This is a genomic window from Cellulosimicrobium sp. SH8, assembly GCF_025818875.1.
Classification (GTDB): Bacteria; Actinomycetota; Actinomycetes; order Actinomycetales; family Cellulomonadaceae; genus Cellulosimicrobium; species Cellulosimicrobium cellulans_D.
The window spans coordinates 170570-285912 of sequence record NZ_JAMXMH010000006.1; the positions used below are offsets into that span (position 1 = coordinate 170570).

The 115343-nt window shown below is 73.9% G+C and carries 100 protein-coding genes and 2 tRNA genes (2 of these 102 running past the window's edge); 39 read left to right on the top strand and 63 right to left on the bottom strand.

The genetic code is table 11. The annotated features are described in order from the left end of the window. Positions 1-802, bottom strand: partial view of a D-alanine--D-alanine ligase family protein gene (locus NF338_RS10315; RefSeq protein ID WP_264030682.1) — the 5' portion only. It extends 368 nt beyond the left edge of the window; 802 of the gene's 1170 nt are visible here — the first part of the coding sequence; the start codon lies at positions 800-802; the stop codon falls past the left edge of the window. 220 nt (positions 803-1022) lie between these two features. Between NF338_RS10315 and NF338_RS10320 the strand changes: the two genes are divergently transcribed. The 4 genes from NF338_RS10320 (at position 1023) to NF338_RS10335 (ending at position 5998) form a co-directional block, all read left to right on the top strand. Beyond that, positions 1023-2453: a hemolysin family protein gene (locus NF338_RS10320; protein WP_264030683.1), complete on the top strand. Its 1431-nt coding sequence runs from the start codon at positions 1023-1025 to the stop codon at positions 2451-2453. Further along, entirely contained in the window at positions 2450-3481 is a 1032-nt protein-coding gene (locus tag NF338_RS10325; RefSeq protein ID WP_264030684.1) for a hemolysin family protein, read from the top strand. Before NF338_RS10320 ends, NF338_RS10325 begins: the two co-directional genes overlap by 4 nt. Before the next feature lie 81 nt (positions 3482-3562). After that, positions 3563-4768, top strand: a complete 1206-nt coding sequence (locus NF338_RS10330) for an acyl-CoA dehydrogenase family protein (RefSeq protein WP_264030685.1) — start codon at positions 3563-3565, stop codon at positions 4766-4768. Between the two features lie 78 nt (positions 4769-4846). Then, positions 4847-5998, top strand: a complete 1152-nt coding sequence (locus NF338_RS10335; RefSeq protein ID WP_264030687.1) for a trans-sulfuration enzyme family protein — start codon at positions 4847-4849, stop codon at positions 5996-5998. 16 nt (positions 5999-6014) lie between these two features. Here NF338_RS10335 and NF338_RS10340 read toward each other — a convergent pair whose 3' ends face one another. Then, on the bottom strand, positions 6015-6356 hold the full coding sequence (locus NF338_RS10340; RefSeq protein ID WP_264030688.1) for a DUF6191 domain-containing protein: 342 nt from the start codon (positions 6354-6356) through the stop codon (positions 6015-6017). A 233-nt stretch (positions 6357-6589) separates the two neighbouring features. Here NF338_RS10340 and NF338_RS10345 point away from each other — a divergent pair, with 233 nt between their 5' ends. Further along, positions 6590-7252, top strand: coding sequence for a hypothetical protein (locus NF338_RS10345; RefSeq protein ID WP_264030689.1), 663 nt, complete (start codon positions 6590-6592; stop codon positions 7250-7252). A gap of 35 nt (positions 7253-7287) precedes the next feature. On the opposite strand, the gene NF338_RS10350 is transcribed toward NF338_RS10345, so the two are convergent. The 6 genes from NF338_RS10350 to NF338_RS10375 all read right to left on the bottom strand — a co-directional run bounded on the left by NF338_RS10350 (position 7288) and on the right by NF338_RS10375 (position 13725). Then, positions 7288-8346, bottom strand: coding sequence for an NAD(P)H-dependent glycerol-3-phosphate dehydrogenase (locus tag NF338_RS10350; protein ID WP_264030785.1), 1059 nt, complete (start codon positions 8344-8346; stop codon positions 7288-7290). A gap of 20 nt (positions 8347-8366) precedes the next feature. After that, on the bottom strand, positions 8367-9092 hold the full coding sequence (locus tag NF338_RS10355) for a lysophospholipid acyltransferase family protein (protein ID WP_264030690.1): 726 nt from the start codon (positions 9090-9092) through the stop codon (positions 8367-8369). A gap of 32 nt (positions 9093-9124) precedes the next feature. Further along, complete coding sequence (locus NF338_RS10360) at positions 9125-9730, bottom strand: DNA-binding response regulator (RefSeq protein ID WP_264030691.1); 606 nt, start codon at positions 9728-9730, stop codon at positions 9125-9127. Then, complete coding sequence (locus NF338_RS10365; RefSeq protein ID WP_264030692.1) at positions 9727-11031, bottom strand: sensor histidine kinase; 1305 nt, start codon at positions 11029-11031, stop codon at positions 9727-9729. The genes NF338_RS10360 and NF338_RS10365 overlap by 4 nt, the downstream gene beginning before the upstream one ends. Positions 11032-11106: 75 nt before the next feature. Then, positions 11107-12423, bottom strand: a complete 1317-nt coding sequence (murA, locus tag NF338_RS10370) for a UDP-N-acetylglucosamine 1-carboxyvinyltransferase (RefSeq protein ID WP_264030693.1) — start codon at positions 12421-12423, stop codon at positions 11107-11109. A gap of 261 nt (positions 12424-12684) precedes the next feature. Continuing rightward, a complete protein-coding gene (locus NF338_RS10375) occupies positions 12685-13725 on the bottom strand; it encodes an adenosine deaminase (RefSeq protein ID WP_264030694.1) in 1041 nt (346 codons plus the stop codon). 193 nt (positions 13726-13918) lie between these two features. Between NF338_RS10375 and NF338_RS10380 the strand changes: the two genes are divergently transcribed. Continuing rightward, positions 13919-15280 (top strand): lytic polysaccharide monooxygenase, encoded by a 1362-nt coding sequence (locus NF338_RS10380; protein WP_264030695.1) that lies wholly within the window; start codon positions 13919-13921, stop codon positions 15278-15280. Between the two features lie 51 nt (positions 15281-15331). Here the strand turns inward: NF338_RS10380 and NF338_RS10385 are convergent, their stop codons facing one another. The 5 genes from NF338_RS10385 to NF338_RS10405 form a co-directional block, all read right to left on the bottom strand. After that, a complete protein-coding gene (locus NF338_RS10385; protein ID WP_264030696.1) occupies positions 15332-16036 on the bottom strand; it encodes a response regulator in 705 nt (234 codons plus the stop codon). Continuing rightward, positions 16033-17307, bottom strand: a complete 1275-nt coding sequence (locus NF338_RS10390) for a sensor histidine kinase (RefSeq protein WP_264030697.1) — start codon at positions 17305-17307, stop codon at positions 16033-16035. The genes NF338_RS10385 and NF338_RS10390 overlap by 4 nt, the downstream gene beginning before the upstream one ends. Positions 17308-17316: 9 nt before the next feature. Next, complete coding sequence (locus tag NF338_RS10395; RefSeq protein ID WP_264030698.1) at positions 17317-18186, bottom strand: CPBP family intramembrane glutamic endopeptidase; 870 nt, start codon at positions 18184-18186, stop codon at positions 17317-17319. 207 nt (positions 18187-18393) lie between these two features. Continuing rightward, a complete protein-coding gene (locus NF338_RS10400) occupies positions 18394-19206 on the bottom strand; it encodes a GIY-YIG nuclease family protein (protein ID WP_264030699.1) in 813 nt (270 codons plus the stop codon). Between the two features lie 100 nt (positions 19207-19306). Then, on the bottom strand, positions 19307-19498 hold the full coding sequence (locus tag NF338_RS10405) for a hypothetical protein (RefSeq protein WP_264030700.1): 192 nt from the start codon (positions 19496-19498) through the stop codon (positions 19307-19309). A gap of 75 nt (positions 19499-19573) precedes the next feature. On the opposite strand from NF338_RS10405, the gene NF338_RS10410 reads away from it, so the two are divergent. After that, positions 19574-20524 carry a serine aminopeptidase domain-containing protein gene (locus tag NF338_RS10410; RefSeq protein ID WP_264030701.1) on the top strand — a complete coding sequence of 317 codons (951 nt, stop codon included), beginning with the start codon at positions 19574-19576 and terminating at the stop codon, positions 20522-20524. Further along, positions 20521-20964 (top strand): MarR family winged helix-turn-helix transcriptional regulator, encoded by a 444-nt coding sequence (locus tag NF338_RS10415; RefSeq protein ID WP_264030702.1) that lies wholly within the window; start codon positions 20521-20523, stop codon positions 20962-20964. Before NF338_RS10410 ends, NF338_RS10415 begins: the two co-directional genes overlap by 4 nt. Before the next feature lie 169 nt (positions 20965-21133). Here the strand turns inward: NF338_RS10415 and lpdA are convergent, their stop codons facing one another. Then, a complete protein-coding gene (gene lpdA, locus NF338_RS10420) occupies positions 21134-22540 on the bottom strand; it encodes a dihydrolipoyl dehydrogenase (protein WP_264030703.1) in 1407 nt (468 codons plus the stop codon). A 187-nt stretch (positions 22541-22727) separates the two neighbouring features. On the opposite strand from lpdA, the gene NF338_RS10425 reads away from it, so the two are divergent. The 4 genes from NF338_RS10425 to NF338_RS10440 all read left to right on the top strand — a co-directional run bounded on the left by NF338_RS10425 (position 22728) and on the right by NF338_RS10440 (position 28868). Then, positions 22728-25322 (top strand): leucine--tRNA ligase, encoded by a 2595-nt coding sequence (locus NF338_RS10425; RefSeq protein WP_412846579.1) that lies wholly within the window; start codon positions 22728-22730, stop codon positions 25320-25322. A 132-nt stretch (positions 25323-25454) separates the two neighbouring features. Then, positions 25455-26573 (top strand): DUF808 domain-containing protein, encoded by a 1119-nt coding sequence (locus tag NF338_RS10430; RefSeq protein ID WP_264030704.1) that lies wholly within the window; start codon positions 25455-25457, stop codon positions 26571-26573. 36 nt (positions 26574-26609) lie between these two features. Next, on the top strand, positions 26610-27917 hold the full coding sequence (locus NF338_RS10435; protein ID WP_264030705.1) for a hemolysin family protein: 1308 nt from the start codon (positions 26610-26612) through the stop codon (positions 27915-27917). Between the two features lie 39 nt (positions 27918-27956). After that, positions 27957-28868, top strand: coding sequence for an LLM class flavin-dependent oxidoreductase (locus tag NF338_RS10440; protein ID WP_264030706.1), 912 nt, complete (start codon positions 27957-27959; stop codon positions 28866-28868). A 195-nt stretch (positions 28869-29063) separates the two neighbouring features. Here NF338_RS10440 and leuD read toward each other — a convergent pair whose 3' ends face one another. After that, positions 29064-29702 carry a 3-isopropylmalate dehydratase small subunit gene (gene leuD, locus NF338_RS10445; RefSeq protein ID WP_141391365.1) on the bottom strand — a complete coding sequence of 213 codons (639 nt, stop codon included), beginning with the start codon at positions 29700-29702 and terminating at the stop codon, positions 29064-29066. A gap of 56 nt (positions 29703-29758) precedes the next feature. Continuing rightward, entirely contained in the window at positions 29759-31240 is a 1482-nt protein-coding gene (leuC, locus tag NF338_RS10450; protein ID WP_264030787.1) for a 3-isopropylmalate dehydratase large subunit, read from the bottom strand. 179 nt (positions 31241-31419) lie between these two features. Here leuC and NF338_RS10455 point away from each other — a divergent pair, with 179 nt between their 5' ends. The 3 genes from NF338_RS10455 (at position 31420) to NF338_RS10465 (ending at position 33465) form a co-directional block, all read left to right on the top strand. Then, a complete protein-coding gene (locus NF338_RS10455; protein WP_024840729.1) occupies positions 31420-32139 on the top strand; it encodes an IclR family transcriptional regulator in 720 nt (239 codons plus the stop codon). Positions 32140-32329: 190 nt separating this feature from the next. After that, positions 32330-32497, top strand: a complete 168-nt coding sequence (locus tag NF338_RS10460) for a hypothetical protein (protein WP_167550992.1) — start codon at positions 32330-32332, stop codon at positions 32495-32497. 2 nt (positions 32498-32499) lie between these two features. Beyond that, on the top strand, positions 32500-33465 hold the full coding sequence (locus NF338_RS10465) for a PH domain-containing protein (RefSeq protein WP_264030707.1): 966 nt from the start codon (positions 32500-32502) through the stop codon (positions 33463-33465). Between the two features lie 180 nt (positions 33466-33645). Here NF338_RS10465 and NF338_RS10470 read toward each other — a convergent pair. Together NF338_RS10470 and NF338_RS10475 are read right to left on the bottom strand one after the other, a co-directional pair. Then, positions 33646-33718 (bottom strand) — tRNA-Glu (locus NF338_RS10470). Between the two features lie 99 nt (positions 33719-33817). Further along, a tRNA-Gln gene (locus NF338_RS10475) sits at positions 33818-33889 on the bottom strand. Positions 33890-34090: 201 nt separating this feature from the next. Here NF338_RS10475 and NF338_RS10480 point away from each other — a divergent pair. Together NF338_RS10480 and NF338_RS10485 are read left to right on the top strand one after the other, a co-directional pair. Beyond that, positions 34091-34870 (top strand): class I SAM-dependent methyltransferase, encoded by a 780-nt coding sequence (locus NF338_RS10480; RefSeq protein ID WP_264030709.1) that lies wholly within the window; start codon positions 34091-34093, stop codon positions 34868-34870. Beyond that, complete coding sequence (locus NF338_RS10485) at positions 34867-35505, top strand: hypothetical protein (RefSeq protein ID WP_264030710.1); 639 nt, start codon at positions 34867-34869, stop codon at positions 35503-35505. Before NF338_RS10480 ends, NF338_RS10485 begins: the two co-directional genes overlap by 4 nt. Positions 35506-35532: 27 nt before the next feature. On the opposite strand, the gene NF338_RS10490 is transcribed toward NF338_RS10485, so the two are convergent. Further along, the gene (locus tag NF338_RS10490) at positions 35533-36459 is read right to left on the bottom strand and encodes a LysR family transcriptional regulator (protein WP_264030711.1); all 927 of its coding nucleotides are present in this window, start codon (positions 36457-36459) and stop codon (positions 35533-35535) included. A 70-nt stretch (positions 36460-36529) separates the two neighbouring features. Here NF338_RS10490 and NF338_RS10495 point away from each other — a divergent pair, with 70 nt between their 5' ends. After that, positions 36530-37705 (top strand): YeiH family protein, encoded by a 1176-nt coding sequence (locus NF338_RS10495; RefSeq protein ID WP_264030712.1) that lies wholly within the window; start codon positions 36530-36532, stop codon positions 37703-37705. Between the two features lie 83 nt (positions 37706-37788). Here NF338_RS10495 and NF338_RS10500 read toward each other — a convergent pair whose 3' ends face one another. From NF338_RS10500 to NF338_RS10515, 4 genes are all read right to left on the bottom strand, one after another. Continuing rightward, the gene (locus tag NF338_RS10500; RefSeq protein ID WP_264030713.1) at positions 37789-38580 is read right to left on the bottom strand and encodes an HAD family hydrolase; all 792 of its coding nucleotides are present in this window, start codon (positions 38578-38580) and stop codon (positions 37789-37791) included. Then, a complete protein-coding gene (gene gltX / locus NF338_RS10505) occupies positions 38577-40079 on the bottom strand; it encodes a glutamate--tRNA ligase (RefSeq protein WP_208863395.1) in 1503 nt (500 codons plus the stop codon). The genes NF338_RS10500 and gltX overlap by 4 nt, the downstream gene beginning before the upstream one ends. Positions 40080-40432: 353 nt before the next feature. Beyond that, the gene (locus tag NF338_RS10510) at positions 40433-41215 is read right to left on the bottom strand and encodes a fumarylacetoacetate hydrolase family protein (RefSeq protein WP_264030714.1); all 783 of its coding nucleotides are present in this window, start codon (positions 41213-41215) and stop codon (positions 40433-40435) included. Between the two features lie 68 nt (positions 41216-41283). Continuing rightward, a complete protein-coding gene (locus tag NF338_RS10515) occupies positions 41284-42174 on the bottom strand; it encodes a methyltransferase domain-containing protein (protein WP_087469394.1) in 891 nt (296 codons plus the stop codon). 139 nt (positions 42175-42313) lie between these two features. Here NF338_RS10515 and NF338_RS10520 point away from each other — a divergent pair, with 139 nt between their 5' ends. The 3 genes from NF338_RS10520 to NF338_RS10530 all read left to right on the top strand — a co-directional run bounded on the left by NF338_RS10520 (position 42314) and on the right by NF338_RS10530 (position 44993). Next, positions 42314-43534 (top strand): DUF1624 domain-containing protein, encoded by a 1221-nt coding sequence (locus NF338_RS10520; RefSeq protein ID WP_264030715.1) that lies wholly within the window; start codon positions 42314-42316, stop codon positions 43532-43534. Positions 43535-43543: 9 nt separating this feature from the next. Then, complete coding sequence (locus tag NF338_RS10525; protein ID WP_264030716.1) at positions 43544-44551, top strand: aldo/keto reductase; 1008 nt, start codon at positions 43544-43546, stop codon at positions 44549-44551. 61 nt (positions 44552-44612) lie between these two features. Then, positions 44613-44993, top strand: a complete 381-nt coding sequence (locus tag NF338_RS10530) for an MmcQ/YjbR family DNA-binding protein (RefSeq protein WP_264030717.1) — start codon at positions 44613-44615, stop codon at positions 44991-44993. An 18-nt stretch (positions 44994-45011) separates the two neighbouring features. Here NF338_RS10530 and NF338_RS10535 read toward each other — a convergent pair whose 3' ends face one another. Together NF338_RS10535 and NF338_RS10540 are read right to left on the bottom strand one after the other, a co-directional pair. After that, the gene (locus NF338_RS10535; RefSeq protein WP_264030718.1) at positions 45012-45932 is read right to left on the bottom strand and encodes a hypothetical protein; all 921 of its coding nucleotides are present in this window, start codon (positions 45930-45932) and stop codon (positions 45012-45014) included. A 40-nt stretch (positions 45933-45972) separates the two neighbouring features. Further along, positions 45973-47046, bottom strand: coding sequence for a DUF4190 domain-containing protein (locus NF338_RS10540; RefSeq protein ID WP_264030719.1), 1074 nt, complete (start codon positions 47044-47046; stop codon positions 45973-45975). A gap of 195 nt (positions 47047-47241) precedes the next feature. On the opposite strand from NF338_RS10540, the gene NF338_RS10545 reads away from it, so the two are divergent. Next, entirely contained in the window at positions 47242-48255 is a 1014-nt protein-coding gene (locus NF338_RS10545) for a 3-methyladenine DNA glycosylase (protein WP_412846589.1), read from the top strand. Here the strand turns inward: NF338_RS10545 and NF338_RS10550 are convergent. Next, on the bottom strand, positions 48233-48703 hold the full coding sequence (locus tag NF338_RS10550; protein WP_264030720.1) for a peptidoglycan-binding domain-containing protein: 471 nt from the start codon (positions 48701-48703) through the stop codon (positions 48233-48235). The two genes, NF338_RS10545 and NF338_RS10550, sit on opposite strands and share 23 nt — an antisense overlap. 128 nt (positions 48704-48831) lie before the next feature. On the opposite strand from NF338_RS10550, the gene NF338_RS10555 reads away from it, so the two are divergent. Continuing rightward, positions 48832-49641, top strand: a complete 810-nt coding sequence (locus NF338_RS10555; RefSeq protein ID WP_264030721.1) for an aminoglycoside 3'-phosphotransferase — start codon at positions 48832-48834, stop codon at positions 49639-49641. A gap of 77 nt (positions 49642-49718) precedes the next feature. Here NF338_RS10555 and NF338_RS10560 read toward each other — a convergent pair whose 3' ends face one another. Continuing rightward, positions 49719-50114 (bottom strand): nuclear transport factor 2 family protein, encoded by a 396-nt coding sequence (locus NF338_RS10560; protein ID WP_264030722.1) that lies wholly within the window; start codon positions 50112-50114, stop codon positions 49719-49721. 144 nt (positions 50115-50258) lie between these two features. Here NF338_RS10560 and NF338_RS10565 point away from each other — a divergent pair, with 144 nt between their 5' ends. From NF338_RS10565 to NF338_RS10575, 3 genes are all read left to right on the top strand, one after another. After that, positions 50259-51068 carry a helix-turn-helix domain-containing protein gene (locus NF338_RS10565; RefSeq protein ID WP_264030723.1) on the top strand — a complete coding sequence of 270 codons (810 nt, stop codon included), beginning with the start codon at positions 50259-50261 and terminating at the stop codon, positions 51066-51068. Positions 51069-51145: 77 nt separating this feature from the next. Continuing rightward, positions 51146-52375 carry a WXG100 family type VII secretion target gene (locus tag NF338_RS10570; RefSeq protein ID WP_264030724.1) on the top strand — a complete coding sequence of 410 codons (1230 nt, stop codon included), beginning with the start codon at positions 51146-51148 and terminating at the stop codon, positions 52373-52375. Beyond that, positions 52372-52878 (top strand): hypothetical protein, encoded by a 507-nt coding sequence (locus NF338_RS10575; RefSeq protein WP_264030725.1) that lies wholly within the window; start codon positions 52372-52374, stop codon positions 52876-52878. Before NF338_RS10570 ends, NF338_RS10575 begins: the two co-directional genes overlap by 4 nt. Before the next feature lie 6 nt (positions 52879-52884). Here the strand turns inward: NF338_RS10575 and NF338_RS10580 are convergent, their stop codons facing one another. The 4 genes from NF338_RS10580 to NF338_RS10595 all read right to left on the bottom strand — a co-directional run bounded on the left by NF338_RS10580 (position 52885) and on the right by NF338_RS10595 (position 63221). Further along, the gene (locus tag NF338_RS10580; RefSeq protein WP_264030726.1) at positions 52885-53478 is read right to left on the bottom strand and encodes a YdeI/OmpD-associated family protein; all 594 of its coding nucleotides are present in this window, start codon (positions 53476-53478) and stop codon (positions 52885-52887) included. Between the two features lie 169 nt (positions 53479-53647). Beyond that, a complete protein-coding gene (locus tag NF338_RS10585) occupies positions 53648-55783 on the bottom strand; it encodes an acid phosphatase (protein WP_264030728.1) in 2136 nt (711 codons plus the stop codon). A 165-nt stretch (positions 55784-55948) separates the two neighbouring features. Beyond that, positions 55949-59434 carry a GH92 family glycosyl hydrolase gene (locus NF338_RS10590; protein WP_264030729.1) on the bottom strand — a complete coding sequence of 1162 codons (3486 nt, stop codon included), beginning with the start codon at positions 59432-59434 and terminating at the stop codon, positions 55949-55951. A 91-nt stretch (positions 59435-59525) separates the two neighbouring features. Beyond that, positions 59526-63221 (bottom strand): GH92 family glycosyl hydrolase, encoded by a 3696-nt coding sequence (locus tag NF338_RS10595; RefSeq protein ID WP_264030730.1) that lies wholly within the window; start codon positions 63219-63221, stop codon positions 59526-59528. A 314-nt stretch (positions 63222-63535) separates the two neighbouring features. Here NF338_RS10595 and NF338_RS10600 point away from each other — a divergent pair, with 314 nt between their 5' ends. Then, entirely contained in the window at positions 63536-66277 is a 2742-nt protein-coding gene (locus tag NF338_RS10600) for a DEAD/DEAH box helicase (RefSeq protein ID WP_264030731.1), read from the top strand. A gap of 77 nt (positions 66278-66354) precedes the next feature. Here the strand turns inward: NF338_RS10600 and NF338_RS10605 are convergent, their stop codons facing one another. The 3 genes from NF338_RS10605 to NF338_RS10615 all read right to left on the bottom strand — a co-directional run bounded on the left by NF338_RS10605 (position 66355) and on the right by NF338_RS10615 (position 68497). After that, complete coding sequence (locus NF338_RS10605) at positions 66355-66780, bottom strand: carboxymuconolactone decarboxylase family protein (protein WP_264030732.1); 426 nt, start codon at positions 66778-66780, stop codon at positions 66355-66357. 70 nt (positions 66781-66850) lie between these two features. Beyond that, a complete protein-coding gene (locus NF338_RS10610; RefSeq protein WP_264030733.1) occupies positions 66851-67780 on the bottom strand; it encodes a GNAT family N-acetyltransferase in 930 nt (309 codons plus the stop codon). A 60-nt stretch (positions 67781-67840) separates the two neighbouring features. Continuing rightward, on the bottom strand, positions 67841-68497 hold the full coding sequence (locus NF338_RS10615) for a GNAT family N-acetyltransferase (RefSeq protein WP_264030734.1): 657 nt from the start codon (positions 68495-68497) through the stop codon (positions 67841-67843). 73 nt (positions 68498-68570) lie between these two features. Here NF338_RS10615 and NF338_RS10620 point away from each other — a divergent pair, with 73 nt between their 5' ends. Then, positions 68571-69296 (top strand): VIT family protein, encoded by a 726-nt coding sequence (locus tag NF338_RS10620; protein WP_264030735.1) that lies wholly within the window; start codon positions 68571-68573, stop codon positions 69294-69296. Between the two features lie 25 nt (positions 69297-69321). After that, complete coding sequence (gene ybaK / locus NF338_RS10625) at positions 69322-69825, top strand: Cys-tRNA(Pro) deacylase (protein ID WP_264030736.1); 504 nt, start codon at positions 69322-69324, stop codon at positions 69823-69825. Positions 69826-69861: 36 nt separating this feature from the next. Here the strand turns inward: ybaK and NF338_RS10630 are convergent, their stop codons facing one another. After that, entirely contained in the window at positions 69862-70260 is a 399-nt protein-coding gene (locus NF338_RS10630; protein WP_047232538.1) for a YccF domain-containing protein, read from the bottom strand. Between the two features lie 110 nt (positions 70261-70370). Here NF338_RS10630 and NF338_RS10635 point away from each other — a divergent pair, with 110 nt between their 5' ends. Then, entirely contained in the window at positions 70371-71117 is a 747-nt protein-coding gene (locus tag NF338_RS10635) for a YggS family pyridoxal phosphate-dependent enzyme (protein ID WP_264030737.1), read from the top strand. 73 nt (positions 71118-71190) lie between these two features. Here NF338_RS10635 and NF338_RS10640 read toward each other — a convergent pair whose 3' ends face one another. Together NF338_RS10640 and cimA are read right to left on the bottom strand one after the other, a co-directional pair. Beyond that, positions 71191-72240 (bottom strand): biotin/lipoate A/B protein ligase family protein, encoded by a 1050-nt coding sequence (locus tag NF338_RS10640; RefSeq protein WP_264030738.1) that lies wholly within the window; start codon positions 72238-72240, stop codon positions 71191-71193. Positions 72241-72308: 68 nt separating this feature from the next. Further along, a complete protein-coding gene (gene cimA / locus NF338_RS10645) occupies positions 72309-73967 on the bottom strand; it encodes a citramalate synthase (RefSeq protein ID WP_264030739.1) in 1659 nt (552 codons plus the stop codon). Between the two features lie 337 nt (positions 73968-74304). Here cimA and NF338_RS10650 point away from each other — a divergent pair, with 337 nt between their 5' ends. Next, on the top strand, positions 74305-74895 hold the full coding sequence (locus NF338_RS10650; RefSeq protein WP_087472440.1) for a hypothetical protein: 591 nt from the start codon (positions 74305-74307) through the stop codon (positions 74893-74895). Between the two features lie 108 nt (positions 74896-75003). Here the strand turns inward: NF338_RS10650 and NF338_RS10655 are convergent, their stop codons facing one another. Together NF338_RS10655 and NF338_RS10660 are read right to left on the bottom strand one after the other, a co-directional pair. Next, entirely contained in the window at positions 75004-76137 is a 1134-nt protein-coding gene (locus NF338_RS10655) for a branched-chain amino acid aminotransferase (RefSeq protein WP_264030740.1), read from the bottom strand. A gap of 208 nt (positions 76138-76345) precedes the next feature. Beyond that, a complete protein-coding gene (locus tag NF338_RS10660) occupies positions 76346-77389 on the bottom strand; it encodes a 3-isopropylmalate dehydrogenase (RefSeq protein WP_264030741.1) in 1044 nt (347 codons plus the stop codon). A 131-nt stretch (positions 77390-77520) separates the two neighbouring features. Here NF338_RS10660 and NF338_RS10665 point away from each other — a divergent pair, with 131 nt between their 5' ends. Further along, the gene (locus NF338_RS10665) at positions 77521-78738 is read left to right on the top strand and encodes an ROK family transcriptional regulator (RefSeq protein ID WP_264030742.1); all 1218 of its coding nucleotides are present in this window, start codon (positions 77521-77523) and stop codon (positions 78736-78738) included. Positions 78739-78807: 69 nt separating this feature from the next. Here the strand turns inward: NF338_RS10665 and NF338_RS10670 are convergent, their stop codons facing one another. The 11 genes from NF338_RS10670 to NF338_RS10720 all read right to left on the bottom strand — a co-directional run bounded on the left by NF338_RS10670 (position 78808) and on the right by NF338_RS10720 (position 92568). Continuing rightward, positions 78808-79347 carry an ASCH domain-containing protein gene (locus NF338_RS10670; RefSeq protein WP_204542509.1) on the bottom strand — a complete coding sequence of 180 codons (540 nt, stop codon included), beginning with the start codon at positions 79345-79347 and terminating at the stop codon, positions 78808-78810. A gap of 273 nt (positions 79348-79620) precedes the next feature. Further along, entirely contained in the window at positions 79621-80646 is a 1026-nt protein-coding gene (ilvC, locus tag NF338_RS10675; RefSeq protein WP_047232531.1) for a ketol-acid reductoisomerase, read from the bottom strand. 122 nt (positions 80647-80768) lie between these two features. After that, positions 80769-81293, bottom strand: coding sequence for an acetolactate synthase small subunit (gene ilvN, locus NF338_RS10680; RefSeq protein ID WP_264030743.1), 525 nt, complete (start codon positions 81291-81293; stop codon positions 80769-80771). Between the two features lie 13 nt (positions 81294-81306). Then, positions 81307-83220 carry an acetolactate synthase large subunit gene (locus NF338_RS10685; RefSeq protein WP_264030744.1) on the bottom strand — a complete coding sequence of 638 codons (1914 nt, stop codon included), beginning with the start codon at positions 83218-83220 and terminating at the stop codon, positions 81307-81309. Positions 83221-83599: 379 nt separating this feature from the next. Then, the gene (locus NF338_RS10690; protein WP_264030745.1) at positions 83600-85468 is read right to left on the bottom strand and encodes an alpha-glucosidase; all 1869 of its coding nucleotides are present in this window, start codon (positions 85466-85468) and stop codon (positions 83600-83602) included. Between the two features lie 19 nt (positions 85469-85487). Further along, positions 85488-86534 carry a DUF4037 domain-containing protein gene (locus tag NF338_RS10695; protein WP_264030746.1) on the bottom strand — a complete coding sequence of 349 codons (1047 nt, stop codon included), beginning with the start codon at positions 86532-86534 and terminating at the stop codon, positions 85488-85490. A gap of 104 nt (positions 86535-86638) precedes the next feature. After that, positions 86639-87622: an NAD-dependent epimerase/dehydratase family protein gene (locus tag NF338_RS10700; protein ID WP_264030747.1), complete on the bottom strand. Its 984-nt coding sequence runs from the start codon at positions 87620-87622 to the stop codon at positions 86639-86641. Continuing rightward, a complete protein-coding gene (locus NF338_RS10705; RefSeq protein ID WP_264030748.1) occupies positions 87619-89397 on the bottom strand; it encodes a class I adenylate-forming enzyme family protein in 1779 nt (592 codons plus the stop codon). Before NF338_RS10705 ends, NF338_RS10700 begins: the two co-directional genes overlap by 4 nt. Then, positions 89394-90692 (bottom strand): cytochrome P450, encoded by a 1299-nt coding sequence (locus NF338_RS10710; RefSeq protein ID WP_264030749.1) that lies wholly within the window; start codon positions 90690-90692, stop codon positions 89394-89396. Before NF338_RS10710 ends, NF338_RS10705 begins: the two co-directional genes overlap by 4 nt. Then, positions 90689-91480, bottom strand: coding sequence for a glycosyltransferase family 2 protein (locus NF338_RS10715; RefSeq protein WP_264030750.1), 792 nt, complete (start codon positions 91478-91480; stop codon positions 90689-90691). The genes NF338_RS10710 and NF338_RS10715 overlap by 4 nt, the downstream gene beginning before the upstream one ends. Next, positions 91477-92568: a 3-oxoacyl-ACP synthase III family protein gene (locus NF338_RS10720; RefSeq protein WP_264030751.1), complete on the bottom strand. Its 1092-nt coding sequence runs from the start codon at positions 92566-92568 to the stop codon at positions 91477-91479. The genes NF338_RS10715 and NF338_RS10720 overlap by 4 nt, the downstream gene beginning before the upstream one ends. Positions 92569-92696: 128 nt before the next feature. Between NF338_RS10720 and NF338_RS10725 the strand changes: the two genes are divergently transcribed. Continuing rightward, complete coding sequence (locus NF338_RS10725) at positions 92697-94016, top strand: cytochrome P450 (RefSeq protein WP_264030752.1); 1320 nt, start codon at positions 92697-92699, stop codon at positions 94014-94016. Positions 94017-94054: 38 nt separating this feature from the next. Here the strand turns inward: NF338_RS10725 and NF338_RS10730 are convergent, their stop codons facing one another. The 3 genes from NF338_RS10730 to ilvD (NF338_RS10740) all read right to left on the bottom strand — a co-directional run bounded on the left by NF338_RS10730 (position 94055) and on the right by ilvD (NF338_RS10740) (position 97418). After that, positions 94055-94876: a hypothetical protein gene (locus tag NF338_RS10730; protein ID WP_264030753.1), complete on the bottom strand. Its 822-nt coding sequence runs from the start codon at positions 94874-94876 to the stop codon at positions 94055-94057. Between the two features lie 66 nt (positions 94877-94942). Continuing rightward, a complete protein-coding gene (locus NF338_RS10735) occupies positions 94943-95617 on the bottom strand; it encodes a VOC family protein (protein WP_264030754.1) in 675 nt (224 codons plus the stop codon). 82 nt (positions 95618-95699) lie between these two features. After that, a complete protein-coding gene (gene ilvD, locus NF338_RS10740; protein ID WP_264030755.1) occupies positions 95700-97418 on the bottom strand; it encodes a dihydroxy-acid dehydratase in 1719 nt (572 codons plus the stop codon). A gap of 91 nt (positions 97419-97509) precedes the next feature. Between ilvD (NF338_RS10740) and NF338_RS10745 the strand changes: the two genes are divergently transcribed. After that, positions 97510-98076, top strand: a complete 567-nt coding sequence (locus tag NF338_RS10745) for a hypothetical protein (protein ID WP_264030756.1) — start codon at positions 97510-97512, stop codon at positions 98074-98076. Positions 98077-98152: 76 nt separating this feature from the next. On the opposite strand, the gene ilvD (NF338_RS10750) is transcribed toward NF338_RS10745, so the two are convergent. Continuing rightward, positions 98153-100018 carry a dihydroxy-acid dehydratase gene (gene ilvD, locus NF338_RS10750; RefSeq protein WP_264030757.1) on the bottom strand — a complete coding sequence of 622 codons (1866 nt, stop codon included), beginning with the start codon at positions 100016-100018 and terminating at the stop codon, positions 98153-98155. A gap of 319 nt (positions 100019-100337) precedes the next feature. Between ilvD (NF338_RS10750) and NF338_RS10755 the strand changes: the two genes are divergently transcribed. Then, positions 100338-100937: a DoxX family protein gene (locus tag NF338_RS10755; RefSeq protein WP_264030758.1), complete on the top strand. Its 600-nt coding sequence runs from the start codon at positions 100338-100340 to the stop codon at positions 100935-100937. 91 nt (positions 100938-101028) lie between these two features. Here NF338_RS10755 and NF338_RS10760 read toward each other — a convergent pair whose 3' ends face one another. Continuing rightward, a complete protein-coding gene (locus NF338_RS10760; protein WP_264030759.1) occupies positions 101029-102660 on the bottom strand; it encodes a peptide MFS transporter in 1632 nt (543 codons plus the stop codon). 51 nt (positions 102661-102711) lie between these two features. Here NF338_RS10760 and NF338_RS10765 point away from each other — a divergent pair, with 51 nt between their 5' ends. The 3 genes from NF338_RS10765 (at position 102712) to NF338_RS10775 (ending at position 105052) form a co-directional block, all read left to right on the top strand. Beyond that, positions 102712-104091, top strand: coding sequence for a cryptochrome/photolyase family protein (locus NF338_RS10765; protein ID WP_264030760.1), 1380 nt, complete (start codon positions 102712-102714; stop codon positions 104089-104091). A 107-nt stretch (positions 104092-104198) separates the two neighbouring features. Beyond that, on the top strand, positions 104199-104567 hold the full coding sequence (locus tag NF338_RS10770) for an ArsR/SmtB family transcription factor (protein ID WP_047232516.1): 369 nt from the start codon (positions 104199-104201) through the stop codon (positions 104565-104567). Then, a complete protein-coding gene (locus NF338_RS10775; protein WP_264030761.1) occupies positions 104564-105052 on the top strand; it encodes an SRPBCC family protein in 489 nt (162 codons plus the stop codon). The genes NF338_RS10770 and NF338_RS10775 overlap by 4 nt, the downstream gene beginning before the upstream one ends. A gap of 115 nt (positions 105053-105167) precedes the next feature. Here NF338_RS10775 and allB read toward each other — a convergent pair whose 3' ends face one another. The 4 genes from allB to NF338_RS10795 form a co-directional block, all read right to left on the bottom strand. Continuing rightward, positions 105168-106532, bottom strand: coding sequence for an allantoinase AllB (gene allB / locus NF338_RS10780; RefSeq protein WP_264030762.1), 1365 nt, complete (start codon positions 106530-106532; stop codon positions 105168-105170). 42 nt (positions 106533-106574) lie between these two features. Further along, positions 106575-108350 carry a glyoxylate carboligase gene (gcl, locus tag NF338_RS10785; RefSeq protein WP_264030763.1) on the bottom strand — a complete coding sequence of 592 codons (1776 nt, stop codon included), beginning with the start codon at positions 108348-108350 and terminating at the stop codon, positions 106575-106577. Positions 108351-108393: 43 nt separating this feature from the next. Further along, entirely contained in the window at positions 108394-109278 is an 885-nt protein-coding gene (locus NF338_RS10790) for a 2-hydroxy-3-oxopropionate reductase (RefSeq protein ID WP_264030764.1), read from the bottom strand. Positions 109279-109363: 85 nt separating this feature from the next. Next, positions 109364-110170 (bottom strand): hydroxypyruvate isomerase family protein, encoded by an 807-nt coding sequence (locus NF338_RS10795; RefSeq protein ID WP_264030765.1) that lies wholly within the window; start codon positions 110168-110170, stop codon positions 109364-109366. Between the two features lie 352 nt (positions 110171-110522). On the opposite strand from NF338_RS10795, the gene NF338_RS10800 reads away from it, so the two are divergent. After that, positions 110523-110771, top strand: a complete 249-nt coding sequence (locus tag NF338_RS10800) for a hypothetical protein (RefSeq protein WP_264030766.1) — start codon at positions 110523-110525, stop codon at positions 110769-110771. Positions 110772-110798: 27 nt separating this feature from the next. Here NF338_RS10800 and NF338_RS10805 read toward each other — a convergent pair whose 3' ends face one another. From NF338_RS10805 to aceB, 4 genes are all read right to left on the bottom strand, one after another. Continuing rightward, the gene (locus tag NF338_RS10805) at positions 110799-111371 is read right to left on the bottom strand and encodes an Ltp family lipoprotein (protein WP_264030767.1); all 573 of its coding nucleotides are present in this window, start codon (positions 111369-111371) and stop codon (positions 110799-110801) included. Positions 111372-111812: 441 nt separating this feature from the next. Continuing rightward, complete coding sequence (locus NF338_RS10810) at positions 111813-112643, bottom strand: bifunctional allantoicase/(S)-ureidoglycine aminohydrolase (RefSeq protein ID WP_264030768.1); 831 nt, start codon at positions 112641-112643, stop codon at positions 111813-111815. A gap of 97 nt (positions 112644-112740) precedes the next feature. Continuing rightward, a complete protein-coding gene (locus NF338_RS10815; RefSeq protein ID WP_264030769.1) occupies positions 112741-114111 on the bottom strand; it encodes an HpcH/HpaI aldolase/citrate lyase family protein in 1371 nt (456 codons plus the stop codon). Beyond that, positions 114111-115343, bottom strand: partial view of a malate synthase A gene (gene aceB, locus NF338_RS10820; protein ID WP_264030770.1) — the 3' portion only. 414 nt of this gene lie beyond the right edge of the window; 1233 of the gene's 1647 nt are visible here — the last part of the coding sequence; the start codon falls outside the window, past its right edge; the stop codon is at positions 114111-114113. Before aceB ends, NF338_RS10815 begins: the two co-directional genes overlap by 1 nt.

Below are 115343 nucleotides of genomic sequence, written 5' to 3' on the forward strand. Positions count from 1 at the left end.
GCGGGCGCGCACCGCCGCGGCCCCCGAGGACGGCGCACTCGATCTCGCGGCCGACGACGCCCGCCTCGACGATCACCTTGGGATCGTGCTCCTGCGCGGCGGCGACGGCGGCGGGCAGGTCCGCGAGGTCGTCGACCTTGGAGATGCCGAGGCTCGACCCGGCGCGCGCGGGCTTGACGAACACGGGCAGGCCGAGGGCCGCCACCGTCTGCGTCCACGCCTCGGGGTCGCGCTCGAACGCGCCCGGGCGGATCACCGTGTACGGGGAGACGGGCAGCCCCTCGCCGGCGAGCACGAGCTTCATGAAGTGCTTGTCCATGCCGACGGCGGAGGCCAGGACGCCCGCGCCGACGTAGCGGACGTCGGCGAGCTCGAGCATCCCCTGGAGCGTGCCGTCCTCGCCGTACGGGCCGTGCAGCAGCGGGAAGACGACGTCCACCTCGCCGAGCACGCGCGGGACGTCGCCCGGGGTGAGGACGCGCAGGTCCCGGCGCCCGGTCGACAGCGGCAGGATGACCTCCTCGCCGGTCGGCTCGACCTGCGGCAGACGCCCCTCCGTGATCTCCCAGCGCGCGGGCTCGTCGGCCGCGAGGACCCACTCCCCCGTCGGCGTGATCCCGACGGGGATCACGTCGTAGCGCGACCGGTCGATCGCGCGCAGGACTCCCGCGGCGGTCGCGGCGGAGATGGCGTGCTCGCCCGAGCGGCCGCCGAACAGCACGAGGACGCGGGGCTTGCGGGGCGCGCCGGTGGGGTGCTCGTCGGTGGACGGCACGGACCGGTCGGGGCTCTGGCTGGACATCGCGGACGACCCTACCGGACGCCTGCTCGCGCGCCCGACGCGCACAGGTCCGTCGACCCGGGAACGATCCGGGGACGTCCTGCGTTGGGGTTGCCGTGGAAGACACGACTCTCGAGGCCCCCGCGGCCGACGACCCCGACCATAGTCCCGGCCGCACCGGCCCCGGCAGCGAGCGGACGCGCGAACGCGTCCCCGACGACCGGAGGGCGGTGCGGGCACGATGACGACCTTCCTCTCCCTCCTGCTCGGTCTCCTCGTGGTTCTCGCGATCACGGCGGCGACGGCCTACTTCGTCGCCCAGGAGTTCGCCTACATGACCGTCGACCGCTCCCGCCTGGGGGCCAAGGCGGAGGCCGGCGACGAGTCGGCCCGGCGCGCGCTCGCCGTCACCCGGCGCACCTCCTTCGTCCTGTCCGGGGCCCAGCTCGGGATCACCGTGACGGGCCTGCTCGTCGGCTACGTGGCCGAGCCCCTGATCGGTGAGTCGCTGGGCACGATGCTCGGCGGCGTCGGCGTCCCCACGGGCGTCGGCGTGGCGGTGGGCACCGTCGTCGCTCTCGTGCTGTCGACGATCATCCAGATGCTCTTCGGCGAGCTGTTCCCCAAGAACCTCGCCATCGCGCGGCCCGAGCCGCTCGCGAAGAGCCTGGCGCGCTCCACGACCGCCTACCTCACGGTGTTCGGCTGGCTCATCGCGGTGTTCGACAAGGCGTCCAACGCCCTGCTGCGCCTGCTGAAGATCGAGCCCGTGCACGACGTCGACAACACCGCGACCGCGCGCGACCTCGAGCACATCGTGGCCGACTCGCGCGAGAGCGGGGACCTGCCCGACGAGCTGTCCGTGCTGCTCGACCGCATCCTCGACTTTCCCCAGCGGGACGTCGAGCACGCGATGATCCCGCGCTCGCGCGTCGGGACGGTCCGCCCCGAGGCGACCGTCGCCGAGGTCCGCGAGCTCATGGCCCGCGCCCACACCCGCTACCCCGTGGTCGACGAGACGGACCAGCCGCTCGGCGTCGTCCAGCTCGCCGACGTCCTGGCGACCGACCTGCCCGACGGCGCGCCCGTCACCGATCTCATGCGTCCGGCCGTCGTGCTGCCGACGACCATGACGCTGCCCGACGCGCTCGGGCAGCTCAACTCCACGCGCAACCAGCTCGCGTGCGTCATCGACGAGTACGGCGGCTTCACCGGCGTGCTCACGGTCGAGGACCTCGCCGAGGAGCTCGTGGGCGAGATCACCGACGAGCACGACCCGGAGCAGCCCGTCACGGTCACGGCCGAGGACGACGGCGTGTGGGTCATGGGCGGCGACGTCCACGTCGACGAGGCGGAGCGCGCCCTCGGGCACGACCTGCCGCGCGGCGACCACGAGACGGTCTCCGGCCTCCTCATCGCGCAGCACGGCGCCCTGCCCCGCGCGGGCGACACGATCGAGGTCCCGCTGCCGGACGACCCGGCCGACCTCGTCCACGACGAGCCCGTGCGCCGCACGCTCGTCGTCGACGTCCTGTCGGTCGAGCGGCACGTGCCGCGCCTCGTGCGCGTCCGGCTCGTCGAGCAGCGGGGCGACGCCCCCGCCGCCGACGAGACGGACGAGAGCGCCCGACCGACCACACGCCCGGCGACCGCTGCGGAGGAGTCCCGATGAGCAACCCCTGGGTCGTCGTCGTGGCGACCGTCGCGATCATCGCGCTCAGCGCGTTCTTCGTCGCCGTGGAGTTCGCGCTCCTCGGCGCCAAGCGGCACCGGCTCGAGGACGCCGCTCCCACGAGCCGAGCGGCGCGCGCCGCGCTGCGCAGCTCGAACGAGCTCACGCTCCTCATGGCGGGTGCGCAGCTCGGCATCACGGCGTGCACGCTCGCACTCGGCGCCATCACCAAGCCGGCCGTGCACCACTGGCTCACGCCCGTCTTCGAGACGTGGGGCGCGCCCTTGTGGGCCGCCGACGTCGCGGGCTTCGTGCTCGCGCTCGTCGTCGTGACGTTCCTGCACCTCGTCATCGGCGAGATGGCGCCCAAGTCGTGGGCGATCGCCCACCCGGAGCGCTCGGCCACCCTGCTGGCGCTGCCGATGCGCGGGTTCATGTGGGCGTTCCGCCCGCTGCTGCGCTGGCTCAACGCGCTCGCGAACCGCTGCGTGCGCGCCGTGGGCGTCGAGCCGGTCGAGAACGTCGAGGGCGGCGGGCAGGACGCCGCGACCCTGCGACACCTCGTCGAGCACTCGGCGAACGTCGGCGCGCTCGAGGCGTCGTACCGCGCGCAGATCTCGGGCGTCATCGAGCTCGAGACCCTCACGGTCGACGCGCTCGTGCCGGCCGAGGGCCGCCCGACGTCGGTCCCCGCGACGGCCACGGCCGCAGACGTGCGTGCGGCGTCCGCCCGGTCGGGGCACCTGCGCATCCTCGTCCAGAACGGGAGCGTCGTGCCGAAGGTCGTGCACGTGCGCGACACGCTCCTGGAGCCCGACGACCGGCCCGCCGGGGAGCTCGCCCGCCCGGGGTTCGTGCTCGCGTCGGGGACGACGGTCCACGCCGCGCTCGCGCGCATGCGCGAGTCGAGCGAGCAGCTCGCGATCGTCATGGACGGCGAGCGGTTCGTCGGCGTCGTGACGCTCGCCGACGTGCTGCGCCGCATCCTGCCGTCGCCGGAGGAGCCGACGCCGGTGCTCGTCGGCTGACCGGCCCGGCGTACGGTGGAGGGGCCCCGGCGACGCGCGTCGCCGGGGCCTCTCGCCGTCCGCCCCGACCGAAGGCAGGCCATGCCCACGCCCGTCGCCCCGTCGTCCTCCCCCTCCTCCTTCGCGCCGCCGTTCCCCGAACCCCGCACCCTCCTCACCGACGACCTGCTCGAGGCCGTCCGCGGCCGCGCGGCGGGCTACGACCGCGACAACGCCTTCTTCGACGAGGACCTGGCCGCCCTGACCGAGGCCGGGTACCTGCGCGCGCTCGTGCCCGTGTCGTTCGGCGGCGCCGGGCTCGGCCTGCGCGAGGTCGCGCACGAGCAGGCGCGGCTCGCGGGCGCGGCGCCCGCGACGGCCCTCGCGGTGAACATGCACCACGTGTGCACCGGGGTCGCGCGATACCTGCACGAGCGCGGGGACGCCTCGCTCGACTGGCTGCTCGAGGAGGCCGGTCGCGGCGAGGTGTTCGGCTTCGGGTACTCCGAGGGCGGCAACGACCTGGTCCTGCTCGGGTCCCGCACCGAGGCGCGACCGGACGGCACGGGCGGCTACACGTTCCACGGCCGCAAGATCTTCACGTCCAACTCGCCCGCGTGGACGCGCCTCGGCGTCCTCGGGCTCGACACGGTGTCCGACGACGCCCCGCGCCTCGTGCACGCGTTCGTCCCCCGGGACTCCGGGGTCGAGGTGCTCGACGACTGGGACACGATGGGCATGCGCGCGTCGCAGTCCCGATCGACGGTGCTGGACGGCGCGCACGCGCCCGCCGACCGCGTCGTGCGGCGGCTCGCGCCCGGGCCCACGCTCGACCCGCTCGTCGTCGGGATCTTCACGACGTTCGAGACCCTCCTCGCGTCCGTCTACACCGGGATCGCGGGGCGCGCGCTCGAACTCGGGGTCGCCGCGGCGCGCCGCCGCACGTCGATGAAGAACGACGGCGCGTCGCTCGCGCAGGACCCGGACATCCGCTGGCGCCTCGCGGACGCCGCGCTCGCGCTCGACGCAGTCTGGCCGCAGATCGACACCGTCGCGGGCGAGCTCGACGCGCTCGTCGACCGCGGCGCCGGCTGGTTCCGCGCGACCGCGGGGCTCAAGGTGCGCGCCACGGAGACGGCGAAGACGGTCGTCGACCAGATGGTGCGCGTCGCGGGCGGGTCCAGCTACTTCGCCGGCAACGAGCTCGGCCGCCTCTACCGCGACGTGCTCGCCGGGATCTTCCACCCGTCCGACGACGAGTCCGCGCACTCGACGGTCGCGCAGTCCCTGCTGGGCCCGCTCGACTGAGCCTCGCGGTTCTCCGCCGACGTGTCGGGAGGTGATCGCCCGGGGCATGCGTCGTGCGACCGGGCGTACGCTGCCGCCATGAACGACCCGCACGGCCCCGCCGCCCTCTCCCCCGCGACCGTCGTCGTCGCCGCGGGGCGCCCCGAGCGGACGCAGGGCGCGCCCGTGAACCCGCCGATCGTGCTCTCGTCGACCTACGTGTCGCAGGGCGTACAGCAGCCCGGTGAGCTCCTGTACACGCGCATGGACACCGAGACGTGGCATCCGTTCGAGGAGGCGCTCGCCGCGCTCGAGGGGGGCGAGCACCCGGGCGTGGCCTTCGGGTCCGGGATGGCGGCGATCGCGGCGGTCCTCTCGCTCGTGCCCGCCGGCGGCAAGGTCGTGCTCCCCCGGCACGCGTACCAGGTGACGCTCGGCTTCGCCGACGACCTCGCGGCGCGCGCGGGGGTCGAGGTCGTCCGGGTCGACGTCGCGGACACCGACCAGGTCGTCGCCGCGCTCGACGGCGCCTCGCTCCTGCTCGTCGAGTCCCCGACGAACCCCATGCTCGAGGTCGCCGACCTCCCCGTCCTGCTCGCGGCCGCTCGTGACCGCGGCGTCCTCAGCGCCGTGGACAACACGTTCGCGACCCCGCTCGGGCAGCAGCCGCTCGCGCACGGCGCGGACGTCGTCGTGCACTCGGTGACGAAGTACCTCGCCGGGCACTCGGACGTCGTCCTCGGCGCCGCCGTCGCGCGCACCGCCGAGCTCACCGCGACGCTGCGCTCCTACCGGACGCTCCACGGGTCGATCCCGGGTCCGTTCGAGGTGTGGCTCGCGCTGCGCGGCCTGCGCACCCTCGCGCTGCGCGTCGAGCGCGCCCAGGCGAACGCCGCCGAGCTGGCGCGGCGCCTCGCCGACCACCCCGACGTCGTCGAGGTGCGCCACCCGGGCCTGCCCACGGACCCCGGGCACGAGCGCGCGTCGCGACTCATGACCGGGTACGGCTCGATCCTCGGCGTCCGACCTCGTGGCGGGGCCGCGGGCGCGGACGCCGTCGTCGGTGCCGTGCGCCTGTGGGTGCCCGCGACCAGCCTCGGCGGCGTGGAGTCGAGCCTGGAGCGTCGCCGCCGGTTCGCGACCGAGTCCCGCACGGTCCCCGAGGACCTGCTGCGTCTCTCCGTGGGGATCGAGGACGTCGAGGACCTCTGGCAGGACCTGGACCGGGCGCTGCGCGCACCCGCCGGCTGAGATCGTCCGAGGTGCGCTACCGCGCGTCGGTGTCCGGACGCTCGGGACCGGCCGTGCCCGCCGGCACGTAGAAGACGCCGTCGTCGAGGTCGACGTCGAACGGGCGCCCCTCCGCGGGGCGCTGCACGATGTCGAGGCGCTGACGCTCCTTCTCCTCCGTCACGTGCGTGCGGCTGGGCTGGAAGATCTCGACGATCTCGCCGAACATGCCCGATGACGCGCTCTCCCCCGCGCCCGCGTCGCGCCGGGCGCGCGCCTCGGCGCCAGAGGTGAAGCGGATGATCCCGACGACGACAAGCACCGCGAGCACGATCGCGACGAGAACTCCCACCGCGTCTGCGCCGATCCCCTGCAGCATCCTTCGAGCCTAGCGTCGCCCACCTCGACGGCCCACGAACGACCAGGAACCCGTCCGCGCGCGATCTGCGAGGCGACGACGACGCCGAGAACGTCTCGAGACGCCGCCGTGACCCGACCGGAACCGGACCGTGCTCTGCCCGCCGCGCGAACGTGACCTGCGGTTTCTACGATCGGGCTATGAAGGCACGAGGATCGAGGCGGACAGTCCGTGGCGGCCGAGGGCGCGCGGCGGTGACGCCACCGCGGGCCGCGGCAGCCGTCGTCGGAGTGCTGGTGCTCTCGCTCGCCGCGTGCACTCCGGGCGGCACGGACGACTCCCCGTCGCCGTCGGGCACCACGACGAGCGACTCGCCCAGCCCCACCGGGTCGCCGTCCGACGGCTCGGGCGAGAGTCCGACCGACGACGTGTCGGCACCGGCCGACGACGCGACCGAGGCCCCGCTGCCGTTCCCCGCGAACACCGACCCGGACACCCAGGACCCGTCCGCGGACGCAGCCCTGACCGTGACGGACATCCGGATCGGTCACCACGACGGGTTCGACCGTGTCGTCTTCGAGCTCGGCGGCACGGGGACGCCCGGGTGGCGCGTCGAGTACGTCGACGAGCCGATCGACGACGGCAGCGGCAACGTCGCGACCGTCGACGGCGACGCCTACCTGCAGGTCATGATCTCCGGCTCGGGGTACCCCACGGACACGGGCGTCGACGAGTACGCGGGCCCCAACCCGGTGCGCGCCGGAGACCAGGGCGAGGTCGAGGAGGTCCTGCTGCGCGGAGTCTTCGAGGGCTACACGCAGGCGTTCGTCGGGGTCGACGACGAGCAGCGTCCGTTCCGGGTGTTCTCGCTCGAGGACCCGGCACGCGTGGTCGTCGACGTCCGCGACGACGACTGACGGGCGGGACCCCGACCCGACAGGCGCCGACGCCCTCAGCGCTCCGCCGAGATCCCCTCGGCCTTCTGCGGCCGGGCGAGCAGGCCGCGCGCCATCTCGTCGACCGGCATGCCCTCGTGCAGCACCGCGACGACCCCCGCCGTGATCGGCATCTCGACGCCCACCTTCTGCGCCAGCTCGAGCACCGACCGGCAGGACTTGACGCCCTCGGCCGTGCCGCCGGTGGCGGCGATCGCGTCCTCGAGGCTCAGCCCCTGGCCGACGTGCTTGCCGAGCGTGTGGTTGCGCGAGAGCGGCGACGAGCACGTCGCGACCAGGTCGCCCATGCCCGCGAGGCCGGGGAACGTCTCGGCGTCCGCGCCGAGCGCGAGGCCCAGGCGCGTGATCTCGACGAGGCCGCGCGTGATGACGGTGGCCGTCGTGTTGTAGCCGAACCCGCGGCCCTGCGCGATGCCCACGGCGAGCGCGATGACGTTCTTCACGGCCCCGCACAGCTCGACCCCGACCACGTCGCGGTTGGTGTACGGGCGGAAGTACGACGACGAGCACGCGCGCGCCACGTACCGCGCCACGTCCTCGTCGACGCACGACACGACGGTCGCCGTCGGCTGGCGGTGCGCGATCTCCCGCGCCAGGTTGGGGCCCGAGACCACGGCGACGCGCTCGGGCGGCAGCCCGAGGGACTCTGCGACGACCTCGCTCATGCGGCGGTCGGTGCTCAGCTCGACGCCCTTCATGAGCGAGACCGCGACGGCGTCGGGCTCCAGGTAGGGGCGCAGCTCGGCGAGCGTCGTGCGGGCGACCTGCGAGGGGATCGCGACGACGACCAGCCCCGCCCCGGCGAGCGCGTCACGCGCGTCGGTCGTGGCCCGGATCCCTGCGGGCAGCTCGATGCCCGGAAGCCGCTTCTCGTTCCGTCGGGAGAAGTTCACCTGCGCGGCGACCTCGGGATCGCGACCCCACAGGCGGACCTCGCAGCCGGCGTCGGCGAGCACGGCGGCGAACGTCGTGCCCCAGCTCCCCGAGCCGAGGACAGCAGCGACGACGCGCTCCGCAGCAGGGGCGTGGTCCGTGCCGAGCGGGAGCGGGCTGATCTCGACGGTCTGGTCCCCGCTCACCGGCGGCGCTCCGAGCCCGGGTGCTGACGCAGGTCGAAGCGTTCCACGGGCGCCTTCGCGCCGCGGATCTCCTCGAGCTGGCGCGTGATCGCCGCCATGATGCGCTCCGTCGCCTCGCGCAGCGTCGCGGTGTCCTGCGGACGGTCGTAGAGGTCGGACAGGTCGACGGGCGGGCCGGCGTGCACGGCCACCCGCTTGGGCGGGATCGGCTTGAACACCTTGCCGTACGGCGCGAGCAGCTGCTCCGCGCCCCACTGCGCGATGGGCACGACGGGGGCGCGGCTCGTCAGCGCGAGTCGCGCGACGCCCGTCTTGCCGACCATGGGCCAGCCGTCGGGGTCGCGCGTCAGCGTCCCCTCGGGGAAGAACACGACGCACTCCCCCTCGTCGAGACGCGCGGTGGAGTCCACGAGGGACTGCGCGGCGCCCGACGTGCCGCGGTGCACCGGGATCATGCCCGTGCGGCGCAGGACGCCACCCAGGACCGGCACCGTGAACAGCGACGCCTTGGCCGTGATCTTGGGGGCGCGTCCCTGGTCGTAGAGGAAGTGCGCGAGCGTCAACGGGTCGAACTCCGTGACGTGGTTCGCCGCGGCGATGAAGCCGGTCGGGGGCAGGTTCTCCGCACCGCGCCAGTCACGGCGGGTGATCGCGAAGAGGATCGGGCGCAGGAAGAACGCGAGGTTCTTGTACGCGCGCGGGGTCTCGGGCAGGCTCGGCACGGTCACCGAGCCTACCGGGCGCGGCACTCCGCTCAGATCCAGCCGTGCCGCCGCGCCACGTGCGCCGCCTCGTGACGGTTCGCCGCCCCGAGCTTGGCGGCGGCCGACGACAGGTAGTTGCGCACCGTCCCCGGGGCCAGGTGGGCGCGCGTCGCGATCTCCTCGACGGGCGCGCCGTCGGCGGCGAGCTCGAGCACGTCCGCCTCACGGGCGGTGAGCGGGCTCGCGCCCGCCGCGATCGCCTCCGCGGCGAGCTCGGGGTCGACGTAGCGGCCGCCGTCGCGCACCTGCCGCACGACGTCCGCGAGCACGCGCGAGGAGACCGTCTTGGGCAGGAACCCGCGCGCACCCGCCTCCAGGGCCCGCTTGAGGTAGCCCGGCCGGCCGTGGCTCGTGACGATCACCACGCCGCACGACGGCAGCTCGTGCGCGAGGCGCTGCGCGACCTCGACCCCGTCGAGCCCGGGCATCTGGAGGTCGAGCACCGCGACGTCGGGCTCGAGCTTGAGTGCGGCGGCGACGGCCTCGGGGCCCGAGGCCGCCTGGGCCACGACCTCCAGGTCGTCCTCGAGGGCCAGGAGCGACGCGACGGCGTCGCGGATGAGGTTCTCGTCGTCGGCGAGCAGGATGCGGATCACGCGCGCGTGGTCCTCTCTGTGGTGGGGGCGGGAACGTCGAGAGCGCTGCCCCGCGCCGGTGCCCCCCGGGCCGCGCCGTCGTCGGGCACGCGCGCGACGAGTCCGTACCGGCCGCCGTCGGACCACGTCTGCAGGCTCCCGCCCGCGCCCTCCAGCCGCTCCCGGAGACCGACCAACCCGGAGCCGCGCCCGTCGCCCGTCCCCGCGGGGGCGCCGTCGTTGACGATCTCGACCACGCTCGACACCCGGTCCCGGTGCACCGTGATCGTGCACGTGCGGGCGGTCGAGTGCCGCACCACGTTGGTGACGCCCTCGCGCACCGCCCAGGCGAGCGCCTCCTGGGCCGCGGTCCCGACGGGCGTCTCGTCACCGTGGACGGTCGTCGTGATCCCCGCCGACCGCAGGACCGAGCGGGCGCCCGCCAGCTCGGCGGCGAGGTCGGCCGTCCGGTAGCCGGCGACGACGGCACGCACCTCGCGCAGGGCGTCCTGCGCGATCCGGCGCACCTCGAGCATCTGCTCCTCCGCGCCGGGGCGACCGCGGGCCGCCAGCTCCGCGGCGAGCTCGCTCTTCACGGCGACGACGGACAGCGTGCGGCCGAAGACGTCGTGCAGGTCCCGGGAGAACCGCAGCCGCTCCTCCGCGACGGCGAGGCGGGCGTGCAGCACGCGCGTGCGTTCCTGCTCCCACACGATGCCGAGCATCCACACCGACACGCGGTAGGACCCGAACACCGCGACCAGCATGATCGCGCCCGACAGACCGAGGCCGAACGCCATGCCCGCGGTCGTCGACGTGACCGGCCCGGTCCCCACCCACACGGAGCACCCCGTGACCGCGCCGAACAGGAGACCGAGGAGGGCGAGGCGGCGGAAGGTCAGCAGCGGCACGACCGCGAGCGTGCCGAACCCGAACCCCAGCAGGAGCGCGTAGTACCTGGCGCTCCCGGCGACGTCCTCCGCAGAGCCGACGGGGAAGGTCCAGAACCCGACCGCCGCGACCGCCGCGGACACGGCGAAGTGGAGCGCGAGCAACCACGTCCGCACCGCCGGGCCACCGAGGAAGTGCACCACGCCCGCGCGCAGCACGGCGATGTTCGTCGCCGTGTGCACGAGGACGAGCAGGAGCCACGCCCCGACGGTCCCCGGCCGGAAGGTCTGGTCGGTGCCGACGAGCGCGAGCGCGAGGAACGGCTCGAACAGCGAGAGCAGGTACAGCGACCAGCGGGTGTAGGCGTCGAACCGCTCGGGCGCGGTCCGACGGCTCCACACGTCGAGGAACGTGCGCGGTCGGGTGATCACGTCGACCAGCGTCCCACGCACGCGCGCCGCGCCGTCGTGACAGGCGTCATGACCTGCGGCGACGGGCGTCGCGGGTCAGTCGCGGCGGACGTCGGCGCCGAGGGCGACCAGCTTCTCCTGGAAGTTCTCGTAGCCGCGGTCGATGAGGCTGATGCCGCGCACGGTCGAGGTCCCCTTCGCCGCGAGCGCGGCGATGAGGTGGGAGAAGCCGCCGCGCAGGTCGGGGACCTCGATGTCGGCCGCGGCCAGCGGCGTCGGGCCGGAGACCACCGCGGAGTGGTGGAAGTTGCGCTGACCGAACCGGCAGTCGCGCCCGCCCAGGCACTCCTTGTAGACCTGGATGGTGGCGCCCATGCCGCGCAGCGCGTCGGTGAAGCCGAACCGGTTCTCGTAGACCGTCTCGTGCACGATCGACAGACCCTTGGCCTGGGTGAGCGCGACGACGAGCGGCTGCTGCCAGTCGGTCATGAAGCCGGGGTGCACGTCGGTCTCGAGCACGATCGGGGAGAGGTCGCCGCCCGGGTGCCAGAACCGGATGCCGTCGTCCTGCACGTCGAACCGGCCGCCGACCTTGCGGAAGGTGTTGAGGAACGTCATCATCTCGGGCTGCGTCGCGCCCTTGACGGTGATGTCGCCGCCCGTCGCGAGCGCGGCCGACGCCCAGGAGGCTGCCTCGATGCGGTCGCCGAGCGCCGTGTGGGTGTACCCGTCGAGGCGGTCCACGCCCTCGATGCGGATCACGCGGTCGGTGTCGACCGAGATGATCGCGCCCATCTTCTGCAGGACCGCGATGAGGTCCATGATCTCGGGCTCGATCGCGGCGTTCGCCAGCTCCGTGATGCCCTCGGCGCGCACGGCCGTGAGCAGGAGCTGCTCGGTCGCACCCACCGACGGGTACGGCAGCGCGATCTTGGTGCCCTGCAGGCGGCGGGGGGCGCGGATGTGGATCCCGTTCTCGCGCTTGTCCACGACCGCGCCGAACTGGCGCAGGATGTCCAGGTGGTAGTTGATCGGCCGGTCGCCGATCCGGCACCCGCCCAGGTCGGGGATGAACGCCTCGCCCAGGCGGTGCAGCAGCGGGCCGCAGAACAGGATCGGGATGCGGCTCGAGCCCGCGTGCGCGTCGATGTCCGCGACGTGCGCCGACTCGACGTTGGAGGGGTCCAGGTCGAGGATCCCCGCGTCCGGGTCGGACTTGACCGCCACGCCGTGCAGCTCCAGCAGCCCCGTCACGACGCCCACGTCGCGGATCTGCGGCACGTTGCGCAGCACGCTCGGCGACTCCCCCAGCAACGACGCCACCATGGCCTTGGACACGAAGTTCTTCGCGCCCCGCACGGTGATCGTCCCGTCCAGCGGGGTCCCGCCGTTGACGTACAGCACATCCTTCATGAGCTCTGGTCGCCCTCTCGCCAAGCCGATGGTCCGTGGTGCCCCTGCGGGCCCGGGGCCCGCGCGTCGGGCCGCGGACGGTTCGTCCGCGGCTGCGGGTCCCGAGTGCGCCAACGTGCGGCACCCGGAGATTATTCACCCCCCGCGGGCATTCTCGCCGCCATCCGGACGGCGGCGGCCGTCCCCGACACGTTACTCCCCGGTACGCCTGCCCGTGCCGCGCGGCTCGTGGGCCGAGACACGGGCAGGCGTCCGGCGCCGTCAGACGGCGCTCGCGTCGAACCCCGCGACGTACCGGTCGATCTCGGCGAGGTAGGCGGCCCGCTGCGAGTCGCCCAGCCACGACGCCTCGAACGAGTTGCGCGCGAGCTGCACGACCTCCTCCGTCGTCAGGTCCGCCGCCTCCGCGAGCGCCACGTAGTTGTCGGCCACGTAGCCGCCGAAGTACGCCGGGTCGTCGGAGTTCACCGTCACCCGCACGCCCGAGCGCAGCAGGTCCGCGATCTCGGTCGCCTTCATGTCGTCCGTGACGAACGAGTTCGAGATCGGGCACGTCGTCAGGCCCAGCCCGCGCTCGCGCACGACGTCGACCAGCGCCGGGTCCTCGACGACGTTCGTCCCGTGGTCCACGCGGTCCACGCCGATCTCGTCGAGCACGGTGCGGATGTTGTCGATGCTGCCGACCTGGTCGATGTCGCAGTGCATCGTCAGCCGGTAGCCGAGCTCGCGCGCGCGTGCGAAGACGTCGGCGAACTTCTGCGGCGGGTTGTCGCGCTCGTCCGAGTCGAGCCCGACGCCCAGGAACTTGTCCCGGAACGGCACCGACGCCTCGAGCGTCTCGGCCGCGCTCTGCGCCGAGTGGTCGCGCAGGAAGCACAGGATGAGGTGCGCGTCGATCCCGTGCTTGGCCGGCGCCTCGGCCGCGGCACGGTGGTAGCCCGTCACGACCGCCTCGAACGGCACCCCGCGCGACGTGTGCGCCTGCGGGTCGAAGAACATCTCGGCGTGCTTGACGCCGTCGGCGGCCGCGCGGGCGAGGTACGCGTCTGCGAGCTCGTAGAAGTCGTCCGCCGTCTGCAGCACCTCCATCGCCGGGTAGTACACGGCGAGGAAGCTCGTCAGGGAGTCGAACGCGTAGGTCGCGCGCACCTCCTCGACCGTCGTCTGACCGATGTCGATCCCGTTCTTCTGCGCGAGCCGCAGCTTGAGGTCGGGCTCGAGCGTGCCCTCCAGGTGCAGGTGCAGCTCCGCCTTGGGCAGGCCGGTGACGAACTCGCGGGTGGGCGTCGTAGGCGCGGGCATGGGTCTCCTTGTCGGGTCGGTGTCCCCCGCCCTCATCCTCCCCCGTGCCCGACGCCGGGGCGCACCGGCCCACCGGACGGCCGCACCGGCGTCGGGCCGGCGCCGGTCCGAATCGATTAGGCGGCTGCCCCCGAGGGTGGGGTGCGAGGCATGGTCGTCGTGTTCGACATCCGAGAGCAAAGGAGCTGGAGAGATGCGACGCATTGCAGCGTGGGCCGCCGCGGTGGTCCTCGGCGCGGCAGGGCTGGTGGCGGCCTCGCCGCCCGCCCCCGCCGCGGCGCACGGGGCGGAGGTGTTCCCGGGGAGCCGTCAGTACCTGTGCTGGGTGGACGGCCAGACGGGCAACGGGCAGGTCGACCCGCAGAACCCGGCGTGCGCGAACGCCTACGCGGTCAGCGGGACCTCGGCGTTCTACAACTGGTTCGGCAACCTGGACTCGAACGGCGCGGGCCGGACCGCGGGCTACATCCCCGACGGCCAGATCTGCGACGGCGGAGGGCGCGGCCCGTACGACTTCAGCGGGTTCAACGCCGTGCGGGACGACTGGCCGCGGACGCACCTGACCGCCGGGGAGACCTACCAGTTCCAGCACAACAACTGGGCCGAGCACCCGGGGCGCTTCGACGTGTACGTCACCGAGGAGGGCTGGGACCCGTCGAGCCCGCTCGCGTGGGACGACCTCGAGCTGATCGACTCCGTGACCAACCCGCCCGACACGGGCGGACCGGGTGCCCTGAACTACTACTACTGGGACGTCACGCTCCCCGCCGACCGCAGCGGCGACCACGTGATCTTCACCCACTGGGTCCGCTCGGACAGCAACGAGAACTTCTACTCGTGCTCCGACGTCGCGTTCGACGGCGGCGACGGCGAGATCACGGGGATCGGCGACGACGGCGGCGAGCCCACCGAGCCCGCGTGCCCCGACGAGGCGCCGGGCGCCCCGGGCGCGGTGATGGCCATGTCCGTCACCGCGACCAGCGCGCACGTCATGTGGGGTGCCGCCGAGTCCGGGTGCGTCACCGGGTACGACCTGCTCGACCCCGGCACCGGACAGGTGATCGCGAGCACCGACGGGTCACCCATGGTCGACCTGACGGAGCTGGAGCCCGACACCGCGTACACCGTGGCGGTCCGGTCCCGGAACGACCACACCGGGGTGGTCTCGGCGACCCGGACCGTCACGTTCACCACCCTGGACGACGGTGGGACGCCCGAGCCCACCGGTGCATGCGCCGTCGACTACTCCGCGGCCGCCTGGGGTGGCACCAGCACCGGGTACACCGCGTCGGTCACGGTGACCAACACGTCCGCGGCGACCGTGGACGACTGGGTCGTCACGTTCGACTACCCCGGGGGCCAGCGGGTCGACGCCCCGGGATGGAGCGCGACCGTCGCCCAGTCCGGCACCACGGTCACGGCGACCCACCCGGCGTGGCAGTCGAGCATCGCGCCGGGGCAGTCGGTCACGTTCGGCTTCAACGGCGCGGCCACGACGGCCGGAGCGCACCCCGACCCCACCGGGTTCACTCTCGACGGGGTCGCCTGCGACTGAGGCGCGCGACGACGGTGGGCCGACGGGGACCGACCCGTCGGCCCACCCGCCTCAGCCTGTCGCCGAGACCAGACCCACCCGGTAGGCGAGCACGACCGCCTGCACCCGGTCGCGCAGGCCGAGCTTGGCCAGGATCCGGGACACGTACGTCTTGACGGTCTCCGGGGTGATGACGAGCACGCTCGCGATCTCCGCGTTGGACAGCCCGGCGGCGAGCTGCTCGAGCACCTCGAGCTCGCGCCGGGTCAGGGCGCGCACGACCTCGTCCCTCGCGGGGCGGGAGGCGTCGGTCGGCCGCACGCGCTCGGCGTAGCGGCCGATGAGGGCGCGGGTGACGGTCGGAGCGAGCAGGGACTCGCCGCGGGCGATCGTCCGGATGCCGTCGACCAGCTCGCCGGGAGGGGCGTCCTTGAGCAGGAAACCGCTCGCCCCGGCGCGCAGCGCCTCGTAGACGTACTCGTCGACGTTGAACGTGGTCACCATGAGCACCTTGGTCGGCGTCTCGACGTCGGGCCCGGCGATCTGCCGCGTCGCCTCGATGCCGTCGAGCACGGGCATCCGGATGTCCATGACCACGACGTCGGGCCGCAGCCGTCGTGCGGCCTCGACGGCTGCCCGGCCGTCCTGCGCTTCGCCGACGACCTCCATGTCGGCCTGCGCGGAGAAGATCGTGACGTAGCCGACCCGCACCAGCTCCTGGTCCTCGCAGACCAGGACGCGGATCGGGGACCGTGGCTCCGGCGGCGGGAGGGTCATGGGCGGCTCCAGGTCGGGGCGGTGGTCGGGGCGGTGGGGATCCGGGCCCGCACGCGGAATCCCCCGTCAGGTGTGGGACCGGTCTCCAGGTCCCCGTCGAGGACGCGGACGCGCTCGCGCAGGCCGGCGAGCCCGCGACCGGCCGGCGGTGCCGAGGGTGACGGTGGTGCCGCGCCCACGGTGGCGGGCCGGTCCGGCGACGGAGGTCCCGGCCTGGTGACCGACGAGTCGGGTCCACCGGTGCTCACCTCGGCCTCGACGTGGTCGGCGCCGTGCCGCACGCGGACCGTGGTCGGGCGCCCGGGGGCGTGCTTGAGCGCGTTGGTCAGGCCCTCCTGCACCACCCGGTAGGCGGCGAGCCCGACGGCGTCGGGCAGGTCGCGCCGTCGACCCTCCTCGGTCCACTCCACCGGTTGACCGGACCGGCGGGCCTGGTCCACGAGGTCGCCCACACGGCCGAGGACCGGCGCCCGCTCCGCCGGGGCTGCCTCGCCCGTGGCCTCGAGCACGCCCAGCAGGTGCCGGAGCTCCGTCAGGGCGCGTCGCCCGGTGCCGCTGATCGCGACGAGCCCCTCGGCGGCGCGGTCGGGTGCCGCGGGCAGGAGGTACTGCGCGGCGTCGGCCTGCACGACCATCGCGGTCACGTGGTGCGTCACGACGTCGTGCAGGTCCCTCGCGATCCGGGCGCGCTCCTGAGCGGTCGCGACGGCGGCCGCGAGACGCCGACGCTCGACCTCCTCGGCCCGCCGACGACGCACGCCGGCGCCGGCCGACCAGACCACCACCAGGACGAGGTAGAACGCGAGGAACACGGGCAGCCGGTTGGGCGAACCGAGGCCGGACAGCGTGGCCGCGAGGACGACGTAGCCACCGGTCACCACGGCGGCGATGATCCGACGAGACCGCGCCAGGTGGGCCCCGGCGGTGTACAGCGCCACGTAGAGGCCGACGCTCGCGAACGTCGGCGGGCAGGCCAGCACCTGCGCCGCGGCGAAGGCGGCACCGACGACGGCGAGGCAGGCCCCGGGTACGCGGCGGCGGAGCGCGAGCGGCAGGCACTGCGCGAGGGCGAGCGTCACCGCCAGCGCGTCCGTCGGCCGCTCGGGCAGGTCGCCGAGCTCGACACCGATCGTCGAGAGCGTCGGGACGAACCCGAGCACCGCGAGGGCGACCGCGAGCGACGTGTCCAGCGCGTCCTGCCGTCCCGGTCGCCACCGCCGACGCGGCTCACCGGGGCGTGACGCCCGGTCGAGGACGGGGTTGTCGGGCACGGCCCGAGCCTAGAGGCGACGACGGCGGGCCGGGACCCACGTCCCTCGCCGGCGCGCGAGCACGAGCATCGGGACGGCGATCAGCGCGCCGAGCACCACGGTCACCACCGATCCCTCGATGCCGAACGCTCCGCCCGTCAGCAGGCTCGGCCCCGAGACGTCGGCGACCAGCAGGCCCGCGGAGGCGTGCCCCGAGACGGGGATGCCGAGCAGCGCGACGGTGGCGTTCCAGGCGAGGTGCAGACCGATGGCGAACCACAGGTTCCGACGCCAGAGGAACGCGGCGCCGAGCAGACCACCGGCCTCGATCGCGATCGCCGCTGCGCTCCACGGGGTCGCGCTGGGGTTGAAGAGGTGCGTCAGGCCGAAGAACAGGGCCGTGACCGCCAGCGCGGCCCAGCTCCCGAGCAGACGCTCAAGCGCCTGGAGGGCGAACCCGCGGAACATGAGCTCCTCGGTGACGGCGGCGCCGACGGTGACCGCGAGGATCGGCGCCACCACCGCGAGGAGGTCACCGTCGGCGACGCGGAACGTGTAGCCGCCGAGAGCCGTCACGACGGCCGCGGACACCGCGACGAACCCGAGCCCGAGCGCGGCACCGAGCAGCACCTCCGGGACCGCGCGGCGCGCGGCGAGCTCGGGCGTGCGGCGCCGGGCGACGCACCGCATGACCACCCGGTACACGACGACCGCGAGCGCCGCGCCCAGCACCGGGAGCAGCAGGAACCGTTCGGCCGACGCCGTCAGACCTCCGACGAGGGCGACGCCGACCACGCCGATCAGCATCCACGTCAGGGGGTGCCGCAGGAAGCGGGACGCCGGTCCGGGGCCGTCGTCCTCCCGGGTCCGGGGGCGAGGTGTCGTGGTCGTCGTGCTCATGCGGGCCTCCGTCGCTGTGCCTGACCGCCCGGCTGGGCGACCACCAGCAACGCTAGGAATCCGGGCGCTCCGGCGAATCACCCCCGGGTGAGCAGTCGGGGTAGCTCTCACGGGGGACCCCCGCCGCAGCGGACCCGCCTCGTGACGCCCCGGGCCGCCGCCCGACGGGCGGCCGTGGCTCCACGATCGCCACGCCACGTCCGGAGCTCAGTTGCGGTTCAGGCCGTGCCTCCGCGAGTCCAGGGCGACCTTGAAGTGGCTCTCGGCCTCGTCGATCACCCGCGTCGGTGTCGACGGGTCGAACACCCGCAGCAGCGAGAAGCGGAAGCCGGTCGGGTCGATCGTGCGCAGCTCGACGTTGCCGCCGTGGCCGTTGGTCGCGTACGCGGTCCAGCGCTGCCGGATGCTCTCCGCGCCGTCAGCCTTGCCCACGTAGTGCCGGCCGTCGCGGGTGTCGGTGATCAGGTACACACCGACGACGGAGGCCAGCGCCGTGCGCCACGCGGCGTAGCGGTGCTCGCGCATCACCGCCTGCAGCTGCGCGTGGTCCAGCACGAGCCGGTCGAACCCGGGGAACGGTACGGGCCGCGCGTCGGCGATCTCCATGACCGGGTATCCCGCCGCGGTCGGGCCGTTGAGCCGCCACGTGCGCGGCGACCGCCAACCGATCACCAACCGGTCCCTCAGGTCCGCGAGCCGCTCGGACCCGACCAGGTCGAACGTGCGGAGGGCCCCGTCGTTCGCGACCTCACCGCGGTTCTCCAGCACCGACCACAGTCGCGCCCGGTCTCCGCCCTCGCGGACGAACACGACCCAGATGCCCGGCGGAGCGGCCGGGAAGATCCGCGGCGACGCCGACTGCCGGCGTGTGTACGCCAGGATCTCGTCATCGGTGGAGTCCGCGTGGATGCCCGGCAGGCCCGTGTCCTCGTGCTCCTTGACGAAGGCGTGCCGGATCACGAGGGCCTCCGCGGGGTCGATGAGCCCGCTGCGCAGGATCGGTTCAAGCGCCAGTGTCATGGACGGTCGGTCTCCCATGTCGTCGTCGTGGCGTTCCGCTCGCCGTCGTCGAGGCCGTCCTGGACGGTCGCAGGCGGGCTCTCGGTCCGAGTGCGGGCCGTCACCAGTCGAAGACGCGCGCCACGACGCTCCCCACGCCCCGGACGAGCCAGACGACGCCGCGCCCGACGTTCACGACGACGCTGACGAGGTCGACGATCTCCAGGACCCTGGCGACGCCGCGCCCGAGGGCGCGGAACGGTCGCCGCACCTGGTACCAGAAGCCCCGTCGCGGCCGGCTCGGCGGATCCACGACGGAAGCGTGCCACACACGACCCGTTCTCGGCCGCTCGACCACGCGCCCGGCGGGCCCGCTAGGGTACTTCGCATGCGAAACGACGACCCGGCGGCGGCCTCCGAGGATCTGCGGATCCAGATCCCGGCGGGCGGCTGGGTCGTCGGCACGGTGCGCAGACCCCGCAGACCCGCCGAGGAGCCGCCCCGCGGCGTCGTCGTGATCCACCCGGCGACGGCGGTCCCCGAGCGCTTGTACACGGGGTTCGCGGAGTTCCTCGCCGCCCACGGGTACGTGGCCGTCACCTACGACTACCGCGGCACCGGCCGGTCCGGCAGCCCGCGCGCCCACCGCGGCCTGCGCATGCGCGACTGGATGGCCGACGACGTCCCCGCGGTCGCCGCGTGGGCCCGCCCGCGGTTCGGCGACGTGCCGCAGCTCGCCGTCGGGCACAGCATCGGCGGGCACGCGCTCGCGCTCGGCAAGGGCTCCCGGGGCCTGGCCGGGTTCGTCACGGTCGCGTCCCACGTCGCCGCGACGTCCACGATCCCCGACCGCGCGGAGCGGGCGCGCGTCCGGCTGATCCTGCGGGTGCTCGGCCCCGCGACGGCCCGGGTGCTCGGCTACGTCCCCGGCCGTCGTCTGAGCCTCGGCGAGGACATGCCCGCCGCCGCGATGCTCGAGTGGAGCCGCTGGACCACCCTGCCGGGCTACTTCTTCGACGACCCGACCATGACCGCCGCCGCGGACGCGGCACGCGTCACCGGCGACATCCTCGCCGTCGGGTTCACGGACGACCCGTGGGCCACCCCCGGGCAGATCGACGCGATCACCGACCGCCTCACGGCCGCTCGCGTCGAGCGACGGACGTGGAGCCCCGCCGACGGCGGCGTGGAGAGGATCGGCCACCTGGGCTTCTTCCGCCGGGGCCTGCGCGACACCCTCTGGCCCGAGCTCCTCGCCTGGCTCGACGACCGCGCGGGGGCCGCCCCGGCGCAGGAGGACGGCAACGTCCGCTTCTCTGCCAGGAAGCCGCGACGATGACGCGCCACCCGCCGCGGCTGGTGTTCCTCACCACCGTGGCGGAGCGTCAGATGCGGCGCTGGATCGCGCGGCGCGGCAGCGCGAACGTCTCCGGGAACGGCGGCCAGGGATTCGGCGCCCCCGCCGCCGGCGTGCTGCTGCACCTCGCCGACCACCCCGGCGCGACGATCGGCGAGGTGACGTCCGCGCTGCAGGCCTCCCCCGCCGGCACCAGCGGCCTGCTCGCCCGCATGGAGCGCGCCGACCTCGTGCGCCGTCGCACCGACCCCGACGACCGGCGCACCGTCCGCCTGGACCTCACGCCCGCCGGCACCGCGGCGCTCGACGACGTGCGCGCCGCGCTCGCCGAGCTCAACGACCGCCTCACCGACGGCTTCACCCCCGACGAACTGGCCACCGTCGCCCGCTGGCTCGAGCACGTGACGCGGACGCTCGCCTAACTGCACCGGCGGCTCGCCTGGCGGACCGTCCGCCTCCCTCCGAGGGCGCGCGAGGGCACGTCGTCCCGGGCGCGTGCACGGGCTCCAGACGGCACGAGGCCCGGACCTGGCAAGCAGGTCCGGGCCTCGGCTCGGGTGGCCGCCCGCACGGGCGACCGCGTCCGACGGGTCAGAAGTTGATCATGTGCCCCGCGAGGCCGTGGATCGACTCCTGGACAGCCTCGGACAGCGTCGGGTGGGTGTGCACGTTGCGCGCGACGTCGTAGACCGTGAGGTCCCACTTCTGCGCGAGCGTGAGCTCGGGCAGCAGCTCGGACGCGTCGGGGCCGATGAGGTGGCCGCCGAGCAGCTCGCCGTAGGTCTCGTCGGAGATGAGCTTGACGAAGCCGGTCGGGTCGCCGAGGCCGTGCGCCTTGCCGTTCGCCATGAACGGGAAGGTCGCGACCTTCACCTTGTAGCCCTCGTCGCGGGCCTGCTGCTCGGTGAGGCCGAAGCTCGCGACCTGCGGCTGGCAGAACGTCGCGCGCGGCATCATGCGGTAGTCGCCGAGCGTGAGGGTCTCGGCGCCGCCGATGGTCTCGGCCGCGACGACGCCCTGGGCCTCGGCGACGTGCGCGAGCATGAGCTTCGCGGTGACGTCACCGATCGCGTAGATGTGGTCCACGTTGGTGCGCATGACGTCGTCGATCGCGATGGCGCCGCGCTCGGTGAGCTGGACGCCGGTGTTCTCGAGGCCGAAGCCCTCGACGTTGGGCGCGAAGCCGACGGCCATGAGCACCTTGTCGACGACGAGCTCGCCCGGCTTGTCGTCCTTGACGCCCTTGTAGGTGACCGTGACGCCGTTCGCGCCGTTGTCGGTGACCGTCTGGACGGCGGTCGACGTGAGGAGGTTGACGCCGAGCTTCTTGTACTGCTTGGCGATCTCCTTCGACACGTCGGCGTCCTCGTTGGGCAGCGCGCGGTCGAGGAACTCGATGATCGTGACGTCCACGCCGTAGTTCTTGAGGACGTAGCCGAACTCCATGCCGATCGCGCCCGCGCCGACGATGGCGATGGAGCGGGGCAGATCGCGCGTGAGGATCTGCTTCTCGTACGTGACGACGTTCTCGGACAGCTCGACGCCCGGGAGCAGGCGCACCTTCGAGCCGGTCGCGATGATGACGTTGTCGAACGTCACCTGGTCGGTCGAGCCGTCGGCGAGCTTCACGTCGAGCGTGTGCGCGTCGCGGAACGTGCCGCGGCCGTCGTACTCGGTGATCTTGTTCTTCTTCATGAGGAAGTGCACGCCCTTGACGCGCCCCTCCGCGACGGTGCGCGAGCGGTCGAACGCCGCGCCGAAGTCGAAGCTGACCTCTCCGGAGATGCCGAAGGTCTTCGCGTCGTGCTGGAAGATGTGCGCGAGCTCGGCGTTGCGCAGGAGCGCCTTGGACGGGATGCAGCCCACGTTGAGGCACACCCCACCCCAGTACTTCTCCTCCACGACCGCGACCGACAGGCCCAGCTGGGCTGCACGGATCGCGGCCACGTAACCACCGGGACCTGCACCGAGGACGACGACGTCGTAGTGGGATGCCATGGCGACCAGCCTACTGGCGCCGGATCGGCCCTGGGGTGCGTGCGCGGGCGACGTCCGCCACACCTGCGGGGCCCGCGAGGGTTGACCGGGCGCCGTCGGGCGGGTCACGATGTCCGGGATGCGACACCTGCGGCTCCTCCTTCGCCGGCCGCGCTGAGCCCGCCGGGCGGGCACGCTCAGCGCGGCGATGCCCGCGCGTCCCCACGGACCGGGCGAGTGCCCGACGACGAAGCCCACCTTCTCGAGGAGCCTCCCCGTGGACGCCGCACACCCACCCCACCCCTCCGTACCCCCGTCTCCCCCGTCGACCCGCGAGATCGAGGACCGCTGGCAGCGGTACTGGGCCGAGCACGGGACGTTCCGCGCGCGCGACGACGGCGCTCGCCCGCGCCGCTACCTGCTGACGATGTTCCCGTACCCCTCGGGCGACCTGCACATGGGTCACGCCGAGGTGTTCGCGCTGGAGGACGTCGTCGCGCGGTACTGGCGCTTGCGCGGGTTCGACGTGCTCAACCCGATCGGCTGGGACTCGTTCGGGCTCCCCGCCGAGAACGCGGCGATCCGCCGCGGCGAGAACCCCGCCGTCTTCACCGAGACCAACATCGCCACGCAGGCCGCGACGGCGCACCGGTACGGGGTGTCGTTCGACTGGTCGCGCCGGCTGGAGACCCACCGTCCGGAGTACTTCCGCTGGACGCAGTGGCTGTTCCTGCGGCTGCTGGAGCGCGACCTCGCCTACCGCGCGACCGCCCCGGTGAACTGGTGCCCGGCCGACCAGACCGTGCTCGCGAACGAGCAGGTCGTGGGCGGGCGGTGCGAGCGGTGCGGGGCGACGGTCGTGCAGCGCGAGCTCACGCAGTGGTTCGTGCGCGTCACCGCGTACGCCGACCGCCTGCTCGACGACATGGACGCGCTCGACGGTGCGTGGCCCGCGCGCGTCCTGACGATGCAGCGGAACTGGGTCGGGCGCAGCACGGGCGCGCGCGTGCGCTTCGCGGTCGTGCCCGACGGCGGTCCGCGCCCGGCCGCGAGCGCGTCGCCCGGCGGGGGCGCGACCCCGGAGCACGTCGAGATGTTCACGACGCGCCCCGACACCCTGCCCGGCGCGACGTTCGTCGCCGTCGCGCCGGACGGGCCGCTCGCGGCGGCGCTGTGCACACCGGAGCACGCGGACGCGCTCGCGCGGCACCGGGAGACCGCGCTGGCCTCCGGGGAGATCGAGCGGACGAACGCGCAGCGCCCGAGCGCCGGGACGTTCCTGGGCACATGGGTGCGCCACCCGGTGACGGGCGAGCGGCTGCCCGTCTGGGCGGCGGACCACGTGCTGCCCGGCTACGGGACGGGCGCGGTCATGGGCGTGCCCGCGCACGACGACCGCGACGCGCGCTTCGCCGCCGCCCACGGCCTGCCCGTCGGGTCGGGCGAGACGTGGCCCGACGTCGAGGAGGCGATCGCCCGGCTGGAGGCCGACGGCGCGGGCGAGCGTGCGACGTCGTACCGGCTGCGCGACTGGCTGGTCTCGCGCCAGCGCTACTGGGGAGCGCCGGTGCCGGTCGTGCACTGCCCGGGCTGCGGCGTCGTGCCCGTCCCCGACGACGAGCTGCCCCAGCGGCTGCCCGACCTGGCCGGCGACGACCTGCTCCCCCGCGGCCGCTCGCCGCTCGCCTCCCCCGCCGCGGACGCGTGGCGGCGCGTGCCGTGCCCGCGCTGCGGCGTGGCGGCCGAGCGCGACCCGGACACGCTCGACACGTTCGTGGACTCGTCCTGGTACTTCCTGCGGTACTGCTCGCTGGGCGCCGACGGCCCGCCCGACGACGTCCCGTTCCGCCCCGAGGACGCGCGGCGGTGGATGCCCGCGGCGCAGTACGTCGGCGGTGTCGAGCACGCGATCCTGCACCTGCTGTACAGCAGGTTCGTCACGAAGTTCCTGCACGACGAGGGATGGGTGGACGTCGTCGAGCCGTTCGCGACGCTGCTCAACCAGGAGCAGGTCCTCAACGGTGGGCGCGCGATGAGCAAGTCGCTCGGCAACGGCGTCGACCTGGGCGAGCAGCTCGACCGGCACGGCGCCGACGCGGTCCGCCTCGCGATGGTGTTCGCCGGGCCGCCGGAGGACGACGTGGACTGGGCGGACGTCGACCCCGGCGCCATGCGGCGGTTCTGCGCGCGCGTGCTGCGGCTCGCGGACGCCGTCGGCCCGGGCTCCGGGTCGCGCGCGTCCGGCCCCGGGGCGTGGGACGCCGTCGTGCCCGGGTCGCGCGCGCACGCGCTGCGCCGTGCCACGCACCGGACCGTGCACGAGTCGGAGGACCTGCTCGACCGGAGCCGGTTCAACGTGGTCGTCGCGCGCGTCATGGAGCTCGTCACCGCCGCGCGCCGCGCGTCCGAGGCCGGCCCGGCACCGGACGAGGACGCCGTGGCGCTCGCCGCCGCCGTGCGCGAGGCCGTCGAGGCGGTCGCGGTGCTGCTCAGCCTGTTCGCGCCGCACACGGCCGAGGAGGCCTGGCACCGGCTGGGGCGTGATCCGTCGGTGGCCGAGGCGGCCTGGCCCGTCGTCGACCCGGGGCTGCTCGCCGCGGACGAGGTCGAGGCGGCCGTCCAGGTCGACGGGAAGGTCCGCGCGCGGGTGCGCGTGCCCGCGGACGTCGGCGAGAGCGCGCTGCACGACCTCGCGCTCGCGACGACCGGCGTCGCCCGGGCGACCGCCGGGCGGCAGGTCGTGCGCGTCGTCGTGCGCGCACCGCACCTCGTGAACGTCGTGACGCGCGCCGCGACGCCCTGAGCACGAGGTTCACGACCGCCGTGGGCGGGTGCGACGCCCCGGGACCGGCACTCGCTACGATGCTGCCGCCGCGTCCACTCGACCAGCGGGCCCGTGCGCGGCGACGCGGGCCGGCGCACGGAGCACCTCCCCATGGCCTTCGGACTCGCTGCACTCCTGGACGACATCGCGGCGTTCGCCAAGCTCGCGGCCGCGTCGATCGACGACGTCGGCGCGGCCGCCGGGCGCGCCAGCGCCAAGGCGACAGGGGTCGTCATCGACGACACCGCCGTCACTCCCCGCTACGTCGAGGGCCTGGCCGCCAAGCGCGAGCTGCCCGTCGTCAAGCGCATCGCGGTCGGGTCGCTGCGCAACAAGCTGCTGTTCATCCTCCCGGCGATCCTGCTGCTGAGCCAGTTCCTGCCCCAGCTGCTCACGCCGCTGCTCATGCTCGGCGGGACGTACCTCGCGTTCGAGGGCGCCGAGAAGGTGTGGGAGCTCGTCTCGGGCTCCCACCACGCCGAGGTCGAGACGAAGGCCGAGAAGAAGGCCGTCGACGAGGACTCGGTGGTGTCGAGCGCGGTGCGCACCGACTTCATCCTCAGCGCGGAGATCATGGTCATCGCGCTCAACGAGGTCGCGTCGGAGGGCTTCTGGTCGCGCCTGGTCATCCTCGCGATCGTCGCGGTGCTCATCACGGTGCTCGTGTACGGCGTCGTGGCGCTCATCGTGAAGATGGACGACATCGGCCTGCACCTCGCGCAGCGCGACACGCCGTGGGTCCAGTCGTTCGGACGCGGGCTCGTCGGCGCGATGCCCAAGGTCATGTCCGTCATCTCGTTCGTCGGCATCATCGCGATGCTCTGGGTCGGCGGCCACATCCTGCTCCAGGGCGCGTACGACCTCGGCTGGCACGGCCCGTACGACGTCGTGCACCACCTCGAGCACGCGGTCACCGGCGTCGCGGGCGTGGGCGGGTTCCTCGGCTGGCTCGTGAACACGGCGTGCTCGGCCGTCGTCGGCATCCTCGTCGGCGGCGTCGTGGTCCTCGTCGCGCACTTCATCCCGCGCCGCAAGCACGCCGAGCGGGCCACCGCCGAGGCGACGACCGACGCGACCGACGCGACGACGGCCGGGACGGTGACCGGCTTCGCCGCACCGGCGACCGATCCGCAGGGCTCCGACCCTGCGGACGTCGACCCGGCCGACGCAGACCCGGCCGAGCCCACCGACCCCGAGCCCACGGACGGCCGGAACCCCACCGACCGCTGATCCCGCGGCGGGCCGAGAGGCCTGCTTGGATGGAGCATGGACTCCGGCACCTGGGCCAACATCGGACTCGTCCTGCTCTTCATCCTCGTCGGCGGCGTGTTCGCGGGCACGGAGATCGCGCTCGTCTCGCTGCGCGAGAGCCAGGTCGCGCGGCTCGAGAAGCAGTCCGCGCGCGGCGCGCGGGTCGCGGCCGTCGCGCGCGACCCCAACCGGTTCCTCGCCGCCGTGCAGATCGGCGTCACGGTCGCGGGGTTCTTCTCCGCCGCGTACGGCGCCTCGACGCTGGCCCCCGACCTCGCGCCGTCGCTCGAGGCCCTCGGGCTGTCGAGCGGGCTCGCGGACACGGTCGCGCTCGTCGGGCTGACGCTCGTCATCGCGTACCTCTCGCTCGTCCTCGGGGAGCTCGTGCCCAAGCGCATCGCGCTCCAGCGCTCGGCCGGGGTGGCGCTCGCCGTCGGGCCACCCCTCGACCGGTTCGCGACGCTCATGCGCCCCGTGATCTGGCTGCTCTCGCGCTCGACGGACGGCGTCGTGCGCCTGCTCGGCGGCGACCCGTCGGCGCGCAGCGAGGAGATGAGCGAGGAGGAGCTGCGCGAGATCGTGCTCGCGCACGAGTCGCTGCCCGAGGACGAGCGCCGCATCCTCGACGACGTGTTCCAGGCGGGCGACCGGTCGCTCGCCGAGGCCATGACGCCGCGCGGCGAGGTCGCGTTCCTGCGCGCCGACACGACGCTCTCCGAGGCCGCGGCGACCGTCGCGGCGGGCCCGTACTCGCGCTACCCCGTGACCGGGGACGACTTCGACGACGTCGTCGGGTTCCTCCACGTGCGCGACCTCCTCGGGCGCGACTGCCCCGACCACCCGGCGACCGACCCGGCGACGGGACGCGCCCTCGCGGTCCGCGACGTCGTCCGCCCGATCCTCGCCCTGCCCGCGACGAACACCGTGCTCCCGGCGATGTCGCAGATGCGCCGCGAGGGCGTGCACATCGCCGTCGTCGTGGACGAGTACGGCGGGACCGACGGGATCGTCACGCTCGAGGACCTCGTCGAGGAGCTCGTGGGCGACATCCGCGACGAGTACGACCCCGACGAGCCGTCGCGGGCGCGCGAGCACGGCACCGCGACGAGCGTCGACGCCGGCCAGACGATCGAGGAGTTCGCGCGGCGCACCGGCGTCGAGCTGCCCGACGGCCCGTACGAGACGGTCGCCGGGTACGTCGTCGCACAGCTCGGTCGGCTGGCGACGGTGGGCGACCACGTCGACGTCGACGACCGCCGCCTCACCGTGACCGACGTCGCCCGCCGCCGCATCGTCCGCCTCGACGTCACCCCGCTCCCCTGAGTGCTGGAGGTGTGGGTGGCGGGGCGTAGCGTCGAGCGGATGAGCGCAGCGACGACGGAGACAGGGTCAGGGATCAAGGTCGGGGTGGTCGGGAGCTTCGGTTCCGCGGCCCAGGTGCTGGACATGGCGGCCGGGGCGGAGGAGTCCGGCTGGGACGGGTTCTTCTCCTGGGACGGGCTGAGCCTGCTGTCGATGCCGGTCGACACGTTCGACCCGTGGGCGGTGCTCGCCGCGGCGGCGGTCCGGACGGAGCGCATCGCGCTCGGAGCGATGGTCTTCGCGCTCCCCCGCCGCCGCCCGTGGGAGGTCGTGCGGCAGGCGCTCACCGTGGACCACCTGTCGGGCGGACGTCTCGTCCTGCCCGTCGGCGTGGGCGTGCTCGACGACGGCGGCTTCTCCGCCGTCCCGGGCCAGCAGCAGTCGCTGCGCGAGCGCGCCGAGTTGCTCGACGACGCGATCGCCTACCTCGACCACGCCTGGTCCGGGGAGAAGTTCGCCTTCGACGGCACGCACGTGCACGCGGGCGAGATGCTGTTCCTCCCGCGACCGGTCGAGCGCCCGGTCGTCGGGCACCACGTGCCGGTGTGGCCGGTGGGCGTCTGGGACGCGGAACGACCCCCGCTGCGCTCCCTCGACCGCGCGTTGCGCGCCGACGGTATCGTGCTCCAGCTCCGCGGCGAGCGCGGCTTCGACGTCCCCACGCCCGACGACGTCTCCGCCCTGGTCGCCTGGCTCACCACGCGCCGCGCGGAGCTGGGCCTCGACGCGGGCCGGCCGTTCGACGTCGTCGTCCAGGGCGAGCTCCCGGTCGACCGGTCCGCCGCGGCGGACCAGCTCGCCGGCCTCGCCGACGCCGGAGCGACCTGGTGGGTCGAGTCCCGCTGGAACCCCGAGACCGCGACCCCGGACTCGCTCCTGGCCGCGATCCACGCGGGCCCGCCCCGCCCCTGAGCCGGGACGAACCGAGGCGACGCACACATGGGCTCGGCCGCGCGACGTGTCGGCGACACGATCACGGGCGGGCTCTGGGGTGGTGACGACGGGTCGTGGCGGGCCTGGCGGGAGCAGGGCGAGGGACGAGCCCTGCGGAGGGTAGACCCGTCGTCACCACCCCAGAGCCCGCCCCCCGCCCCGTGTCACGGACCGTCAGCCGACCGGCCGCGCCGCCTCGATCTCGACCTTGGGCAGCGTCTTCGCCGGCAGCGTCTTCGGGCGCCACGACGCCCGCGTCGCCTCGAACGCGGAGATCTCGTCCTCGTGCTGGAGGGTCAGGCCGATGTCGTCCAGGCCCTCCATGAGGCGCCAGCGCGTGTAGTCGTCGATCTGGAACGGCACGGTGACGTCCTGCGCGGACGCGGTGCGGTTCACCAGGTCCACGGTCACCTCGGTGCCGGGGTTGGTCTCGAGGATCTTCCAGAGCAGCTCGATGTCCTCCTGCGCGACGATCCCGGCGACGAGGCCCTGCTTGCCGGAGTTGCCGCGGAAGATGTCGGCGAAGCGCGACGCGAGGACGACGCGGAAGCCGTAGTCCTTGAGCGCCCACACGGCGTGCTCGCGCGACGAGCCGGTGCCGAAGTCGGGGCCCGCGACGAGGACGGAGCCTGCGCGGTAGGCGTCCTGGTTGAGGACGAACGTGGGGTCGCCGCGCCAGGCGGCGAACAGCGCGTCCTCGAACCCGGTGCGCGTCACGCGCTTGAGGTAGACGGCGGGGATGATCTGGTCGGTGTCGACGTTGCTGCGGCGCAGCGGGACGCCGACACCGGTGTGGGTCGTGAACTTCTCCATGAGTGGTACCTCTTCGAGTCTTCGGGGCGACGAGTGGGGCGGCGCGGTGCGGGTGCTCAGACCTGCACGAGGACGTGCGGGTCGAGCGGCGCGAGCGGCGTGCCGTCGAACGACGTGATGTCGGTGCCCTCGGGCAGGTCGAGGTCGCTCAGCGAGGAGAGCGTCCCGCGGAGCGCGGTCGCGGCGGCGACGAGCGGCGACACGAGGTGCGTGCGCCCGCCCTTGCCCTGGCGGCCCTCGAAGTTGCGGTTCGACGTCGACGCGGCGCGCTCGCCCGGCTGGAGCTGGTCGGGGTTCATGCCGAGGCACATGGAGCAGCCCGCGTTGCGCCACTCGGCGCCGAAGTCGAGGAAGATCTTGTCGAGGCCCTCGGCCTCGGCCTGGAGGCGCACGCGCGCGGACGCCGGGACGACGAGGACGCGGACGCTGTCGGCCTTCCGCTTGCCCTGGACGACCTTGGCGACGGAGCGCAGGTCCTCGATGCGGCCGTTGGTGCACGACCCGATGAACACGGTGTCGACGGGCAGCTCGCGCAGCGGCTGGCCGGGCGTGAGCCCCATGTACTCGATCGCGCGCTCGGCGGCGACGCGCTCGTTCTCGTCCGCGATCTCCTCGGGGACGGGCACGGTCGCGGAGATCGGCAGGCCCTGGCCGGGGTTGGTGCCCCAGGTGACGAACGGCTCGAGGTCGGACGCGCGGAGCGTGACCTCGGTGTCGAAGACGGCGTCGTCGTCGGAGCGCAGCGTGCGCCAGTACTCCACGGCCGCGTCCCAGTCCGCGCCCTCGGGCGCGTGCGGGCGGCCCTTGAGGTACTCGAACGTCGTGTCGTCCGGGGCGATCATGCCGGCGCGCGCGCCCGCCTCGATCGACATGTTGCAGATCGTCATCCGCGCCTCCATGGAGAGGTTGCGGATGGCCTCGCCGCGGTACTCCAGGACGTAGCCCTGGCCACCGCCGGTGCCGATCTTGGCGATGATCGCGAGGATGATGTCCTTGCTCGTCGCGCCCGGGGGCAGCTCGCCGTCGACGTTGATCGCCATCGTCTTGAAGGGCGCGAGCGGGAGCGTCTGGGTCGCCATGACGTGCTCGACCTCGGAGGTGCCGATGCCGAACGCGAGCGCGCCGAACGCGCCGTGGGTCGAGGTGTGCGAGTCGCCGCACACGACCGTCAGCCCCGGCATGGTGAGCCCGAGCTGCGGGCCGACCTGGTGCACGATGCCCTGGTCGGCGTCGCCGAGCGAGTGGATGCGGACGCCGAACTCGCGCGCGTTGGTGCGCAGCGTGTCGATCTGCGTGCGGCTGGTGAGGTCCGCGATCGGCAGGTCGATGTCGAGCGTCGGGGTGTTGTGGTCCTCGGTCGCGATCGTGAGGTCGGGGCGGCGGACCTGGCGGCCCGCGAGCCGCAGCCCCTCGAACGCCTGGGGGCTGGTGACCTCGTGCACGAGGTGGAGGTCGATGTAGAGGAGGTCGGGCGACCCGTCGGTGCCTCGTCGCACCAGGTGCGCGTCCCAGACCTTCTCCGCCAGCGTGCCGGCCATGTAGCTCATCTCCTCGTCGTCTGTCACGGTGCTCCTGGGGGGTATGGAGAACCGCCTGGGTCGATCGTCCGCCGTCCGGCAGCCTGCCGGGGAGAACGTCCAGCGGGTGGAACATCCGTGCCGGACCTGCATCTCAGTTCTGGCTTGCATCTCAGAGCATGAGACGTCAATATCGACCTATGGACAATACTAGCGGAGTCGGAGTGCTGGACAAGGCGGCCTCCGTCCTGGGCGCCCTGGAGTCCGGACCGGCCACCCTCGCCCAGCTCGTCACGGCCACCGGCCTGGCCCGCCCGACGGCGCACCGCCTCGCGGTCGCGCTCGAGCACCACCGCATGGTCGCGCGTGACATGCAGGGCCGTTTCGTCCTCGGCCCGCGGCTCAACGAGCTCGCGACGGCGGCCGGCGAGGACCGCCTGCTCGCTGCCGCGAACCCCGTGCTCACCGCGCTGCGCGACCACACGGGCGAGAGCGCCCAGCTCTACCGCCGCCAGGGCGACCACCGCATCTGCGTCGCGGCCGCCGAGCGTCCGGTGGGCCTGCGCGACTCGATCCCGGTCGGCGCGACGCTCACGATGAACGCCGGCTCCGCGGCGCAGATCCTGCTCGCGTGGGAGGAGCCCGACCGCCTCCACCGCGGCCTGCGCGAGGCCGTCTTCACGGCCACGATCCTCTCGGGCGTCCGACGCCGCGGCTGGGCCCAGTCCGTCTCCGAGCGTGAGCTCGGCGTCGCCTCGGTGTCCGCGCCCGTGCGCGGGCCGTCCGGCCGCGTCGTCGCCGCGGTCTCCATCTCCGGCCCGGTCGAGCGCCTGAGCCGCCAGCCCGGCCGCCTGCACTCCGGGTCCGTCGTCGCCGCGGCGAACCGCCTCACCGAGGTGCTGCGCCGCGCGGGCGAGTAGCCGCCGCGTCGACGGACTCGCGTCGAGGGCGCGGGGTCGGTCCCGGTCGGCGTGCCGCGGGCCGCAAACGGGACGTGCCCTGTCAAAATGTGACCGGCTGCTGCCATGCTGTGCGTGCCCCGGCGCCGGACGGCTCGGTGGCGGCAGGGGGCGAGCCTGACCGTCCGAACCCGAGACATGAGGAGTCCCGATGCATCCGAAGGTGAAGATGACCCTGATCTGGGTCCTCGTGATCTTCGCCGTCTACGCGGTCATCAGGAGCCCCGACCGCGCCGCTGACATCGTCGAGGGCATCTGGGACGTCATCCTCGGCGCCTTCAGCTCCATCGGCCAGTTCTTCAACTCGCTCCTGGACTGACCGTGGCCCGCGGCCGTCCCCGCAGCAGGATCCTCGACCGCTACGTGCTGAGCGGCGAGCGGGTCGTGGTGGCCACGCGCCACCACTGGGGGATGCTGCTCGAGCCGGTCGTGACCACCGTCGCGGGCGCGTTCCTCGTCGCCTGGCTGGTCGTGCAGGCCGGGCCGGCCGTCGGCGACGGGGTGCTGTTCCTGTGGTGGCTGTGGCTGGTCCTCGCCGGACGCCTGGTGTGGAAGGTCTTCGAGTGGCGCAACGAGTGGTTCGTCGCCACCGACAAGCGCCTGCTCCTGCTGTACGGGCTCATCACGCACAAGGTCGCGATGATGCCGCTCACCAAGGTCACGGACATGAACTACGGGCGCTCGCCCGTCGGGCGCGTGTTCGGCTACGGGCAGTTCCTCCTCGAGTCCGCCGGGCAGGACCAGGCGCTGCGCCAGATCGACTGGGTCTCCCACCCCGACGCGACGTACCGCCTCCTGTGCGACACGCTCTTCACGCCCGGCAGCCGCCCCGGCACCCCGCCCGGGGGCGGCTCCAGCCCGTCACCGGCCCCGCCCAGCGTCGTGGCCCCGGTGCCCGCTCCGACGTCGGGGCCACGCGCCCCGCAGCCGGCCGAGCCCCCGTCGGTCGCCCCCGCCCCGGCGTGGGACGGTCGCAGTCCCGCGACGCCACCTCCCGTGCCCGCGCCGCCCCGCGCCGACGAGCCGGTGGTCGTCGTGCCGGGCAGGCCCGTCGGGGAGTCGAGCGGCCCGACCCAGCCGCTCCCCGTCACCGGGCGCCACGAGGGCGCACGCCACGACTCCGGGCGAGAAGGCTGGGACGACGAGACCCCCGCGGACGACGAGCCCGGCTGGGCGGTCTCCGGGGAGCACCGGGCGACCTACGTGCCCGTCATCCACCCGCGCCCCACGCCGACGCCGATCCCGAAGCCCTACGAGCCCGGCCCGGGTCGCGACGGCGCGCCCTGACGGCATCTCGGGGACCGCACGAGCGGTCGTGCCCGCGCGGTGATCGATCTCCACGCCCTCGCCGGCGACCTTCGTCACACCGGCGCGCGCAGCAGCACGAGACGTCGCGTCGCGGCGCTGAAAGCCCCTGCGCCCACGACAAAGGCCCGGTCACCGTGATGGTGACCGGGCCTTTCTCTGTACCCCCAACGGGATTTGAACCCGTGTTACCGCCGTGAGAGGGCGACGTCCTAGGCCGCTAGACGATGGGGGCCTGTGGATCTTCGGACCGTTTCCGGTCCGTTTCTCCGTCGAGAACTCTACCTCATGTTTCGGGCGGTCTTGACCGCTCGATCTGAGCCGGAGCTCTTCGCTGGGGTACCAGGACTCGAACCTAGACTAAGTGAACCAGAATCACTCGTGCTGCCAATTACACCATACCCCAAGGGGGTAACCAGCCACCGCCGGAGAGCCTTCGCGACGAGTCGAGACTCGTCCCCTGGCTCCCTCTTGTGGAGGTCCCACCGGCCGAGAACATTACCGGACATGACGACGCGGACCAAATGCGACCCGAACCGCCGAGCTCGGGCACGCGGAGCGCGCCTCCGGGTCGACGTGCACCGCCGCCGTCTGGCACCGTCGAGGCATGAGCGCAGGAGACTCCCCCGACCCCGGCTCGCACGCCGACCGCGCCGCGTCGTTCGAGCAGGGCGCCGCCCAGTACGCGTCCACGCGGCCCTCCTACCCGGACGAGGCGGTCGACTGGCTCCTGCCCGACGGCGCACGCCGCGTCCTCGACCTCGCCGCGGGCACCGGGAAGCTCACCGAGCGGCTCGTCGCCCGCGGGCTGGACGTCGTCGCCGTCGAACCCTCCGACGCGATGCGTGCGCGCCTCGCGGAGTCCGTCCCGGGCGTACAGGCCCTGCCCGGCGCTGCCGAGTCGATCCCGCTCCCCGACGCGAGCGTCGACGCCGTGCTCGTCGCCCAGGCGTGGCACTGGTTCTCCCCCGCCGCCCAGCCCGAGATCGCGCGCGTGCTGCGCCCCGGCGGGCGCCTCGGCATCGTGTGGAACGTGCGGGACGACGCGGTCGACTGGGTCGGCCGGTTCACGGAGATCATCCACCGGGGCGACACCCTCGAGCACAGCTACCGCGAGCCCGTCCTCGCCGCGCGGTTCTTCACCCCGCCCGAGCACCGCACGGTGCCCTGGGCCGACCGCGTCCCGGCGTCGTCTCTCCGCCCGCTCGCCGCGTCGCGCAGCTACCTGCTGACGCTCCCCGACGCGCGTCGCGAGGAGCTGCTCGGCGAGATCGACGACCTCGTCGCGACCCACCCGGCCCTCGCGGGGCGAGCCGAGGTGGACCTCCCGTACCGCGCCGAGTGCTGGCGGGCCGACGTGGTGGCAGCCCCGCCGGGCAGCGCGTGAGCACCCGTCCCGACCGCTCCCCGGACGCCGTGACGGGCGACGACGTCCGGACGGCGGCGCGCTGGCTCACGGACCATCTCGTCCAGCACCCCGTGTCGGCCTTCGCCGCGCAGGCCGGTCCGGTGCGGTGGTCGTGCTGGACGACGGCGGAGCACGTCGTGGACGACCTGCTCGCCTACGCCCTCCAGCTCGCCGCTCTCCCACGCTTGGCGTACGTGCCGCTCGTCGGGCCGCGCGGGGAGGACGAGATCGCGCACGTCGACCGCGCAGCGGGGACGGCGGGCCTGTGCGAGGCGCTGCTCGGCGGCGGCGAGCTGCTCGCGACCCTCGCCGAGACCCGGCCGGTGGCCGCGCGCGCCTACCACCCCTACGGGACCTCCGACGCCGCCGGCTTCGCGGCGATGGGCGTCGTCGAGGTGCTCGTGCACGGCCACGACGTCCTGCTCGGGCTCGCGGGCGAGCACGTGCCGTTCCCCGCGGGCCTCGCGCCGCGGGTGCTCGCCCGGCTCTTCCCGGACGTCGACCCGGGACCGGACGAGGACCCGGACCGCCTGCTCCTGTGGGCGACCGGGCGCGGCGAGCTGCCCGGCCGACAGCAGCGCACGCGTTGGCGCTGGGACGCGTCGGTGCGCTGAGGCAACGCAGCGCCCCGGGCGGCCCGGTCAGCCCGAGGAGACGGCCGCCGCGGCCGCGATGCGCCGTGCGGCCGAGGAGAGCGCGGTGCCGTCCTTCCACACCATGCGCAGGCGCCGGTCGAGCTCGAGCCCCGGCACGGCGATACGGACGAGCGCCCCCCGGGCGACGTCGTCGGCGACCGCGAGGCTCGACAGCACTGCGACGGCACCGCCGTGCTGCACGGCCGTCTTGAGCGCCGCCGTGGAGCCGAGGTAGGGCAGGTGGTCGGGAAGCCGCTGACCGACCGCTGCGAGCCCGCGCTCGAGCGTCTCGCGCGTCCCCGAGCCGCGCTCGCGCACGACCAGCCCGCCCGAGAGCAGCTCGTCGACCCGCAGCGCGCTCCGCCGCGCCCACCGGTGCGCCGGTCCGACGACGACGACGAGGCGGTCGTGCGCGACGGTGCGGCTGCGCAGCCCCCGACGCAGCGTCGCGCTCTCGACGAAGCCCAGCTCCACGGCGCCGTCGAGGACGAGGTCGGTCACCTCGCGCGAGTTGCGCACGACGAGCTCGACGTCGGGCGCTCCCCCACCGGGGCCGGACCCCTCGAGCGCGAGGCGCGCGAGCCAGCGGGGAGCCAGGTACTCGGCGACCGTGAGGCTCGCCGCGACGCGCACGCGCGCGGCCGGGGCGTCGCGGAGCGCGGCGACCGACGTCTCGAAGCGGTCCGACGCCTCGATCACCTCGCGCGCCCACGCCGCCGTGGCACGGCCCGTCTCCGTGAGCCGGGAGCCGCGCGTCGTGCGCTCGAGGAGCTCGAGCCCGAGGCGGCGCTCCAGCGCTCGCAGCCCCGCCGACGCCGTCGGCTGCGCGACCCCGAGAGCCCGCGCCGCGGCGCTGATCGAGCCGTGCGAGTCGGTCGCGACGAGCAGCTCGAGCGCGGAGAGCGAGGTCCGGTCGCGGGAGGTCGGGGCCATAGGGCCACTCTATGGGTTGCGAGGCAGATCGCTCTTCCGCGGCGTCGCCGCACGCAGCAGGCTCGTGAGCATGGCCCCTCCCGCACCCCGCACGACCCGCACCGCACCACCCCTCGCGACCGCGAGCACGTCCCGTCGCACCGCGGGCTCCCGTGCGCTGCTGCCCGGCCTCGGGCTGGTCGCCGCGGCGACGGTCGTCGTGCTGCTCGGGGCGCGGCTCGTCCCGACGGTGTCGCCGCTCGTCGTCGCGCTCGTGCTCGGCGCGCTCGTCGCGCCGGTCCTGGGCCGGGCGGGCCGGACCCGGCGCGGGACCGCGACGGTCGCGGCGACCCGGCCCGGGGTCGCGTGGACGTCCCGCGTCGTCCTGCGCACTGGCGTCGTGCTGCTCGGGTTCCAGCTCTCGGTGCCCGTGGTCCTCGCGCTGGGCTGGCGCGGGCTCGTCGTCGTCACGACGACCCTCCTCGTCACCTTCACGGGCACGCTCGCGCTCGGTCGCGCGCTCCGCGTGCCGCGCGTCACCACGCTGCTCGTCGCGACCGGGTTCTCGGTCTGCGGGGCCGCGGCGATCTCGGCGATGCAGGGCGTCGTCGCCGGCCCCGGGCGCACCCCCGGTCAGATCCGCGAGGACGAGGACGGCGTCCCCGCCTCGCTCGCGCTCGTCACCGTCTACGGCACGCTCGCGATCGTCGCGCTGCCGTGGCTCGCGTCGGTGGTCGGGCTCACCGACGGCCAGGCCGGTCTGTGGATCGGCGCGAGCGTGCAGGAGATCGCCCAGGTCGTCACGGCCGCCGGGACCATCTCGGACCCCGCGCTCGCGACCGCCACGGTCGCCAAGCTCGCGCGCGTCGCCCTCCTCGCCCCGCTCGTCGCCGTCGCGGGCGTCGTCGTGGCCCGCGGGGCCCGGCGCGCGGTCCTCGCCCGGGTCGGCTCCACCGGCGCGGGCGACCCCGGAGCCACGGGCACGACGACGGACGCGGCCCCGTCGAGGGTCGCTCCGGTGCCGTGGTTCGTCGTCGGGTTCGTGGCCGCGGTGGCGCTGCGCAGCCTGGGCGTCGTGCCGGCGCCCCTGCTCGCCGCGCTCGCGACCGCGACGACCCTCGCGTTCGTGGCCGCGATGTTCGCGCTCGGGCTCGGCGTGGACGTCCCGTACCTGTTGCGCACGGGGCGGCGCGCGCTCGTCCTCGGCGGGCTCTCGGCGCTCCTCGTCACGACGACGGCCCTCGTCGGCGTGCTGCTCCTCACCTGACCGATCCCCGCCGAGCTCGAGTCCCGTAGGCCGAGGTTAGAGGCCCGGTCATGACCACACCTCGACCTCGACGGACCAGGGCTCTACCTCGGGGTGGAGGCCTCCGCCGTGGCCGCGATGCCGAGGGTCGCGGGCAGGTCGGCCAGGGCATGGACCACGTGCACGCCCGAGGCGCGGGCCGACTCCGGGTCCTCCGGGTGCGGACCGCCGCGGCGCGTGCCGGGACGGTCGAGCCAGACGCCGACCAGGCCGGCCGCGAGGGCGGCGCGCGCGTCGACGTCGAGCTCGTCGCCGACGTACGCCGTGCGGGCCGGGTCGGTGCCGAGCCGACGGCACGCCTCGGCGAACACGCGGGGGTCGGGCTTGCCGAAGCCGAGCGTGTCCACGCCGACGAGCAGCGGGACGTCGGGCAGGCCCGCGGCGGCGAGCTTGCGGGTCTGCAGCTCGACGCGCGCGTTGGTCAGCGACCCGACCCGCACCCCGGCCGCGACGAGCGCGTCCACGACCGGGCGCGAGTCGTCGAACGCCGCCCAGGACGCCTCGAACGTGCCCCAGAAGAGGTCCTTCCAGTCCACGTACGCGGCGTCGTCGAGCAGCTCGCCGCCGAACGTCGCCTGGAGCTCGTTCGCGCGCGCCATGCGCTGCGCGTCGAAGTCCACCTCGCCGCGCGTGTACGCGCGGTAGTGCCCGTTCGGGTCCGAGCGCCACAGCGCGAGGACCTCGTCGTACCGCTCCTCGGGCAGGTGCGGGAGCCAGACGCGCGATGCGGCGGCGATCGACTCGCCGAACGCGGCGCGCGTGTCGACGAGCGTGTCGTCGACGTCGAACAGGACGCCCTCGACCGCCTCGGGGGCCGCCGAGACGCCGTCCGTCACAGCGCGTCCCGCAGCCGGACGAGGCGCTCCAGCGTGGAGCCCTTGCCGAGCAGCTCCATGGACTCGAACAGCGGCGGGGAGACGCGGCGGCCCGTGAGCGCGACGCGCAGCGGCGTGAACGCGAAGCGCGGCTTGACGCCCATGCCCTCGACGATCGCGTCGCGCAGGCGCTCCTCGATCGCGGCGGTGACGAACTCGCCGTCCTGCAGCACGTCGAGCGCGGTGATCGCGGCGGCGAGGATGTCCTTCGCGTCGTCGCGCAGCGCGCCGCGCGCGTCGTCCTCGACCGTGAGCGCGTCGTCGGCCGTGAAGAGGAAGCCCAGCATCCCGACCGACTCGCCGAGCAGCACCATGCGCTCCTGGACCAGCGGCGCCGCCGCGGTGAGGATCTCCTGGTTGCGCGGGGACAGATCGGCGAACGAGTCCGCCGGGACGAGCCCGCCCGCGTGCAGGTACGGGACGAGGCGGTCGCGGAAGTCCTCGGGCGCGAGCAGGCGCACGTGCGTCGCGTTGATCGCCTCGGCCTTCTTGAGGTCGAAGCGCGCCGGGTTGGGCAGGACGTCGTGCACGTCGAAGGCCTCGACCAGCTCCGTGACGGTGAAGATGTCGTGGTCCGGCGAGATGGACCAGCCGAGCAGCGCGAGGTAGTTGAGCAGGCCCTCGGGCGTGAAGCCGCGCTCGCGGTGCAGGAACAGGTTGGACTCGGGGTCGCGCTTGGAGAGCTTCTTGTTGCCCTCGCCCATGACATACGGGAGGTGGCCGAACTCCGGCATCACCTCGGCCACGCCGATCTCGAGCAGCGCCCGGTACAGCGCGATCTGCCGCGGCGTGGACGACAGCAGGTCCTCGCCGCGCAGCACGTGCGTGATGCCCATGAGCGCGTCGTCGACCGGGTTGACGAGCGTGTAGAGCGGCTGGCCGTTGCCGCGCACGAGCGCGTAGTCCGGGACCGAGCCCACCTTGAACGTGATCTCGCCGCGGACGAGGTCCGTGAACGTGATGTCCTCGTCGGGCATGCGCAGGCGCAGCACCGGCTCGCGCCCCTCGGCGCGGAACGCGGCCTTCTGCTCGTCCGTGAGGGTGCGGTCGAAGTTGTCGTACCCCTTGGTCTTCACGCCCGCGGCGGCGTTGCGCGCGTCGGACTCCTCGGGGGTCGAGAACGACTCGTACACGTACCCGCCCTCGACGAGCCGCGCGATGACGTCCTGGTAGATGTCCGCGCGCTGCGACTGCCGGTACGGCTCGTGCGGGCCGCCCACCTCGACGCCCTCGTCCCAGTCGAGCCCGAGCCAGCGCAGCGCGTCGAGGAGCTGCTGGTAGCTCTCCTCGCTGTCGCGCGCGGCGTCGGTGTCCTCGATGCGGAACACGAACGTGCCGCCCGTGTGCCGCGCGTACGCCCAGTTGAACAGCGCGGTGCGGATGAGCCCGACGTGCGGCGTCCCGGTCGGGGACGGGCAGAAGCGGACGCGGACGGGCGAGGAGCCAGGTGCGGGGATCACGGTGCCCAGCGTAGTTGCCCGGCGCCGTCCACCGCCCGGGCGTCCGGCGCCGCCCGGGTCGTCGTCTCAGTCCCGGGAAGCACCCGCCGACGGCGCACCGGTCGTCGCCGGGCGAGGTGCGTCACGCCGTCGTGACCGCACGAGGACGACCAGCCCGCCGATCGCGGCACCTGCGAGGGCGCAGACCGGGACGCTGACGATCGCAAGGACGATCCCGTACGACAAGGCCTCCCCGGTGGGGACGCCACCGGCGACCACGGCGAGGAGCACGAGCACGACGACGACCGCGCACGGCACGACCGCGCCCCAGCCGGCCCCTCGCGCGACGGTCCGACCGGGAGCCGGTCGCACGCTCAGGCCCGCCGGACGACCGGGTTGCTCAGGACGCCGATCCCCTCGACCTCGCACTCGACGCGGTCGCCCACGTCGACCAGGCCGACGCCGGCGGGCGTGCCGGTGAGGATGACGTCGCCCGGCAGGAGGGTCATCGCCTCGGAGATGTACGACACCAGGAAGGGGATGTCGAAGATCATGTCGCTCGTGCGGCCGTCCTGCTTGACCTCGCCGTTGACACGGCTACGGACGCCGACGTCCTCGGGGTTCAGGTCGGTGTCGATCCACGGGCCGAGCGGGCACGACGAGTCGAAGCCCTTGGCGCGCGCCCACTGCCCGTCGGTGCGCTGCGCGTCGCGTGCGGTGACGTCGTTCGCGACCGTGTAGCCGAGCACGTATCCGGGCGCCGCCTCGGGCGACACGTCCTTGGCGAGCCGGCCGATGACGACCGCGAGCTCGGCCTCGTAGGACACCTCCTGCGAGAAGTCGGGCAGGACGATCGGGTCGTCCGGGCCGACGACGGAGGTGTTCGGCTTGAGGAACAGCAGCGGGCTCGTCGGGACGTCGTTGCCCATCTCCTTCGCGTGGTCCGCGTAGTTGCGGCCCACGGCGACGATCTTGGAGCGCGGGATCACCGGCGCGAGGAGCCGGACGCCGTCGCCCAGCTCGATGCGCTCGCCCGTCGGCGTGACGGGCATGTAGAGCGGGTCGCCCGTGAGGACCGCGAGGTACGTGCGGTCCCCCTCCTGCTGGACGAGGGCGTAGCGGGGGTCGTCTCCGGTGGTGAATCTCGCGATGCGCACGGGCCCAGGCTATCCGGCCCGCGCCCGCGCGACCGCGCAGCGCCCTGCCGCGAGCAGTACCCGCGCAGTCACGCCCGGGCGAGGACCTCTCCGTTGAGGACCGCGAACCAGCCCGCGGGCTCCTCGGCCCAGCGCAGCCAGTCCTGCGCGAGCTGCTCGAGCGCGACGTCGTCCGCGAGCTCCGACTCCTTCGCCTGCACCGCGAAGTTCGACGCGACGCAGCGCTCGGCCCAGAGCCCGCCCCACCACGCGCGGTCGGCCGGGGTCGCGTAGCACCAGGTGCTCGCGCTGGGGGCGATGCCGTCGAGGTCGAACCCGGCGTCCTGGACCCAGGAGAAGAGGCGACGCCCGGCGTCGGCCTCGAACCCGTACGCGTGCGTGACCTCGTGGTAGAGCGTGTTCCACTCGGTCAGGCCCGGGGACTCGGGGAACCAGGTCATGGCGGCGTAGTCGGCGTCGCGCACGGCGACGAGCCCACCCGGCTTCGCGACGCGCTTCATCTCGCGCAGCGCCGCGACCGGGTCGGACAGGTGCTGCAGGAGCTGGTGCGCGTAGACGACGTCGAACGTACCGTCCGCGAACGGCAGCTCGTAGGCGTTCGCGTGCTGGAAGGTGATGTTCGCGGTGCCGCGCTGGGCGGCGAGCTCGCGCGCGCTCTCGAGGACGGCCTCGGACGCGTCGACCCCGACGACGCGTCCCCCGGCCACGCGGTCGGCGAGGTCGACGGTGACCGTCGCCGGGCCGCAGCCCACGTCGAGGACGCTCATGCCCGCCCGCAGGTGCGGCAGGAGGAACCCGGCCGAGTTCTCGGCGGTGCGCCACCGGTGCGAGCGCAGCACGGACTCGTGGTGCCCGTGCGTGTACGACTCGGACTCCTGCGCGGGGTCGCTCCCGGCCCCGGTGGGGGCGTCGGCGTGGTGCTCGGCGGCCGCGTCGGCGCCGTGGGGGGTGTGCGTCATACCCGCACCGTAGGCCGGACGTGCATCGTTCTCGACCCCGTTCTCACACTCTGGGCGCGCGGTCCGTGCAGGGCCGCGCCATCGGCCGCACCGGCGTGGCGGCCGGGTGGGAGCGCGCCCGCGCGCGGACAATCCCCCCATGACGGCCGCGACCGGCACGACTCCCGCCCCCGGCGAACCCGCCCGTCCCTCCCCCGGGTTCGCGCGCCGCCACGCCGCACTCCTGCTCGGCGGGCCGGGCCGCGTGACGGGGCTCGACGTCGCGCGCGGGATCGCCGTCCTCGGCATGTTCACGGCCCACGTCGGGTACACCTCCGAGGACTTCGGCGAGCCCTCCGGCTGGCTCTCGTTGTCCCACGGACGGTCGTCGATCCTCTTCGCGCTCGTCGCGGGGGTGTCCCTCGCGATCGTCTCGGGAGGGCGGACGCCCCTCGACGGGCTCCCCGCGCTCCAGAGCCGCACGCGCATCCTCGTGCGCGCCGTGCTGCTCCTCGGGCTCGTGGGCCTCCTGGACCTGCTCGGGACGCGCGTGCTGCTCATCCTCGGCTTCTACGCCGCGTACTTCGTCCTCGCCCTGCCCTTCCTGCGCTGGCGCCGCCGCGACCTGCTCGTGCTCGCCGGGGCGGTCGCTGTGGTCGGGCCGGTGCTCGCGTACTGGCTCCCCGAGGTGCTCGCACGCGCCGGGCTGCACCTGCCCGACGACGGCTCGGGCGCCTTCACGGACTTCCTCGTCTCCGGGCACTACCCCGCGGTCGTGTGGATGGCGTACGTGCTCGTCGGGATCGCGATCGGGCGCTCGGACCTGTCGTCGACCGCCACGCGGGTCGGGCTCGTGGGCGGCGGTCTGCTCGCGGCAGGGATCGGGTACGGCCTCTCCGCGTCCATGACCGGTCCGCTCGGCGGGGCGCAGGCGGTCGAGGACGCCGCCGCGGCGTGGTCGAGCACGTTCCGGCCCGAACCCCTGGGCTGGTCCGACCCCTGGCCGACGAGCGCGTACCTGTGGCTCGCCGGCCCGCACACGGACACCCTCCCGGAGGTCGTGGGGTCGGGCGGGTTCGCGGTCGCGGTGCTGGGCCTGTGCCTGTTCGCGGGCCGGGTCGGGCGCTGGGTGCTCGCACCGGTCGCCGCGGTCGGCGCCATGGCGCTCACGGTCTACTCGGCGCAGATCGTCGTGCTGTGGGCGTGGGGCGACGCCGCCTACGAGCAGACGACGAACGGTCCCCTCCTCGCGCTCGTCCTCGCCACGCTCGCGGTCGCGACGCTGTGGCGCTGGGCGCTGGGGCGCGGGCCGCTCGAACGGCTCTTCGCCGCGGTCGCGGCGCGCGCGTCCGCGGTCACGCCCGCCCGCGGCGCGTCGTAGGGTCGCCGCATGACGACTGCGAACGACGGAACCGCACCCCGCCCCGCCCTGCGCCGCCTCGGCCGGTCCGGACTGGCCGTCTCCGCCGTCGGGCTGGGCTGCAACAACTTCGGCCGCCCGCACACGGTGACCGAGACGCTCGAGGGGACGCGCGCCGTCGTCGACGCCGCGCTCGACGCGGGGGTGACGTTCTTCGACACGGCCGACACGTACGGGGGCCGCCCCGGGCTGAGCGAGGAGCTGCTCGGCCAGGCGCTCGGGTCGCGCCGCGACGACGTCGTGGTCGCGACGAAGTTCGGCATGTCGATGCGCGGCGCCGCGGGCGACGACTTCGACGCCCGCGGGTCGCGGCGCTACGTCGTGCGCGCCGTCGAGGACTCCCTGCGCCGTCTGGGCACGGACCGCATCGACCTCTACCAGTTCCACACGCCCGACCCGCGGACGCCGATCGAGGAGACGCTCTCCGCGCTCGACGACCTCGTGCGCGCGGGCAAGGTGCTCTACGTCGGGCACTCCAACCGGGCCGGGTGGCAGATCGCCGAGGCGGAGTTCACCGCCCGCAACGCTGGGACGGTGCGCTTCGTGTCCGCGCAGAACCAGTACAACCTCGTGGACCGTGCGGCCGAGCTGGAGGTGCTGCCCGCCGCCGCCGCGTACGGGCTCGGGGTGCTCCCGTACTTCCCGCTCGCGAACGGCCTGCTCACGGGCAAGTACGCGCACGGCGCGCGGCCCGACGACGGCCGCCTGGTCACGAGCAAGCCGCACCTCCTGGAGTCGGCGCCCTGGGAGGCGCTCGCCCGCCTCGGCGCGTTCTGCCAGGTGCGCGGGATCACCGAGGTCCAGGTCGCGTTCGGGTGGCTGCTGTCGCGACCGCAGGTGTCGAGCGTCATCGCCGGCGCGACGAAGCCCGAGCAGGTCCGGCAGAACGCGGCGGCGGGCGCCTGGACCCCCACGGCCGAGGACCTGGCCGAGCTCGACGAGATCTTCCCGCCGCTGGGAAAGGTCGCGCCCTTCTGACGGCCCGCCGCCGGGTGCTGGCCGTGTGGTCCGTCGCCGGAGGGCGGCCTACCGTGGAGGCATGGCCTCGTGGGAGGACGTCGAGCGGATCGTCGCGGTGCTGCCGGACACGGACCTCAAGGGTCCGCGGCAGTGGACCGTGCACGGCAAGCTGTTCGTCTGGGAGCGACCGCTGCGCGCGAAGGACCTCGACGAGCTCGGGGACGCGGCGCCCGCCGAACCGCCCGTCGCGTTCCGCGTCGCCGACGAGGGCGAGAAGGCCGCGCTGCTCGGCGACGACCCCGCCGTCTTCCTCACGACGAGCCACTTCGACGGGTACCCGATCGTGCTCGCGCGGCTCGACCGCGTCGCCGTGCCGGAGCTCGAGGAGCTGCTGCAGGACGCGTGGCTCTCGCGCGCCCCGAAGCGCCTCGCGCAGGAGTACCTCAACCGCACGGAGTGACGCCCGGCACGCACAGGGTCACCAGGAGAACACGGCCACCGCGTAGTTCGCCCAGGTCGGTTCGAGCCCGACGGCGACGTCCTCGGGGTCGTAGACGTTGTAGACAAGGTCCCACTCGGCGCTCGTCCCCCGGGCGATCGTGTCCGGGTCGTCGAGCAGCACGTCGGGGGCGTAGTCGAAGACCCTGCGGGCGACGAGCCCGCCCGACACGGGCTGCAGCTCGAGCCCGTCGGGGTCGACCTCCTGCCCCGTGCCGTTGGTGACCCGCACGCGGAGGCGTACCGAGTCCGGGTGGTCGTCCTCCCGCTCCGAGGCGTCCTCGGTCGGCGTGTACGGCTGCGGGGCGGACACCGCGACGACCAGGCCGTCCGCGTAGCGCACGGACTCCCCATACCAGACCCGGTCCGAGGCGGCGCCGATCTCGGGCCCCTCGTCGTAGCCGCCGCCCAGCGGGTACCCGCGCAGGGAGCTGCCGAGACCGTACCCCGGCCCGCCGCCCGTCATGACGTCGACCGTCACCCACGCGGTGAGGACGACGGTGCCCGCCAAGAGCGCGACGAGCGCGCGCGTCGCGCCGGCCACGCCGCGCGTGCCACGCCGCCACACGACCGCACCCACCACGACCACGGCAGCACCCGCGACCGCGTAGAGGCCCCCGACGTGCGCCCAGCCGCGCCGCGCCGTCACCGTCTCGGTGACGAGCACGGCGACGACGAGGAGGACGCCGAGCGTCGCGGCCACGAGTGCGGCCGTCGTCCACGACCAGCGCCCACGAGGTCGCGCCGCCGTGGACGGCTCTGCGGGGTCGCTCTCGCGGGACGCGGGTGGCGCCTGAGGGTCCTCAGGGTCGGGCGAGGAGCCGACCCCGGCGGGGGCGCGCTCGGTGCCGGGCGCCGTTCCCCAGGCGGGCTCGCGCGAGCCCGCTCCCGGCGAGGTCATGGGGTCCTTCACGCTCGGTCTCCGTTCCGCGCAGCCGCTGTCAGTACGCGCTCGCCTGCGTGATCTCGAACGTGGCCGTCTTCATGGCCTCGAGGTTCTCGGCGTCGATGAAGTCGAAGATCTCGACGGTCTCCGAGGCGCCCGGCTCCAGGGTCTCGGAGTAGGCCCAGTCGGTCTCGATCACGGTGCCGTCGGCGGCGACCGCGTCCACGTCGATGTCGAACGTGAGCGGCTCGTCGGAGGTGTTCGTGAACGTCACCGGCAGCGCGGACTCGACCCAGCCGTACTCGTCGGCCGTGCCCTCGAACGTCCCGAACTCGACGCCGAGGTCGTTGGCGAGGACGTCGTCCGTCGCCTCGCCGAACGCGCGGTCGGAGTCCTCCTGGATCTCGGACAGCGTCTGCTCGTACTGCGTGGACGCGTTGTTCGCCGCGACGACGAAGACCACCCACATGAGGATCGTCGCCAGGACGGACAGCACGCCGAGGACGATCGCCGTGATCGAGAAGCCCTTGCCGGAGCGGCCCTGCTTCACCTGGGACAGCCCGACGAACCCGAGCACGACACCGGTGATGCCGAGCAGGGCCGCGAAGATGTTGACGAACGGGATCCAGCTCCCCAGGAAGCCCAGGATCGCCAGGACGAAGCCGACGATCGCGATCGTGCTCGTCGACGGAGCGGGTGCGGTGTACGCGGAGTAGCCGTTCCCGTAGGGGCTGCCGTACGGCTGCTGCGCCGGGTCGCCGTAGGGCTGACCGTAGGCCTGCTGCGCCGGGTCCGGGTAGGGCTGCGGGTACGGCTGCTGCGCGGGGTCGCCGTGGGGCTGGCCGTACCCGGGCTGCTGACCGTACGCCTGCTGCTGGTCCGCCCCGTACGCGGGCGCGGGGCTCGCGCCGTAGGGAGCCTGGCCCGCGCCGTACGGAGCCTGGTCCGGCGCGGCGCCGTAGCCCGGGGCTCCGTACGCGCCGTCGGCCGAGCCGTACGGCTGCGTCGGCGCCTCGCCCTGCGGCGCCCAGGCGTCGTGCGACGGCGCCTGCTGCGCGGGGTCGGCGCCGTGCGGCCGGTAGGGGTCGAACTGGTACGGGTCCTGCGGCGCCGTGGGCGGCTGCGACATGGTGCTCCTCCGCGGCCTCGCCGCGCGTCTCGGTCGTTCGGGTGGCGGGTCGACCGGTGGTCGACCGCACGGACGCGCCGGGCCTTCACAGCACGTTCACGAGCATTCTTCCCGCTCGCGCCCACATCGGGAAAATGCCCGCCCGGGTGAAACCGCCCCGTCGGTCCAGCCCCGGCGCTCTCGTACCCTGGAACCGTGCCCCCGACCGCCACCGCGACCGCCTCGACGACCGCCGTCGTCCGACCCGTCGTGCTCGCGGCCGAGGAGTGGGCGGCGCGCGAGCGCGCTCACGCGGAGCGCGCCGACGCGTTCACGGCGGGGTGGCGGGAGCGCAAGCCGCTCGGCGAGAAGCACGCGATCGAGGACTTCCTCTTCACCTACTACCCGACGCGCCCCGCTCAGCTCCGCCGCTGGCACCCGGGCCTCGGCGTCGTGCTCGCCCGGCCGGCGGGCCACGTGCCCGCCGCCGAGACGGCACCTCGGCCCGACGACGAGGCCACCGACCCGTACGCGGCGCGCGCCGCGTGGCGGTGGTACCGCGAGACGCCCGAGGGTCTGACGCTCGACGCCGACGCGTATCTCGCCGACCGCGGCGACACCGTCCGCTACCTGCACGGCCTGCTCTCCGCCACGGCCTCGCGGCCCGGCCGGTTCGGGTGCTTCGGGCTGCACGAGTGGGCGATGGTCTACCGCGACCGGGCCACCGGCCGCGACCACCGCCACCCGCTCCCGCTGCGCCTCGGGCACGACGGCACCGACCGCGTCGTCGAGTCCCACCCGGTGCAGTGCTCGCACTTCGACGCGTTCCGCTTCTTCACGCCCGAGGCCGGCCCGCTCAACCGCCTGCAGCCGACGCGCGAGACCCAGCCCGCCCTGGAGCAGCCCGGGTGTCTCCACGCGACCATGGACCTCTACAAGTGGGCGCTCAAGCTCACCCCCGCCGCCCCGGGCGACCTCGTGCTCGACTGCTTCGAGCTCGCGCGCGACGTCCGGGTCGTCGACATGCAGGCGTCGCCCTACGACGTGTCGTCGTACGGGCTCGACCCCGTCGCGATCGAGACGCCCGAGGGCAAGGCCGAGTACGTGCGCCACCAGCGCGAGTTCGCCGAGCGCGGGGCGGTCCTGCGCGAGCGCCTCCTCGCCGCGTGCGAGGCGCTCCTCGGCAGCGCCCAGACCGCGCCCGAGGTCAGTGCGAGAGCATCCCGCTGACGAGGCAGCGCCAGGTCACGGGTCCGACGACGCCGTCGACCACCACCTCCGGGAACCCGGCGTGCAGCGCGTCCTGGAAGCCACGCACCCACGCCTCGGTGCGCGGGCCGAACTGCCCGTCGACGTCGAGCACCGGGTCGGGTCCGCCGGACAGGTCGCGCGCGACGGCCTCGCGCTGCACCGCGCGCACGGCCTCGCCGACGCTCCCCCGGCGCACGACCACGACGAGCGCGGCCCACGTCGCCGACCCCACGACGCCGTCGACGTCGAGGCCTGCCGCGTCCTGGAAGGCGCGCACCGCGCCCTCCGTGCGCGGCCCGAGCAGCCCGTCGACCGCGATCTCGTGCCCGCGATGGCGCAGCAGGTGCTGGAGCGTCTGGACCGGGTGCCCGTTGGCGCCGCGGCGCACGCGCGGCCAGGTCGGCAGTGTCGTCAGGACGGTCGTCATCGTCGTTCCCTCCGTCGTCGCGGAACCGGCAGGGTGCTCCCGCCGTCGAGGTCCCGCGCCCCCGTCCGGAGGGAGGGCAGCGGCCCCGTTCCTGATGCGTCGGGAGACGTCGTGCGAGGATCGCGCGCATGACCCGCCCCCCGCTCGCCGCCGTCCCGACCGGTCCGGTCGTCGTGCCCGACGCCGTCCGCGCGCTCGCGGGCGGTGACGCCGTCACGCCCGTGTGGCGCAACGAGCTCGGCGGCCTGACCTTCCGGCTCGACGGTGCCGACGGCACCCGGTTCGCCAAGTGGGTGCCCGCCGGGACGCCCGAGATCGACCTGCAGGCCGAGGCGGAGCGCCTCGCGTGGGTCGGCGACCGCGCCCCGGTCCCGCACGTCCTCGCCCAGGGCTCCGACGACGACGGCGCCTGGCTCGTCACGCGCGCGGTCCCGGGACGGTCGGCGGTCGAGCCGCGCTGGGTCGCCGACCCGGTGACGGCCGCCGTCGCGATCGGGCGGGGGCTGCGCTCGCTGCACGACGCGCTGCCCGTCGCGTCGTGCCCGTTCACCTGGTCCGTCGAGGACCGCCTGGCGCACGCGGACGCGCGCCTCGCCCGTGGCGACGGCCCGGACGCGTGGTTCCCGGACCACCGCGGCCTGGATGTCGCGGCGGCACGCGCCCGGCTCGGGGCGGCCCCGACCGTCGACCGTCTCGTCGTGTGCCACGGCGACGCGTGCGTGCCCAACACGCTCCTGCACGACGACGGCTCGTTCGCCGCGCACGTCGACCTCGGCACGCTCGGGGTCGCGGACCGCTGGGCCGACCTCGCCGTCGCGGCCTGGAGCACGCGGTGGAACTACGGCCCCGGGTACGACGGCCACGTCTACGCGGGCTACGGCGTCGACCCGGACCCCGAGCGCATCGCCTACTACCGGCTGCTCTGGGACCTCTCCTGACGCCCCGACGCGCTGGGTGCATGACATGAGTCGCCGTCGTATCGACGCGACGGCGACTCATGCATGCACTCGGCGGGTCAGTGGTGGTGGGCGTCGAAGCCGTCCGGGGCGCGGTCCAGGAACGTCGTCACCGACGACACGAGCCCGTCCGGCCGGACGTGCAGGACATCGGTGCCGGTCGCGAACTCCGACCCGTCGGGGGCGACGGCGCGCCACCGCAGGCGCAGCCGGTCGTCGTGCAGGTCCGGCGCGGAGCGTGCCTCGAACCGGTGCCCCGCGACGTGGGTGAGCAGCTCGGTGGCGAACGCCAGGACGGCGTCGCACCCCTCGGCGCGCGTCACGGGCGCGACGTACTCGACGTCGCGGGAGAACGTGTCGCACGCGAGCCGGTCGCGCCCGGCCGCGTCCGCCGTGTTCCAGAACTCCAGGTAGCGCTCGACCGCCGTCGCGGTCCGCGTCGTCGTCTCGGTCATGGTCCCTCCTCTGCCGGCGCCTGGTCCGCGGCGCCGTGGCGGTCCGGCGGGTGGCCGGGGCACCACCGTCGGCCGGACCACGACACGGTGTCGATGACCTCGGAGGTAGTTGGCCAGCCCCCCGGAGAACGGCAGGGTGGGTCCATGCCTCCCGTGGACGCTCCCGCCGGATCGATGCTGCGCGAGTGGCGCGTGCGGCGTCGGCGCTCGCAGCTCGACCTCGCGCTCGGCGCCGACGTCTCGGCGCGCCACATCAGCTTCGTCGAGACCGGCCGGGCGCAGCCCAGCCGGGACATGATCGACCGCCTGTGCGACGAGCTCGACGTCCCGCTGCGGTCGCGCAACGACGTCTACCTCGCGGCGGGCTACGCGCCGCGCCACCACGAGACGCCGCTGTCGACCACGACGCTCGCGGCCGCCCGCCGGGCCGTCGACCTCGTGCTCGCCGGGCACGAGCCGTTCCCCGCGATGGCCGTCGACGGACGCTGGAACCTGCTCGCCGCCAACGCCGCCGCGAGCACGTTCCTCCACGGGGTGCCCGACCGGCTGCGCGAGCCTCCCGTCAACGTGCTGCGCCTGACCCTGCACCCCGACGGCCTCGCCGCGCGGATCGCGAACCTCGCGGAGTGGGGCGCGCACGTCCGCCGACGCGTGCGCCGCCAGCTCGACCGCACGGGCGACCCGGCGCTCGTCGACCTGCTCGCCGAGGTGGAGGGCTATCTCCCCCACCCGGAGCACCGGCGCGACGATCGCTCCCCCGCGAGCGACGCCGTCGTGCCGCTGCGCCTCGCGACCCCGCAGGGCGAGCTCGCGTTCCTCTACACGATGACGGTGTTCGGCTCCCCGCGGGACGTCACGCTCGACGAGGTCGCGATCGAGTCGTTCTTCCCCGCCGACGACGCCACGGCCGCCGCCCTCGGCGTCGTCCGGCGGACCGCGCCGACCGGTCCCTAGCCGTCCCTGGGACGCCGGTCGCGCAGGTCCCGGCTGTTGCTAGGATCCCCGCGACCGGCACGATCGGAGGGGGACTCGTGGCGCGGACCCTGTGGGGCGCGGACGTCGACGCGCTGCGTGCGCTCGCCCGTTCCGTCGAGGACGCGGCCCGGCGCCTGGAGGGCGTGCGCGACCACGTCGACTCGCTCGTCTCGACGACGCCGTGGCGCGGGGGTGACGCCGAGCAGTTCCAGGGCGAGTGGTCGACGACCCTCCGTGGCGCGGTGCACCGCGCCTCCTCCACGCTCTCCGACGCCGCGACGACCCTGCGCGCCGACGCCGACGCCCAGGACGAGGCCTCGCGTGCCTCGTCCGGGGCGGGGGGCCCGGGTGCCCCGACCGTCGGCGCGGGCGGCGCGACGACGACCGGACCTGCCGTGCTCCTCGCCTCCGCGACCGGGCCCGAGCCCTCGCCGTCCCCGGGCCCGCCACCCGTTCCGCCCGCCGAGGACGAGGACGACGGCGTGGACGACGGGTCCCGCGAGGACCAGCGGCAGGAGAGCCGACGCGACACGGGGGGCGGGGAGGGCACCGCCGACCCCACCTACCAGGTCCCCGGCCCGGCACCGTTCCCCCACGGCCTCGGCGACCCCGTTCCCGGCACCGAGGTCGACCCGCCCGAGCCGCCGGTGTGGAACCCGCCCGACGAGGGGTCGGACGTCGACGGCCCGTCGTGGAACACCGAGGACGCCTCGTTCGGGGACCACGTGAAGGAGTGGACCGCGAGACAGGCCGCGAACGCCCTCAGCGCGACGTGGCCCGACGCGGCACGGAACCTGCACCACTACCTCGGCAACTCGGGCGGCACGCTCGAGCAGCCGGTCGACACCATGCTCGCGGACCTCCCCGACCTCGCGAGCCAGGTCTCGGCGCGCGAGGCACAGCTCGGCGCCGACGCGGTGCGCATCGCGCAGGAGTCGGGTGCCGCCGGCCCGGTGACGATGCCGGTCAACACGGACTGGAAGGGCTACTACGCCGGCCCCGACCAGGACAAGAACTGGTACTACGCGACGGGCGGGTTCTCCTACAACGTGTCGGGACAGGTGACCGTCTACCCGCCCGACTCGCCCGGCGGTCCCTGGCGCTACGAGATGGACACCGGGGTGAACTACCGGGACCGCTACAACTGGGACGGCACGAAGTCGACCCAGATCGGCCCCCTCACGATCACCGACGCCGAGCTGCAGGAGTTCCACCGCAAGGGTCTCGCGCAGGAGTTCACCATGGTCGGGTCGTCGTCGAACCGGCACAGCGAAGGGACAGGATGAGCACCGCACACCGCCGCCGGGGCGTCACGCTCGTCGCGCTCGCCGTGGCCGGCCTGGCCGTGGCGGGGTGCGGGCCGAGCACCGCGCCCCGCGAACCCGATCCGTCGAGCACCACGCAGGAGGCACCGATGTCGAGCGACCCGAGCGAAGTGCTCGCCCTGGCCGGGCTGGAGCTCCCGGACGACGCCACGGACGTCACGGTCGACGACGAGGACGTGCCCGGGTACCACTACGCGTACACCGTGACGTTCACCGCGCCGAGAGAGTCGGTGGACCGGTTCGCGCGCGACGCGTTCCAGCTCTCCCTCGACGACCTGAGCCGGCCCCCTGCCGGTGCGCCCGGACCCCTCCTCCAGGACACCTCGGTGGTCGAGGTCCCCGAGGGATCCCGGTTCGCCGACCGGAGCTTCACGCCGGAGGACGGCTACGGCAACCTCGTGCTCCTCGTCGAGGGCCCCGACCTCACCACGGCGCACGTGGGCGTCGCGAGCTTCCCGAGCTGACGCGCGTCAGCGGCGCGGCTGGTGGGCCGCGACGCCCTGCTCGGCCTGCTCGGCGGTCTCCGCGATCCGGCGCGCACGGGTCTCGGGCCGTTTCGCCTCGACGATCCAGCCGAGGATCGAGCGCCGGACGCCGGGCGTGAACGCGTCGAAGCGCTCACGGGCGCCGGGCCGCTCCGCGAGCGCCGCGGCGAGGTCGTCGGGCACCACGAGGGCCTCGGCGTCGTCGTGCCGCGTCCACGACCCGTCGGCCTGCGCCGCCTCCACGACGGCGCGTCCGGCGTCGGTCATGCGCCCGTCCGCCTCGATCCGCGCGACGCGCTCCTTGCTCAGCCGGGTCCACCGGCTCCCCCGTCGACGGCGCGTGAACCACAGCGCGTGCCGGTCGGCGTCGACCGTCGCGGCCTGGCCGTCGATCCAGCCGTAGGACAGCGCCTCCTCGATCCAGGGCTCGTACCCGTAGGTCGTGCGGCCGCTCTCGCGGCGCCAGGTGAGCAGCCACACCCCCGGCTCCGGGTCGTCGTGGTGCGCGGCGAGCCACGCGCGCCACTCCTGCGGCGTCTCCGCGTGCGTCGCGGGCCTGCCCTGGTACTCCTCGGTCACTGCGCCTCCGTCGTCGCCCTGGGGGCACCAGCGTGCCCGAGACCTCGACGGGACGCCAGGCAGTCTTGTCGACCGGGCGACCTGGCTCGGGAGGCGTCCGGGAAGCGACCCGGGAGGCGCCCGGAAGTGACCCGGGAGGCGTTCCCTCGGCGCCTCCCGGGTCCGTCCGTCAGCCGCAGGCCGGGACGACGACGTCCCGCGCGACCTCCTGGGTCGCGCCGCCCGGGCCGGTCGCCGTGACGGTCACGGGCACGTCCGCGCCCGTCTCCACGCCGCGCACCGCGAACGACTGGTACGCGTTCGCGCCGGCGGCCACCGCGGCGAAGGTCTTCTCCCCGGCGCCGGTGACGAGCGTGACGGCGAGCGCGCCGTCGGACACGTTCCGGGCGCGGACCGCGACGTACGGCGCCCCGGCGAGGCAGCGCGCGGACGCCTCGACGTCGACGAGCGGCGCCGTCGGCTCGCCGACGACCTCGCCGTCCACGGTGAGCGTGCCGTCGGCGTTCACGACGACGTCCGCCGCCATGGCGGCCGCGAGGTCGAGGCGCTGCCACTCGGCCTCGCCCGCGACGTCGAGCGCATACCCCGAGTCGAGCGCGGTCGCGGCGAGGACGAGGCGGCGCTGGTCGCCCGTGAGGTCGGGGAACGCCGTGCGCAGCAGGTCCTCGGCGCCCGCGGGCACCTGGACCTCCCGGCCCTCCTCCCCGACGCGCGGGAACCCGTACGTGAGGCGCTGGTCGTAGACCGCGAGCGCCTGGTCCGTGGGGAGGTAGGGCACCTGGTCCTGCGCGCACACCGCGATCTCGTCGCCGCACGCCCGCTCGAGCACGGTGACGAGCTCGGTCCGGGCCTGCTCGAGGAGCACGCGGAACGCGGGGTCGGACCAGCGGAGCTGCGCGATGTTCTGCCCCGCCATGCGGCCGCCCATGACGTCGAGCGGGTAGTGGAAGCCGAGCACGAGGCGGTTGTCGCCGTACTCGGACGCGCGCGCGAGGATCTGCGGCGCGAGCTCCGGCAGGAGCGTGGCGAGCACGGTGCCCTGCGCGTAGCCGTGGTTGGTGTGCCCGCTGGGGAACGAGCCGTTGTTGCGCAGCCCCTCGTAGCTGCCGGAGGTCTCGAACGCGTTGACGTGACCGCCGGCCGACGTGAAGCCGAGGCGGACGAACGGCCGCTTGTAGTCGTACGCGGCCTTGGCGGGCTCGTGGTTGCCGACCGACTTCTCGACGCGCCCGGACAGCAGGGCCTTCGTCTTGGGGAGGCGACCGTCGGCGAGCGCGTCGCGGTAGATCGGCCCCAGCTCGCTGCCGAGCGCGTCCGCCATGGTCTCGTACGCCGAGCCACGCCCGTCGGTCAGGGCGCGCTGCACCTGCGGGTCGCCGGCGACGTACGCGTTGTTGCGTGCGAGCGAGCCGAGGTCGTTGGCGCTCGTGGGCTGGCCCGGCTCGTTGGGCGAGAGGATCTCCGGGTGGTTCGCGCGCAGGTCGGCGAACCCGCGCAGCATCCAGGTGAACCAGTCCTGCCCGGCCGGGGCCGACGGCGTCGCGTCGGACGCGTAGGTCCGGTCGAGGACGTCCTGCGGGAACGGCATCGACGGGTCGTCGGTGGTGGAGAGCGCGAGGGAGAAGAAGACGTCCGAGCTCGTCTCGTTGCACTGGTGGATCTCGACCGCGATCGTGTTCTCTCCCGGGACGAGCACGTCGGCCGGGATGACGAGGGTCTCGCGCAGCGGCGCGGTCGCGCCGGCCTTGTCCTGGTACTGCAGGTTGCGGGTGATCATCGAGTCGCCCCACCCGGCGACGCGCTCGCCGTTGACGTACACGGTGGCCGAGTCGTCGTAGACGAGCGTGCCGCGCAGGCCGGTGATCTCGTCGAGCGTGGCCTCGTCGAGGGTGACGGTCGTGCGGAAGAAGTACGCGGGCACGACGACCTTGGGGGTCTGCGTGATCCAGTAGCCCAGCAGCGTGGTGATGGTGTTGCCGCCGCCGATGCCGCTCGCGGTCCCGTTGACCGCGCCGAAGCCCGGTCGGCCGGACTTCCACGCCGCGTCGTCGAACGCCGGGTCGGCCCACACCGTCCGGTCCGCGTCCCCCGCGGCTGGGTCGGTGTTGTCGTCCAGGTAGCGCCAGGTCGTGCCGGCGCCGACCACCTCGGTCGGCGTGAACGCCTCCGCGGCGCGCGCCGCGGGCGCCTGGAGCGCCGCGGCGAGCACGAGCGCGAGCGTCGTGAGCGCCGCCAGCAGGGCGAGCGGCGCGGGTGTCCGGCGGTCGCGGGGTCGCGGGGCCGGGTACGTCGTCGTACCGGTCATGGGTCGTCCCTCTCGTCGATGTCGGTCGTGCGTCGGTGCGGTCGGTGAGACCGGTCGTGCGGTCGTGCGGGTACTGCGGTCGTGCGGGTACTGCGGTCGTGCGGGTACTGCGGTCGAGCGCGACGGCGGGCACGCATCGGGCGGTCGGTGCGTGCCCGCCGTCGGTCAGGAGCAGCGCGGGGCGACGACGGTCTGCGTGACCGTCTGCGTCCCCTCCTCCCCCGTGGCCGTGACGGTGACGTCGACGTCCCCGGTCGCGCCGCGGGCGGCGAACGACTGGTAGGCGTTGGCGCCGGGGGCGACGGCCGTGAAGGACCGCGAGCCCACGCCCGTCGTGAGGTCGACGTCGACGGCCCCGGCGGAGACGTTCGCCGCGCGCACCGCCACGTACGGGGTCCCGGCGAGGCAGCGCGGGGAGACCGTCACGTCCACGAGGTGCACGTCCGCGGCCGGCTCGGTCGCGATCGCGAAGACGTGCAGGTCGTCGACGTCGGGGAACGTCACCGCGACCACGCGGCGGCCCTCGGGCGCGGTGTACGGGGCGGTGGCGAACACGAACGCGCTGTCCTTGTCGCCGTTGCGCCGGTTCATCTGCGCGACGACCGAGTTGCCCTCGACCGGCGAGCCGTCCGCGCTCGGCAGCACCCAGTCGCCGAAGCCGATCGTCGTGGTCGCGGTGCTGCCGTCGTCGAACGTCACGACCGCGCTCCCGCGATGGGTCCCGTCGGTCGCGGCGCCCACGAACGCGAGCCGGCTCGTCGGCGCGTCGAGCCGCACGGTCTCGCCGGTGAGCGTGACCGAGTCCGGGCGCCCCACGGGTGAGGACGGCCACGTGAACGCCAGGCCGTCGACGTCGTGCGCCGACCCGGGCGTGAGACCCGCGTCGGCGAGCGCCTCGCGCGAGAACGAGTTGCCGGCCGCGTCGAAGTTCCCGACGCCGCGGTTCGCCTCGGGCGCGGTGCCGACCGTGTCGTAGGCCGCGACGAGCGACCCGGGCGCGGCGACGAGGACGGTGAGGGGCACCTCGACGTCGTCGTCCCCGGCCGAGAGCACGAGGCGCGCGTCGTGGTAGCCGGACGCGACGCCGGCACCCACCTGGACGGGGACCGTCCCGGTGAGGTGGCCCGAGCCGTCGTCGACGAGCGCGGGCTCGCCGACCCCGATGCCGTCAGGAGCGTCGACCGCGACGCGCACGTCCGCGGCGTCGGCGCCGAAGAGCTGCACGGCCACCGACGCGTCGGCGGACCCGCCGGGTGCGACCGTCACGAGGCCCGGGTCCGCGGCGGCGACCACGGAGGACTCGCCGTCGCGCCACGACGGCGGGGCGTCCGCGACCGCGGTCCCCCACGTCGTGTCGCGCTCGGCCGACATCGCGAGCTCGACGACGCCGCCGTCGTGCGCGACGTGGCGCGGCAGCGAGGTCCCGTCCCAGGCCGCTCCGTCGACCGTGACGCCGCTGATGTACCGTGCGCCGGTCGAGGCGCCGGGGGCGCGCAGGTCGAGGGTCTCGCCCTCGCCGAGGTCGACCACGACGCGGTCGAAGCGCGGCGCGTTGAGCGCGAGCACGTCCGTGCCCGGCGTGGTCGGGTACAGGCCCATCGCGGCCCACACGTACCAGCCGGCCTGGGCGCCGAGGTCGTCGTTGCCCGGCTTGCCGTTCGGCTCGGGGCGGAACAGCGTGGACGTGAGCTCGTCCACGAGCTCGCTCGTGCGCCAGGGCTGGCCCACGTAGTCGTACAGCCACGGGACGCCGAAGTTCGGCTCGTTGCCGATCCACAGGTACGGCTCGTTGGGTCCGGCGTTGTGCTGCGCGGTGAACGCGTCGAGCCGCGCCGCGGTGGCCTCGCGCCCGCCGAGCGCCTCGGTGAGCGCCGCGACGTTCTGCGGCACGAGCCACGTGTACTGCTCGGCGTTGCCCTCGTCGAAGCCCTCCTGCCCGAACCCGCCGCCACCCTGCGACCGCACGAACGTCCCGTCCTCGTTGCGGGCGCCCGCCGTGCGGGTCACGGGGTCGTGGACGTTCTGCCACCACTGGCCGCGCGCCGCGTACTCGGTGGCGACGTCGTCCTGGCCGAGCGCGGCCGCGAGCTGCCCGATCGCGAAGTCGGCGATGGACCACTCGAGCGTGATCGACGCGCCGACGACGCGGTGGTCGCCCCGGAACTCCTCGGTCTGCGGCGCGTAGCCGCGCTCGAGGTACGTCTCGATCCCGCGCCGCTGCACGTAGCCGTTCGCGGTCGGGGCGGCGCTCGTCGCGCCCTTGACCATGTGCGCGAGCGCCGACTCCGCGTCGAAGTCGCGCGCCCCGAACGCGTACATGCTCGCGATGAGCGGCACCGAGGAGTCACCGGTCATCTGGCCCGTGTGCTGGTTCGCGACGGGCCAGCGCGGCAGCCAGCCGGACTGGTCGGCGACCTCGACGAGCGACTGCGCCATGTCCGACGCGCGGTCGGGCGCCAGCAGCGCCTGGAGTGCGCCGAGCGACCGGTACGTGTCCCAGTCGGAGAAGTTCGCGTACCGCTCGTGCCCCTCGGGGGCCTGGTGGATCTCCCCGTCGAACCCGACGTACCGGCCGTCCACGTCGGTGAACGTGTTCGGGTGCAGCAGCGAGTGGTAGAGCGACGTGTAGAACATGGTGAGGTCGTCGGCGTCCTGTCCCGCGACGCGGACCTTGCCGAGCAGGTCGGACCAGGCGGCGCGGTTGGCGTCCCGGACGGCGTCGAAGTCGAAGTCCGGGATCTCGGCCGCGAGGTTGGCGCGCGCGCCCTCGACGCTCACGTAGGACATGCCGACCTTCGCGTGCACCGTCGCGCCGGGCGCGAAGGTGAGCCACGCGCCCGCGCCGTTGCCGTCGGCCGACGGGTCGCCGGGCGAGACGGTCGAGCCCTGCCACGTGCCGAACGCCTGCGCGTCCTGGTCGAGCTCGATCGCGAAGTACGTCGTGTGGGTGTTGTTCTTGCCGCAGAACCCGCCGCTCGTCACCGAGCCGGTGACCGTGCGCGCGTCCTCGACCTCGACCGTCGCGTTGCGCACGCTCGCGAGCGAGCCCGCGGCGTTGACGATCACCTGCGACGCGGCACCGCCCTCGGGGTAGTCGAACGTCAGCCCGCCCGAGCGGGTCGCGGCCGACAGCTCCGCCTCGATCCCCGACGACTGGAGCGTGACCGCGTACCGGCCGACCTCGGCACTCTCCGCGTCGTGGCTGAACGCCTCCTTGCGGTCCCACGGGTACTGCCCGACGTCGCCCGTCACCGGGAGGATGGGGACGTCGCCGAAGATCCAGCACCCGGCGGCCGCGTGGGTCATGGAGAAGCCGCGGATCGCCTGGTGCGAGTAGCGGTAGCCCGCGTACGCCTTGTCGCCGTTGCCCACGGAGACCTGCGTGTCGGGCGAGAGCTGCATCATGCCGAACGGCATCGACGGCCCGGGGAAGTTGTTGATCTCCCCGACGACGCCCGTGGCCTGGCCGGTGCCGACGAACGGGTCGACGAAGGAGACGGGGTCCTCGACGAGGTCGGGTGCGGCCGCGACCGCCGGCACCGCGAGGCCGACGGCGGGGGCGAGCGAGAGGCCGGCGGCCAGGACCGCCGTGGCGGAGAGCGCGGCGACGGTGCGCCGCACAGTGGTGCGCGCAGGACGTGTTCGAGACATGCGGGTCCTTACGGGACGAAGGAGCGGGAAGGAGCGGGAAGGAGCGTGGAGGACGGTGGCGCGGGACCGTACGGCCCCGCGCCACCGTCGATCAGGAGCAGGCGGCGGCGTCGTACGCGGCCGTGACCTGCTGGGGCTCGCCGTCGGGCGTCGTCACGGTCACCGTGACCTCGCCCGCCTCGACGGAGGGGGCGCGGGTGGCGAACGACTGGTACGCGTTCGCCCCGGGGGCCACGTCACCGTAGAGCTTCGAGCCGTACGGGGTCGCGAGCTCGATCGCGGCGGGCTGCTCGCCGGTGTTGAGCGCGCGCACCGCGACGAACGCCTTGCCGCCGAGGCAGCGGGCCCGCGCCGTGACCTCGACCTGCGGCGCGGGGACGACCCCGGTCGCGTCGGTCGCGATCGCGAACACGTGGAAACGCTCGTCGCTCGGCAGCGTGACCGACGTCAGGACCTTGCCCTCCGGGATCGCGACGGGCGCGGTGGCGTAGAGCCCGCAGCCGATCTTCTGCACGTTCTCGCGGTCGCCGCGCGCCCCGGCCTTCGCGACCGTGATGTTGCCGGGCTCGGGCGAGCCCGTGCACCAGTCGCTGAGGCGCACGTCGACGGTCTGCGACGTCCCGTCGGCGAACCCGAGCACGAGGCCTCCCCCGTGCGTGCCGTGCGTGCTCGTCCCGACCACCGAGAGGTGGCGGGCCGAGCGCAGGTGCTCGGGCACCTCGAGGACCTCGCCGCTCGCGGCGACGTTGTCGGGCGCGCCCGCCGGCGGGGCCCCGAGCGTGTAGGTGAGGTCCGTGCCCGGCACGGTGAGCTCCAGTCCCTGGACGGCCCCGAGGTCGGCGAGCAGGTCGCGCAGGAGGTAGGCGCCCGAGCCGTCGAGGTTCGCGTTGGCCGCCCCGGCGTCGCCGATGCCGACGTTGTCGAACGCGTCCGCGATCCACGACTCGCCGGACACCACGACCTGCACCTCGCGCACCGCCTCGGTGCCCGCGGCGTCGCGCACGACGAGCCGCACGGTGTGGAGCCCCGGCTCGGCGTCCGCGGGCGCGGCGAGCGTGACCGTGCCCTCGACCGTGGCGGGCAGGCCGTCGGACTCCGCGGTCCAGTCGGCGAGGTCGGTCGTCGCGGTGACCGCGCCGTCGGACGTCACCTCCAGGGTCCCGCTGGACGTCCCCGCGCCCTGGGCGACGACCTGGACGGCGACGTCGGTCTGCCCGCCCGGCGCGAGGACCGGCTGCCGCGGCGTCGCCCCGACGAACAGGCGCTCGACCGTGCCGTCCGCGGGCACGACAGCGCCCGGCGAGGCGGCGGGGTCGGTCGCCCACGCGGACGGCTCGGTGCCCACGGTCACGTCGAGCGTGCCGGCCGCGGTGAGCTCGTCGCCCGTGACCCACGCGCGGTCGAGCGGCTCGCCGCCGAGCGACACGGACCGCGTGTAGTGCGCGTCCGGCGCGACGCCGTCGGCCGTGAGGTGCAGCGTGTCGCGGCCGAAGACCTCGGGGTCGAGCGTGATCGTCACGTCGTCGAACAGCGGGGTCGTCAGGCCCCACAGGTCGGTGCCCGGCACGATCGGGTACACGCCGATCGACGACAGCACGTGCCATGCGGACATCGTGCCGAGGTCGTCGTTGCCCGTCACGCCGTCGGGGCCGTCGGTGAAGAGCGTCGCCGCGGCCCGCACGACGTCCGTCGTCTTCCACGGCTGGCCCGTCCACAGATAGACGTACGGCGCGTGGAGGTTCGGCTCGTTGTTCGGGTTGTAGGTCTCCCAGCCGTAGTAGTCGTACGTGCCGTTGACCCAGACCTCGCTCGCGACGCGCGCGGGGTCGGCGACGAGCTCGTCGTACGCGAAGAACGCGTCGAGACGGTCGATCGCGGCGTCGGTGCCGCCCATGAGGTCGAACAGGCCGGGGACGTCCTGCTGCGCGAGCCACTGGTACTGCACGGCCGTGCCCTCGTGGAACCCGTCGGAGTGCGCGGGGTCCGCGTCGCCCACGAAGAACCCGTCGGCGTTACGCGCCCGGAAGTTGCCCGTGCGCGGGTCGAACACGTTGCGGTAGCTCTGGCCGCGGGCGGCGTAGCGGTCGGCGTCCTCGTCGTGGCCGAGGCCGCGCGCCATGGTCGAGAGCATCGCGTCTGCGAGGGCGTACTCCATGGTCGCCGAGGCGCCGTGCTGGAGGTCGTAGTCGCCCGGCTTGCCCGAGCGCGCGGGCTCGTGCGGGACGAACCCGTCGCGCAGGTACTCGACGTTCGCCGCGCGTCCGTTGTACGGCGAGTCCGCGGGCGGGACGCCGTCGGCGTTCTGCTGCAGGACGGCGTAGGCCTCCTCCTCGTGGCCCGCGAGCAAGCCCTGCCGCCAGGCGCTGACGAGGAACGGCGTCGCCGGGTCGCCGGTCATGATGTTCGTCTCGACCGTGCCGTAGCCCCAGCGCGGCAGCCAGCCGCCCTGCTGGCCCTGGCGCACGAGCGAGAGCGCCATGTCGGCCGACTCGTCGGGGGCGAGCAGGTAGAGGAGCTGCTGCTGGGTCCGGTACGTGTCCCAGAGCGAGTAGTTCTGGTAGTAGGTGAAGGGCCCGCCCGCGTCGCTCTCGGCGGCGTGGACCTCCTGGTCCCAGCCGCGGTAGCGCCCGTCGACGTCGGAGCCGACGTTGGGCGCGAGGAAGCTGCGGTAGAGCGAGGAGTAGAAGGTGCGCAGGTCGTCCTGTGCCCCCTGCGCGACCTGCACGAGCCCGAGGCGCTCCTCCCAGGCCGAGCGCGCGGCGTCGTGCACGGCGTCGAACGTCCCCGCCTCGGCGGCGAGGTTCGCCGCGGCGCCGTCGGCGCCGACGTAGCTCATCGAGGTGACGGCCTCGACGTCGAGGTCGCCGCCGGTCGTGTCGAACGTGACGTACGCGCCGCGCCGACCCTCGCCACCGGACGCGGCGTCCGAGCCCGCGGTGACGGTCGAGCCGTCCCACGTGCCGTGCGCGACGAAGGGGCGGTCGAAGGTCGTGCGGGTCCAGATCGTCTGCGGCTCGGTGTCCTGGCAGAAGCCGCGCACGGTGATCCGGGTCTCGACCGTGCGGTCGTCGACGACGCGCACGTCGGACTCCGTCACGCGGTTGAGCGCCTGGCCGGCGTTGAGCAGGACGTTGGCCTGCGCCGTCGCGGGGAACGTGTACCGCTGGACACCCGTGCGCGCGGTCGCGGTGAGCTCGGCCTCGATCGTGCCTGCGGCCGCCTGGAGGCCGACGCGGTAGTACCCCGGCGAGGCCTCCTCGTCGTCGTGCGAGAAGCCGAGCGCGTACTGGCCGTAGTCGGTCGAGGCGATCGGGCCGGTCGTCGGGAGGGTCGGGAGCGGGCCGCCGAGGCCGCAGCCGACGCCCGACAGGTGCACGAGCGAGAACCCGCGCACCGACGTGCGGTCGTAGTCGTACCCGACGTTGTGGCCGTTGTCCGGCGAGAGTTGCACCATGCCGAACGGGACGGCGGCGCCCGGGTAGGTGTTGCCGTCGTCCTTGGTCCCGATGAACGGGTTGACGTAGTCGACCAGCGGGCCGTCGACGGCGGCAGCGGCGGCATCGGACCCCGTCGCTGCCTCCGTCCCGGCGGCGGTCGTGGGCGACGCCGCGAACCCGGGCGCCGCGTACGCGGCCAGCGGGAGCGCGAGGCTCGCCGCGGTGGCGAGGGCGACGACGGCGCCCGCCCGACGCCGACGTCCGCCAGGACGCGACGGACGAGAGCGTGCTGGTCCGGTGCGTGCCGAGAATGGATCGCGATCAGCGTTGACAGCGCTGTCTGCCCGCATGTGGTGCTCCCCTTGGTCCCACGGCGGCGTGGGGTCGGTGGTCGTCGATGACTCGGAGGCCGGGACCGGCCACGACGCCGGTCCCGCGGCACACCCTCGCACAAGTTGACAGCGCTATCAACCCTCCGCGCCCATCTCGCACCACAGCCGAACCCGGGGTTGTTCCCCAGTCCAGCCGCGAACCGGGGAACAACCCCGGGTTCGACGGGCCCTCGTCCACGGGTCCGGCACGTGCCGAGCCCCAGGCGGGCCGGCGCGGCGCTTGACAGGCCCGGCCGACGTCCCCGGCGCTCCACACCTGACAGACTCGTCCCGTGACCACCACGACCGGCCGCACCCCGGCTCTCCTCGCGCACGTGCCCGCCCCGACGGGCAAGGCCCCCGACCCGGACGCGCTCTACGAGGGGTTCACCACCTGGGCGACCGAGCAGGGGCTGGCGCTGTACCCGCACCAGAGCGAGGCGCTCATCGAGCTGGTCACCGGCTCGCACGTCATCCTCTCGACGCCCACCGGCTCGGGGAAGTCGCTCGTCGCGATGGGCGCGCAGTTCGCCGCGCTCGCCGCGCACCGGTCGGGACGCGGCGGCCGCACGTACTACACGGCGCCGCTCAAGGCGCTGGTCAGCGAGAAGTTCTTCGCGCTCGTCGCGGCGTTCGGGTCCAAGAACGTGGGCATGACGACGGGCGACTCCGCCGTGAACCCCGACGCCCCGATCATCTGTTGCACGGCCGAGATCCTCGCGAACATCGCGCTACGCCGCGGCGGCGGCGACGGTGCCGCCGACGGACCTGTCGACGACGACGCGATCTCCCAGGTCGTCATGGACGAGTTCCACTTCTATGCCGACCCGCAGCGCGGCTGGGCGTGGCAGGTCCCCCTGCTCGAGCTGCCGAACACCCAGTTCCTGCTCATGTCCGCGACGCTCGGCGACACCACGCGGTTCGTCGAGGAGCTCGAAGAGCGCACGGGGCGCCCCGTCGCCGAGGTCACCACGGCCGAACGGCCGGTCCCGCTGCACTTCAGCTACGTCGTCGAGCCGCTGACGGAGGTCATCGAGGAGCTCGTCAGCACGCGCCGCGCGCCCGTGTACGTCGTGCACTTCACGCAGAAGGACGCCGTCGAGCGCGCGCAGTCGCTGCTGTCCATGAACGTCGCGACGAAGTCCGAGAAGGAGGCGATCGCCGCCGAGCTGGGCGACTTCCGCTTCGGCACCGGGTTCGGCAAGACGCTGAGCAAGTTCCTGCGGCACGGCGTCGGCGTGCACCACGCGGGCATGCTGCCCAAGTACCGGCGCGTCGTCGAGCGCCTCACGCAGGCGGGGCTGCTCAAGGTCGTGTGCGGCACGGACACGCTCGGCGTCGGCATCAACGTGCCCATCCGCACCGTGCTGCTCACGAGCCTCGTGAAGTTCGACGGCGAGCGCATGCGCCACCTCACGGCGCGCGAGTTCCACCAGATCGCGGGCCGCGCGGGCCGCGCCGGGTACGACACCGTGGGCGAGGTGCTCGTCATGGCGCCCGACCACGTCATCGAGAACCGCAAGATGCTCGCCAAGGCGGGCGACGACCCGAAGAAGCTCAAGAAGATCGTCCGCAAGAAGGCGCCGCAGGGCTCGGTCAACTGGACCGACGCGACGTTCGAGCGCCTGCGCGACGCCGAGCCCGAGCCGCTGACCAGCCACTTCACCGTGACGCACGCCATGGTGCTCAACGTCCTCGCGCGCACGGCCCAGCACGGGCGCGGGACGGTCGACGCGTCCGACCCGCGACGCGACCCGGTCGAGGCGATGCGGCACCTGCTCCTCGCGAACCACGACACCGACACCCAGCGCCGCGAGCACGTGCGCCAGACGCTGCGCATCTACCGCTCGCTGCGCGTCGCCGGGATCGTCGAGCGCGTGCGCGTGCCCGACCCGTCGCGCCCCACGGGCTACCGCCCGAGCGTGCGGCTCGTCGGCGACCTGCCGCGCGAGTTCGCGCTCAACCAGCCGTTGTCGCCGTTCGCGCTCGCGGCCCTGGACCTGCTCGACGTCGAGGGCGCGACCCACGCGCTCGACGTCGTCTCCGTCATCGAGGCGACCCTCGACGACCCGCGCCAGGTGCTCTACGCGCAGCAGAACGCCGCCAAGGGCGAGGCCGTGGCCGCGATGAAGGCCGAGGGGTACGAGTACGAGGAGCGCATGGCGCTGCTCGAGGAGATCACGTGGCCCAAGCCGCTCGAGGAGCTGCTCGCGCCGGCGTTCGCGATGTACAAGCGGTCCAACCCGTGGGTCGCGGACGCCGAGCTCTCCCCCAAGTCGGTGGTCCGCGACATGGTCGAGCGCGCGATGACGTTCGCCGAGTTCGTGTCCGTCTACGGGCTCGAGCGCACGGAGGGCGTCGTGCTGCGCTACCTCGCGGACGCGTACCGCGCGCTGCGCCAGGTGGTCCCGGAGGAGCACCGCACCGAGGAGGTGCAGGAGATCGTCGAGTGGCTCGGCGAGCTCGTGCGCGGCGTCGACTCCTCGCTGCTCGACGAGTGGGAGCGCCTCGCGCACCCGGTCGACGACGACGCGGACACCGAGGTCGGCGACGGGCCCCTGTCCGGCGCGGGCGCCGAGGCCCCGACCCGGCCGGTCACGGGCAACCCGCGATCGTTCCGGCGCCTGGTGCGCAACGCGCTGTTCCGCCGCGTCGAGCTCGCGTCGCGCGAGGACTACCGCGCGCTCGGCGCGCTCGACGGCGGCGCGGGCTGGGACGCGGACGCGTGGGGCGACGCGCTCGACCCGCTGTTCGAGGACCAGGGCGACGACGCGGTCGGCATCGGGCCCGGCGCCCGGTCCGCGGCGCTGTTCCGGGTCGTGGAAGCGGGCGCCGAGCTCCCGGCCGGCCACGAGGGCCCGACGGCGGAGCACGCCCCCGGCGGGGTCGTCCCCGCGGGCACGTGGCTCGTGCGACAGGTGCTCGACGACCCGGCCGGCGACCACGACTGGGCGATCACGGCGAGCGTCGACCTCGCCGCGAGCGACGAGGCGGGCGAGCCGGTCGTGACCGTCCTGGCCGTCGGGCCGCTGTAGGCCGACGCCGCGACGAGCGCCGCCACCGGGCGCTCACGTCGGTGCCACGGTCCCGGGAACCCCCGGGCCCCGCCCGCTCAGTCGACCGACAGCAGCCCGCGCTCGGCGAAGACCTGCTTCGCCACGGCAGTCGCGTTGAGCGCCCGCGGGAAGCCGCAGTAGACCGCGGACTGCAGGAGCGCCTCGACGATCTCGGCCGGCGTGAGGCCGACGTCGAGAGCGGTGCGCACGTGGATCTCGAGCTGGGGCTCGCACCCGCCGAGGGCGCTGAGCATCCCGAGCGTGACGAGCTGCCGGTCGCGCGGCTCCAGGTGCGGGCGCGCATAGATCTCCCCGTACGCCCAGGCCGAGATCTGGTGCTCGAGCTCGGGCGAGACGTCCGCGAGCGCCTCCGCGAGGACGGCGCCCGCCGTCGCGTTGACCGCGCCGAACACTCCTCTCCCGTGCTCGTAGCGCTCCGCGCGTGTGGTCGGTCGGTCGTCCGTGAAGTTCCCCTGCGTCACGCCGAGCAGCGTAAGGGACGGGGCGTGACCTGCGCCGACGGTCTCACTCCCGGCGCCGCGGGCGGTGCGGTCAGCCAGCCTCGCGCCGCCGGTCGAACCGCTCCGGCAGGTGGGTGAAGCCCGCGGAGACGTACGTGGCGACGCCCCCGACGTTGGACGCAGGCGTCGCGACGAGCGCGCTCGAGGCGCCCAGCTCGCGGAGCGCCGCCAGGCCGGCGAGGGTGACCGCCCGGCCGAGGCCTCGGCCGCGGCGGTCGGCGTGCACCCCCATGGGCTCGATCAGCCCGGGTCGGCCCGGGCCGGCCGACCACACGCCGATCACCGCCACGGCGGGCCCCAGGCCGACGTCCGCCGCCTCGCCGTCGGACGGGCCGCGAACGGGCTGGCCGCCGTCGGGCGGGCCGTCGTGCACGACGAGGCAGCGCGCGTCGGCGTACGGGAGCCCGGTCGCCAGGGTGTGCCAGCGCTCCGGCGCGGCCCGCGTCCCGCCGAACGCCGAGCGGAGCGTCTCTGCCCACGCGGGGGCGTGCGGCGGACCCACCTCACGCACCCGGACCCCCGGGTCCTCGACCGGGGCGGCCAGGTCGCGGCGCAGGAGCGCCCACCGCTCGTCGACGCGCCAGCCCGCGGCGGACAGGTGCTCGTCCACGAGGGCTCCCACCGGCGCCTCGACCGACGCCCCGCCCTCCCCCAGCACGCCGCGCTCGGGTCGACCGGCGTCGTCGGCGAGGCGGCGCGCGAGCTCGTCGTCGCGTTGCAGGTCCGGCGCGATCCCCAGGCGGAGCAGGTCGGGGCCGTCGAGCAGCCCGACGGCGACCACTCGTCCCTCGCGGCGCCACGTCCGCACCGCCGCGGCGGTCGCCGGAGCGCCGAACCGCCAGTACCAGCCCACGTCGCCGGGATGGAGCTGCAGCGGCGCGGCGTCGTCCTGCCACGAGCGGAGCACGTCGACGACCTCGCCCAGCTCGTCGACCCCGGGGGTGCGCGTCTCGATCGTCATGGGTCGATCAGACACCACGTCGCGCGCGCCGGTCGCCTCTATTCGCCGGGCGGCGGTGCCTCACCCGTCCGCGGGACGCAGGTCGAGGCGCATGACCCGGCGTCGCGTCGTCGGGCGCGCCACCTCCACCAGGCCCGCCGCACGGAACGCCTGGACGCTGCCGACCGAGTTCTCTCCCCAGGTGATCGGTGCGCCGGCCGGGTCGAGGATCGGGTATCCCTCGACCGCCGTCGCACCGTGCTCGCGCGCGTACCCGACGGCGGCCCGCGCGAGGTCGTACGTCAGCCCCAAACCGCGCAAGCCCGCGCGCACCACGAAGCACGCGACGGCCCACACGCCCGCGTCGTCCTTGTCCTGCGTGTCGCCCGCCGCACGCCCCGACCACGGGACCGGGCTCCCCCGCAGGCGCCGGTAGGTCGGGCGCGGTCCGACCGCGACCCAGCCCGCGGGCTCACCGTCGAGGAACGCGACGAGGCCGCTCGTGGTCGGCGCTCCCGGGTCGTCGCAGCTCGTCTGCTCGTGCAGGAGCCGGGCCCGCTCCTCGGGCGGCGTCCGGTACCAGACTCGGTCGCCGAGCACCTGGCGCTGGCACCAGCAGGTCGCGGGATAGCCGCGCTCGCCGAACACGGTCGCGAGCTCGTCCCACGTCACCGTGTTGGCCGGGCGCACGACGACGGCCCCGGTCGCCCCGGGGAGCGTCGTGCCGCGCGTCGCCACGTCCCGACGCTACGCCGACGCCGCGCTCCCCGCTCCCGGTCGCGGCGCGCGCGCAGGCCCCTACGGTGAACCCATGAGCGACGCACCGCGCACCGGCCGGCACCCCGGCGAGCCCCACCATCCCGAGAGCACCGGGTCACGCCTCAACCGCCTGCGCGCCGGGGTCCTGGGCGCGAACGACGGCATCGTGTCGACGGCGGGCGTCGTCGTCGGCGTCGCGGCGACAAGCACGTCGATCCCCGTCATCGCGACGGCGGGCGGGGCGGCGCTCCTCGCGGGCGCGCTGTCCATGGCAGCGGGCGAGTACGTCTCCGTGAGCACGCAGCGCGACACCGAGAAGGCGCTGCTCGCGACCGAGCGGCGCGAGCTCGCCGAGATGCCGGACGCCGAGCTCGAGGAGCTCACGGGGATCTACGAGGCGAAGGGGCTGACGCCGGACCTCGCGCGCCAGGTCGCCGTCCAGCTCACCGAGCGCGACCCGCTCGCCGCGCACGCCGACGCCGAGCTGCACATCGACCCCGACGAGCTCACCAGCCCGTGGGAGGCCGCGGTCGCCTCCATCGTGTCGTTCACGGTGGGCGGCCTGCTGCCGCTCGCGGCGATCCTCCTCGCGCCGGCGACCATCCGCATCCCGCTCACGTTCGTCGCCGTCGTGCTCGCGCTCGTGCTCACGGGCTGGGGCTCCGCGCGCCTCGGGAACGCGCCGACCCGACGCGCCACGGTCCGGACCGTCGTCGGCGGCGCGGTCGCGATGGGCGTGACCTACGCGATCGGGTCGCTGCTCGACGTCAACGTCTAGCCGGTCGCTGCGGCAGAATCGGCCCGTGGCCAAGAAGTCGAAGTCGTCCGCGCACGCCGGCACGCCCGCGGTCGCGCTCCTCGAGCGCGAGGGCGTCGCCCACACGCTGCACCCGTACGAGCACGACCCGTCGAGCGACCTGTCGTACGGCCTGGAGGCCGCGGCGGCGATCGGGGTGCCGGCGGAGCAGGTGTTCAAGACCTTGTTCGCCGTGGTCGACGGCGGCGCGCTCGTCGTGGGGATCGTGCCGGTCGACCGCCAGCTCGACCTCAAGGCCCTCGCCAAGGCGGCGGGCGGCAAGAAGGCGAGCATGGCCGAGCCGGCCGCGGCCGAGCGCGCGACGGGCTACGTCGTCGGCGGTATCTCGCCCCTGGGCCAGAAGCAGCGCCACCGCACGTTCCTCGACGACACCGCGCTTGCGTTCGACACGGTCTACGTCTCGGGCGGCCGCCGCGGCCTCGACGTCGGTCTCGCGCCGTCGGACCTCCTGCGCCTCACGGACGGCACCGCCGCCCCCCTCGCGAGATAGAGGCCTGGTCGTACCGGGCCTCTGTCTCGCGGTCGGTCAGCGCTGGTAGGCGGTGTACGGGGCGTCGGTCGGGACGATGTCCTTGCCGAGCGGCAGGAGCGAGACCGGGATCATCTTGAGGTTCGCGATCCCGAGCGGGATGCCGATGATCGAGACAAACAGCGGGATCGCGGTGACGACGTGCCCGATCGCGAGCCAGATGCCGGCCACGACCACCCAGATGACGTTCCCGATCGTCGACCACGCGCCCGCGGTCGGCTTGTCGACGACCGTGCGGCCGAACGGCCACAGCGCGTAGCCCGCGATGCGGAACGACGCGATGCCGAACGGGATCGTGACGATGAGGATGCAGCAGATGATGCCCGCCAGGACGTAGCCCAGGGCGAGCCAGAGCCCGGCGAACACGAGCCAGATGATGTTGAGCAGTGTCTTCACGGCACCGTCCTTTCACCCACCATTCTCGCCGACCAGACCGCCGGTGCCGATCCGGGACCACCCTGAGACGACCCGGATCTCGGGCGCCCCTGCCGACCTAGACTGACCGCATGCCCCTCCCCGAGCCGTCGTCCGTGCTGCCCGCGCAGATCGCGCAGAACCTCGCCCGGGTGCGGACCCGGGTCGACGACGCAGCCCGCGCGGCCGGGCGCGCGCCGTCGGACGTGCGGCTGCTCGTGGCGACCAAGACGCAGCCCGCGGACGCCGTGCGCGCGGTCGTCGAGGCGGGCGCGGACCTGATCGGCGAGAACCGCGTGCAGGAGCTCGTCGCCAAGGCGCCCGACCTCGCCGACCTCGTGGCCGCGGGGCGCGTCGAGGTCCACATGATCGGCCACCTGCAGCGCAACAAGGTCAACCAGGTGCTCGCGACGGCCACGGGCGTCGAGAGCGTGGACTCGCTCGCGCTCGCCGAGGCGCTCGCGGCGCGCTCCGCGCGCGACGGCCGGGTGCTCGACGTCCTCGTCCAGGTCAACGTCTCCGGCGAGGAGTCCAAGTCGGGCGTCCGGCACGACGACGCCCCCGCCCTCGCGACCGCCGTCGCCGCGCTCGAGGGTCTGCGCCTGCGGGGCTTCATGACGATCGGCGCGAACTCGCCGGACGAGACGGTGGTGCGTGCGGGCTTCGCGCGCCTGCGCCAGGTGCGCGACGCCGTCGTGACCTCGGGCGCTCCCGGGACCGGAGACGCGCGCGAGCTGTCGATGGGCATGAGCGGCGACCTGGAGCTCGCGATCGCCGAGGGCGCGACGATCGTCCGCGTCGGCACCGCCGTCTTCGGCCCGCGCCCCACGCCGAGGTAGAACTCGCGGTCGCGACGTAGAGCTCCGGGAGCTCTACCTCGCGACCGGCGGCTCTACCTCACGGGTGACGGCGTCACGGGACGCGAGCGGTCCACTCCGGCGTCGAGAACTTCGTGCGCGCGAGCTCCTGCGCGCGCTCGCGCTCCTCCGGCGTGACCTTGCCCTCGACCGTGCGGTAGCGCGACCGGAAGTGCGCCTTGAACGCGTCGATGACGTCCTCGCGCGCCATGCCCGTCTGCGAGCGCACCGGGTCGACGCGCTTGTTCGCGCTCGTCGTGCCCTTGTCCGAGAGCTTCTCGCGGCCGATCCGCAGCACCTCGAGCATCTTGTCGGCGTCGATGTCGTACGCCATCGTCACGTGGTGGAGCACCGCTCCCCCACGGAGCCGCTTCTGCGCCGCCCCCGCGATCTTGCCCGCGGGCGACGCGATGTCGTTGAGCGGCTTGTACGTCGCCTCGACGCCGACGTCCGCGAGCGCGCCGAGCACCCAGTCGTCGAGGAACGCGTACGAGCGCTCGAAGCTCAGCCCCTCCACGAGGGAGCCCGGGACGTAGAGCGAGTAGGTGATGGTGTTCCCCGGCTCGACGAACATCGCGCCCCCGCCGGAGATGCGGCGCACGACCGTCACGCCGTGACGCTCCGCGCCCTCCGGGTCCACCTCGTTGCGCAGCGACTGGAACGAGCCGATGATCACGGCGGGCGACGCCCACTCCCAGATCCGCAGCGTCGGGCCCCGGCGACCGGCGTCGAGCTCCTCCGTGAGCACCTGGTCGAGCGCGAGGTGCATCGCCGGCTCCTCCGGGCCCTCGTGCACGATCTCGAAGGTGTGGTCGCCCCAGCCCGTCGCGTGCCCGAGGGCTCGCCGGACGGCGATGGCCACGGCCTCCGGCGAGAAGCCGATCATCGTGACGTCCTCGCCGAGCGCACCCTGGACGGCGCTCGCGAGCTGCGCGACCGTCGCCGTCTCCGGCATGCCCGTCAGCGCGCCGTCGATGTCCTCGAGCGCGTCGTCCGGCTCGAGGAAGAAGTCGCCGCTCACCGCGACGCGGGCGAGCCGCCCGCCCTCCACCTCGACGTCGACCGCTACGAGCTTGCCACCAGGGACCTTGTACTCACCACGCACCCGTCCACCCTAAGCCCGCGGGGCGGCGGCTCGGCGGGAGACGTCGGTCACGACCGTCCGGCGACGGCTCAGCGAGGGTCGACCCCCGCGTGGACGAGGCCGTAGATCGCGGAGTCGGTCAACGCCTCCCAGGCCGCCTCGATGAGGTTCGGCCCGACGCCGACCGTCGACCACGACGTCGAGCCGTCGGTCGTCTCGATGAGCACGCGCGTGATCGCGTCCGTGCCCTGCTCGGTGTCGAGGATGCGGACCTTGAAGTCGATGAGCTCGAACACGTCGATCTCGGGGTAGACGCGGCCGAGGGCGAGCCGCAGGGCGTGGTCGAGCGCGTTGACGGGTCCGTTGCCCTCGCCGGTCGTGACGATGCGCTCGCCCCCGGCGTGGAGCTTGACGGTCGCCTCGGCCGTGGCCTCGGTACCGCGCGACCCGGCCCGCTCGACGATCGTGCGCCAGCTCTCGACGCGGAAGTACGGGGGGCGCTCACCCGTGATCTCCTCGCGGAGCAGCAGCTCGAACGAGGCGTCCGCCGCCTCGTAGGTGTACCCGTTGGCCTCGTCGTCCTTGACCCGGTTGGTCACGCGCGTGAGGAGCTCGCCCTGACCGGACAGGTCGAAGCCGAGCTCGCGGCCCTTGAGCTCGATCGACGCGCGGCCCGCCATGTCGGAGACGAGCATGCGGATGTCGTTGCCGACCGCGGTCGGGTCGATGTGCTGGTAGAGGTCGGGGTCGACCTTGATCGCGCTCGCGTGCAGGCCGGCCTTGTGCGCGAACGCGCTCGCGCCGACGTACGGCTGGCGCGCGTACGGGGAGATGTTGGTGATCTCGCTGATCGCGTGGGAGATGCGCGTGGACTCCTCCAGGCCCTCCCCGGTCAGGGTCCGCAGCCCGTGCTTGAGCTCGAGGTTCGCGACGACCGTGAGGAGGTCGACGTTGCCCGTCCGCTCCCCGTACCCGTTGACCGTCCCCTGCACGTGGGCCGCGCCCGCCTCGACGGCCGCGAGGGTGTTCGCCACGGCGCAGCCCGAGTCGTTGTGCGCGTGCATGCCGAGCAGCGCGTCGCCCGGGAGCGCGTCGCGCCCGTGCGGGAGCCCGACGGCGTCGCGCAGCTCCTCGACGACCTCGACGACCCAGATCGGCAGCATCCCGCCGTTGGTGTCGCACAGGGCCACGACCTCGGCCCCCGCCTCGAACGCGGCCTGCACGGCGGACCGCGTGAACGCCGCGTCGTACCGGTAGCCGTCGAAGAAGTGCTCCGCGTCGACGACGACCCGGCGGCCCTCGCCCACGAGGAACGACACGGTGTCGGTGATCATCGCGAGGCCCTCGTCGGGCGTCGTGCGCAGCGCGCGCTCGACGTGCCGGACGTCGGACTTGGCGACGAGCGTCACGACCGGCGCCTCGGAGTCGACGAGCGCCCGCACCTGCGGGTCGTCCCACGCGCGCAGGCCGGCCTTGCGGGTCGAGCCGAACGCCGCGAGCACGGCGTGGCGCAGGTCGAGCTCCTTGGCCGCACGGCGGAAGAACTCCGTGTCCTTGGGGACCGCACCGGGCCAGCCGCCCTCGATGAACCCGACGCCGAGCTCGTCGAGCAGCGGCGCGATGGCGAGCTTGTCGGCGACGGAGAGGTTCATGCCCTCCTGCTGCGCGCCGTCGCGCAGGGTCGTGTCGTAGACGTGGAAGACCCGGGCCTCGCGGGGGCCGGTCAGGGGGGTCGTCGCCGAGGTCATGGTGCCTCTTCCTGCCGTTCGTCGTGTCGCGGACGCCGCTGCGTCCGTCCCTCTGGTCCGTCTCCCAGGACGCCGGGTGGGGCCCTCGTGAGGCGGGTGGCCCGGCATCCGTGCCGCCGGGCGGGGGTGGTGCCCAGCAACAAAAAGACCCCCCGAGGGTGCGGGAGGTCTGCGCGTCCGGTGAGTGCTACCGGGCGCGCTACTCGATAATGAGCTGGGAGACGAGGTGTGTCACAGGGCACATGGTGCCACAGGTTCCGCGAGGATGGACACGAGCGTCCATCCACCGAGCCGCCCACCGCCCTCGGGCGCGGCGGCGACCGACCGAGGAGTGACGATGAGCGACCCGACGCCGGGCGGCTACGACCCGCAGAACCCCCCGACGCGCCGGTATGGGCAGCCGCCCGTGCCGCAGCACGCCCAGCCACCCGCGATCCCCCCGACGGACCCGCAGGCCGGGTTCCCGGAACCACGGCCTCCGGTCAATCCCGCGGACCCCCGCCTCGCGGTCGAGGCGGGCCGGTTCTGGGCGGGCGCCGCGGCGACGGCGCTCGTCGCCGCGCTCATCGGGATGCTCGGCGTGATCATCTTCGAGCGCATCTTCGCGATCACGCTCGTCCCGCCGCCCGACCTGTTCGGCACGGGGTCGCGCCAGGCGGCGTGGGCGATCGACGGCGCGATCCTCGCCGTCCTCGCGGCGGGGGTCCTGCACCTGCTCATCCTCAGCACCCCGCGCCCCCGCGCGTTCTTCGGCTGGATCATGGCGCTCGTCATCGTGGTGATCGCGGTGCTCCCGTTCGCCTGGTCGAGCGACGTCACCGCGGCGGCCCTGTCCGGACTCATCAACCTGCTCATCGGTATCGCGGTCTGGTCGTTGCTCGCGGGCGTCGCCGGGCGCACCATCGTCGTGCGGCCGGCGACGGTCTGAGGCTCCGCGCGTCGGCCCGCGGCGCGCGCTCTGCCCACCGACGACGACGGGGCGCACCTCCCGCAGGAGGTGCGCCCCGTCGTCGTGCAGGGTGCGGAGTGCCGCGCCTCAGGCGAGCCGGCGCAGCCAGCCGTGGCGGTCGGCCGCGCGCCCGGTCTGGATGTCCGTGAGCTCGGCGCGGACCGCCATCGTGAGCGTCCCGGCCTCGCCGCCACCGATGGTGTGGTCGAAGTCGGAGCCCGCGAGGCGGCCGATCGGCGTGATGACGGCGGCCGTGCCGCACGCGAACACCTCGGTCACGGAGCCGTCCCGGATCCCGGCGAGGACGTCGGTGAGCGGGATGCGACGCTCCACCACGTCGTGCCCGCGGTCGGTGAGGAGGCGGATGATCGACGAGCGCGTCACGCCCTCGAGGATCGAGCCGCTGAGCTCGGGAGTCTCGACCGAGCCGTCCGCCTTGACGACGAACACGTTCATGCCGCCGAGCTCCTCGAGGAACGTGCGCGTCCCGGAGTCGAGGAAGCACACCTGCTCGCACCCGTGCTGCTGCGCGACCACCTGCGGGAGCAGGCTGGAGGCGTAGTTGCCGCCGCACTTCGCGTCACCGGTGCCGCCGGCGCCGGCGCGGCTGTACTCGCGGTCGACCCAGATCGACACGGGCTTCACGCCGCCCGAGAAGTAGGGACCGACCGGGGACGCGATCACCAGGTACTCGGCCTCGAGCGACGGGCGCACGCCGAGGAACGCCTCCGACGCGTACATGAACGGACGCAGGTACAGGCTCGCCTCCTCGCCCGACGGGACCCAGTCCACGTCGGTGCGCACGAGCGCGGTGATCGAGCCGACGAAGTCGTCGACCGAGAGCGCGGGCAGTGCGAGCCGGTGCGCCGAGCGCGCGAAGCGCGCCGCGTTCGCCTCGGGGCGGAACGTCCACACCGAGCCGTCGGCGTGGCGGTACGCCTTCATGCCCTCGAAGATCTCCTGCGCGTAGTGCAGGACGGCGGTCGCCGGGTCCAGCAGGAGGGGGCCGTACTTCTCGATGCGGCGGTCGACCCACCCGTCGGTCGAGTTCCAGCTGATCCGCGCCATGTGGTCCGTGAAGACCGTGCCGAACTTCGGGGCCGCAATCGCGGCCTCGCGCTCGGCGGGCGGCGTCGGGGCGTCCGTCGGGCGGACGTCGAACAGGGCGATGAGGTCCTCCTCCGAGGAGGACGGCTGGTGCTGCGCTGCGAGGGTGCTCATCATGAGGCCTTTCACCTGGCGACCCGGGTGGTCTCCGCCTAGTTTTCCACGACCGTACGGCTCGTGCGGCGATCCGCGCGAGGGCACGACGACGGCAGGGCGTCACCGGGTCAGAACGGGAGGGATCCGGTCCTGGGGCGATGACGACCGAGGTGCGGGGACTGCGGGCGAACCGGTGCCCGGGTCCGTGCAGGACCCGGGCGGCGTGTCAGCCGGCGACGCGAGCGGCGAGCTCGCGGCCCACCTCGGCCGTCGAGCGTACTCGGCCGCCCCGCTCGGCGAGGTCGGCCGCGACGGCCGCCTCGACGCGCTTCGCCTCGTCGCCGAGGCCCAGGTGGTCGAGGAGCAGCGCGACCGACAGCACCGTGGCGGTCGGGTCGGCCTTGCCCTGCCCGGCGATGTCCGGTGCCGAGCCGTGCACCGGCTCGAACATCGACGGCGCGGTGCGGTCCGGGTTGATGTTCGCGGACGCGGCGAGGCCGATACCGCCCGTGATCGCGGCGGCCTGGTCCGTGAGGATGTCGCCGAAGAGGTTGTCCGTGACGATGACGTCGAACCGCGACGGCTTCGTCGTGAGGAAGATCGTGGCGGCGTCGACGTGCAGGTAGTCCGTCGTGACGTCGGGGAACTCCGCGTTGACGGCCTCGACCGTCCGGCGCCACAGGTGGCCCGCGTGCACGAGGACGTTGTGCTTGTGCACGAGCGTCAGGTGCTTGCGCGGGCGCGCCTGGGCGCGGGCGAACGCGTCGCGCACGACGCGCTCGACGCCGAACGCCGTGTTGAGGGAGACCTCGGTCGCGATCTCGTGGGGCGTGCCGGTGCGCAGCGAGCCGCCGTTGCCGACGTACGGGCCCTCGGTGCCCTCGCGCACCACGACGAAGTCGATCTCGCCCGGGTCGGCGAGGGGCGAGGTGACGCCCGGGTACAGCTTGCCCGGGCGCAGGTTCACGTAGTGGTCGAGCGCGAAGCGGAGCTTGAGCAGCAGACCGCGCTCGAGCACGCCCGACGGGACGCTGGGGTCGCCGATCGCGCCCAGGAGGATCGCGTCGTGGCCGCGGATCGCCTCGAGGTCCGCGTCGGTGAGCGTCTCGCCCGTCGCGTGCCAGCGGCGCGCACCCAGGTCGAACGGCGTCGTGGAGACCTTCACGTCCGAGCCGGCCACGGCGGCCTCGAGCACGGCGAGGCCCTGCTCGACGACCTCGGTCCCGATGCCGTCCCCGGCCACGACTGCCAGATCAATGGTGCGCGTCATGCGGTGAGCGTACGCCGCCGCGCCACCCCTCGGGACGACGGTCTCACGTCTCGGACCGCGCCCGAGTTGCGCGCGCCGCGTCGAGCGTGCACTATTAGGAAACTTTCCTAAAGCCCGTTCGAAGGAACGCCATGACCGCGCCCCCCTCGTCGAGGATCCCCGGCACGCCGGGGCTGCTCCGCACGATCAACGATCGCGCGGCGCTCGAGCTCCTCCTCGACGCCGGACCGCTCACCCGGTCCCAGATCGGCGACAGCACGGGAGTGTCCCGACCGACGGCCTCGCAGATCGTCGCACGGCTCGAGCAGTCGGGTCTCATCGAACCGACCGGCTCCGTGCAGGGTGCGCGCGGGCCGCAGGCGACACAGTACGCCGCACGCACCGACGTCCTCGTCGGGCTCGCGCTCGACGTCGTGCCCGACGGCGTGCGGGCGAGCGTCGTCGACGCGCTCGGCCGGACGCTCGGCGAGACCATCGTCACCGCCGGCCCCGACCGCGCGGCCGCGACCGACGTCCGCACGGCGCGCGACGAGGCCTGCGCGGACGCGGGCATCCCGGTCGGGCGCGTGGCGACCGCCGTCGTCGGCGTCCAGGCGGCCGTCGCCCCGCGCACCGGCGACATCGCCCTCGTCGGCGAGCTGCCGGGCTGGCCGCGCGAGGGCCTGCGGGGCCACCTCGAGGACGCCCTCGGCATCGACGTACGCGTCGAGAACGACGTGAACCTCGCCGCGATCGCCGAGCGCGACGCCGGTCGGGACGAGCAGAGCTTCGCCCTGCTGTGGCTCGGCGAGGGCATCGGCATGGGCGCGTGGCTCGACGGCCGCGTCCACCACGGCACCACGGGCGGCGCCGGCGAGATCGGCTACCTCCCGGTCCCCGCCACCGGGGTCGACGACTCCGTCAACGTGCAGGACCTCGTCGGAGGCCTGCGGCTCGTCGAGCTCTGCGCCCGGACGGGCGTCCCCGGGGTCACGGAGGCCACCCCCTACGCCGCGGCCGTCGCCGCCGTCCGGGAGCACCGCGACACCGACGCCGTCCACGCGCTCGTGCAGGACCTCGCCCGCCGCGTCGCGATCGTGCTCCAGCCCGTCGTGGCGATCCTCGAGCCCGACGCCGTCGTGCTCGGCGGACCGACGGGCGTCGCGTGCGGCGCGGCGCTCGCCGAGGCCACGGCCGCCGTGCTCCGCGACACCGACCAGCGCACGGGCGCGGTCCTCGCGAGCGCCGTCCCCGAGCTCGCGGTCCTGCGCGGGGCGCGCTCCGTCGTCGCGCAGGACGTGCGCACGCTCCTGCTCGCCGCGGCGGGTCGACCGGACCACCCGGTCGGCACGTCACCAGTCCCGGGGTAGTTCCTCTTCACCTGCCCCGCGAGCGGTGGCCGTCCGACCGTGGCACGGCCGGCCACCGCTCATCCCCGCTCAGCGCGGGTAGCGCAGCTCGAACCGCTCGCACACGAGCGGCATGTCGGGAGCGAAATCACGCTCCAGCACGCGCTTGAAGTACGTCTCGTGACCGTCGCGCCACGCCTCGAGCGATCCGTCGTCCTCCCCCTCCGCCAGGGCGAAGTCCGCGTCGACGTCCTCGAACGCGACGATCTCGACCGACGTCGTGCGGACGAGGGCCCGCGGGTGGCCCTCACCGTCGAGCAGGATCGACAGCTCGCCGACGCGCGGGACGGGCTCCCCCGAGTCCTCGTACTCCCACAGCGCGGACGACGTCGCGGTCTTCTCCCCGCTGAGCACCGCGGCGAGCAGACCGTCGGCCAGCTCGGGGTTGTCGCCGAACGACCACGCGGGCGGCGGCACGGTCTCGGAGACCGTGGTGCCGGTGACCACGCCCACCCGCGCCATCCCGGCGCTCGGCCGTGCCAGCTCCCAGAACGCGAGGATCTCCGCCGCCCTCTCGTCCACCACCACGTCGTCCGTCACCGGTTCCCCCTCGTCCGCCTGTCGGGTCATGCCCCTATCGTGGCGCACCGCCGGTCGATCTGCCCGGTCTCCCGCCATTCGTCCCACCCGTGTCGCACCTACCGAGGCTGCCGACCTTCCGACGCGCGCCGCGGCACGCCGAATGAGGTCGTCCCGCGCCGACGCGAAGGCGACCCGACAGCACGAGGAGGGGGCGGCGTCGTGCGCGATCGTGGCGGGCCTGGCGGGAGGCCGAGGCACGAGGCCGGATGGTAGATCGCGCACGACGCCGCCCCCTCCTCGAGGTGAGCGACGCGCGTCAGGTCAGCGAGCCGCAGAGCCCTCGGTGTAGTCGGCGTCCTGCTGCTTCCACGCGAACAGCGAGCGCAGCTCCTTGCCGACCTTCTCGATCGGGTGCTGCGCGGCCTTCTCGCGGAGCTCCGTGAACTCCGGGGCGCCGGCGTCCTGGTCGTCGATGAAGCGCTTGGCGAACGCACCGGACTGGATGTCCGCGAGGACGCCCTGCATGTTCTCCTTGACGTGCGGGTCGATGACGCGCGGGCCGGAGACGTAGTCGCCGTACTCGGCGGTGTCGGAGACGGACCAGCGCTGCTTGGCGATGCCGCCCTCCCACATGAGGTCGACGATGAGCTTCAGCTCGTGCAGCACCTCGAAGTACGCGATCTCCGGCTGGTAGCCGGCCTCGGTCAGGGTCTCGAACCCGTACTGGACGAGCTGCGACACGCCACCGCAGAGGACGGCCTGCTCGCCGAACAGGTCGGTCTCGGTCTCCTCGGTGAACGTCGTCTTGATGACGCCGGCACGCGTGCCGCCGATCGCCTTCGCGTACGACAGCGCGACGTCCCACGCCTGGCCCGACGCGTCCTTCTCGACGGCGATGATGTCGGGGATGCCGCGGCCCGCGACGAACTCGCGGCGCACGGTGTGGCCCGGCGCCTTGGGCGCGATGAGGATGACGTCGACGCCGTCGGGGGCCTCGATGTAGCCGAAGCGGATGTTGAAGCCGTGCGCGAACGCGAGCGTCTTGCCGGCGGCGAGGTTCGGCTTGATCTCGTCGTTGTAGATCGAGCGCTGGTGCTGGTCCGGCGCGAGGATCATGATCAGGTCGGCCCACGCCGCGGCGTCGGCGACGGACTTCACCTCGAAGCCCTCGTCCTGGGCCTTGGCGGTCGACTTCGAGCCCTCGCGGAGGGCGACGACGACCTCGACGCCGGAGTCGCGCAGGTTCTGGGCGTGCGCGTGGCCCTGGCTCCCGTAGCCGACGATCGCGACCTTCTTGGCCTGGATGATGGACAGGTCGGCGTCGTCGTCGTAGAACAGCTCAGCCACGATGGATCTCCTCGGTTCTTCGTTTGCGGTGCAGGGGTCTGTTTGCGACGTCTCGCGGTGGGACGCGATCGATCGGGACGCACCGACGCCCGTGCGGGTCTCGGTGCGAGGGTAGGCGATGGTCAGGCGGAGCGGACCACGCGTTCCAGCGCGCGGTCGGTGATCGAGCGGGAGCCGCGCCCGACGGCGACCGTCCCGGACTTCACGATCTCCCGCACGCCGTAGGGCTCGAGCGCCGTGAGCAGCGCGTTGAGCTTCTCGCCCGTGCCGGTGGCCTCGACGGTGACGGCGTCGGGGACGACGTCGACGACCTTGGCGCGGAACAGGTTGACGACCTCGAGCACGCCGGTGCGGTTCGCCCCGTCGGCGCGGACCTTCACGAGCAGGAGCTCGCGCTGCACGGACGCGGCCGCGTCGAGCTCGACGATCTTGATGACGTTGACCAGCTTGTTGAGCTGCTTCGTCACCTGCTCGAGCGGGTGCGCCTCGACGTCGACGACCACGGTGATGCGCGAGATCTCCTCGTGCTCGGTCGGGCCGACCGCGAGCGAGTGGATGTTGAAGGCACGACGGGCGAACAGGCCCGCGACGCGCGTCAGCACGCCGGGCTTGTTCTCGACGAGCACGGAGAGGGTGTGGCGGGACATGGCTGCGCGCTCCTCAGTCTTCACGGTCCCACGCGGGCGAGATGCCACGCGCGTACTGGATGTCGTCGTTGCTCACGCCGGCGGCGACCATCGGCCACACCATCGCGTCGCGCGAGACGTTGAAGTCGACGACCACGGGGCGGTCGTCGATCTCCATCGCGCGCTTGATCGCGGCGTCGACCTCGCCCATCGACTCGACGCGGATGCCCTCGCACCCGTAGGCGTCGGCGAGCTTGACGAAGTCGGGGACGCGCGCCGTGCCGTGCCCGGTGTGCAGGTCGGTGTTCGAGTAGCGCTTGTCGTAGAACAGGGTCTGCCACTGGCGCACCATGCCGAGCGAGCTGTTGTTGATCAGCGCGACCTTGATCGGGATCTCGTTGATCGTGCAGGTGGCGAGCTCCTGGTTGGTCATCTGGAAGCAGCCGTCACCGTCGACCGCCCACACCGTGGCGTCCGGGCGGCCGACCTTCGCGCCCATCGCGGCGGGGATCGAGAAGCCCATGGTGCCGAGGCCGCCGGAGTTGATCCAGGTGCGCGGGTGCTCGTACCGGATGAACTGCGCGGCCCACATCTGGTGCTGGCCGACGCCCGCGACGTAGATCGACTCGGGGCCCGAGATCTCACCGAGTCGCGAGATCACGTGCTGCGGGGCGAGGTGACCGTCGTCGGGCTCGGTGTACCCGAGCGGGTAGGTCTCGCGCCAGTCGTCGATCTGGCGCCACCAGGCCTCGACGTCGGGCTTCCCCTTGGCCTCGTGCTCGCGCTCGAGCTCGGGGAGCAGGTCGGCGATGACCTCCTTGAGGTCGCCGACGATCGGCACGTCCACGTCGCGGTTCTTGCCGATCTCCGCGGGGTCGATGTCCGCGTGCACGATCTGCGCGTGCGGCGCGAAGCTCGAGAGCTTGCCCGTGACGCGGTCGTCGAAGCGCGCCCCGAGGGACACGACGAGGTCGGCCTTCTGGAGCGCCGCCACGGCGGGGACGGTGCCGTGCATGCCGGGCATCCCGAGGTTCTGGGGGTGCGTGTCGGGCACGGCGCCGCGCGCCATGAGGGTCGTGACGACCGGCGCGCCCGACAGGTCGACGAGGCGGCGCAGCTCGGCCGACGCGTTCGCGCGGACCACGCCGCCGCCCACGTAGAGCACGGGCCGACGGGCCGACGCGAGCAGGCGCGCGGCCTCCTTGATCTGCTTGCTGTGCGGCTTCGTCACCGGGTGGTAGCCCGGGAGCTGCACGTCCTGGGGCCACGAGAACGTCGTGCGCGACTGCATCGCCGACTTCGCGATGTCCACGAGCACCGGACCGGGGCGGCCCGTCGAGGCGATGTGGAACGCCTCCGCGATGGTGCGCGGGATGTCGGCCGCGTCGGTGATCAGGTACGAGTGCTTGGTGATGGGCATGGTGATGCCGACGATGTCGGCTTCCTGGAAGCCGTCCGTGCCGATCAGCGACTCGGCGACCTGGCCGGTGATCGCGACGAGCGGGATCGAGTCCATGTTCGCGTCGGCGATGGGGGTGACGAGGTTCGTCGCACCGGGGCCCGACGTCGCCATGGTCACGCCGACCCTGCCGGTCGCGTGCGCGTAGCCCTGCGCGGCGTGGCCGCCGCCCTGCTCGTGGCGCACGAGGATGTGCCGCAGCCGCTGCGAGTCCATGAGCGGGTCGTACGTCGGGAGGATCGCGCCACCCGGGATGCCGAAGACGACCTCGGCGCCGACCTCCTCGAGGGAGCGGACGATCGACTGCGCGCCGGTCATCTCCTCACCGGTCGAGGTGCCCTGCGTGCTGCCGGCCGGGCGAGCCGTGGCAGCGCGCCGGACGTCGCCGCGCGGGGCGACCGACGCGGGTGTCGGGGCGGGCTTCGGCGCCGGCGCCGCGGGCGTCGGGGCCCCCGGTCGCGGAGGTGCCGGGGTGGGACCCTGGGCCATGGTGTCTCCTGCGTGTCGTGGCCTCGGCCCGGCGGGCGCCCCGTGGGGCGCTCCGCCGGGAACCGGAGCCGACCGTGGTGGTGCGGTCGTGCTGGTCGCGGTGTGCGGGTGCCGGTCCTCGCGGGTCTCGCGGGTGCGGCGCTCGCGGTGGCCGGGGTGGGCCGTCCGCGGTCCTGTGTGGTGTTGTCGTGCCGGTGTGGTGGCAACAAAAAACCCCTCGGACCCGGGATGCCGGGCTGGACGAGGGGTGAGCGCGCTGACGAAGCCTGGTGGCGTGGCCTCAGCCGGCGCGCTCAGGAAGTACTACAAGGAGGATCGTCTGCACGTCATGGGACTGTACGCCCATGTTTCGGGGATGTCACGTGTCGAAGCGGCCGTCTCACGCACTGGGACGTGCGACGTCCTCACCCACCCGGCGGAGCACCCGCCCCTCCCACGGCTGCAGGTGCCCGACGGCGCCCGGCCGACCCCCGGCGTCTGGTCCGGCCGGGTGCGTGGCCACCAGGGTCGACGCGTCCTCCCAGCCGGCGAGCACGTCGTCCGGCACGTCCTGTGGCTGCCCGCCCACGTTCACGAGGACGAGCAGCTCGTCGCGCACGACCGTCCCGTCCGCCCGCGTCGTGTCGAGGCCGCGCGTGAACGCGTAGACCGCCTCGTGCTCCGGCAGGAGCATGTGGAAGTCACCGAGCGCGACGACCGGCTCGTCGCGACGCAGGGCGACGAGCCGCCGGTAGAAGTGCAGCACCGAGTCCGCGTCGGCCCACGCGGCCTCCGCGTTGATCGCGGTGTGGTTCGGGTTGACCTCGAGCCACGGCGTCCCGGTCGTGAACCCGGCGTTCGCGCTCGCGTCCCACTGCACGGGCGTGCGGGCGTGGTCGCGGCTCGCGTGCGCGAGCACGGCGAGCATCTCGCCGTCGGAGCGCAGCCGCGGTCCGCCCGTGCGGCCCGTGAGCTCGCGGAAGTACCCGAGCGACTCGACGTCCTGGTACTGGTCGACGCGCGTGAACGGCGCGTTCGTCATGCCGAGCTCCTCGCCCTGGTAGACGTACGGCGTGCCGCGGTGCAGGTGCAGCAGGAGCGCGAGCGCCTTGGCCGACGCGACGCGGTGCGCGGGAGAGTCGTCGCCGAAGCGCGACACGACGCGCGGCTGGTCGTGGTTGTCCCAGTACAGGGCGTTCCAGCCCCGGTCGGCGAGACCTGCCTGCCATCGGCCGAGCGTCGCCTTGAGGTCGGTGAGGTCCCACCGGACCGGGTCGTAGCGCGTCGCCCCGTGGTCGATGCCCATGTGCTCGAACTGGAACACCATGTCGACCTCGCGACGGTCGGGGTCGGTGTACCGGACGCCGTGCTCGACGGTCACCCCCGGCGTCTCCCCCACCGTGAGGATCTTGCGACCCTGCGCGAGGTACGGGGCGAACACCTCGCGGTGCATCTCGGCGAGGAACTCGTGGACGCGCGGCCCGTCGGTGTAGTGCGGGCTCCCGTCGCCGTACGTGCCCCAGTGCACCTCGCCGTCGGGCAGCGAGCCGTCGGGGGCGACGTCCTTGGAGATCAGGTTGATGACGTCCATGCGGAACCCGTCGACGCCACGGTCGAGCCACCGGCGCATCATGGCGTAGACCGCGTGGCGGACCTCCGGGTTCTCCCAGTTGAGGTCCGGCTGCTTGGTGTCGAACAGGTGCAGGTAGTACTCCCCCGACGCCTCGTCGAACCGCCACGCGCTCCCGCCGAAGAACGAGCGCCAGTTGGTCGGCTCGGCTCCCGGCGCCCCGGGCTCCATGCCGGCGCGCGCGGGGCGCCACCAGTACCAGTCGCGCCGCGGGCTCTCGGCGGACGACCGGGACTGGACGAACCACGGGTGCTCGTCGCTCGTGTGGTTCACGACGAGGTCCATGACGAGCTTCATGCCCCGCGCGTGCAGACCCTCGATCAGGGCGTCGAGGTCCGCGAGCGACCCGAACAGCGGGTCGACGTCCTCGTAGTCGCTGATGTCGTACCCGTTGTCCGCCTGCGGCGACCGGTACACCGGGGACAGCCACACGACGTCCACCCCCAGTCGCTCCAGGTGGTCGAGGCGCCGGGTGATCCCGGGGAGGTCGCCGACGCCGTCGCCGTCGGTGTCCTGGAACGAGCGCGGGTACACCTGGTACACGACCGAGCGCGTCCACCAGGGCGCGTCCCCAGGCGTCTCGACGCCGGGCCACCCGCCGCGGGGCAGGGCGTCCGGGGTGGGTGCGGACGAGGTCATCGCACGGCTTCCTCTCGGGTCACGGGGTCCTGGTCCCAGCCTGCCCGACGCCGCGCGCCGCGGCGACGCGACGGCCGGGGTCCGTGAGGACGTCGACGTCGTCGACCCACTGCTCGACCGTCCCGACGCCCGGTGGCAGCGCCCGCACCACCGGGTCCTGGATCGCGTCCGCCACCGTGGCCGCCACCGGCCCGAGTCCTCGGAAGGGCCGGTCGAAGAACGGGACGACGACGTCCTCGACGGTCGGGAGGCCCACCTCGCGCTGGAGGTCGTGCAGGGACTCCAGCCCCCGGCACAGCGCCGCCTCGCGCGAGCGCCAGTCGTCGGCCGCGAGCACCGCCGCGAGGTCGTGACCGACCGCGCCGGCACGCGGAAGGGCGGCGAACACCGTCCCGAACCACTTCGCGTACGGGGGCCAGCGCCGCTCGAGCAGGAACCCCAGGTGCATCGCGACGCGCACGAGCCGGGCGGCGACGACGCGCGACCCGAGGTCGTCGCCGCGCTCCGCCGTCCGGCCGACGAACGGCAGCTCCTGCCCGATCCGCGCCCAGTCGACGGCGACCGCGTACCGCCACAGGTCGTCGGGGTACCAGGCGAGACGGTCGCGCGCCGCGGTCAGGCCGCCCTCCGTGTCCCGGAAGACCGGACCAGCCGTCACCTCGAGCACCGCCTGACCGGTGAGCGCGAGCCAGTCGTCCACGGCGAGCAGGCGCGTCGCGTCGAGTCCCAGGCGAGACGCGGTGAAGCCTGACGGCGACGCGACCTCGACCTGGTGCGGGCCGTGCGGGCTCCACGTGGTCGCGAACCGGGTCGGGAACGCGGCGAACGTGTCGGGCAGCGCCGCGTCGAGCAGCGCGTCGACCTGCTCGACCATCGGCTCGTCGACCAGCAGCGTCAGGCGCAGACCCCAGTCGTGGTCGCGCGACGTCGGGTCGTCGAGCCCGAGGACGTCGGACCCGCTCCCGAGACGCCCTGCCGCGTGCGGCAGCCCGGGCCAGCGCCCCAGCACGAGCGGCCCGACGACCTCGTCGTAGTAGCGCCGCGCGAGGTCGGTCCCGGTCTCCACCCGCACATCCTGCCCTGTCGACGCCTGGCGGGGAGGTCGGCGGCGAGTGCTGCGTCAGCGCGCGAGCGCTGCGTCCGTGGACGCGTCGCTCGCGCCGCACCGCATCACTCGGCGCGGCCGAGCCAGGCGAACGACGTCGGGGCCGGGTCGACGTCCAGCACCTCACGCAGGACCGTGAGGTCGTAGGTGCGCTCCATCGCGAGGTGGCTCAGCGCGTACCGCGTGAGGCGCGGCGGCTCGGGGCGTCGCAGCCGCCGTGCGACCGTCTCGACCGCACCCGCGAGCGCCCACGCGGGGCGGACCGGGACGGCGACGACCCGCACGTCGGTGCCGCGGCGGCGCAGCGCCTCGGTGAGCGCGTCGCGCAGCACGACCGGCTGGGCGTCGGCGACGTTCGCGACGAGCAGCCCGCGGGTCGGCCCTCCCCCGCGGCCGGGCGCGCGGGCCGCGTCGTCGGGCAGCACGACGGCGGCGCGCACCGCGGCGAGGAGCGTGTCCACGTGCGTGAGCGACTGGAGCACGCGCCCGCCACCGGGCAGGACGAGGCGCCCGCGGCGCACGGCGGCCTCCACGCGGGGCAGGAGCGTCGTGTCCCCCGGTCCGTAGACGGCGTGCGGGCGCAGCACGACGAGCGCGCCCCGGTCGGGACGGCGCGCGACGTCGCGGGCCAGCGCGCGCTCGGCCTCCGCCTTGGTCGCCCCGTAGGCGTCGAGGTACCGGCCTACCGGAGCCTCGTGCTCGCGGGCACGCACGCTCGGGCGGAACGGGTCGTACACGCTGCCGGACGAGACGTGCACGAACCGCGCGCCCGGGAACGTGTCGCGCACCGCGAGGGTCCCGCCGACGTTGGTCGCGCGCGCGACGTCGAGCGCGCACCAGTCGGACACGGCGGCGCCCGCGTGCACGACGGCGTCCGCCGCGGGCGGGTCCGCGAGCGGACCGGCGGTGAGGTCCCACGCGAGGTGCCGGGCGCCCGCGACGCCCGGGTCGCGGCGGGAGGACGTCCAGACGTCGTGGCCGTCGGCGACCAGCCCGCGCGCGACCGCTCCCCCGACGAACCCCGACGCCCCGGTGACGACGACCCTCACGCGACGGCACCGCGTGCGTCGCGACCGGCAGCGGCCGGCGTGGCGGGCACGAACGGCGCGGCGGCGCGCGAGAGCGCCGCCCGGTCCGGCTTGCGCGAGCGCCCGGCGAGCGGGACGCGGTCGGCGTGCAGCACGACGTCGGGCAGCGCGTCGTGGTCGAGCACGCCCGGCAGCGCGGCCCGCACCAGCTCGACGAGCGGGTGGTCGGGGTCGAGGTCGACGTCGCCGTCGGGCCGCGCACCGCGGGTCGGCGCGCCGTCGGTCACCGAACCCGCCGAGGTGCGCGCCGACGTGACCACGAGCGCGACACGCTCGTCTCCGTCCACCTGGGGCACGCCGACGAGGAGCGCGTCGCGGACGCCGTCGAGCGCCGCGACGCGCGGCTCGAACAGGCCCGGGTAGATGTTCGTCGTCCCGCGGATGATCATGTCCCGCGTGCGGCCGACGAGCACGATCCTCCCCGCGTCGTCGAGGCGCGCGAGGTCGCCGGTGCGGTGCTCCGCGACCCGCGCTCCCCCGCCGCGCGCCGGGTCGTCGAGGTCGTGCAGGTAGCCCGCCATGAGCGACGGCCCCGACAGCACGAGCTCGCCGACGACGTCCGTGCCGCCGTCGCCCGGGCGGTCCGCCGGGTCGTCCGGCCCGTCGCCCTCGACCAGGTCGAGCCGCGCGACCGTGCCGGGCAGCGGCGCGCCGACCAGGTCGCCGTCCCCCACGTGCGCGAGCTTCTCCCGCGCCTCGACCACCGCGACGGGCAGGATCTCCGTCATCCCGTACACCGCGACCCAGCGCGTGCCGGGCAGCGCGCGCGTCGCGCGCTCCAACAACGCGCGGGTCACAGGAGCCCCACCCACGAGCGCGACCCGCGGCCCGCGCGCGGGCACCGTCCCGGCCTCGACCGCGTCGAGCAGCGCGGTGACGTCGGCGGGCACGAGGTAGGTGCCCGCCGCGCCGTCGAGCTGGCGCGCGAACGTCGTGATGTCGCGACCCGGCGGGTCGGCGGGCACGGACCACGTGGCGCCCGCGAGCAGCGCGGGGACACCGAGCAGCATCTGGTCGGTGTGCACGACGTCGCCCGGTGCGAGCTCGAACACGTCGCGCAGCAGGTCGCACCCGGCGAGCAGCGACCCGGCCGTGTGCACGACGGCCTTCGGCTGCGCCGTCGTGCCGGACGTGAAGACGGTCAGTGCCTCGCGATCCGGGTCGAGTAGCGGCAGCGCCGCGCGGTCGACCGGGCGCGCGGCGAGACGGCGCGCGGCGCGCGAGCCGCGCGGCACCCCGGGGAGCCACGGCCCCGCGTGCACGTGCCGCAGCGGCAGGCTCGCGTAGTCCGGCAGCAGGAGGCCGCGTGAGCGGGCCAGTCGGCGCAGCGGCCCCCGCGACACCGCGTACAGCAGCGACTCGGTGGTCGCGAGCGACGGCTCGGCCGCGCTCACGCGCGCCGTGAAGAGCTCGGGGGTCGAGCCCGGGTCGACGAACACGATCGTGCCGCCTGCGCGGACGACCCCGAACGCGAGCACGACACCCGCCGGGCGAGGACGCACCGAGAACAGCGCCCGGTCGCCGGGTGCGAACCCGTCGTCCGCGAGCGCCGTCGCGGTCGCCTCGACTCGGCGCGCGAGGTCGGCGTACGTGACCTCCTCGCGCACGCGCGCGTCCCGGCGACCGGGCCGCGTCCAGCGCCGGAGCGCGACCGCGTCCGCGGACGGGTGCCCGGGGCCGCCCCGCTCGAGGATCGGGCCCAGCAGGTGGCGGGCCGCGTCGTCGGGCGCGGTCACGCCGCCTCCCCCGCGGGCGACGCGTCGGGTCCCGTGACCGGGCGCTCGGCCCCGCCCGACGCCCTCACCCCGCCGCCGGCCGCCCGCACCACGAGCGAGCGGTACGCGGGGATGAGCACGCCGCGCGCGACGGCACGCTCGGTGACCTCGATGCTCCGCCCCGCCGCGGCGACGGGACGCAGTGCCTCCAGCACCGCGTCGACCTGGGCCAGGGCGAGCGGCATGCCGAGGCAGAAGTGCGGACCGGCGCCGAACCACAGGTGCCGGACGGCCGGGTCGACCGGTGCGTCCGGGTCGAAGGGGCCTGCGTCCTTGCAGCACGAGATCGTCGCGATCACGACCCGGTCCCCCGCGCGGACGCGGACGTCGCCCACGGTCGCGTCGGCGCGCACCGAGCGCAGCATCGCGGGCGTGGGGGCCGTGACGCGCAGCGCCTCCTCGACGACGCGCCCGCGCAGCGCGGCGCCCTCGGGACCGGGCGGCGCGGCCAGGAGCCGGTCGAGCCAGCCCGTGTCCGCCGTCAGCGCGACGAGGCGCGGCACGAACGACTGGATCGTCTCGGTCCCCGTGAGGACGAACGCCCCGACCGCGCCCATCGCCTCGTCCTCCGAGAGCCCGAGCTCGCGCATGCGACCGGGCACGGTCGCGGGGTCGCCGTCCCGGTACGCGTCGCGCGCCGGGGCGGAGAGCCGGGCGAGGACGGCGCGCGCGTGCCGCACCTGCGCGGGCGTGAGGCTGCGCCGGTGCAGCCGCACCAGCCCGACCACGGACTGCGCTGCCGTCATCGCCTCGCGCACGGCGGCGTCTGTGGGCGGCAGCCCGGTCATGGCGCAGATGACGGTGCCCGCCATGGTCGCGGTCTCCGCGACGAGGTCGACGCGCTCGCCCGCGAGCAGGCGCGGCGCGAGCCCGGCGAGGACGTCCGGGACGCTGACCGCCACGAGATCCCGCACCGCCCGCGGGGTGAAGAGCCCGGAGAGCGCGCGGCGCAGCCGCGCGTGGTCCCCGCCCTCCATGTTGAGCAGCACGGACGGCCCGAGCACGGGCGTCCAGAGGTCCGACGGCGACCCCGGGCCCACCTTGGTGAACCGCTCGGTGTCGAGCAGCACGGCCCGCGCGGTCGCGGCGTCGGACACGACCACTCCGATGCCGGGGACGCGCACCACGGGTCCGCGGTGGCGCAGCGCCCGGATCGCCGGGTAGACGAGCGGGTGCGCCCCGCGCTGGACGCGCTCCTCCCACCGCATCGCCGCGGCGCGCCCGGCGGACGAGGGCGCGACCGTCGTCGCCGTCATCGGATGTCCACGACCTCGGGCCGGTAGCGGTGGTCGGCGTACCAGCCGAGCGTCCGCACGAGTCCCCAGGCGTGCGCACGACGCGCCGACGCGAGCACGACGACCTCGCGGTGCGCCCCGTACCTCCGCGTGAGCCGGCGTACCGCGTTGACGAGCGCCCGGTCCTCGTGGACGTCCTCGATCGCCGTGCGCGGGAACCCGCCCGCGGCCTCGTAGAGCTCGGCCGTGATCGCCATGTTGCAGCCCGGCGCCATGACGTACGGGCCGAGGTAGGACGGGTCCTGGTTGCCGGGCCGGAAGCGCCCGAACGTGCTCGCGACGCTCACCGCCGCCGACAGCACACCTTGCTGGACGCGCGAGACCGGTCGGTCGTCCGTCCGCGCCACGAGCCGGCCCGCGACGAGGTCGTGCCCACTCGCGAACGCCGCCCGCACGCGCCGGGTCCAGTCCGGCAGCGGGAGGCAGTCGGCGTCCGTGCGGGCGAGGTGCGTCGCCCCCTGCTCGACCGCCGCGCGCATCCCCGTGTCGGCCGCGGCGCCCGTGCCCTTCTGCGGCTCGTCGACCACGCGCCACCGCGTCATGCCCCACGCCGCGGCGGTCGCGCGGACGAGGTCGCCCGTCCCGTCCGACGACCCGTTGTCGACGACGACGAGGTCGAAGTCGGTGTCCTGCTGGTCGCGCAGCGCCTCGAGCGTCGCGACGATCCCGTGCGCCTCGTCGCGCGCGGGAACGACGACCGCGAGCCGCTGCGGGCTCGCGACGTGGCGCGTGAACCGGCGCGCGGTCACAGCCGCACCACCGTCGCGCCGATGCTGATGCCGCCGGCGAGCCCGACGAGCACGACGACGTCCCCCAGCCCGACCTGGCCGGTCTCCAGCGCCGTGGCGAGCTGCAGCGGGAGCGTCGCGGAGGCGACGTTGCCGTGGTCGGCGACGGTGACCAGCGTGCGGCCCGTCGGGAGACCGAGGGCGGCGTGCACGTCGTCGAGGTACGCGACGGCGACCTGGTGGACCGCCACGAGCGCGACGTCGTCCCACTCGAGGCCCGCACGGCCCAGCGCGTCGAGGACGACGCCCGGACCCAGCGCGAGGAACGCGTCGCGCAGGCGCGACCCGTCGATCTCGAAGTAGGTGCGCTCGAGGTCGCGCGGGTGCGCGGTGCCGCCGCCGGGGAGCATGCCGACGTCCCAGTGCGTCGACTCCGCGCCGAACGCGCTCGCGAGGATGCCGCGCGGCGCGGGCGCCCCGGTCGCGTCGCGGGAGCCGGCCTCCGCCGGGGTCGCGCGGCGCACGAGGACGGCCGCCCCGGCGTCGGACATCGTGTAGCCCGGCGCGGAGAGCAGGTACGTCGCGCGGTCCGGGACGTCCCAGCGCACCGCGCGCGACGGCGCCTCGCCCGACGCGATGAGGACGGTCGCGTACCGGCCGGTCCCGATGAGCGCCTCCGCGACCTCGATCGCGTTGAGCACCGAGTTGCACGCGTTCTTGACGTCCATCACCGGCGCCCGGACGCCGAGCTTCGCGGCGACGATGTGGCTCGTCGCCGGCTCGACCATGTCCTGGCTCGCCGACGCGAAGAGCAGCAGGTCGACGTCGTCGGTCGCCAGCCCCTCGGTCGCGAGCAGCTTCTCCGCGGCCGCGACGGCGAGGTCGGACGCGTCCCAGTCGTCCGGGAGCACGTGGACCTGCCGCACGCCCGTGAGGCGCGAGACCATCGGCACGCGCGGCGCCGCGCCCGGGTTGCGCGCCGCGAGAGCGCGCTCCGCCTCGCGCACGTCGACCGTGCGCTCGGGCAGGTGCACCCCGACCGCGGCGAGCACCGCCGTCGGGGGTGCGAGGGGCGGGCGGGACGGGGGCCCGGCGAGGTTGTCTGGCACGCGCGACACAGTAGCCAAGCAGACCCGCTCCGACGGTGGTCGTCCACAGGATCCGATGGGGTGAAGTGCCCATCCCCAGATCGCGGCGTGCCCGCCCGGAGCCGCCGCGCGTGCGCCACACTGACCCGGTGACTGCGACCACGACCGCGCCGGTGACTACCCGCGAGCGACGCCGCGCCCTGCCCACGACCCGGCGCGAGCTCCAGGTGCTCGCCGCCGCGCGGCCCGCGATGGCCGGCGTCCTGCTGGCGGGCGGGGCGCTCGCCGGAGCGCGCGAGGGTGGCGGGCTGCGCAAGGTCCCGGGGCTCGGCTGGGTCACCGCCGACCCGACGGTCGGGCGCCGCGTCCTCACCGACCACCGGCACTTCACGATCGTCGGCGAGGGCGGGGTCGGGCACCTGTGGGCGCAGATCCTCGGCGACTGGGTCCTCGACCTGTTCGACGGCCCCGGCCACCACGACCTGCGGACGCGCTCGCGCGAGCTGTTCACCGAGGCGAGCGCCGCGGCGCTGGTCGACGGCGCGTGGTCCGTCGCCCTCGACGACGCGCGCCGAACCCTCGCGGCAGGCGGGGCGGTCGACGTCGGCCGGCTCGCTCGCGTGCTCGTGGGGCGGATGATGATCTCCCTGCTCGGCATCCCGACACTCGGCGGCGCGGCCGCTCCCGACGGGACGGGCGTCGTCGTCCCTGGCGACGACGACGCGCTCACGGCCTTCGCGACGGGCGAACGACTCGCGTCGATCGCGCTCGGCAGCGCGGGCTCGACGTACCTGTCGGCGGAGCAGGTCAGCGCGGCGCAGGCGATCGTCGCGGAGCTGACCCGGGGCGTGCCCGACGGGTGGCGGAACGCCCCCGCCGACCGCCTGCTCGGCCGGTGCCGCGAGCTCGGTCTGGGACTGGAGGAGACCACAGGTCTCGCGAGCCTGCTCATGGTCGCGGGCACCGAGACGTCGGCGTCCGCGATGGCCCGCACCACGGCGCTCCTCATCGACACGGGCGAGCAGCACCGCCTGCTGCGGCTCATGGCCGACGAGCGCGCGCACCCCGTCGAGCGCGCCGCGGGCGAGCCCGACGTCGTCGAGAACGCCGTCCGCGAGGGACTGCGCGTAACCAGCCCGGCGTCGGTCATCGGGCGCGGCGTGTCCGCCGACGTCGAGGTCGCGGGGCGCACGCTGCGCGCCGGCGAGCGCGTCATGATCCTCACGTGGGCCGCGAACGTCGCCGCCGGACCGTTCCGCGCCGACCGCCCCTACGTGCGCGAGACCCGGCAGCTCTGGTTCGGCGCAGGCCGCCACCTGTGCCTCGGGGCGGCGCTCGCGCGCGCCGAGATCGCCGCGCTGCTGCACGCGCTGTGGGACGACGGCGTGCCCCTGCGGATCGTGTCCCGCCGGGCGAAGCGGCGCGTGCTCGTGCCGGGGTACGACGAGCTCGTCGTCGCGCGCGCCTGACGCGGCGAGGCCCGAGCCGTGACGCCCGGCGCTGGTCATCAGCCCTGCGGAGTCACGCTCCACGCGCCCGCGGTCTTCACGGCCAGGACGCCGGGAAGCACGAGGTCGAACGTCTCGGTGAACGCCTCGGTGTCGCCGAACACGCGCGACGCCTCGCGCGTGACGCCGAAGTACCGGCCCTGGAAGGAGTCCCCCGGCCCGGCCGGAGTCCACGACACCTGCGAGCTCGACGCGGAGCCGTCCAGCCGCAGGACGGTCGACCCCGTGCCCGACTGGGCTCCGGTGACGGGCGGGAGGTCGTTCCAGCTCTCGAACCGCACCGACCACTCCCCGGGCGTCTCGAGCCAGATCGACTGCTGCGGCGCGGAGTCCTCGAACACGTCCATGAGGTACGAGCCGGTCGCCTCGCCGAGGGTGCCCGGGTACGGGGTGACGCCCGTGGGCGCCATGAACGCCCGGGTGTCGGCGCACTCGCCGCAGTCGAGGTGCACGACGACGGCGAAGTCGCCGTCGCGCACGAACGACACCGCCGCGCTGCCCGCACCGCTCGCGACGGCGGGTGCACCGGCCGCGACCGTGCCGGCGTCGACCGACTGCGCCGGCGGCTCGGTCGGTCGGTCGGCGAGCGGGTCCACGGCCTCGTCGGTCGGGTCCGCCGACGGCTCGTCGGTCACGTCCGTCGCGTCCTCGGTGGCAGACGGGCTCGGCGCGGCGGTCGACGTCGTCGGCCCAGGCCCCGGTTCGGTGGCGGCCGAGCACGCTCCGAGCGCGACGACGCAGGCAGCGGCGACGAGCACGGGCACGACCGACGGCGCGAGCGGGTGACGACGACGCGGAGTCCTCGCGGTGCGGGCTGTCATGGGACCAGCGTCGCAGGCCACGAGCACACCGCCCGCACCCGTCTCACCCGGGTGCCCAGGTAGAGGTCAGTCGCGCGCCTGCCACGTGCAGACGCACGCCTCGTTGCCCTCGGCGTCGGCGAGGACCCAGAAGGCCGGCGCGCGCCGGTCGGAGACGAGGTGCCCGCCCGCGGCGATGGCCGCGGTGACCCGCGCCTCGGCGACGTCATGCGGCACGGTGACGTCCACGTGGATCCGGTTGCGCTGCTCGCGCGGTGCGTCCATCTGCTGGAACCAGAACGCGGGGGCGTGGGACGTCGGGTCGTGGAGGTCGGGCGCGGGCAGCTCCGGGGAGCCCTCGTCGAACCCGAGGACCGCGCGCCAGAACGGCTGGACCGCCGAGCCGACGAGCGTGTCGATCGCGATCTCGAGGTCCTGGACCGCCGTCGGGTCCGCGACCAGGTCGAGCTCGCGCGCCGCGGCGGAGACCTGCCGCGCGAGCGCCACGTCGCGCGTGCTGACGCCCCCGACGTCGTGCGAGGACAGCCGGACCGTCACGGTCCCGTGGCGCAGGTCCACGTCGGGGTGGTGGTTCGCCGCCTCGGCGAGCTCGCCGATCGCGTCGACCAGCTCCACCCCCGCGGTGAACGACCCGGTGCGGAACAGCGTCTGCACCGTCCCGAGGATGAACCGCCAGTCCTCGACGCCGTCGCTGTCGTGGAACTGCCGTGCGGTGATGCGGTCGTCCGCGGTCTCGGTCATGGCGGTCCTCCGGGTGGGCGTCGCTGCGTCGAGGTGCGACACCACGCTAGTGCCCGCGTCCGACGCACGCGCGGCTCGCGCCCTACTCGAGGATCGCGCCGCGTGACGCGGACTGGACGAGCTTGGCGTACTTGGCGAGCACGCCGCGCGTGAACGTCGGCGGCAGCGGCGCCCACCCGTCGCGGCGTGCGGCGAGCGTGTCGGCGTCGACGAGCAGGTCGAGGGTCTTGTTCGCGACGTCGAGCCGGATCGGGTCGCCGTCGCGCACGAACGCGATGGGACCGCCGTCGACCGCCTCGGGCGCGACGTGCCCGACGCACAGGCCGGTCGTCCCGCCGGAGAAACGCCCGTCGGTGAGCAGCAGGACGGTCTTGCCGAGGCCTGCGCCCTTGATCGCGCCCGTGATCGCGAGCATCTCGCGCATCCCCGGCCCGCCCTTGGGACCCTCGTAGCGGATGACGACGACGTCGCCGTCCGTGATCGTCCCGTCCTCCAGGGCGTCGAGCGCCGCGCGCTCGCGCTCGAAGACCCGGGCCGTCCCCTCGAACACGTCCTCGTCGAACCCGGCGGACTTCACGACGGCGCCCTCCGGGGCGAGCGACCCGTGCAGGATCGTGATGCCGCCCGTGTGGTGGATGGGGTTGTCCAGCGCGCGCAGGATCTTGCCGTCCGGGTCCGGCGGGTCGATGTCGGCGAGGTTCTCCGCCACGGTGCGCCCCGTGACGGTGAGCGCGTCGCCGTGCAGCAGCCCGGCATCGAGCAGGGCCTTCATGACGACGGGCACGCCGCCGATGCGGTCGACGTCGTTCATCACGTACCGGCCGAACGGCTTGAGGTCGCCGAGGTGCGGCACCCGGCTCGCGACCCGGTCGAAGTCGGCGAGCGTGAGGTCCACCTCGGCCTCGTGCGCGATGGCGAGCAGGTGCAGCACCGCGTTGGTCGACCCGCCGAACGCCATGACGACGGCGACCGCGTTCTCGAACGCCTCCTTGGTCATGATGTCGCGCGCCGTGATGCCGAGCCGGAGCAGGTTGACGACGGCCTCGCCCGAGCGGTGCGCGAACGCGTCGCGGCGCCGGTCCGCCGACGGCGGCGCCGCCGAGCCGGGCAGCGACATGCCCATCGCCTCGGCGACCGACGCCATCGTGTTCGCCGTGTACATGCCGCCGCACGCGCCCTCGCCGGGGCAGATCGCGCGCTCGATGCGGTCCACGTCCTCGCGGCTCATGAGCCCGCGCGCGCACGCGCCGACGGCCTCGAACGCGTCGATGAGCGTGACGTCCTTCTCCGTGCCGTCGGAGAGCTTGACCCAGCCCGGCATGATCGACCCGGCGTAGAGGAACACGCTCGCGAGGTCCAGCCGCGCGGCCGCCATGAGCATCCCCGGGAGGGACTTGTCGCACCCGGCGAGCAGGACCGTCCCGTCGAGGCGCTCCGCCTGCACGACCGTCTCGACCGAGTCCGCGATGATGTCGCGGCTCACGAGCGAGAAGTGCATCCCCTCGTGGCCCATCGAGATGCCGTCGGAGACGGAGATCGTCCCGAACTGGAGCGGATAGCCGCCGCCCGCGTGCACGCCCTCCTTGGCGCCCTGCGCGAGCCGGTCGAGCGACAGGTTGCACGGCGTGATCTCGTTCCACGAGCTCGCGATGCCGATCTGCGGCTTGGCGAAGTCCTCGTCGCCCATCCCGACGGCGCGCAGCATCCCGCGCGACGCGGTCGCCTCCAGACCGTCGGTGACCTGGCGGGAACGAGGCTTGAGGTCGGGTCCGGCGTCGGTGCGCGGGGTCTGCCCAGTCATGCCCCCACTCTAGGAACGCCCTCGCCGGACGGCGCGCCGGACGTCCCGAGACACGCCGACCCGGCCGGGGACCGCACGGCATCATGGGCCCGTGCGCACACGATCCCTCGCCCCCGCTGCCCTCGTCTCCGCCCTCGCCCTGGTCGTGACCACCGCGTGCACCTCGCCGGGGCCGTCGGGCGCAGACCCGGGTGACGCGACGTCGCCGGTGTCGGCCTCGCCGTCGAGCTCCCCGACCGCGACCCCCGACGACGTTGCGACCGACGACGAGACCGGGACCGCACCCGAGGAGCAGCCCGCGGAGGAGCGCAGCGAGACGCCCGAGGAGTCGTTCCGTGCCTGGCTCGCCGCGAGCCGAGTCCCGGACGTCGACGTCGCCTGCGGCTACCTCGCCCCGGAGCTCGTCGAGCGGATGGTCGCCGAGATGACGTCGCAGGGGTGGCCGGGCATCACGGACTGCGCGTCGATGACCACGACGACCGCCGGGCTGTACGCGGCCGTCGGCGACGTCCCGGACGTCGAGATCGCGGTCCGCGAGGAGCGCGCCGATGCGACGGTGCTGTCCGTCGTCTACGGCGGCGGCGACTGCGGCAGCGCCGTCATGGCGCCGGCAGGGACGCGGTGGGTCGTCACGGAGCAGTCCGAGGAGGAGTGCTGACGCCCCCCGCGGACGCACGTCCCTGGCACGACGACGGGCCCGCACCTCACGAGGTGCGGGCCCGTCGTCGGCCGGGTCAGCGGCTGCGCTTGATGAGCGACACGTCGCGCACGGCGCCGCGGTCGGCGGACGTCGCCATGGCGGCGTAGGCCTGGAGCGCGGGCGAGACGTAGCGGTCGCGGTCGACCGGCTGCCACGGGTTCTCGCGCGCCTCCATCTTGGCGCGGCGCTCGGCGAGCACGTCGTCCGGGACGTTGAGGCGGATGAGGCGCGTGTCGACGTCGATCTCGATCTCGTCGCCGTCCTCGACGAGGCCGATCACGCCGCCCGCGGCGGCCTCGGGCGAGACGTGCCCGACGGAGATGCCCGACGAACCGCCGGAGAACCGGCCGTCGGTGATGAGCGCGGTCACCTTGCCCAGCCCGCGGCCCTTGATGAACGACGTCGGGTACAGCATCTCCTGCATGCCCGGGCCGCCCGCGGGGCCCTCGTAGCGCACGACGACGACGTGCCCCGGCTCGACCTGCTTGGTGAGGATCTTCTCGACCGCCTCGTCCTGCGACTCGCAGACGAGGGCCTTGCCGACGAAGTGGAAGACGTCGGGGTCGACCCCGGCGGTCTTGAACACGGCGCCGTCCTCGGCGAGGTTGCCGCGCAGCACGGCGAGCCCGCCCTCGACGGTGTACGCGTGCTCGAGGTCGCGGATGCAGCCGTTCGCGGCGTCCGTGTCGAGCGACTCCCAGCGGTTCGACGTCGAGAACGCCTGCGTGGTGCGCACTCCCCCGGGCGCCGCGTGGAACAGCTCGATCGCCCGCTCGGTCGCCGTGCCACCGCGGACGTCCCAGTCGTCGAGCCACTCCCGCAGCGTCGGGGTGTGGACGCTCGTGACGTCGTGGTCGAGCAGGCCCGCGCGGTCGAGCTCGCCGAGCAGGGCGGGGATGCCGCCGGCGCGGTGCACGTCCTCCATGTGGAAGTTCGGGTGGTTCGGCGCGACCTTGGACAGGCACGGCACCTGGCGGCTGATCCGCTCGATGTCGGTGAGGTCGAAGTCGACCTCACCCTCCTGCGCGGCGGCGAGGATGTGCAGCACCGTGTTCGTCGAGCCGCCCATCGCGACGTCGAGCGCCATGGCGTTCGAGAACGCGGCCTTGGTCGCGATCGAGCGCGGCGCGACGGAGTCGTCCTCGTCCTCGTAGTAGCGCTTGGCGAGGTCGACGATCGTGCGGCCGGCCTCGAGGAACAGCTCCTTGCGCGCGGCGTGCGTCGCGAGGGTCGAGCCGTTGCCGGGGAGCGACAGGCCGAGCGCCTCGGTGAGGCAGTTCATCGAGTTCGCCGTGAACATGCCCGAGCACGAGCCGCACGTGGGGCACGCGTTCTCCTCGACCTGCGCGAGCGCGGCGTCGGACACGTCGTCGTCCGCCGAGTAGTTGATCGCGTTGACGAGGTTGAGGGGGGTCTTGGCGACGCCGTCGGCGACGACCGCCTTGCCGGCCTCCATGGGACCGCCCGACACGAAGATCACCGGGATGTTGAGCCGCAGCGCGGCGTTGAGCATGCCGGGCGTGATCTTGTCGCAGTTCGAGATGCACACGAGCGCGTCGGCGCAGTGCGCGTTGACCATGTACTCGACCGAGTCGGCGATGAGGTCGCGGCTCGGCAGCGAGTAGAGCATGCCGCCGTGACCCATCGCGATGCCGTCGTCGACGGCGATCGTGTTGAACTCCTTGGAGACGCCGCCGGCCTCACGGATCGCCGACGCGACGAGGTCGCCCATGTCCTTGAGGTGGACGTGGCCGGGTACGAACTGCGTGTACGAGTTCGCGATCGCGATGATCGGCTTGCCGAAGTCCTCCGAGCCCATGCCGGTCGCGCGCCAGAGGGCGCGGGCGCCGGCCATGTTGCGGCCGTGGGTGGATGTCCGGGAGCGCAGGGGGCGGCTCATGTCGGTTAGCTCCTTCGACGGGTGGCCGCGGCCGATCCTCCGGCCGCTGGGTCACATTACGCCCGACGGCGACCGGACGAACCGGGCGTCCGTCTCGTGGTCGTCGGACTACGTACCTGGACCCCCTCCCCACCGAGGGATGTCCACCTAAACGTTACGTAAGGGTTGAACCGCCACGCCTACCCCTGCCACCGTAGACGGGCACGTCACGGCCGGAGACCGTCCGGCGCCGCGGTGACCTCACGGCCGCCCCGGCACGGCAGGTCGAACCCGGCACCGACCCGAAGATCCGCGGATCTCTCTCCCGAGGGGGCACCTCATGTCCACGTCCACCACGCGCACGACCTCACCGCCCGGCAGCGCGAAGACCGAGCCCGACGCCGTCACCCCGACGACCGGTCCCCTCACCCAGGACGACGTCGTCACCCGCTCGTCGGCCCGGCACGCCCTCGCGCTCGCCCGGCTCGGGGGCGCGGTCGTCTTCCTCTGGCCGTTCGCCGACAAGCTCCTCGGCCTCGGGTACGCGACGCCGCGCGAGCGCGCGTGGCTCGCGGGTGCCGCCCCGGCCCAGGGCTACCTCGAGCACGGGGTCCAGGGCCCGCTCGCGGGCACGTTCACCGCGATGGCCGGTCCGGTCACGGACTGGCTCTTCATGCTGGGGCTGCTCGGCGTCGGCCTCGCCCTCCTGCTCGGGATCGGCCTGCGCGTGGCCGCGGTGAGCGGTGCGCTGCTGTTCGGCATGCTCTGGCTGTCGCAGTGGCCCTTCGCGGCGGGGTCGAACAACCCGGTCGTCGACCAGCACGTCCTCGTGGTGCTGCTCCTCGTCGTCCTCGCGACGACGCTCGCGGGCGACACCTGGGGGCTGGGACGGCGCTGGGCCGCGCTGCCCCTCGTCCGCCGGGCGCCCTGGCTGCGCTGACGGCAGCGCACCCGGCAGGTACCCGCGCGAGGTCGCAACGGCGCGACCTCGCGCGGCCACGGTCACGGTCACGCACGCGGGCATCGGCCCGTCACGCCCCGGCCGTGTGCGCCCCCTCGAGCTCGTCGGCGTGGCGGATGTGCCGCGTGACCCACGGGGCGAGGGCGAACAGGGCGAGCGCGAACACGAGCGTCACGGCGCCGATGACGCCGAAGTACGCGGTGTCCGACGCCCCCTCGGTGACCTGGACGACCTGCGCCGTGATGGCCTGCCCCGCGGCGGGCGCGAGGAACCACAGCGCCATCGCCTGGGAGCGGAACGCCTTGGGCGCGAGCAGCGTCGTCGCCGCGAGCCCGACAGGCGACAGGCACAGCTCGCCGAGGGTCTGGATCACGTACACGAGCACGAGCACCCACGACGGCGCCTTGCCGTCGCCGACGACCGCGGACGCGGCGGCGAGGAAGAGGAACGACACCGACGCGAGCGTGAGGCCGATCGCGAACTTGTTGGCCGTCGTCGGGCGGTCGCCGGTCTTGAGCCAGATCCACGCGAACACCGGCGCGAGGACGATGATCGACAGCGGGTTGACCGACTGGAAGAACTCGGGGCTGATGCCGACCCCGAAGAAGGTGAGGTCGGTCCGGTTCTTCGCGAACGCGGAGAGCGTCGTCGCCGCCTGCTCGAAGATCATCCAGAAGAGCATCGCCGCGACGAACAGCGGGATGTACGCGATGACGCGGGGCCGCTCGGCGTCGGTGACGCGCGGCGAGCGGTACATGACGACGAAGTACGCGATCGGCGCGAGGAACGCCAGGTAGGACATCGTGTCGATGAAGGTCGAGATGTCGAACCCACCGGCGACGAGCACGGCGATCAGCCCGACCAGCACGACGCCCGCGGCGATGAGCAGGAAGATGCGCGCGATCTTCGCCCGCTCCTCGGGGCGCACGGGGTTGGGCACGTGCGCGCCCGCCTCGCCGAGGTAGCGGCGGCCGGCGACGAAGAACACGAGCGCGACGGCCATGCCGACCGCCGCGACGGCGAAGCCCGCGTGGTACCCGCCCCAGGCGCGCGCGGCCCCCACGAGGAACGGCGCGACGAACGACCCGAGGTTGATGCCCATGTAGAAGATGGAGAAGCCCGAGTCGCGGCGCGGGTCGTCGCGCGCGTAGAGCTCGCCGACCATCGACGAGACGTTGGGCTTGAGCAGGCCCGTCCCGAGCGCGACCATCGCGATGCCGGCCATCGAGAAGCCCGTGCCGGGGACCGTCAGGCTCACGTGCCCGGCCGCGATGATGATCCCGCCGTAGAGGACCGAGCGCCGGGACCCGATCACGCGGTCCGCGAGCCAGCCGCCCACGACCGAGAGCAGGTAGACGCTCGTGCCGTAGATCGAGACGAGCGCGAGCCCGGTCGTCTCCCCGATGCCGAGACCGCCGTTCGCCACGGTGTCCGTGAGGTAGAACAGCAGGATCGCGCGCATCCCGTAGTAGCTGAACCGCTCCCACAGCTCCGTGGTGAAGAGCGTCAGCAGACCGCGCGGGTGCCCGAAGAACGCGTGGTCTCCCTCGATCACCCCTGCCGCCGGCCCCTCGGCCGCGCCGACGCCCGCCGCGGTGCCCGAGCCGAAGGGTGGTGCGCCCGGGTCCGGCTCGGTGCGCGCCTCGCGGCCGAGCGCGCGGCGCCGGGCGTCGTCCTGCCCCTGCGGGTCGTCACCGTCCATCCTGCGATGCTCCCACCGGCGTGCGCGGCGGGCGACCGTTAGCGTGACCGGGTGCCGACGATCTGGTGGTGCCGCCGCGACCTGCGCCTCGCCGACAACCCGGCCCTCGTCGCGGCCGTGGAGGCGGCCCGGGAGGCCGACGACGACGTCGTCGCGCTCTACGTGCTCGACCCGCGCCTCTGGGGAGCGGCGGGCGACCCGCGCCGGGCCTATCTCGCGCGCAGCCTCGCCGCGCTCGACGCCGCGACGGACGGACGGCTCGTGGTGCACCACGGGGACCCGCGCACCGTCGTGCCCGGGCTCGCGCGCGAGGTGGGCGCCGAGGAGGTGCACGTCGCGGGGTCGTACGAGCCGTACGGCGTCGCGCGGGACGAGGCGGTCGCGCAGGCGTTGACCGACGGTGGCGCACGCCTCGTGCGCACCGGCTCGCCGTACGCCGTCGCGCCCGGACGCGTGCTCACCCGCACCGGGACGCCCTTCCAGGTCTTCACGCCGTTCCGCGAGGCGTGGGTGGCGCACGGCTGGCGCGACCCGGCGCCGCGCCCGCGCGACGTGCCGTGGGCGGACGTGCGGTCCGACGGGGTCCCGGACGACCCGGGGACCGACGCCCGGCTCCCTGGTGCGGGCGAAGCAGCCGCGCGCCGCCGGTGGCGCGCGTTTCTCGCCGACCACCTCGCGGGCTACGCGACCGAGCGCGACCGCCCGGACCGGGCCGCGACGTCGGGCATGTCGGTGCCGCTCAAGTGGGGCGAGCTCCACCCGCGGACCCTCCTCGCCGACGTGCGGAGCGCCCTGCGCGACGGGCTCGCGCCGTCCGACGACGCGCTCGCCTACCGGTCCGAGCTCGCGTGGCGCGAGTTCCACGCGGACGTCCTGTTCCATCACCCGGGTGCGGCGCGGCGGTCGCTGCGCACGGTCGTGCCCGACGACGCGTGGGCGACCGGCGCGGACGAGGACCGGTACCTCGCGGCCTGGGCGGCCGGGCGCACCGGCTACCCGCTCGTCGACGCCGGCATGCGCCAGCTCCTCGGCGAGGGGTGGATGCACAACCGCGTACGGATGGTCGTCGCGTCGTTCCTCGTCAAGGACCTGCACGTGCGGTGGCAGCGCGGCGCGGTGCACTTCCTGGCGCACCTGGCGGACGGCGACGTCTCGCAGAACCAGCTCAACTGGCAGTGGGTGGCCGGGACGGGCCGGGACGCCGCGCCGTACTTCCGCATCTTCAACCCGGTCACCCAGGGCAAGAAGTTCGACCCCGACGGAAGCTACGTGCGCCGCTGGGTTCCGGAGCTCCGCGGCGTCGAGGGCCGGGCAGTCCACGAGCCATGGAAGCTGCGGGAGCAACCGGCCGGCTACCCCGAGCGGATCGTGGACCACGCCGTCGAGCGCCGGGTCTCGCTCGACGACTTCGAGCGCGCACGACGGACCTGACTATTTATCAACCACAGGGTTGACGACGACCGGACGGCGGCGTAGCGTCATAGTCAACCGAACAGTTGACTATTGGCGCCGCGTGCGGCGCCTGACGAGGAGGTCCGGTGACGGCCGACCCGCTCTCCCGCGTGTTCTCGGCGCTGGCCGACCCCACGCGCCGTGACATGGTGGCCCGGCTCGCGTCGGGCGACGCCAGCGTGGGCGAGCTCGCCCGGCCGTACGACATGTCCGTCCAGGCGGTGTCCAAGCACCTGCGCGTGCTCGAGGACTCCGGCCTGGTGACCCGCACGACGGACGCCCGACGCGCCCCCGTGCACCTCGAGGCGGAGGTCTTCGACCTCATGACGAAGTGGATCGAGCGCTACCGGCGCGAGGCGGAGGACCGCTACCGCCGCCTCGACGACGTCCTGCGCGACCTGCCCGACCCGGCGGCCGCACCCGAGAACGACCCGACGACAGGAGCAGCACCATGACCACCACCGGCACCCACGAGACCGAGATCGTCGTCCCGAAGGACCTCCCGATCGTCCGCATCGTGCGCGAGTTCGACGCACCCGCGGCGAAGGTCTTCCGCGCGCACCTCGACCCGGAGCTGTTCGCGCGCTGGAACGGCCCGCGCTACCTCACCCAGCGCAACGAGCACTGGGACGTGCGCACGGGCGGCGCCTACCGCTACGTCCAGGTCGACCCCGACGGCAACGAGTACGCGTTCTTCGGCAGCGTCCACGAGGTGCGCCCGGACGAGCTCATCGTCCAGACCTTCACGTACGAGGGCTTCCCCGACGGCGTCTCGCTCGACCGCCTCGTGTTCGAGGACCTGCCCGACGGCCGCAGCCGGCTCACCGCGACGTCGCTCGTCGACTCGATCGAGGGCCGTGACGGCTTCGTCGCGAGCGGCATGGAGGTCGGCGTCCGCGAGGGCTACGAGCAGCTCGACGAGCTCCTCGCGGAGTCCTGACCGACTCCCGCGCGACGACGGGGCGGCACCCACCAGCGGTGCCGCCCTCGTCGTACGGGGATCGGGTGGTTCCCGTGCCCGGCCCCCGCGGCCGGGCACGGGAGTCTGTGGCCCCTCAGGCCTCGCCGCGCGCGAGGAGGCGACCCGTGGGGCGGTCGAAGGTGATCTCCTCGCCGCGCAGGTACGTCGCGACGACGGCGCCCGAGAGCGCGCGGTCGGCGTAGGGCGTGATGGGGTTCTTGTGGTGCAAGGCCCTCGGGTCGACGACGAACGCCGTGTCCGGCTCGACGATCGCGAGGTCCGCGTCGAAGCCGAGCGCGATCGAGCCCTTGCGCCGGAGCCCCGCGATGCCGGCCGGGCGCGACGACATCCACTCGACGACGCGCGCGAACGGCACGCCCCGCGTCCGAGCCTCGGTCCACACGATCGCGAGCCCGAGCTGGAGCGACGAGACGCCGCCCCACGCCGTCCCGAAGTCGCCCGTGTCGAGGTCCTTGAGGTCGAGGGTGCTCGGCGAGTGGTCCGAGACGACGCAGTCGATCGTGCCGTCGATCAGCCCTTCCCAGAGCAGCTCGCGGTTGTCGATCTCCCGGATGGGCGGGCAGCACTTGAACTGCGTCGCGCCGTCCGGGATCTCCTCGGCCGCGAGCGCCAGGTAGTGCGGGCAGGTCTCGACCGTGATCCGTACGCCCTCGCGCTTCGCGCTGCGGATCATGGGCAGCGCGTCGGAGCTCGACAGGTGCAGCACGTGGGCGCGCGCGCCCGTCCAGCGGGCCGCCTCGATCACCGCGGCGATCGCGACGTTCTCCGCGCCGCGTGGGCGTGACGCGAGGAACGTGTCGTAGTGGTCGCCGTGCGGCGTGGGCGCGTGCTCGATGGCGCGCGAGTCCTCGGCGTGCACGAGCATCAGCCCGTCGAAGTCGCCGAGGACGCGCAGGTCCGCCTCCAGCTCGTCGGGCTCGAGGTACCCGAACTCCTCGACGCCCGAGTGCAGCAGGAAGCACTTGAAGCCGAACACGCCGGCGTCCCACAGCGGACGCAGCTCGTCGGCGTTGCCGGGCACGGCACCGCCCCAGAACCCGACGTCGACGAACGCCTGGTCGCGCGCGACCTTCTGCTTCGTCTCCAGAGCCGCGACGTCGACCGTCGGGGGGATGGAGTTGAGCGGCATGTCGACGATCGTCGTCACCCCGCCCGCGGCGGCGGCCCGCGTCGCGGACGCGAACCCCTCCCACTCGGTGCGCCCGGGCTCGTTCACGTGCACGTGCGTGTCGACGAGCCCGGGGACCAGCACCTGGTGCGGTGCCAGCTCGACGACGCGCGCGCCGTCGAGCCCGACGCCGAGCGGCTCGATCGCGCGGACCACTCCCCCGCTGATCCCGACCTCGCGCGGGTGCTCGCCGCCGGCGACGAGCACCCGCTCGCCGCGCACGACGAGGTCGTAGTCGTGCTCGCGCCCGCTCCCCTCACCCGTGCTCATCGCGTCCTCCTCCATGTCGTCTGCTCCTACGGTGCGGCACGCTCAGTCGAGCAGCGCGACGGCGGTCGGTGCGTCGTCGGCCGAGATCGCGAGGTCCTCGAACTCGTTGACGCCCGTGAGCTCGACGCCCATCGCGATGTTGGTCACCCGCTCGAGGATCACCTCGACCACGACCGGCACGCGGAACTCGGCCGCCAGGCCCTGCGCCTTGGCGAACGCGTCGCCCAGCTCGTCGGGGTCGGTCACGCGGATCGCCCTGCAGCCGAGGCCCTCGGCGACCTTGACGTGGTCGACGCCGTAGCCGTTCACCTCGGGCGAGTTGACGTTCTCGAACGAGAGCTGCACGTGGTAGTCCATGTCGAACGCGCGCTGCGACTGCCGGATGAGGCCGAGGTAGGAGTTGTTCACGACCACGTGCACGTACGGCAGGTTGAACTGCGCGCCCACCGCGAGCTCCTCGATCATGAACTGGAAGTCGTAGTCGCCGGACAGCGCGACCACGGGCTCGTCCGGCACCGCCTTCGCGACGCCGAGCGCCGCCGGTCCGGTCCAGCCGAGCGGACCCGCCTGGCCGGCGTTGATCCAGTGGCGCGGCTTGTACACGTGGAGGAACTGCGCGCCGGCGATCTGCGAGAGGCCGATCGTCGTGACGTAGCGCGTCTCCGGGCCGAACGCCTTGTTCATCTCCTCGTACACGCGCTGCGGCTTGATGGGGATCTCGGTGAAGTGCGTCTTGCGCTGCAGCGTGCGCTTGCGCTCGGCGCACTCCGCCGCCCAGCCCGCGTAGTCGCGCGCGCGCCCGGCGTCGCGGCGTTCGCGCGCGACCTCGACGAACAGCTCGAGCGCGGCCTTCGCGTCGGACACGATGCCGTAGTCGGGCGCGAACACGCGCCCGATCTGCGTCGGCTCGATGTCGACGTGGACGAAGGTCCGGCCCGCGCGGTAGGTGTCGAGCCCGCCGGTGTGACGGTTGGCCCAGCGGTTGCCGATCCCGAGCACGAAGTCCGAGGCGAGCAGGTTCGCGTTGCCGTAACGGTGCGACGTCTGGAGCCCGGCCATGCCCGCCATGAGCGCGTGGTCGTCGGGGATGACGCCCCAGCCCATGAGCGTCGGGATGACGGGGACGCCGAGCGTCTCGGCGAGCTCGACGAGCAGGTCCTCCCCGCCCGCGTTGACGATGCCGCCGCCCGCGATCAGCAGGGGGCGCTCGGCCGCGAGCAGCAGGTCGATCGCCTTCTCCGCCTGCGCGCGCGTCGCCGTCGGGCGGTGCACGGGCAGCGGCTGGTAGGTCGCCGGGTCGAACTCGATCTCCGTGAGCTGCACGTCGATCGGCAGGTCGATGAGCACCGGGCCCGGGCGGCCCGAGCGCATGAGGTGGAACGCCTGCTGGAAGACCTGCGGCACCTGCCCCGCCTCGAGGACGGTCTTGGCCATCTTGGTCACCGGAGCGGCGATGCTCGCGATGTCGACGGCCTGGAAGTCCTCCTTGTCGAGCTTGGCGACCGGCGCCTGGCCCGTGATGCAGAGCATCGGGATCGAGTCGGCCCACGCGGCGTAGAGGCCGGTGATCATGTCGGTGCCCGCGGGGCCCGACGTGCCGATGCAGATGCCGATGTTCCCCGGCTTCGCGCGCGAGTAGCCGTCGGCCATGTGCGACGCGCCCTCGACGTGACGCGCGAGCACGTGCCCGATGCCGCCGTGGGCGCGCATCGCGGAGTAGAAGGGGTTGATGGCGGCGCCGGGAAGGCCGAAGGCCTGGGTCGCGCCCTCGATCTCGAGGATCGCCACTGCGGCGTCCACCGCACGCATACGAGGCATGGTTTCTCTCCTTGCTGGAGGTGACGTCGTCGTCAGGGGAAGGTCAGGAGCCGTCGCGGCCGGACAGGCGCTCGACGCCGCGGAACAGGCCGGAGTGGTCGAGGCCGCCGTCGCCGTTCGCACGGGCGGAGGCCATGAGCTGGGCGACGAGGCCGCCGAGCGGCGCGACGACGCCCGCCTCGCGGGCCGCGGCGGTGACGATGCCGAGGTCCTTGTGGTGCAGCTCGATCCGGAAGCCGGGACCGAAGTCGCGGTCGAGCATCTTGCGCGCCTTCTGGTTCAGCACCGCCGAGCCGGCGAGCCCGCCCCCGAGCACCTCGATCGCGGCGTCGGTGTCGACGCCGTACGCCTCGAGGAACACGACCGCCTCGGCCAGCGCCTGGATGTTCGCCGCGACGATGAGCTGGTTCGCGGCCTTGACGGTCTGTCCGGAGCCGTTCGGGCCCACGTGCACGACCGTCTTGCCGACGACGTCGAGGAACGGCTTGGCCGCCTCGAAGTCCTCGGGCGTGCCGCCGACCATGATCGACAGCGCCGCGTTGATCGCGCCAGGCTCGCCGCCCGAGACGGGGGCGTCGACGATCCGCAGGCCCGCGTCCCTCGCCTGCTGCGCGAGAGCGACGGTGACGTCGGGGCGGATCGAGGAGAAGTCGACGACGAGCGCGCCGGGCTTCGCGTTCGCGAGGACGCCGTCGTCGCCGGTGAGCACGGCCTCCACGTCGGGCGAGTCCGGGACCATGATCGCGACGACGTCGGCGCCCGAGACCGCGTCGGCGACCGACTCGGCCGCGCGGCCGCCCGCCTCGACGAGCGGCGCGGTCTTCTCGGGGCTGCGGTTGTAGCCCGCGACGTCGTGGCCGGCGTTCTGCAGGTGGACGGCCATGGGGCTGCCCATGATGCCGAGTCCAATGAAGGCGATGGAGGCCATGGTGTGCTCCTCAGGTGGGTCAGGTCGGGGGTCTGTGTCGGCCGACGAACAGCCGGCGGGCGGCTGCGTGGGATCGGCGGGCGCGTCAGCGCTCGGTGGCCGGGAGCCAGGCGAACGGGTCGGCGGCATCGGTCTTGTACTCGAGGCCGATCCAGCCGTCGTAGCCGCCCGCGCGCAGGTCCATGGTCCAGCGGTCGATCGGCAGGTCGCCCGTGCCGGGCTCGCCGCGCCCGGGCGCGTCGGCGATCTGCACGTGCGCGATCCGGCCGCGGTAGGTCGAGAGAGCCGCGTCGACGTCGTCGCCGTTGACGGACAGGTGGTAGACGTCGAACAGCAGACCGAGGTTCGTCTCGCCGTGGTCGGCGGCGACCCGGTCGATGACGCGCACGGCGTCGGCGGCGGTCTTCAGCGGGTACGCCGGCGCGCCGCTCACGGGCTCGACGAGCACTGTCCCCCCGATGCGCCTGACTGCGCGCGCCGCGAGCGCGAGGTTCTCGGCGCCCAGCTCGTCCTGCGCCTCGGGCGTCTCGCCCTCCTGGCGGTTGCCGTACAGCGCGTTGAACGCGCGACAGCCGGTGCGCTCGCCGATCGCGGTGACGACGTCGAGGTTCGCGCGCAGGGCGGCCGAGCGCGCGGGCCACGACACGAGGCCGCGGTCGCCGCCCGGCATGTTGCCGGCGTCGAAGTTCAGCCCGGTGAGCTGGACGCCCGCCGCCTCGATCGCGCCGACGAACGCGTCGACCTCGCCCTGAGGCGGCGTGGGCGACGCGAACGGCCACCAGAACTCGACGCCGCGGAAGCCCGCGGCCGCCGCGGCGGCCGGCCGCTCGAGCAGCGGCAGGTCCGTGAGCAGGATCGAGCAGTTGACGGTGTACGTCGGTGCGGGGCTCATCGTCGTCTCCCTGGGTCCGTCCGCGACTCGCTGCGTTGCGATTCCATTCTGCGGAATTTATATTCTGCTGTATGGAAGTGTAGGCACGCTCGTCGGGGAGCGTCAACTGTCTCTGCAGCCTCGGCGGGGAGAAGCGTCCACGGTTCTGGCGCCTTCCCAGGTCCGACGCCCCACGGGAGCCGTCAGCGAGGCCGTGCGAGGTGTGCGAGGCTGACGCCGCTCCCGGACTTCGGGCGCCGACACTGCCGGCCGATCGACGAGGGATGCGACGATGGCCTTTGGCCCACGCGATGCTCGGATCCGCTTTCTCACGACGCACGAAGGCGGTCGCGAGACGACTCCCGTCTCGGGCGTGCGCTCTCAGATCGAGCTCGGCGACTTTCAGACGTCGTGCATCGTCGAGAGTGCCGATGGGCGAGCCGAGCTGCCACTCGGTCAGAACGTCGAGGTTCAGATCACGGTGCTCTTCGAGGAGTGGGCGGGCGCAGCCTTCATGGAGGCGCAGAACGTGAGGCTCTACGAAGGCGCAAGGCTCGTCGCTACCGGGACGTTTCTCGACGTGCAGAGTCGACGCGCAGACGGGCCCTCGGCGACGCGATGACGGCGACCGGTCGGGACCGGACCCGACTCACAGTCCCGTGGTGCTCACTCCGTACTCCGCTTGTTCCGGTGTGAACCCCTCATAGAGGAGCTGGTCGACGAGGCCGGCTCGCGAGAACGCCGTGTAGTCCAGGTAGCTCGCCGCGCTCTCGGCTGCCTCCGCGTTCCAGTCCACGCCGCCTTCGGCCTCGAGTCGAGCGATGGCGAACTCGGCGTCGGCGGTGCTGTACCCCTCGAACTCGAGCTGCCCGATCAGGCCCGAACGCGAGAACCCGGTGTACTCGAGGTAGCTCACGGCCGACCGGTAAGCGTTCTGCTGCGCGACCGACCCGATCCTCGCTGCTTCCGCTGCAGCCGCCTCGGCAGCTGCTGCCTCTTCGGCGAGTCGCTGCTCCTCCGCCAGCCGCTCCTCCTCGGCCGCCGCCGCCGCAGCGGCCTCTTCCTCGGCGAGGCGGTCAGCCTCTGCCTGCTCCTCCGCAGCGATCTCCTCGGCCGACTTCTTGTCCGAATCGGCAGCTTCCGTCGTCGTGGCAGCGACGGGCTCCTGGCCGGCGTCGTCGTTCCCGCCCACCAAAGCCGCGATGGCGACGACGAGCAGCACCAGAACGCCTGCTCCCGTCAGGAGCTTGTGCCGAGCAAACCAGGACCTCGACTTCTCCGCGCCGGCGCTCTCCTCACCCACGTCGGCCGCCGGAAGCACCCCCCGGTGATCGGGAGAGCCGGACTCGGAGTCGTCGACCCAGAACCGCCACCCATGCGGCGCTGGACCCCATGAGGGATCAGGCGACCAGCCTGGGGGCGGTGACCACCCTGCGGGGGGCGGCGGCCAGTTGGGCGGGGAGTTGTAGCGCGGTGCCATGAACACTCCATTGGTTCACGTGATCCGTTGCCGTGCACTCACTGTGGCACCGTTGACGAGCCGGGAGCCGTTCCGGGCCGGATGATCTTCGCGCCGCGCCGGGTGAAATGTGCGAAGCAAGAGCAAAGGGCCCGGTTCCGCGTGCGGAACCGGGCCCTCGTCATGCCCTCGTCGGGTGTCGTGTCAGCGGCGGCGGTCGAGCTTGACCTGCCGGTTCACGTCCTTGTAGAGCAGGTAGCGGAACGGCTTGGGACCGCCCGCGTAGCAGGCCTGCGGGCAGAACGCCCGGAGCCACATGAAGTCGCCCTCCTGCACCTCGACCCAGTCGCCGTTGAGGCGGTAGACGGCCTTGCCCTCGAGCACGTACAGGCCGTGCTCCATGATGTGCGTCTCCGCGAACGGGATGGACCCGCCGGGCTGGAACGTCACGATGTTGACGTGCATGTCGTGCGCGAGGTCGTCGGGGTCGACGAACCGCGTCGTCACCCACACGCCGTCGGTGTCCGGCATCGCGCGCGGCTCGACGTCCTGCTCGCGCGTGACGAACGACGTCGCGGTGTGGCCCGGGATCGGCTCGTAGACCTTGCGGATCCACTGGAACGCCGCCTTCGCGTCGGAGCGGTTGCGCAGCGCCCACCGCTCCCCCGCCGCGAGGTACGCGTACCCGCCCGGCTCCAGCACGTGCTCGACGCCCGCGAGCGTGAGCACGAGCGTGCCCTCGGTGACGAAGACGACGGACTGCACCGTCTCCTCGTCCTCGCCCTGGTCCGACCCGCCGCCGGGCGAGACCTCCATGACGTACTGCGCGAACGTCGTCGCGAACCCCTCGATCGGCCGGGCGAGCACCCACAGCCGGGTCTTCTCCCAGCCGGGCAGGTTGCTCGTGACGATGTCGCGCAGCACGCCGCGCGGGATCACCGTGTAGGCCTCGGTGACGATCGCGCGGTCGGTGAGCAGCTCGGTCTGGCCGGGCAGGCCACCCTGCGGGGTGTAGTAGGGGGTGGTCTGGGTCATGGGTTCACTCCTCGAGATGATGGCCCGGGCCGACGGCGGTCGGTCGCGGCGGGCTGGACGGGGGCGGCGGGTGGACGGGAAGGTGCGCGGGCGTGGGTCAACCCGCGACGGGCTGCGGGGCGTGGCCCGAGACGCGGACGGCGTCGAGCCCGGCGCGGTCGAGACCGGTCGCGGCGCGGACCTCGGCCTCGGTGAGCGCGCCGCAGTCGACGCCGCGCCCGAGGAACCAGGCCATCGCCTTGGCCGTGGCGGGCTCGTCGAGCACGCCACCGGCGTCGGGCACGAACCCGACGTACGCCGCGAGGCGCGCGAGCGCCGACGCCGCGCCCTCGCGGTAGAACGCGTACGTCGCCGCGAACCGGCTCGGGAGCTGCGCGGGGTGCAGGTCCCAGCCCTGGTAGTAGCCGCGCTCGAGCGAACGGCGCACGAGCCGCCCGTGCAGGCGCCACGCCGCGTCGACGGCCTGGGGGTCGCCGACGGGCAGGACGTTCGTCGAGCCGTCCGACAGGCGCACGCCCGTGCCCGCGACCGCGAGCTGCATGACCGACTTCGCGTGGTCCGCCGCAGGATGCTCCATCGACTGGTACGCCGCCGCGATGCCGAGCGACGCCGAGTAGTCGTACGTGCCGTAGTGCAGCGCCGTGACGCGCCCGGGTGCTGCGTGCACGAGCCGCGCGACGGTCGCCGTGCCGTCCGCCGCGAGCAGCGCCTGCGGCGTCTCGACCTGCACCTCGAACCGCAGGCTGCCCGACTCCAGGCCGTTCGCCTGCTCGACGCGCTCGCACGCGACCGCCATCGCCTCGACCTGCTGCGGCGCGGTGACCTTCGCGAGCGTGACGACGAAGCCGTCGGGCAGGCCCGTCTGCCCCTGGGCCGCGCGGGCCGCGACGAGCTCCGCGATGAACAGCGCGAGGGTGCGCACCCCGCGCCGGCGCGTCGCGACCTCGAGGCACTTGATGCGGATCCCGCTGAAGGGCGTCGAGGTGCCCTGCGCCTCGGCCCGAGCGAGCTCGCGCGCCGCCGTCGCGACCGCGGCGTCCTCGGCCGCGTCACCGCGGTCGCCGAACCCGTCCTCGAAGTCGATCCGCAGGTCCTCGATCGCCTCGACGGCGAGCTTGGCGCGCACGCGCTCGGCCACGGCGTCGGCGAGGTCGCCCCCGGCCTCCGCACCGTTCCCGAGCAGGTCGACGAGGCGGCGTACCCCCTCGGCCCCGCCGCCCGCCGCGTCGACCGCCTCGCGCGCCCGGGCGGCCCACTCGGGCGCGAGACCCGCGCTGTACCGGTCACCGGGCACGTAGACGGTGTGCACGGGTTGGCGCGAGCCGTCGTCGCCCGGGTAGCGCGCCTCGAGCTCGGCGTCCCACGGCGCGAGCAGACCGTCGAGCGTCGCGTGCAGCGCCGCGATCCCCTGCTCGCTGAAGGCCCTCCCCGATGCCGAGCCCGATCCCTCCGGGAACCCCGCCGGCATCAGGCGGCGTCCTGCTCGTGCGCGACGACGTCCTCGTACGCCGGGAGCGTGAGGAAGTCGACGTAGTGCTCGTTGAGCGCGATGTCCTCGACGAGCGCCGCGGCCCGGTCGTAGGGGCCGGCGTCGTAGGCCTCGTGCCCGACGTCGTCCCGCAACCGCGCGGTCTCCTCGCGCAGGAGCGTGCGGACCAGGTCGGCGGTGACCGTCGTGCCCGCGTTCTCACCCGCGGTGAACGACGCGCCCGAGCGCACCCACTGCCACACCTGCGAGCGCGAGATCTCCGCGGTCGCGGCGTCCTCCATGAGGTTGTGGATCGCGACCGCGCCGTTGCCCGCCAGCCACGCCGCGACGTACGCGACGGACACGTAGAGGTTGTTGCGCAGCCCGGCCTCGGTGATGTCTCCCCCGGCGGTCGAGACGTCGAGGAGCTGCTCGGCCGTGACGTGGACCTCGGGGCGCTGCTTGTCGAGCTGGTTGGGCCGCTCGCCGAGCACGCCGTCGAACACCTCGCGGCACACGGGCACCAGGTCCGGGTGCGCGACCCACGAGCCGTCGAACCCGTCGCCGGCCTCGCGCTGCTTGTCCGCGCGCACCTTGTCGAACGCCTGGGCCGTGACCTCGGGCTCGCGGCGGTTCGGGATGACGGCGGCCATGCCACCCATCGCGAAGGCACCGCGCTTGTGGCACGTCTGGACGAGCAGCTCGGTGTACGCGCGTATGAACGGTGCGGTCATCGTGATCGCGCCCCGGTCCGGGAGCGTGAACGAGGGGCCCGAGTCGCGGAAGTACTTGATGACCGAGAAGAGGTAGTCCCAGCGGCCCGCGTTGAGGCCCGACGCGTGGTCGCGCAGCTCGTAGAGGATCTCGTCCATCTCGAACGCGGCCGGGATGGTCTCGATGAGGACCGTCGCGCGGATCGTCCCGTGCGGGATCCCGAGGGACTCCTCGGCGTGGGTGAAGACGTCGTCCCAGAGCCGTGCCTCGAGGTGCGACTCCATCTTGGGCAGGTAGTAGTACGGGCCAGACCCGCGGGCGAGGAGCTCCGCGGCGTTGTGGAAGAAGTGCAGCCCGAAGTCGACGAGCGCGCCGACGGCGGGCGTGCCGTCCACGGTGAGGTGCACCTCGTCGAAGTGCCACCCACGCGGTCGGACGACCATGACGGCGAGCGCGTCGCCGTCGGCCTCGGGACGCAGCGCGTACTGCTTGCCCTCAGGAGAGGTGAACGCGAGCGT

Coding starts and splice junctions, on each gene's coding strand:
- NF338_RS10480 (WP_264030709.1), top strand. CDS start 34,091: ATGAGCGCAGGAGACTCCCCCGACCCCGGCTCGCACGCCGACCGCGCC.
- NF338_RS10635 (WP_264030737.1), top strand. CDS start 70,371: ATGCCCCTCCCCGAGCCGTCGTCCGTGCTGCCCGCGCAGATCGCGCAG.
- NF338_RS10435 (WP_264030705.1), top strand. CDS start 26,610: ATGGACTCCGGCACCTGGGCCAACATCGGACTCGTCCTGCTCTTCATC.
- NF338_RS10425 (WP_412846579.1), top strand. CDS start 22,728: ATGCCCGCGCGTCCCCACGGACCGGGCGAGTGCCCGACGACGAAGCCC.
- NF338_RS10400 (WP_264030699.1), bottom strand. CDS start 19,206: ATGACACTGGCGCTTGAACCGATCCTGCGCAGCGGGCTCATCGACCCC.
- NF338_RS10340 (WP_264030688.1), bottom strand. CDS start 6,356: ATGCTGCAGGGGATCGGCGCAGACGCGGTGGGAGTTCTCGTCGCGATC.
- NF338_RS10710 (WP_264030749.1), bottom strand. CDS start 90,692: ATGACGGCGACGACGGTCGCGCCCTCGTCCGCCGGGCGCGCCGCGGCG.
- NF338_RS10590 (WP_264030729.1), bottom strand. CDS start 59,434: ATGTCTCGAACACGTCCTGCGCGCACCACTGTGCGGCGCACCGTCGCC.
- NF338_RS10325 (WP_264030684.1), top strand. CDS start 2,450: ATGAGCAACCCCTGGGTCGTCGTCGTGGCGACCGTCGCGATCATCGCG.
- allB (WP_264030762.1), bottom strand. CDS start 106,532: ATGAGCACGGGTGAGGGGAGCGGGCGCGAGCACGACTACGACCTCGTC.
- NF338_RS10610 (WP_264030733.1), bottom strand. CDS start 67,780: ATGACGATCGAGACGCGCACCCCCGGGGTCGACGAGCTGGGCGAGGTC.
- NF338_RS10670 (WP_204542509.1), bottom strand. CDS start 79,347: ATGACCCGACAGGCGGACGAGGGGGAACCGGTGACGGACGACGTGGTG.
- NF338_RS10395 (WP_264030698.1), bottom strand. CDS start 18,186: ATGAGCACGACGACCACGACACCTCGCCCCCGGACCCGGGAGGACGAC.
- murA (WP_264030693.1), bottom strand. CDS start 12,423: ATGAAGGATGTGCTGTACGTCAACGGCGGGACCCCGCTGGACGGGACG.
- ilvN (WP_264030743.1), bottom strand. CDS start 81,293: ATGTCCCGCCACACCCTCTCCGTGCTCGTCGAGAACAAGCCCGGCGTG.
- NF338_RS10735 (WP_264030754.1), bottom strand. CDS start 95,617: ATGACCGAGACCGCGGACGACCGCATCACCGCACGGCAGTTCCACGAC.
- NF338_RS10755 (WP_264030758.1), top strand. CDS start 100,338: ATGTCCACGTCCACCACGCGCACGACCTCACCGCCCGGCAGCGCGAAG.
- NF338_RS10790 (WP_264030764.1), bottom strand. CDS start 109,278: ATGGCCTCCATCGCCTTCATTGGACTCGGCATCATGGGCAGCCCCATG.
- ilvD (WP_264030755.1), bottom strand. CDS start 97,418: ATGACTGGGCAGACCCCGCGCACCGACGCCGGACCCGACCTCAAGCCT.
- NF338_RS10665 (WP_264030742.1), top strand. CDS start 77,521: ATGACCGCGCCCCCCTCGTCGAGGATCCCCGGCACGCCGGGGCTGCTC.
- NF338_RS10330 (WP_264030685.1), top strand. CDS start 3,563: ATGCCCACGCCCGTCGCCCCGTCGTCCTCCCCCTCCTCCTTCGCGCCG.
- NF338_RS10530 (WP_264030717.1), top strand. CDS start 44,613: ATGGCCTCGTGGGAGGACGTCGAGCGGATCGTCGCGGTGCTGCCGGAC.
- NF338_RS10775 (WP_264030761.1), top strand. CDS start 104,564: ATGACCACCACCGGCACCCACGAGACCGAGATCGTCGTCCCGAAGGAC.
- NF338_RS10795 (WP_264030765.1), bottom strand. CDS start 110,170: ATGAGCCCCGCACCGACGTACACCGTCAACTGCTCGATCCTGCTCACG.
- leuC (WP_264030787.1), bottom strand. CDS start 31,240: ATGGCCGGCACGCTGGCGGAGAAGGTCTGGGACGCGCACCTGGTGCGA.
- NF338_RS10815 (WP_264030769.1), bottom strand. CDS start 114,111: ATGCCGGCGGGGTTCCCGGAGGGATCGGGCTCGGCATCGGGGAGGGCC.
- NF338_RS10430 (WP_264030704.1), top strand. CDS start 25,455: ATGGCCTTCGGACTCGCTGCACTCCTGGACGACATCGCGGCGTTCGCC.
- NF338_RS10460 (WP_167550992.1), top strand. CDS start 32,330: ATGCATCCGAAGGTGAAGATGACCCTGATCTGGGTCCTCGTGATCTTC.
- cimA (WP_264030739.1), bottom strand. CDS start 73,967: ATGACCTCGGCGACGACCCCCCTGACCGGCCCCCGCGAGGCCCGGGTC.
- NF338_RS10320 (WP_264030683.1), top strand. CDS start 1,023: ATGACGACCTTCCTCTCCCTCCTGCTCGGTCTCCTCGTGGTTCTCGCG.
- NF338_RS10540 (WP_264030719.1), bottom strand. CDS start 47,046: ATGTCGCAGCCGCCCACGGCGCCGCAGGACCCGTACCAGTTCGACCCC.
- ilvD (WP_264030757.1), bottom strand. CDS start 100,018: ATGAGCCGCCCCCTGCGCTCCCGGACATCCACCCACGGCCGCAACATG.
- gcl (WP_264030763.1), bottom strand. CDS start 108,350: ATGCCTCGTATGCGTGCGGTGGACGCCGCAGTGGCGATCCTCGAGATC.
- lpdA (WP_264030703.1), bottom strand. CDS start 22,540: ATGGCATCCCACTACGACGTCGTCGTCCTCGGTGCAGGTCCCGGTGGT.
- NF338_RS10440 (WP_264030706.1), top strand. CDS start 27,957: ATGAGCGCAGCGACGACGGAGACAGGGTCAGGGATCAAGGTCGGGGTG.
- NF338_RS10565 (WP_264030723.1), top strand. CDS start 50,259: ATGCCTCCCGTGGACGCTCCCGCCGGATCGATGCTGCGCGAGTGGCGC.
- NF338_RS10490 (WP_264030711.1), bottom strand. CDS start 36,459: ATGGCCCCGACCTCCCGCGACCGGACCTCGCTCTCCGCGCTCGAGCTG.
- NF338_RS10415 (WP_264030702.1), top strand. CDS start 20,521: ATGACGCGCCACCCGCCGCGGCTGGTGTTCCTCACCACCGTGGCGGAG.
- NF338_RS10560 (WP_264030722.1), bottom strand. CDS start 50,114: ATGACCGAGACGACGACGCGGACCGCGACGGCGGTCGAGCGCTACCTG.
- NF338_RS10585 (WP_264030728.1), bottom strand. CDS start 55,783: ATGACCGGTACGACGACGTACCCGGCCCCGCGACCCCGCGACCGCCGG.
- NF338_RS10515 (WP_087469394.1), bottom strand. CDS start 42,174: ATGACGCACACCCCCCACGGCGCCGACGCGGCCGCCGAGCACCACGCC.
- NF338_RS10380 (WP_264030695.1), top strand. CDS start 13,919: ATGCGACGCATTGCAGCGTGGGCCGCCGCGGTGGTCCTCGGCGCGGCA.
- NF338_RS10760 (WP_264030759.1), bottom strand. CDS start 102,660: ATGGACGGTGACGACCCGCAGGGGCAGGACGACGCCCGGCGCCGCGCG.
- NF338_RS10375 (WP_264030694.1), bottom strand. CDS start 13,725: ATGCCCGCGCCTACGACGCCCACCCGCGAGTTCGTCACCGGCCTGCCC.
- NF338_RS10690 (WP_264030745.1), bottom strand. CDS start 85,468: ATGACCTCGTCCGCACCCACCCCGGACGCCCTGCCCCGCGGCGGGTGG.
- NF338_RS10810 (WP_264030768.1), bottom strand. CDS start 112,643: ATGACCCAGACCACCCCCTACTACACCCCGCAGGGTGGCCTGCCCGGC.
- NF338_RS10550 (WP_264030720.1), bottom strand. CDS start 48,703: ATGACGACCGTCCTGACGACACTGCCGACCTGGCCGCGCGTGCGCCGC.
- NF338_RS10335 (WP_264030687.1), top strand. CDS start 4,847: ATGAACGACCCGCACGGCCCCGCCGCCCTCTCCCCCGCGACCGTCGTC.
- NF338_RS10525 (WP_264030716.1), top strand. CDS start 43,544: ATGACGACTGCGAACGACGGAACCGCACCCCGCCCCGCCCTGCGCCGC.
- NF338_RS10650 (WP_087472440.1), top strand. CDS start 74,305: ATGAGCGACCCGACGCCGGGCGGCTACGACCCGCAGAACCCCCCGACG.
- NF338_RS10385 (WP_264030696.1), bottom strand. CDS start 16,036: ATGACCCTCCCGCCGCCGGAGCCACGGTCCCCGATCCGCGTCCTGGTC.
- NF338_RS10685 (WP_264030744.1), bottom strand. CDS start 83,220: ATGGCCCAGGGTCCCACCCCGGCACCTCCGCGACCGGGGGCCCCGACG.
- NF338_RS10555 (WP_264030721.1), top strand. CDS start 48,832: ATGACCCGCCCCCCGCTCGCCGCCGTCCCGACCGGTCCGGTCGTCGTG.
- NF338_RS10620 (WP_264030735.1), top strand. CDS start 68,571: ATGAGCGACGCACCGCGCACCGGCCGGCACCCCGGCGAGCCCCACCAT.
- NF338_RS10410 (WP_264030701.1), top strand. CDS start 19,574: ATGCGAAACGACGACCCGGCGGCGGCCTCCGAGGATCTGCGGATCCAG.
- NF338_RS10575 (WP_264030725.1), top strand. CDS start 52,372: ATGAGCACCGCACACCGCCGCCGGGGCGTCACGCTCGTCGCGCTCGCC.
- NF338_RS10660 (WP_264030741.1), bottom strand. CDS start 77,389: ATGACGCGCACCATTGATCTGGCAGTCGTGGCCGGGGACGGCATCGGG.
- NF338_RS10595 (WP_264030730.1), bottom strand. CDS start 63,221: ATGCGGGCAGACAGCGCTGTCAACGCTGATCGCGATCCATTCTCGGCA.
- NF338_RS10520 (WP_264030715.1), top strand. CDS start 42,314: ATGACGGCCGCGACCGGCACGACTCCCGCCCCCGGCGAACCCGCCCGT.
- NF338_RS10730 (WP_264030753.1), bottom strand. CDS start 94,876: ATGACAGCCCGCACCGCGAGGACTCCGCGTCGTCGTCACCCGCTCGCG.
- NF338_RS10495 (WP_264030712.1), top strand. CDS start 36,530: ATGGCCCCTCCCGCACCCCGCACGACCCGCACCGCACCACCCCTCGCG.
- NF338_RS10535 (WP_264030718.1), bottom strand. CDS start 45,932: ATGACCTCGCCGGGAGCGGGCTCGCGCGAGCCCGCCTGGGGAACGGCG.
- leuD (WP_141391365.1), bottom strand. CDS start 29,702: ATGGAGAAGTTCACGACCCACACCGGTGTCGGCGTCCCGCTGCGCCGC.
- NF338_RS10655 (WP_264030740.1), bottom strand. CDS start 76,137: ATGAGCACCCTCGCAGCGCAGCACCAGCCGTCCTCCTCGGAGGAGGAC.
- NF338_RS10455 (WP_024840729.1), top strand. CDS start 31,420: ATGGACAATACTAGCGGAGTCGGAGTGCTGGACAAGGCGGCCTCCGTC.